Annotated in this window: 107 protein-coding genes and 2 tRNA genes (2 of these 109 cut by a window edge); 52 read left to right on the top strand and 57 right to left on the bottom strand. The window is 63.4% G+C overall.

Translation table 11 applies throughout. From position 1 onward, the window contains the following. From RBH77_RS03470 to RBH77_RS03400, 15 genes are all read right to left on the bottom strand, one after another. On the bottom strand, positions 1–1,139 hold the 5' portion of the coding sequence (locus RBH77_RS03470) for an ABC transporter substrate-binding protein (protein WP_311030761.1). 118 nt of this gene lie to the left of the window's left edge; the window shows 1,139 of its 1,257 coding nt (coding positions 1–1,139); the start codon lies at positions 1,137–1,139; its stop codon lies beyond the left edge, outside the window. A 112-nt stretch (positions 1,140–1,251) separates the two neighbouring features. Beyond that, on the bottom strand, positions 1,252–2,295 hold the full coding sequence (locus RBH77_RS03465) for an ABC transporter permease (protein WP_311030760.1): 1,044 nt from the start codon (positions 2,293–2,295) through the stop codon (positions 1,252–1,254). Beyond that, positions 2,292–3,284: an ABC transporter permease gene (locus RBH77_RS03460; protein WP_311030759.1), complete on the bottom strand. Its 993-nt coding sequence runs from the start codon at positions 3,282–3,284 to the stop codon at positions 2,292–2,294. Before RBH77_RS03460 ends, RBH77_RS03465 begins: the two co-directional genes overlap by 4 nt. Further along, positions 3,281–4,783, bottom strand: a complete 1,503-nt coding sequence (locus RBH77_RS03455) for a sugar ABC transporter ATP-binding protein (protein WP_311030758.1) — start codon at positions 4,781–4,783, stop codon at positions 3,281–3,283. The genes RBH77_RS03460 and RBH77_RS03455 overlap by 4 nt, the downstream gene beginning before the upstream one ends. A gap of 214 nt (positions 4,784–4,997) precedes the next feature. Then, positions 4,998–6,014: a rhamnose ABC transporter substrate-binding protein gene (gene rhaS / locus RBH77_RS03450; protein ID WP_311030757.1), complete on the bottom strand. Its 1,017-nt coding sequence runs from the start codon at positions 6,012–6,014 to the stop codon at positions 4,998–5,000. Between the two features lie 248 nt (positions 6,015–6,262). Beyond that, a complete protein-coding gene (locus RBH77_RS03445; protein ID WP_311030756.1) occupies positions 6,263–7,195 on the bottom strand; it encodes a methylenetetrahydrofolate reductase in 933 nt (310 codons plus the stop codon). 253 nt (positions 7,196–7,448) lie between these two features. Next, positions 7,449–8,327 (bottom strand): NAD(P)-dependent oxidoreductase, encoded by an 879-nt coding sequence (locus tag RBH77_RS03440; protein ID WP_311030755.1) that lies wholly within the window; start codon positions 8,325–8,327, stop codon positions 7,449–7,451. A 210-nt stretch (positions 8,328–8,537) separates the two neighbouring features. After that, entirely contained in the window at positions 8,538–9,596 is a 1,059-nt protein-coding gene (locus RBH77_RS03435) for a 4-oxalomesaconate tautomerase (RefSeq protein WP_311030754.1), read from the bottom strand. A 41-nt stretch (positions 9,597–9,637) separates the two neighbouring features. After that, positions 9,638–10,312, bottom strand: coding sequence for a 4-carboxy-4-hydroxy-2-oxoadipate aldolase/oxaloacetate decarboxylase (locus RBH77_RS03430; RefSeq protein ID WP_311030753.1), 675 nt, complete (start codon positions 10,310–10,312; stop codon positions 9,638–9,640). A 16-nt stretch (positions 10,313–10,328) separates the two neighbouring features. Further along, complete coding sequence (locus tag RBH77_RS03425; RefSeq protein ID WP_311030752.1) at positions 10,329–11,057, bottom strand: PIG-L deacetylase family protein; 729 nt, start codon at positions 11,055–11,057, stop codon at positions 10,329–10,331. A 9-nt stretch (positions 11,058–11,066) separates the two neighbouring features. Continuing rightward, positions 11,067–12,020, bottom strand: a complete 954-nt coding sequence (locus RBH77_RS03420; protein ID WP_311030751.1) for a catechol 2,3-dioxygenase — start codon at positions 12,018–12,020, stop codon at positions 11,067–11,069. Positions 12,021–12,226: 206 nt separating this feature from the next. After that, positions 12,227–13,648, bottom strand: coding sequence for a vanillate/3-O-methylgallate O-demethylase (ligM, locus tag RBH77_RS03415; protein ID WP_311030750.1), 1,422 nt, complete (start codon positions 13,646–13,648; stop codon positions 12,227–12,229). Between the two features lie 132 nt (positions 13,649–13,780). After that, positions 13,781–14,515 carry a GntR family transcriptional regulator gene (locus tag RBH77_RS03410; protein ID WP_311030749.1) on the bottom strand — a complete coding sequence of 245 codons (735 nt, stop codon included), beginning with the start codon at positions 14,513–14,515 and terminating at the stop codon, positions 13,781–13,783. A gap of 135 nt (positions 14,516–14,650) precedes the next feature. Then, positions 14,651–16,063, bottom strand: coding sequence for a vanillate/3-O-methylgallate O-demethylase (gene ligM, locus RBH77_RS03405; protein ID WP_311030748.1), 1,413 nt, complete (start codon positions 16,061–16,063; stop codon positions 14,651–14,653). Between the two features lie 98 nt (positions 16,064–16,161). Continuing rightward, entirely contained in the window at positions 16,162–17,112 is a 951-nt protein-coding gene (locus RBH77_RS03400) for an AEC family transporter (protein WP_311030747.1), read from the bottom strand. A 323-nt stretch (positions 17,113–17,435) separates the two neighbouring features. Between RBH77_RS03400 and RBH77_RS03395 the strand changes: the two genes are divergently transcribed. The 5 genes from RBH77_RS03395 to RBH77_RS03375 are packed head-to-tail and all read left to right on the top strand — an operon-like array spanning position 17,436 to position 21,972. Then, positions 17,436–18,620 (top strand): ABC transporter substrate-binding protein, encoded by a 1,185-nt coding sequence (locus tag RBH77_RS03395; RefSeq protein ID WP_311030746.1) that lies wholly within the window; start codon positions 17,436–17,438, stop codon positions 18,618–18,620. A gap of 44 nt (positions 18,621–18,664) precedes the next feature. Further along, complete coding sequence (locus RBH77_RS03390; protein ID WP_311032411.1) at positions 18,665–19,516, top strand: branched-chain amino acid ABC transporter permease; 852 nt, start codon at positions 18,665–18,667, stop codon at positions 19,514–19,516. Between the two features lie 2 nt (positions 19,517–19,518). Further along, the gene (locus RBH77_RS03385; protein ID WP_311030745.1) at positions 19,519–20,505 is read left to right on the top strand and encodes a branched-chain amino acid ABC transporter permease; all 987 of its coding nucleotides are present in this window, start codon (positions 19,519–19,521) and stop codon (positions 20,503–20,505) included. Beyond that, positions 20,502–21,263 (top strand): ABC transporter ATP-binding protein, encoded by a 762-nt coding sequence (locus RBH77_RS03380; protein ID WP_311030744.1) that lies wholly within the window; start codon positions 20,502–20,504, stop codon positions 21,261–21,263. Before RBH77_RS03385 ends, RBH77_RS03380 begins: the two co-directional genes overlap by 4 nt. Continuing rightward, on the top strand, positions 21,256–21,972 hold the full coding sequence (locus RBH77_RS03375) for an ABC transporter ATP-binding protein (protein ID WP_311030743.1): 717 nt from the start codon (positions 21,256–21,258) through the stop codon (positions 21,970–21,972). The genes RBH77_RS03380 and RBH77_RS03375 overlap by 8 nt, the downstream gene beginning before the upstream one ends. A gap of 6 nt (positions 21,973–21,978) precedes the next feature. Here the strand turns inward: RBH77_RS03375 and RBH77_RS03370 are convergent, their stop codons facing one another. The 6 genes from RBH77_RS03370 to RBH77_RS03345 all read right to left on the bottom strand — a co-directional run bounded on the left by RBH77_RS03370 (position 21,979) and on the right by RBH77_RS03345 (position 28,657). Next, entirely contained in the window at positions 21,979–23,589 is a 1,611-nt protein-coding gene (locus RBH77_RS03370; RefSeq protein WP_311030742.1) for an FGGY-family carbohydrate kinase, read from the bottom strand. Positions 23,590–23,607: 18 nt separating this feature from the next. Further along, positions 23,608–24,336 (bottom strand): SDR family oxidoreductase, encoded by a 729-nt coding sequence (locus tag RBH77_RS03365; protein WP_311030741.1) that lies wholly within the window; start codon positions 24,334–24,336, stop codon positions 23,608–23,610. Positions 24,337–24,361: 25 nt separating this feature from the next. Further along, positions 24,362–25,618: a sugar ABC transporter permease gene (locus tag RBH77_RS03360; RefSeq protein ID WP_311030740.1), complete on the bottom strand. Its 1,257-nt coding sequence runs from the start codon at positions 25,616–25,618 to the stop codon at positions 24,362–24,364. Then, complete coding sequence (locus RBH77_RS03355; RefSeq protein WP_311030739.1) at positions 25,615–26,448, bottom strand: ATP-binding cassette domain-containing protein; 834 nt, start codon at positions 26,446–26,448, stop codon at positions 25,615–25,617. Before RBH77_RS03355 ends, RBH77_RS03360 begins: the two co-directional genes overlap by 4 nt. 89 nt (positions 26,449–26,537) lie before the next feature. Then, on the bottom strand, positions 26,538–27,611 hold the full coding sequence (locus RBH77_RS03350; protein WP_311030738.1) for an ABC transporter substrate-binding protein: 1,074 nt from the start codon (positions 27,609–27,611) through the stop codon (positions 26,538–26,540). Between the two features lie 161 nt (positions 27,612–27,772). Further along, a complete protein-coding gene (locus RBH77_RS03345; RefSeq protein WP_311030737.1) occupies positions 27,773–28,657 on the bottom strand; it encodes a helix-turn-helix domain-containing protein in 885 nt (294 codons plus the stop codon). Positions 28,658–29,048: 391 nt separating this feature from the next. Between RBH77_RS03345 and RBH77_RS03340 the strand changes: the two genes are divergently transcribed. From RBH77_RS03340 to RBH77_RS03325, 4 genes are all read left to right on the top strand, one after another. Further along, on the top strand, positions 29,049–29,795 hold the full coding sequence (locus RBH77_RS03340; protein ID WP_311030736.1) for a Bax inhibitor-1/YccA family protein: 747 nt from the start codon (positions 29,049–29,051) through the stop codon (positions 29,793–29,795). Between the two features lie 98 nt (positions 29,796–29,893). Next, positions 29,894–30,457, top strand: a complete 564-nt coding sequence (locus tag RBH77_RS03335; RefSeq protein ID WP_311030735.1) for a GNAT family N-acetyltransferase — start codon at positions 29,894–29,896, stop codon at positions 30,455–30,457. A 143-nt stretch (positions 30,458–30,600) separates the two neighbouring features. Beyond that, positions 30,601–30,676 (top strand) — tRNA-Ala (locus tag RBH77_RS03330). A 523-nt stretch (positions 30,677–31,199) separates the two neighbouring features. After that, positions 31,200–33,188, top strand: a complete 1,989-nt coding sequence (locus RBH77_RS03325) for an acyltransferase family protein (RefSeq protein WP_311030734.1) — start codon at positions 31,200–31,202, stop codon at positions 33,186–33,188. A 69-nt stretch (positions 33,189–33,257) separates the two neighbouring features. On the opposite strand, the gene RBH77_RS03320 is transcribed toward RBH77_RS03325, so the two are convergent. Next, the gene (locus RBH77_RS03320) at positions 33,258–34,208 is read right to left on the bottom strand and encodes a diacylglycerol/lipid kinase family protein (protein WP_311030733.1); all 951 of its coding nucleotides are present in this window, start codon (positions 34,206–34,208) and stop codon (positions 33,258–33,260) included. 232 nt (positions 34,209–34,440) lie between these two features. Between RBH77_RS03320 and RBH77_RS03315 the strand changes: the two genes are divergently transcribed. The 3 genes from RBH77_RS03315 to holA all read left to right on the top strand — a co-directional run bounded on the left by RBH77_RS03315 (position 34,441) and on the right by holA (position 36,660). After that, the gene (locus RBH77_RS03315; RefSeq protein ID WP_311030732.1) at positions 34,441–35,046 is read left to right on the top strand and encodes a PRC-barrel domain-containing protein; all 606 of its coding nucleotides are present in this window, start codon (positions 34,441–34,443) and stop codon (positions 35,044–35,046) included. 275 nt (positions 35,047–35,321) lie between these two features. Further along, positions 35,322–35,612 carry a YggT family protein gene (locus RBH77_RS03310; protein ID WP_311030731.1) on the top strand — a complete coding sequence of 97 codons (291 nt, stop codon included), beginning with the start codon at positions 35,322–35,324 and terminating at the stop codon, positions 35,610–35,612. Positions 35,613–35,619: 7 nt separating this feature from the next. Further along, on the top strand, positions 35,620–36,660 hold the full coding sequence (holA, locus tag RBH77_RS03305; protein WP_311030730.1) for a DNA polymerase III subunit delta: 1,041 nt from the start codon (positions 35,620–35,622) through the stop codon (positions 36,658–36,660). 23 nt (positions 36,661–36,683) lie between these two features. Here holA and RBH77_RS03300 read toward each other — a convergent pair whose 3' ends face one another. The 5 genes from RBH77_RS03300 to mnmE form a co-directional block, all read right to left on the bottom strand. Beyond that, positions 36,684–37,556, bottom strand: coding sequence for a ParB/RepB/Spo0J family partition protein (locus RBH77_RS03300; protein ID WP_311030729.1), 873 nt, complete (start codon positions 37,554–37,556; stop codon positions 36,684–36,686). A gap of 25 nt (positions 37,557–37,581) precedes the next feature. Then, a complete protein-coding gene (locus RBH77_RS03295; RefSeq protein ID WP_311030728.1) occupies positions 37,582–38,379 on the bottom strand; it encodes a ParA family protein in 798 nt (265 codons plus the stop codon). A gap of 37 nt (positions 38,380–38,416) precedes the next feature. Beyond that, positions 38,417–39,046: a 16S rRNA (guanine(527)-N(7))-methyltransferase RsmG gene (gene rsmG, locus RBH77_RS03290; RefSeq protein ID WP_311030727.1), complete on the bottom strand. Its 630-nt coding sequence runs from the start codon at positions 39,044–39,046 to the stop codon at positions 38,417–38,419. Continuing rightward, on the bottom strand, positions 39,043–40,932 hold the full coding sequence (mnmG, locus tag RBH77_RS03285; protein WP_311030726.1) for a tRNA uridine-5-carboxymethylaminomethyl(34) synthesis enzyme MnmG: 1,890 nt from the start codon (positions 40,930–40,932) through the stop codon (positions 39,043–39,045). Before mnmG ends, rsmG begins: the two co-directional genes overlap by 4 nt. A gap of 133 nt (positions 40,933–41,065) precedes the next feature. Then, positions 41,066–42,388 carry a tRNA uridine-5-carboxymethylaminomethyl(34) synthesis GTPase MnmE gene (gene mnmE / locus RBH77_RS03280; protein WP_311030725.1) on the bottom strand — a complete coding sequence of 441 codons (1,323 nt, stop codon included), beginning with the start codon at positions 42,386–42,388 and terminating at the stop codon, positions 41,066–41,068. Positions 42,389–42,431: 43 nt separating this feature from the next. On the opposite strand from mnmE, the gene RBH77_RS03275 reads away from it, so the two are divergent. Continuing rightward, positions 42,432–44,453: a thioredoxin domain-containing protein gene (locus RBH77_RS03275; protein ID WP_311030724.1), complete on the top strand. Its 2,022-nt coding sequence runs from the start codon at positions 42,432–42,434 to the stop codon at positions 44,451–44,453. On the opposite strand, the gene rho is transcribed toward RBH77_RS03275, so the two are convergent. The 3 genes from rho to hemE all read right to left on the bottom strand — a co-directional run bounded on the left by rho (position 44,450) and on the right by hemE (position 47,370). After that, entirely contained in the window at positions 44,450–45,715 is a 1,266-nt protein-coding gene (gene rho, locus RBH77_RS03270) for a transcription termination factor Rho (RefSeq protein WP_311030723.1), read from the bottom strand. The genes RBH77_RS03275 and rho overlap by 4 nt on opposite strands. A 147-nt stretch (positions 45,716–45,862) precedes the next feature. Then, positions 45,863–46,339 (bottom strand): protoporphyrinogen oxidase HemJ, encoded by a 477-nt coding sequence (hemJ, locus tag RBH77_RS03265; protein ID WP_311032409.1) that lies wholly within the window; start codon positions 46,337–46,339, stop codon positions 45,863–45,865. Positions 46,340–46,407: 68 nt separating this feature from the next. Next, the gene (gene hemE, locus RBH77_RS03260) at positions 46,408–47,370 is read right to left on the bottom strand and encodes a uroporphyrinogen decarboxylase (protein ID WP_311032407.1); all 963 of its coding nucleotides are present in this window, start codon (positions 47,368–47,370) and stop codon (positions 46,408–46,410) included. 462 nt (positions 47,371–47,832) lie between these two features. Here hemE and RBH77_RS03255 point away from each other — a divergent pair, with 462 nt between their 5' ends. From RBH77_RS03255 to dnaQ, 5 genes are all read left to right on the top strand, one after another. Further along, the gene (locus RBH77_RS03255; protein ID WP_311030722.1) at positions 47,833–48,654 is read left to right on the top strand and encodes a pyruvate, water dikinase regulatory protein; all 822 of its coding nucleotides are present in this window, start codon (positions 47,833–47,835) and stop codon (positions 48,652–48,654) included. Between the two features lie 129 nt (positions 48,655–48,783). After that, a complete protein-coding gene (locus RBH77_RS03250) occupies positions 48,784–49,383 on the top strand; it encodes a Maf-like protein (RefSeq protein ID WP_311030721.1) in 600 nt (199 codons plus the stop codon). Next, positions 49,376–50,221, top strand: a complete 846-nt coding sequence (locus tag RBH77_RS03245) for a shikimate dehydrogenase (protein ID WP_311030720.1) — start codon at positions 49,376–49,378, stop codon at positions 50,219–50,221. The genes RBH77_RS03250 and RBH77_RS03245 overlap by 8 nt, the downstream gene beginning before the upstream one ends. Continuing rightward, a complete protein-coding gene (gene coaE, locus RBH77_RS03240) occupies positions 50,218–50,835 on the top strand; it encodes a dephospho-CoA kinase (RefSeq protein ID WP_311030719.1) in 618 nt (205 codons plus the stop codon). Before RBH77_RS03245 ends, coaE begins: the two co-directional genes overlap by 4 nt. Before the next feature lie 35 nt (positions 50,836–50,870). After that, entirely contained in the window at positions 50,871–51,572 is a 702-nt protein-coding gene (gene dnaQ / locus RBH77_RS03235; protein ID WP_311030718.1) for a DNA polymerase III subunit epsilon, read from the top strand. A gap of 19 nt (positions 51,573–51,591) precedes the next feature. Here dnaQ and secB read toward each other — a convergent pair whose 3' ends face one another. Then, positions 51,592–52,119 (bottom strand): protein-export chaperone SecB, encoded by a 528-nt coding sequence (gene secB, locus RBH77_RS03230; protein WP_311030717.1) that lies wholly within the window; start codon positions 52,117–52,119, stop codon positions 51,592–51,594. Positions 52,120–52,219: 100 nt separating this feature from the next. After that, the gene (locus RBH77_RS03225) at positions 52,220–52,705 is read right to left on the bottom strand and encodes an FxsA family protein (RefSeq protein WP_311030716.1); all 486 of its coding nucleotides are present in this window, start codon (positions 52,703–52,705) and stop codon (positions 52,220–52,222) included. 170 nt (positions 52,706–52,875) lie between these two features. Here RBH77_RS03225 and RBH77_RS03220 point away from each other — a divergent pair, with 170 nt between their 5' ends. The 4 genes from RBH77_RS03220 to RBH77_RS03205 are packed head-to-tail and all read left to right on the top strand — an operon-like array spanning position 52,876 to position 55,654. Next, positions 52,876–53,574 carry a Tim44/TimA family putative adaptor protein gene (locus RBH77_RS03220; RefSeq protein WP_311030715.1) on the top strand — a complete coding sequence of 233 codons (699 nt, stop codon included), beginning with the start codon at positions 52,876–52,878 and terminating at the stop codon, positions 53,572–53,574. Between the two features lie 60 nt (positions 53,575–53,634). Further along, entirely contained in the window at positions 53,635–54,741 is a 1,107-nt protein-coding gene (mltA, locus tag RBH77_RS03215; RefSeq protein WP_311030714.1) for a murein transglycosylase A, read from the top strand. Next, positions 54,738–55,295 carry a Smr/MutS family protein gene (locus RBH77_RS03210; RefSeq protein ID WP_311030713.1) on the top strand — a complete coding sequence of 186 codons (558 nt, stop codon included), beginning with the start codon at positions 54,738–54,740 and terminating at the stop codon, positions 55,293–55,295. Before mltA ends, RBH77_RS03210 begins: the two co-directional genes overlap by 4 nt. Then, the gene (locus tag RBH77_RS03205; protein WP_311030712.1) at positions 55,292–55,654 is read left to right on the top strand and encodes a helix-turn-helix domain-containing protein; all 363 of its coding nucleotides are present in this window, start codon (positions 55,292–55,294) and stop codon (positions 55,652–55,654) included. The genes RBH77_RS03210 and RBH77_RS03205 overlap by 4 nt, the downstream gene beginning before the upstream one ends. 3 nt (positions 55,655–55,657) lie before the next feature. Here the strand turns inward: RBH77_RS03205 and RBH77_RS03200 are convergent, their stop codons facing one another. The 10 genes from RBH77_RS03200 to RBH77_RS03155 form a co-directional block, all read right to left on the bottom strand. Next, the gene (locus RBH77_RS03200) at positions 55,658–56,218 is read right to left on the bottom strand and encodes an ActR/PrrA/RegA family redox response regulator transcription factor (RefSeq protein ID WP_311030711.1); all 561 of its coding nucleotides are present in this window, start codon (positions 56,216–56,218) and stop codon (positions 55,658–55,660) included. Positions 56,219–56,299: 81 nt separating this feature from the next. Further along, the gene (locus RBH77_RS03195) at positions 56,300–57,616 is read right to left on the bottom strand and encodes an ActS/PrrB/RegB family redox-sensitive histidine kinase (RefSeq protein WP_311030710.1); all 1,317 of its coding nucleotides are present in this window, start codon (positions 57,614–57,616) and stop codon (positions 56,300–56,302) included. A 52-nt stretch (positions 57,617–57,668) separates the two neighbouring features. Next, positions 57,669–60,131: an ATP-dependent helicase HrpB gene (gene hrpB / locus RBH77_RS03190; RefSeq protein ID WP_371832832.1), complete on the bottom strand. Its 2,463-nt coding sequence runs from the start codon at positions 60,129–60,131 to the stop codon at positions 57,669–57,671. Positions 60,132–60,159: 28 nt separating this feature from the next. Next, positions 60,160–62,112: a beta-galactosidase gene (locus RBH77_RS03185; RefSeq protein WP_311030708.1), complete on the bottom strand. Its 1,953-nt coding sequence runs from the start codon at positions 62,110–62,112 to the stop codon at positions 60,160–60,162. After that, on the bottom strand, positions 62,109–62,753 hold the full coding sequence (locus RBH77_RS03180; RefSeq protein ID WP_311030707.1) for a 2-dehydro-3-deoxy-6-phosphogalactonate aldolase: 645 nt from the start codon (positions 62,751–62,753) through the stop codon (positions 62,109–62,111). The genes RBH77_RS03185 and RBH77_RS03180 overlap by 4 nt, the downstream gene beginning before the upstream one ends. 3 nt (positions 62,754–62,756) lie before the next feature. Beyond that, positions 62,757–63,671 (bottom strand): 2-dehydro-3-deoxygalactonokinase, encoded by a 915-nt coding sequence (locus tag RBH77_RS03175; RefSeq protein WP_311030706.1) that lies wholly within the window; start codon positions 63,669–63,671, stop codon positions 62,757–62,759. A gap of 80 nt (positions 63,672–63,751) precedes the next feature. Further along, entirely contained in the window at positions 63,752–65,917 is a 2,166-nt protein-coding gene (locus RBH77_RS03170) for an alpha-galactosidase (protein ID WP_311030705.1), read from the bottom strand. A 2-nt stretch (positions 65,918–65,919) separates the two neighbouring features. Continuing rightward, entirely contained in the window at positions 65,920–66,768 is an 849-nt protein-coding gene (locus RBH77_RS03165; protein WP_311030704.1) for a carbohydrate ABC transporter permease, read from the bottom strand. A gap of 3 nt (positions 66,769–66,771) precedes the next feature. Continuing rightward, positions 66,772–67,701 carry a carbohydrate ABC transporter permease gene (locus RBH77_RS03160; RefSeq protein WP_311030703.1) on the bottom strand — a complete coding sequence of 310 codons (930 nt, stop codon included), beginning with the start codon at positions 67,699–67,701 and terminating at the stop codon, positions 66,772–66,774. A 105-nt stretch (positions 67,702–67,806) separates the two neighbouring features. Then, positions 67,807–69,042, bottom strand: coding sequence for an ABC transporter substrate-binding protein (locus RBH77_RS03155; protein WP_311030702.1), 1,236 nt, complete (start codon positions 69,040–69,042; stop codon positions 67,807–67,809). Between the two features lie 178 nt (positions 69,043–69,220). Between RBH77_RS03155 and RBH77_RS03150 the strand changes: the two genes are divergently transcribed. The 8 genes from RBH77_RS03150 (at position 69,221) to uxaC (ending at position 75,853) form a co-directional block, all read left to right on the top strand. Further along, positions 69,221–70,021: an IclR family transcriptional regulator gene (locus RBH77_RS03150; RefSeq protein ID WP_311030701.1), complete on the top strand. Its 801-nt coding sequence runs from the start codon at positions 69,221–69,223 to the stop codon at positions 70,019–70,021. A gap of 62 nt (positions 70,022–70,083) precedes the next feature. Then, positions 70,084–71,169 (top strand): ABC transporter ATP-binding protein, encoded by a 1,086-nt coding sequence (locus tag RBH77_RS03145; RefSeq protein ID WP_311030700.1) that lies wholly within the window; start codon positions 70,084–70,086, stop codon positions 71,167–71,169. 170 nt (positions 71,170–71,339) lie between these two features. Then, positions 71,340–71,483: a hypothetical protein gene (locus RBH77_RS03140; RefSeq protein WP_311030699.1), complete on the top strand. Its 144-nt coding sequence runs from the start codon at positions 71,340–71,342 to the stop codon at positions 71,481–71,483. Then, complete coding sequence (locus RBH77_RS03135; protein WP_311030698.1) at positions 71,458–71,973, top strand: hypothetical protein; 516 nt, start codon at positions 71,458–71,460, stop codon at positions 71,971–71,973. The genes RBH77_RS03140 and RBH77_RS03135 overlap by 26 nt, the downstream gene beginning before the upstream one ends. A gap of 223 nt (positions 71,974–72,196) precedes the next feature. Further along, on the top strand, positions 72,197–73,315 hold the full coding sequence (locus RBH77_RS03130; RefSeq protein ID WP_311030697.1) for a hypothetical protein: 1,119 nt from the start codon (positions 72,197–72,199) through the stop codon (positions 73,313–73,315). A gap of 27 nt (positions 73,316–73,342) precedes the next feature. Continuing rightward, entirely contained in the window at positions 73,343–73,654 is a 312-nt protein-coding gene (locus RBH77_RS03125) for a (2Fe-2S)-binding protein (RefSeq protein ID WP_311030696.1), read from the top strand. Continuing rightward, complete coding sequence (bfr, locus tag RBH77_RS03120; protein ID WP_311030695.1) at positions 73,620–74,105, top strand: bacterioferritin; 486 nt, start codon at positions 73,620–73,622, stop codon at positions 74,103–74,105. The genes RBH77_RS03125 and bfr overlap by 35 nt, the downstream gene beginning before the upstream one ends. 347 nt (positions 74,106–74,452) lie before the next feature. Continuing rightward, the gene (uxaC, locus tag RBH77_RS03115; protein WP_311030694.1) at positions 74,453–75,853 is read left to right on the top strand and encodes a glucuronate isomerase; all 1,401 of its coding nucleotides are present in this window, start codon (positions 74,453–74,455) and stop codon (positions 75,851–75,853) included. A gap of 35 nt (positions 75,854–75,888) precedes the next feature. On the opposite strand, the gene RBH77_RS03110 is transcribed toward uxaC, so the two are convergent. Further along, a tRNA-Thr gene (locus RBH77_RS03110) sits at positions 75,889–75,964 on the bottom strand. A gap of 264 nt (positions 75,965–76,228) precedes the next feature. Here RBH77_RS03110 and RBH77_RS03105 point away from each other — a divergent pair. Together RBH77_RS03105 and RBH77_RS03100 are read left to right on the top strand one after the other, a co-directional pair. Further along, positions 76,229–77,632 carry an L-lactate MFS transporter gene (locus tag RBH77_RS03105; RefSeq protein WP_311030693.1) on the top strand — a complete coding sequence of 468 codons (1,404 nt, stop codon included), beginning with the start codon at positions 76,229–76,231 and terminating at the stop codon, positions 77,630–77,632. 12 nt (positions 77,633–77,644) lie between these two features. Further along, a complete protein-coding gene (locus tag RBH77_RS03100; protein WP_311030692.1) occupies positions 77,645–77,770 on the top strand; it encodes an MFS transporter small subunit in 126 nt (41 codons plus the stop codon). 286 nt (positions 77,771–78,056) lie between these two features. Here the strand turns inward: RBH77_RS03100 and RBH77_RS03095 are convergent, their stop codons facing one another. Beyond that, positions 78,057–79,046, bottom strand: coding sequence for an NAD(P)H-dependent flavin oxidoreductase (locus RBH77_RS03095; protein ID WP_311030691.1), 990 nt, complete (start codon positions 79,044–79,046; stop codon positions 78,057–78,059). 171 nt (positions 79,047–79,217) lie between these two features. Between RBH77_RS03095 and RBH77_RS03090 the strand changes: the two genes are divergently transcribed. From RBH77_RS03090 to RBH77_RS03080, 3 genes are all read left to right on the top strand, one after another. Continuing rightward, positions 79,218–80,324: a hypothetical protein gene (locus RBH77_RS03090; protein WP_311030690.1), complete on the top strand. Its 1,107-nt coding sequence runs from the start codon at positions 79,218–79,220 to the stop codon at positions 80,322–80,324. Positions 80,325–80,437: 113 nt separating this feature from the next. Next, entirely contained in the window at positions 80,438–82,696 is a 2,259-nt protein-coding gene (locus RBH77_RS03085) for a transglycosylase domain-containing protein (RefSeq protein WP_311030689.1), read from the top strand. 79 nt (positions 82,697–82,775) lie between these two features. Then, positions 82,776–83,522, top strand: coding sequence for an SDR family NAD(P)-dependent oxidoreductase (locus RBH77_RS03080; protein WP_311030688.1), 747 nt, complete (start codon positions 82,776–82,778; stop codon positions 83,520–83,522). A 109-nt stretch (positions 83,523–83,631) separates the two neighbouring features. Here RBH77_RS03080 and RBH77_RS03075 read toward each other — a convergent pair whose 3' ends face one another. From RBH77_RS03075 to RBH77_RS03065, 3 genes are read right to left on the bottom strand one after another with little or no spacing between them, the layout of a single operon-like run. Further along, complete coding sequence (locus RBH77_RS03075; protein ID WP_311030687.1) at positions 83,632–84,642, bottom strand: ABC transporter substrate-binding protein; 1,011 nt, start codon at positions 84,640–84,642, stop codon at positions 83,632–83,634. A 13-nt stretch (positions 84,643–84,655) separates the two neighbouring features. Further along, positions 84,656–85,477 (bottom strand): ABC transporter permease, encoded by an 822-nt coding sequence (locus RBH77_RS03070; RefSeq protein WP_311030686.1) that lies wholly within the window; start codon positions 85,475–85,477, stop codon positions 84,656–84,658. Next, positions 85,474–86,304: an ABC transporter ATP-binding protein gene (locus RBH77_RS03065; protein ID WP_311030685.1), complete on the bottom strand. Its 831-nt coding sequence runs from the start codon at positions 86,302–86,304 to the stop codon at positions 85,474–85,476. The genes RBH77_RS03070 and RBH77_RS03065 overlap by 4 nt, the downstream gene beginning before the upstream one ends. Before the next feature lie 116 nt (positions 86,305–86,420). Between RBH77_RS03065 and RBH77_RS03060 the strand changes: the two genes are divergently transcribed. Both RBH77_RS03060 and RBH77_RS03055 read left to right on the top strand, forming a co-directional pair. Beyond that, the gene (locus tag RBH77_RS03060; RefSeq protein ID WP_311030684.1) at positions 86,421–87,146 is read left to right on the top strand and encodes a GntR family transcriptional regulator; all 726 of its coding nucleotides are present in this window, start codon (positions 86,421–86,423) and stop codon (positions 87,144–87,146) included. A 25-nt stretch (positions 87,147–87,171) separates the two neighbouring features. Beyond that, positions 87,172–88,416 carry a pyridoxal-dependent decarboxylase gene (locus RBH77_RS03055; RefSeq protein WP_311030683.1) on the top strand — a complete coding sequence of 415 codons (1,245 nt, stop codon included), beginning with the start codon at positions 87,172–87,174 and terminating at the stop codon, positions 88,414–88,416. A 23-nt stretch (positions 88,417–88,439) separates the two neighbouring features. Here the strand turns inward: RBH77_RS03055 and RBH77_RS03050 are convergent, their stop codons facing one another. After that, on the bottom strand, positions 88,440–88,994 hold the full coding sequence (locus tag RBH77_RS03050; protein WP_311030682.1) for a LuxR C-terminal-related transcriptional regulator: 555 nt from the start codon (positions 88,992–88,994) through the stop codon (positions 88,440–88,442). 152 nt (positions 88,995–89,146) lie between these two features. On the opposite strand from RBH77_RS03050, the gene RBH77_RS03045 reads away from it, so the two are divergent. The 7 genes from RBH77_RS03045 (at position 89,147) to RBH77_RS03015 (ending at position 96,498) form a co-directional block, all read left to right on the top strand. Next, on the top strand, positions 89,147–90,694 hold the full coding sequence (locus RBH77_RS03045; protein WP_311030681.1) for a class I adenylate-forming enzyme family protein: 1,548 nt from the start codon (positions 89,147–89,149) through the stop codon (positions 90,692–90,694). A gap of 52 nt (positions 90,695–90,746) precedes the next feature. Next, on the top strand, positions 90,747–91,943 hold the full coding sequence (locus tag RBH77_RS03040; RefSeq protein WP_311030680.1) for a substrate-binding domain-containing protein: 1,197 nt from the start codon (positions 90,747–90,749) through the stop codon (positions 91,941–91,943). A 105-nt stretch (positions 91,944–92,048) separates the two neighbouring features. After that, positions 92,049–92,813 (top strand): ABC transporter ATP-binding protein, encoded by a 765-nt coding sequence (locus tag RBH77_RS03035; RefSeq protein ID WP_311030679.1) that lies wholly within the window; start codon positions 92,049–92,051, stop codon positions 92,811–92,813. After that, positions 92,810–93,526, top strand: a complete 717-nt coding sequence (locus RBH77_RS03030) for an ABC transporter ATP-binding protein (RefSeq protein ID WP_311030678.1) — start codon at positions 92,810–92,812, stop codon at positions 93,524–93,526. Before RBH77_RS03035 ends, RBH77_RS03030 begins: the two co-directional genes overlap by 4 nt. 28 nt (positions 93,527–93,554) lie before the next feature. Then, complete coding sequence (locus RBH77_RS03025) at positions 93,555–94,550, top strand: branched-chain amino acid ABC transporter permease (protein ID WP_311030677.1); 996 nt, start codon at positions 93,555–93,557, stop codon at positions 94,548–94,550. Beyond that, the gene (locus RBH77_RS03020; protein WP_311030676.1) at positions 94,547–95,650 is read left to right on the top strand and encodes a branched-chain amino acid ABC transporter permease; all 1,104 of its coding nucleotides are present in this window, start codon (positions 94,547–94,549) and stop codon (positions 95,648–95,650) included. The genes RBH77_RS03025 and RBH77_RS03020 overlap by 4 nt, the downstream gene beginning before the upstream one ends. Continuing rightward, positions 95,647–96,498 carry an alpha/beta fold hydrolase gene (locus RBH77_RS03015; RefSeq protein ID WP_311030675.1) on the top strand — a complete coding sequence of 284 codons (852 nt, stop codon included), beginning with the start codon at positions 95,647–95,649 and terminating at the stop codon, positions 96,496–96,498. The genes RBH77_RS03020 and RBH77_RS03015 overlap by 4 nt, the downstream gene beginning before the upstream one ends. A gap of 51 nt (positions 96,499–96,549) precedes the next feature. On the opposite strand, the gene RBH77_RS03010 is transcribed toward RBH77_RS03015, so the two are convergent. Continuing rightward, positions 96,550–97,005: a host attachment family protein gene (locus RBH77_RS03010; RefSeq protein ID WP_311030674.1), complete on the bottom strand. Its 456-nt coding sequence runs from the start codon at positions 97,003–97,005 to the stop codon at positions 96,550–96,552. Between the two features lie 225 nt (positions 97,006–97,230). Between RBH77_RS03010 and cysG the strand changes: the two genes are divergently transcribed. Genes cysG through RBH77_RS02990 form a run of 3 tightly spaced genes read left to right on the top strand, consistent with a single transcriptional unit; the run spans position 97,231 to position 100,099 of the window. Further along, the gene (gene cysG, locus RBH77_RS03005; protein WP_311030673.1) at positions 97,231–98,658 is read left to right on the top strand and encodes a siroheme synthase CysG; all 1,428 of its coding nucleotides are present in this window, start codon (positions 97,231–97,233) and stop codon (positions 98,656–98,658) included. Between the two features lie 39 nt (positions 98,659–98,697). Then, entirely contained in the window at positions 98,698–99,381 is a 684-nt protein-coding gene (locus tag RBH77_RS23960) for a ferredoxin-like domain-containing protein (RefSeq protein ID WP_371832831.1), read from the top strand. Further along, positions 99,356–100,099, top strand: a complete 744-nt coding sequence (locus RBH77_RS02990; RefSeq protein WP_311030672.1) for a phosphoadenylyl-sulfate reductase — start codon at positions 99,356–99,358, stop codon at positions 100,097–100,099. Before RBH77_RS23960 ends, RBH77_RS02990 begins: the two co-directional genes overlap by 26 nt. Before the next feature lie 194 nt (positions 100,100–100,293). Here the strand turns inward: RBH77_RS02990 and RBH77_RS02985 are convergent, their stop codons facing one another. The 6 genes from RBH77_RS02985 to RBH77_RS02960 all read right to left on the bottom strand — a co-directional run bounded on the left by RBH77_RS02985 (position 100,294) and on the right by RBH77_RS02960 (position 104,888). After that, on the bottom strand, positions 100,294–100,650 hold the full coding sequence (locus RBH77_RS02985) for a PRC-barrel domain-containing protein (protein WP_311030671.1): 357 nt from the start codon (positions 100,648–100,650) through the stop codon (positions 100,294–100,296). Positions 100,651–100,744: 94 nt separating this feature from the next. Continuing rightward, on the bottom strand, positions 100,745–100,936 hold the full coding sequence (locus RBH77_RS02980) for a hypothetical protein (protein WP_311030670.1): 192 nt from the start codon (positions 100,934–100,936) through the stop codon (positions 100,745–100,747). Positions 100,937–101,076: 140 nt separating this feature from the next. Beyond that, positions 101,077–102,003: a hypothetical protein gene (locus RBH77_RS02975; RefSeq protein WP_311030669.1), complete on the bottom strand. Its 927-nt coding sequence runs from the start codon at positions 102,001–102,003 to the stop codon at positions 101,077–101,079. Beyond that, complete coding sequence (locus RBH77_RS02970; protein WP_311030668.1) at positions 102,000–103,310, bottom strand: TRAP transporter large permease; 1,311 nt, start codon at positions 103,308–103,310, stop codon at positions 102,000–102,002. The genes RBH77_RS02975 and RBH77_RS02970 overlap by 4 nt, the downstream gene beginning before the upstream one ends. Positions 103,311–103,319: 9 nt before the next feature. Beyond that, positions 103,320–103,853, bottom strand: a complete 534-nt coding sequence (locus RBH77_RS02965; RefSeq protein ID WP_311030667.1) for a TRAP transporter small permease — start codon at positions 103,851–103,853, stop codon at positions 103,320–103,322. A gap of 60 nt (positions 103,854–103,913) precedes the next feature. Further along, complete coding sequence (locus RBH77_RS02960) at positions 103,914–104,888, bottom strand: TRAP transporter substrate-binding protein (protein ID WP_311030666.1); 975 nt, start codon at positions 104,886–104,888, stop codon at positions 103,914–103,916. Between the two features lie 310 nt (positions 104,889–105,198). Here RBH77_RS02960 and hslV point away from each other — a divergent pair, with 310 nt between their 5' ends. The 4 genes from hslV (at position 105,199) to RBH77_RS02940 (ending at position 108,712) form a co-directional block, all read left to right on the top strand. Beyond that, on the top strand, positions 105,199–105,750 hold the full coding sequence (hslV, locus tag RBH77_RS02955) for an ATP-dependent protease subunit HslV (RefSeq protein ID WP_311030665.1): 552 nt from the start codon (positions 105,199–105,201) through the stop codon (positions 105,748–105,750). Beyond that, a complete protein-coding gene (locus tag RBH77_RS02950; protein WP_311030664.1) occupies positions 105,747–106,346 on the top strand; it encodes a DUF2585 domain-containing protein in 600 nt (199 codons plus the stop codon). Before hslV ends, RBH77_RS02950 begins: the two co-directional genes overlap by 4 nt. Before the next feature lie 4 nt (positions 106,347–106,350). After that, the gene (hslU, locus tag RBH77_RS02945; RefSeq protein ID WP_311030663.1) at positions 106,351–107,658 is read left to right on the top strand and encodes an ATP-dependent protease ATPase subunit HslU; all 1,308 of its coding nucleotides are present in this window, start codon (positions 106,351–106,353) and stop codon (positions 107,656–107,658) included. Between the two features lie 61 nt (positions 107,659–107,719). Further along, a complete protein-coding gene (locus RBH77_RS02940) occupies positions 107,720–108,712 on the top strand; it encodes a DUF1402 family protein (protein ID WP_371832830.1) in 993 nt (330 codons plus the stop codon). A 538-nt stretch (positions 108,713–109,250) separates the two neighbouring features. On the opposite strand, the gene RBH77_RS02935 is transcribed toward RBH77_RS02940, so the two are convergent. Beyond that, positions 109,251–109,487 (bottom strand): Lrp/AsnC ligand binding domain-containing protein, encoded by a 237-nt coding sequence (locus tag RBH77_RS02935; RefSeq protein ID WP_311030661.1) that lies wholly within the window; start codon positions 109,485–109,487, stop codon positions 109,251–109,253. Positions 109,488–109,598: 111 nt separating this feature from the next. Continuing rightward, positions 109,599–111,155, bottom strand: a complete 1,557-nt coding sequence (locus RBH77_RS02930) for a class I adenylate-forming enzyme family protein (protein ID WP_311030660.1) — start codon at positions 111,153–111,155, stop codon at positions 109,599–109,601. A 177-nt stretch (positions 111,156–111,332) separates the two neighbouring features. On the opposite strand from RBH77_RS02930, the gene RBH77_RS02925 reads away from it, so the two are divergent. Continuing rightward, positions 111,333–112,074, top strand: the 5' portion of a protein-coding gene (locus tag RBH77_RS02925) for a COG4280 domain-containing protein (protein ID WP_311030659.1). Its footprint extends 11 nt past the window's final position; only the first 742 of its 753 coding nucleotides appear in the window; the start codon lies at positions 111,333–111,335; the stop codon falls past the right edge of the window.

Here is a 112,074-nt window from a genome sequence, read left to right as displayed (position 1 = left end):
AAGCCCTTGCCGGTCTTCAGGCCATGGACGTGCGGATCGCCCTTCGGCAGGAACTGGATGCGGCCGATGGTGCCGACATAGTCGGTCTTCTCCATGGCTGCGACGAGCTTGTCGCCATCGGTGGAGCCGGCGCGCTTGATGGCTTCGGTGATGTAATACACCTCGTCATAGGAGGTGTAGCCGGCATAGGACGGCTGGTTGCCGAACTTCTTCACGAATGCGGCGACGAAAGGAAGCGTCTTTTCCGTCGTCGCCACGCCCGGGCCGGAGACCGCCTGGAAGAGCACGCCGTCGGTGGCGCCGTTGGTATCCTTCCAGAAGGTCGAATTGGTCGCCTGCGAGGAAATGCCGAACATCGGGATCGGCACCTGCTGGCTCTTCCACTGCACCGTCGGCTGGGTGCCGACATGGGAGATGCCGGTGATGATCACGTCCGGCTTCTTCGCCTCGATCTGGTTGAAGATCGGCGTGAAGTCGGTGGTGTCGGGGGAGAAGCGGATGTGATCGAGAACCTTGAGCCCGATCTCGGGCAGGCATTTCTGGTAGCCGGCGTCCAGCGGCGTCGTCCAGGCGGCGTCCTCGCTCATGATGACGGCGGTCTTCATCTTCAGCCCGTCGACCAGGATATCCTTGGCGGCGCTGCAGACGAGACCGGAAAGCGCACCGGATGTCAGATAGCCATGAAAGGTGTACTTCATGGCGTCGTAATTCTTGGCGATGTTCTCCGTGATGACGTCGGAGGCGGCGCCGGGTGTCACCATCACCGTCTTCAGCCGCGCCGCCCACGGTTCGAGCGCCAGGACGACCTCGCTGACATAGCTGGCGATGACGGCGTTCACATGATCCTGGCTGACCGCGCGCTGGAAAGCGCGAACCGATTCAGCAGCCGAGGAATGATTGTCGTAGGAGACGATCTCCACCTTGCGGCCGTCGACGCCGCCCTTGGCATTGATCTCGTCCGCTGCGAGCTGTGCGGCCTGCGGGATCGACGAACCCGCGACGGATTGCGCTTCGGCGATGACGCCGATCTTGATCGGACCCTTGTCCTGCGCCTCGGCACTCGTACCGACCGACAACGCCAGGACGGCCGCACCGGCGCAGAGAACGCCGCCGCGGACGAGCTTATTCCATGGTTTCATTATCTATCCTCCCTGGTTCGCCTCGGCCCTCCCGGCCGGGGTCTTCGGCTAGAGCTTAAGGATTAGTCGGCTGACGACAAGGCTTAATTGACACCTCGTCCCGAAAGCGGAGCTACCCGCCTCCCGGACGGATGCGCTCGAAGATGCGCGGTATGGCTATGACGGCGATCAGGAGCGCGCCGGTATAGACGCTGACCACCTGGCCCGGGATGTTGTTCAGCGACATGCCGAACGTGACGAGGCCGAGCACCAGCACGGCAAGGAAGACGCCGATTATGGAGCCGATGCCGCCGGCGATGGAGACGCCGCCGAGGATGACCATGGTGACGATGTCGAGCTCCCAGCCGAAGGCGATGTTGGAGCGCATCGAACCCAGACGCGCCGCGAGCAGCGCCGCCGCAAGCCCTGAGAGCATGCCTGAAACGGCGAACAGGATGAAGCGCAGCCGGTCGACCGGGACGCCCGAGAAGCGGGCGGCGACCGGGTTCGAGCCTATGGCGAAAAGCTGCCGGCCGACCGCCGTCCTGTGAAGGACGATGCCGAAGATCGCCGCCAGGATCAGGAAGATCAGGAAGGACAGCGGCACCGGCGGGATGAAAAGCCAGGGCACGCCGGACTGAACATAGGGGATGAAATAGTTCTGACCGAGACTCAGAAACCCCTGTGGATAGTGCGTCAGCGCTTGGTCGCCGAGCACCACCTGGGTGAGCCCCCGGAACAGCGACATCGTGCCGATGGTGACGACGATGGAAGGCAGCCGGATATAGGTGACCAGAAAGCCGTTGAAGAGGCCGCAGAGCAGCCCGACGCCTATGCCCACCGCGAAAAGCACCGGCGCCCCGAAACCCGCGTCGGCCGCATAGCCGATCGCCATCGCGGCGAGCGCGATGATGGCGGCAACCGAAAGATCGATGTCGCGCACCAGGATCAAAAGCGCCATGGCGAGCGCGATGATCGCCTTCTCGGAGAAATTCGAGGTGGCGTCGGCGAGATTGTAGACATCGAGGAAATAGGGCGAGACGATCGCGTTAATGACGATTGTCAGCGCGAGCAGGATGACAAGGATCACCTCCCAGCGCAAAAGCGTGGCGGAAAGCCTTCTCGGCGGCGCATCGAGCACGGCATAGCGTTCTTCCGTCGGCATCGAGGCGCTCATGATCGCTGGCGCCCGAGACGCCTTGCTTCGGGCAGGATGAGCTTGTCGGGTCGTCGCTCGGCGCGCGCGTTGATGACGACGGCGGCGAGGATGACGGCGCCGGAAATCGCCATTTGCCAGAAGGGCGTGATCTGCAGCACCGGCAGTGCCGTGTTGACGATGCCGAGGAATAGCGCGCCGAGCAGCGCGCCCGGTACGGTGCCGACACCACCGCCGATCGACACCCCGCCGATCACGCAAGCCGCGATGACGGTCAGTTCATAGCCATTGGCGATCTCGGAATAGGCGACGCCGTAGCGCGCCACCCACAGGTAACCGCACAGGCCCGAAACCGCCCCGGAGATCGAATAGGCGAGAAATTCCTGTTTACCCTGGTCGATGCCGCAATAGCGCGCCGCGACCGGATTGCCGCCGACGGCGTAGAAGCCGCGGCCGGTGCGGGTGAAGCTCAGGAACACCCAGAAAATCACAGACACGACGATGGTGATCCAGATCGGCGTCGTAAGGCCGAGGAAACTGTCTTTGGGGAAGGCCTGAAAGGAAACGCCCATCTCCGAGGCGTTCACCTGGTCGCCACCGGCGATAATGATGATCATACCGCGATAGACGGCGAGCGTGCCGAGCGTCACGACGATGGAGGGGATGCCGAGCGCGGCGACGAGCACGCCGTTCAACATGCCGAGCACGAGGCCGGACAAGACTCCGACGAGGATCATCAGAATCAGCGGCACGCCCGGATAATACTGGCTGACGAGCGCGGCGAGAAACCCCGAGAGCGCGAGGTTCGCGGCCACCGACAGGTCGATGCCGCGCGTCAGGATGACCACCATCTGCGCCAGCGCCAGCATGAACAGCACCGATGTCTCGGTCAGCATGTCGGAGAGGTTTTCCCACTCGACGAATACCGGCTGATAAAGCCCGATAACAGCGACCGCCACCGCAAGCGCGACGGCAAGGAGAAACTCGCGCGATTTCAGCGCGGCGCTCACGCCGCCTCCTTCCGCGCGCCGGTCGCCGCGCCGACGATTTCCTCGGCGCTCCATTCGCCGCGCCGGAATTCCTCGACCATACGCCCTTCCTTCATGACGATGACGCGATCCGCCAGCCCCATCACCTCCGGCAGTTCCGACGAGATCAGCACGACGGCCAGCCCATCCTCGGCGAGTTCACCGATGAAATCGTGGACGGCGGCCTTGGAGCCGATATCGATACCCTTGGTCGGCTCGTCGAGGATGATCACCTTCGGCCGCGTCGCCAGCCATTTGGCGATCACCACCTTCTGCTGGTTGCCGCCGGAGAGTTCAGCCAGTTTCTGCTCCCAGTTCGCTGCCTTGACGGCGAGCCGCCGGCCGAAACGGCGCGTCTCCTCCTGCTCGGCCGGACGGGAGAGGAAGAGCCCACGCACATATTTCCGGAGATTGGCGAGCGTGATGTTCTCGCGGATGCCGAGCGACAGCACCACACCCTGGTCCTGTCGATCCTCCGGGACATAGGCGATGCCGGCGCGGATGGCGTCGGACGGCGAGCGGATGTCAAGTGGCTTGCCGTCGAGGAGCACGCCGCCGCGCGTGGTCGGCGTGATGCCGAACAGCCCCTGCATGGCTTCGGTGCGACCGGCTCCGACGAGCCCGTAGAGACCGAGGATCTCACCCTTGCGCAGACCGAACGACACGTCGGCATATTCGGTGGCGTTGGAGAGGCCATCGACCGAAAGCACCACCTCGCCGATCGGCACGTCGCGCTTCGGAAAGACCTGATCGACCGGCCTCCCCACCATCATGCGGATCAATTCCGCTTCGGTGACCGAGGAAATCGGTCCCTCGCCGACTTTCTCGCCATCGCGCAGGCAGACGAAATCGTCGGCGATGCGGAAGATCTCATCGAATTTGTGGCTGATGAAGACGATAGCGCGGCCCTCTTGTTTGAGCTGCGCGACGATGCGGAAGAGGTCGTCGATCTCGTTGGCCGACAGCGCCGCCGTCGGCTCGTCCATGATGACAACCCGCGCCTCGTGCGAAAGCGCGCGGGCGATCTCGACCAGATGTTTCTGCGCGACGGAGAGCCGCTTGAGCGGCAGGTCGGGCGGAATGTGCGCGTCGATACGGCGGAGCAGTTCGGCTGCCTTTTCGCGCATCGCGCTCCAGTCGACCAGTTGCGCCGAGGCGATCGGCATGTGGCCCATGAAGATATTCTCTGCAACGGTAAGTTCGTCGAACATCACCGTCTCCTGATGGATGGCGGCGATGCCGGCGGCCCAGGCGTCGCGCGGCGAGAAGAATTCCCTCGGCTCCCCGCCGACGCGGATTTCGCCCTCATCAGGCCGGTAGATGCCGGTCAGCACCTTGACGATCGTCGATTTGCCGGCACCATTCTCGCCGACGAGTGCCGTCACCCGACCGGCCTGGAGCGCCAGGCTGACGTCGCGGAGCGCACGGACGCCGGGAAAGCTCTTGGAAATGCCGGAGAGGGTGAGAATGGGATCAGGCACGGTTTTCCGGCGTGTTTCTTAGATGGATGATGCGAAATCAAGGATACTGAGACGAAGCGCCCGACCCCCACTCCGGTTTGCTTCGCAAACCACCTCTCCCTCTCAAAAGGGGAGAGGAAAGCTCGTAGCTGGTCTGGCGCTTCCTCTCCCCCGTCGAGCGGGGGAGAGGTGGCCCGCGAAGCGGGACGGAGTGGGGGTCGATAACCACCGGCGCTCAGAAGATCTTCGCGTACTCCTCGACATTCGTTTTGTCGAAGACGAAGGGCTCGCCCATGATGCATTCGCCGTCCTTGCCGACGGTGGTTTCGCCCTTCTTGCCCATCGACAGCTTCGAGCCTTCCGTGGTCGGCTTGCCGGAAAGAATGTCGTTCATGATGTAGGTCGAGGAATAGCCGTAATCGACCGGGTTCCAGATGGCGAACGTATCGCAGGCGCCCTTCAGCACATAGTCCTTCATCTCGGACGGCAGACCAAGGCCTGTGATGAAGACCTTGCCGACGAGCCCGCCGTCGACGATCGCCTTCGCGCCGGCACGGATGCCGATGGTGGTCGGCGAGATGACGCCCTTCAGGTTCGGATGCGCCTTCACCAGGCCCTGCATCTCGCGGTAGCTCTTGTCGTCCTGGTCGTCGCCATAGACGGTCGCCACCAGTGGCATGTCCTTGTATTTCGGATCTTTCCATTCCTCCTTCATGGCGGCGATCCAGGAATTCTGGTTGGTCATGGTGGAGGCGGCGGACAGGATTGCGACCTCGCCCTTGTAGTTGAGCGTCTTGCCGATCATCTGCACCTGTTTGGCGCCGATCAGCGGCGTCGAGGAAGCCGAGAGATGGACGATGCGCCCGGCCGGCGCGATCGCCGAATCGAAGCTCATCACCTTGATGCCGCGCTGCATCGCCTTCTTGCCGACCGGAACCAGCGCGTTGGCGTCGTTGGCGGAAACGATGATGCCGTCGACCTTCTGCGCGATCTGCGCGTCGATGACAGCGATCTGGTCCTCCGCCGTCGGCTTGGCCGATGCAGTATAGATGATCTCGATGCCGCCGATTTCCTTGGCGGCATTCTTGGCGCCGTTGGCGCAGGCGTCGAAATAGCTGTTGCCGAGATTCTTGACGATCATGGCGATGCGCTTGTCAGCGGCGCTGGCTTTCTGCGTCAAGATAGCCGGCGCGGCGACGGCGAAAGCCGCCCCGGCGCCGAGTTTAAAGACAGTACGGCGTGTGGTCTTCATGGCAATCTCCTCCCTGCCAATGTGTCTCCGGACCGGAGCGCTCCGGTCGTGGCGGCGCGATAACGCTCTCGGCGCCTCCACTGGGCCGCAAGCGATCGCCTCAAACTACCATCAATCGCGGCCGCGGCAACATCCCATCGAAACGTTTTGGCGGAGGGCAACTACAAGGAAAGCAGAACCACGCCGCCCGATGGCTTCACGCATGGGTGGAAAGGGGTCGCTTTATATGACGGCTTACTATGGGTAAATCACGCCGAACAGGCAGAATCGCGCGTCGCTTCGGCCCTGTGATCCCGCACCCAGTCCGCTGCGGCGACGATGCCGCCGAGCGGAAAGACATGCATCTGCTTGATCAGGCTGCCAGGATGGGAGGAGAGGTGGTTGGCCGCACCGGAAAGAACCTCCGCGGGCGTGTATGGCAGCATCAGCTTGGTGAGATCCATGGCGCGCTTGCGCAGGACCTGGATCGACGGCCCGACGCCGCAGGCCATGGCGAACTTGATCAGCGTCTGCAGCCTGGCCGGTCCGGCGACGCCGAGATGGATCGGCAGCGTGATGCCGTTGGCGCGGATGCGCTCGGACCACCCGAGTGCCGGCCTTGCGTCGAACACGAACTGCGTGACGATCGCCATCTCTGTGCCGGTGCGGCAGGCATATTCCTGCTTCCATTGAAGTGCCGCATCCACGTTCCGCGTCGAGCCGTCGGGGTCGATGTCGCGGCTGCCTTCGGGGTGTCCAGCGACGTGCAGGCGGCGGAAACCGTACTGCTCGAACAGGCCGGTTTCGAGAAGCTGCATGGAGCTGTCAAATTCCCCGCGCGGTGCCGGCAGGCCGCCCGCGAGTACCAGAGCCTGATCGACGCCGGCCTCGTCACGGTAACGGCGAAGCCATTCCTCCAGCATGGCGCGGCTTTCGATCATACGTGCCGGGATATGCGGCATCACCGCGAAGCCGTCCTCAGTAAGGCGCTTCGCCGTCGCCACCATGTCGTCGAGCGGCGTACCGTCGATATTGGCGATGTAGACCCGTGTGCCGGCGGGCAGGATATCCGAAAAACTCGGGACCTTGGCCGCCGTGCGCGGCATGACCTCGATGGAGAAGCCGTCGAGCGCCTTCGCGAGGCCCGTATCCGGCTGCTTTGCCGCCGCCCTGCCGTGGATCGGAAAATCCAGAATGCCCATACCTACCTCCCGTCGCTCACCCAACATATGTATACATTATCGAAAAGGCTGCCAGCCACAAGAATTCAAAATATGGTTACATAAGCCGATTGCCCGGACGTATCGGCAATTTCTGCATACATGGAAAGCAGTCGATGCTCCAACTGCGACATGAAATGCATACATCACGCCTTGATCCGACAACTGACGAACGGCCGAAAGCGCCCGTCCGCGAAGGGGCGGTGTGGGCGTTCGATCTGTCGGTGGAGAAGCTTTAGTCCGTTTCGGCCAGACGGGCGGCAAGGACGGTGCGGACGAGTTCCCGCAGGCCCGGCTCGTCCGGATTCACGGCCTTGCCGGCAACACCCATGCGCTGCTGGATTTCGGCGGTCTCCGCGGCAAGCCCGCCTCTCAGGCCCAGCGCGTCGAGCGTCGCGGCGCTCTCGCGCATCTCGGCGGCGCGGCGCGCGCCGTGCCTCAGCGTGCGCTCGAACTGGTAGGGCGCCATCTTCGGCAGGTCGAGGCCAGGATAGCTCGTCGAGAGCGAAGCAAGGATTTCATCGAAGCAGCCGGAGGCCTGCGCCGCGAGCAGCGCCTCGACAGTGATCGCCTCCAGCCCCTTCACGAAGACCGAACGCACCATCTTGATGGCGGTCGCCGCACCCGTCTTCTCGCCAATGACCCTGCTGTTAAAGCCGAGCGCGGCCATCTCCTTCGCCAGACGATCCGCCTCTTCGCCGGCGAGCAGCACCGGCGTGCGATGACCCCGCGGATGGACCGGCGCCATCACCGCCATATCGAGATAGACGGCGCCCGCCGCCGCCACCTCCGCCGCCGTCTCACGCTTGCGCGCCGGCGATACCGAATTGAGGTCGATGACCACCTGTCCCTGGACAAGATGCGGCAGGAGCGATCGGGCGGCGATCAGGCTCTGGTCGGCGGTGACGGCGCTGATGATCCAGTCGGTGTCGCGCAGTCCGGCAGGCGTCTCCGCAATCGTCACTTGCCGCTCGCGCATGGCGGTGCGCATCGTTTCCGCACTCGTCTCCTCGTCAAGCAGGATATCGTAAGCCGTAAAGCCGATGCCTTGCGGCGCGAGGCTGTCGCAGAAGGCGCGTGCCGCCTCGCCGAAACCCATGAAACCTATGCGCACGGCAAATCCTCCAATCTTGGCATCAGACGCAGACCTGATCTTTCATCTGTCTCGGTGCTTATGGCTCCGAATACGCCTGCCCGAGGCAATCTTTGGGGCAAGAAACGGTATCCACGGTCCTCATCCTGAGGTGCGAGCCCCCGTGTCTTGCCTTTGGCAAGCCCGAGGACAGGCTCCGCGAGCCTCGAAGGACGCACGGCGACATTAGTCTTACCGCCCGAAAATCATCCCGTCGAACAGCTTGCGCGCGGTCCTGAGGATTCCCGCCTTGAGCAGATTGCCATCGGCGTCGAGCGTGGCGACGACCGTCATCTCGCCGGTCGGATGCTCGATGGAGAGCGATTTTTCCTGCCCATCCGGCAGCATGGCAAGCGCCGCCGCCGGCCCCTCCGGGAGCAGGCAGGCGGTGGCAACGCTGACCGCGCCGAGCACGCCGATCGCGTCGTGACAGCGATGCGGAATGAAGGTGCGCGTCGAGACGGCGCCGCCTTTCAGCGCCTTGGAGACCATCGTCATCTTGGGCACCGTCTTGTCGGAAACGTCGCCGAGATTCATCAGCGGCCCGGCCTTCAGGCGGATCGCTTCCAGCTTCCCGCGCAATGCCTCGTCGGCTTCGAGTTCGGCCGGGCTCTCCGTGCCCGCGACGCCCATATCGGCGGCGGCGAGCGCCACGCAGGGCATGCCGTTGTCGATCAGCGTCGAGCGGACGCCCTCGATCTCGTCGACAGCGTTGCCGGTCGGCAAAAGCGCGCCGCAGGTCGAGCCCGCCGTGTCCTTGAAGACGATCGGCACCGGCGCCGCCGTCCCCGGCACCCCGTCGATGCGCGCCTCGCCTTCGTAGGCGGCGCGGCCACCGGGCGTTCGGATGGTCGCGATAGCCGTCTGCCCGGTGTTCTCCATGAAGATGCGGACCTCGGTCGTGCCCTCTGCGGCCTCCACCAGTCCCCGTTCGATAGCGAAGGGGCCGACGCCAGCGAGGATATTGCCGCAATTCTGCCGGTCGGTGACGATCGGCCGATCCACGAAGACCTGCAGGAAGAGATAATCCACGTCGATACCGGGGCGTGCCGACCGGCGCACCACCGCGACCTTCGAAGTCAGCGGGTTGGCGCCGCCCATGCCGTCGATCTGCCGCGCATCCGGCGAGCCCATCGCGGAAAGCAGGAAAGCGTCGCGAGCTTCCGCGTCGGTGGGCAAATCTTCGGCAAGGAAATAGCCCCCTTTCGAAGTTCCACCACGTATCCACATGCAGCGGATGCCTTCAGCCATCGCATTCATTTCCATCTCGCGTTCGCCGTCCGGAACGGAACTCAGATATATTTCAGGCCCTTTGCCGCCAGCTTTTCCCGCATGCCGTAAATGTCCAGGCCGAGTTCGCCGGCGGCAAGGCGCTTGCGCTTGTCGGCTTCGTTGGCGATGCGCGCCTCGGCCTTCTTGAGCACGTCCGCCGCGTCCTCGCGTTTGACCACGCATACGCCGTCATCGTCGGCGACGATCACGTCTCCCGGCCGCACATGCACGCCGGCGCAGACGATCGGCACATTGACCGAGCCCAGCGTCTCCTTGACCGTACCCTGCGCGTGGATCGCCTTCGACCATACCGGAAACCGCATCTTCGTCAGGTCGGCAACGTCGCGCACGCCGGCCTCGATGACAAGGCCCCGGCAGCCGCGCGCCATAGCCGAGGTGGCGAGCAGGTCGCCGAAATAGCCGTCCGTCGAGGGGCTGGTCGGCGCCAGCACGAGGATGTCGCCGTCCTTCAACTGCTCGATCGCCACATGCAGCATCCAATTGTCGCCGGGCGGCGCGGAGATGGTCACCGCCGAGCCGGCGGTCGAGGCGCCCCTGTAGATCGGCGTCATGGTGTGGGCCATCAGGCCGATGCGCCCCTGCGCCTCGTGCACGGTCGCCACACCGCATTCGCCAAGCCGGCGGACGGTTTCAGCGTCGGTTCGCTCGATATTCCGTACGACGACGCCCGACATTACAATTTATCTCCCATCACAGTTCATCCACCGTTCGCGGGAAAACGGATTGAAAGCCCTCCGCATGGGTCGCCGGCCGCCCGCCGGACTGCCCGCCTGAATTGCGCTGGAAATGATTGCCCCGGTTTTCGGCGACGTTCGTGTAGTAGTGCCAGAGGTGCTGCTGGCCTTCCATGCACTCGATCGCCGCGCGCTTCTTGTCCCAGACTTCCGATATGTCGAGGAAGACGTCCGGTTTCCAGCCCATCTGCTCGGTCTGGTGCGGCTCGAACAGGTAAAGCTGCGGCGCGCCGAGCACTTTCTGGCCCGGATTGTGGCCCCATGCCTGCGCCACCATCCGGCATTCGAGCGCCATTTGCGTGGCGTACATATGGTCGGTGTTGTAGGGGTCGTAATGCGAGTGGCTGAGCATGAAGGCGGGCTGCACGGCACGGATCACATCGACCAGCCGGAACTTCGCCTCCTGGTCCATCACCAGCGGATAGTCGCCGAGATCGAAGAACTGGATATCGTGGACGTCGAGCGCCTTCGCCGCGGCTTCCGCCTCCTTGCGCCGCGCCGTCTTCACCTTCTGAAGCGTCATGCCCTCCTCTTTCCAGAGCTTGGCGCTTTCGCCGCGCTCGCCGAAGGAGAGGCAGACCACCGTAACCTCGTAGCCCTTCTTCCGGTGCAGCGCGATGGCGCCTCCGCAGCGCCAGACGAAGTCTGCGGCATGAGCGCTGATGACGAGGGCCGTCCTGGCCATGAACTCCTCCTACTTCTTCACCGGCGGCGTGCCGTGCGTGTGGAAAGTCTCGATCGTCTTCAGGCCCCAGGCCTGGCCCTTCTTCCGCTCCGCCTCGGTCCAGGTGACGGTCGGCCAGTCGGGCCGCAGCACCAGCCTGGCGCCGGCATTGGCGATTTCGACGCGGTTGCCCGCCGGCTCGTAGACATAGAGGAAAAAGGTCTGCTGGATCGCATGCTTGTGCGGCCCGGTCTCGATGAAGACGCCGTTCTCGAGAAAAATGTCGGCGGCACGCAGGACGTCCTCGCGCTGGTCGACGACATAGGTGACGTGGTGGAAGCGGCCGGCCGTGCCGGTATGGTCTTCCGAATAGGCGATGTCGTAGCCCTTGTTGTTGACCGTGAACCAGCAACCGCCGAGCCTGCCATTGTCGAGCAGGATTTCCTCGGTGACGCGGCTCCCCAACGCCTTGACCATGAATTCCTTGATCGCGTGCACGTCGAGGGCAAGCAGGTTGACGTGGTCGATGCGGCGCGGGCAGACGCCGCGGCCGTGATATTTCTGTGCGATGTTCTTGAGCGCCGGCTTCTCCTCGGGCGGCGCCTCGTAGATTCTCGTGTCGAAATAGAGTTCGAAGACGTGGCCGTCCGGATCCCGGAACTGATAGGCACGGCCATGGCCGAGATCGCCTTCGCTCCAGCCGATGCCGCAGCCCATCGCCTCGATCACCTTCACGCGGCGTTCCAGCGCCTCGGGCGAGGAAGTACGGTAGCCGATATGGCCAACGCCGGTCGTATGATGCCGGGTAAGCTTCAGCGTATGGAATTCGTAATCGTCGAAAGCACGCAGATAGACGCTGTTCCCGTCGCGGCCGCTCTCTGTCAGGCCATAGACGCGCGTGAAGAAGTCGAGGCTTTCCCCGAACCTGTCCGTATACATCTCGACATGGCCGAGATGCGCGACGTCAAAACAAGGCTCCGCCATCACTCCTCCTTTCGGACGCTGTCCGATATCGCACATCAGGCGCCCCCGCCGCTAGCAGGATCGGGGCAGAATGGATTGCTCCAGTTACATGCTGGCGTATCGCGGGCATCGCCATGGTGTCCGGCCGCAACCCCGCCGAGGATCGCGGCCGTCTCGTGATCGCGGCGCCCCTCTTGCCGGAGGCTCGTTGCCGCGAGCGTTTCGCGTCAGCCGTGCTGCTTGGTGCGCCAGCTTTCCGCGTAGTTTTCCCGCGCCTCGCTTGCATAAGGCGTCGGCGAGACGCGCACGCGGATTTCGGCCTGAATGTGTTTCTCCGTGGAGGTCTTGCCGGTACCGCCGTCCGGCTCGCCCCAGATGAGCGTGAGCACGTCGCCTTCCTTGATGTCGGCATCGACAACGCCGAGCGACAGCATGCACCGCTCATTGTAGCTGTAGCCGTTGAACATGGAGAGGCCGACGAGCTTGTCTCCGTGCATCACCTTGTCGAAGCTCGACGAAGCGTAGTTCGATAGCGGGAAATCGATCCACTTGGCATGCGGCTGGCCTGGCACGAAGGCCGAAGCCACCACTTTCATCACGTCCTCGGCATTCCATTCGAAGGTGACCTTCTTGCGCTGCGGCTTCTTCTCTTTTTCAGCCTTCATCTTCTCCAGCGCGGCGCGGCCGACGAAATCATGGTCGAACTTGATGTAGATGCCGTAGCCGAGTTCGTAGGGCGAAAGATAATAGTCGCGAATATCGTCGGAGACATATGAGCCGCCGATTGAGCCGGTCGCCTCGTAGGAATCGGCGCCCAGCCATTCACGGTAGGGCTTCAGTTCATCGCCGGTGTAGATCGCCGGCAGCGGCGAGGGGATCCAGCCGGATTCCAGGGTGTTGGTCGCGTAAGCGCGACTGCCGACCGGCCATAGCGCGACGCCGGCTTCCTCGGCCGCCTTGAAGATCGCGGCGCGGATCTCGTCCTTTTCCGCATAAGGGCCCCAGATCTCCAGGCCGGGCGCGCCCGCCATGCCGTGGCGCAGCGCCTGCACCTTGCGGCCGGCGACGTTGATCCATTCGACATGGAAGAATTTTATCTCGGGGATCGGCCCGCCATTCATCTTCTCGAAGATTTTCGGCGCGTCCGGCCCCTGGATCTGGAAGCGGTAATGGACACGCTTCACCTCCTTGCCGTCCGGTCGCGAGGGCGAGCGCGGATCGTGCGTCACCTTGATATCGTACTTGCCGAGCGAGGCATTGTATTTCAGCCAGTTCGCCGTCGGCGCACGGCCGACGAGAATGAATTTGTCCTCGCGCTCGCGGAAGATGATCATGTCGCCGATGACGTAACCTTCCGGCGAGACCGGCACGAAATGCTTCGCTCGATTCAGGCCGAAATTGGCGAAGCTGTTGATCGCGAGGCTTTCGAGGAATCTGGCTGCGTCCGGCCCCTCGACGATGAGCTCGTCCATGTGGTGCGACTGGTCGAACAGCACGGCGCTATCCCGCCATGCGCGCTGCTCGTCGCGCCAGTTGGAGAATTCCGCTGCCACCACCGGGTATACATAGATGCCGAGCTTGGAATCACGCAACACGCGGACGATGTTGCCCTTTTCCTTGATTACGGCCTCCAGGCTGGATTTGCTCACGCTCACTGCTCCTCACAATATGCGGTTCATGTATACATTTTGTCGCGCAGACGCCTGAAAAATGCAAGCGCGTTCTTCGCTGCGGCGGCGCCGTGAAGGGCATCCGGCAGTGTCACATCCAGGGAAAGAGTATCAGTCGACGACCAGCGCCAGGCTCGGGACCCGCGCCATCAGGCCACGGTCCGCATCGAGGAGATATTGCATGTTGGCCCGAGCGATGCGGGCATGCTCGCGCGCCAGCGCTTCGGCGCGGGCGCCCTCGCGGCTGGCGATGGCGGAAACGATGGCGTGGTGCTGTTCCTGCGCCATGTTGAGCGACAGGCGAAAGGCGGCGATCTTCGCCCTGTCGGGCAGGAAGGCCGATGGTGAGGCAAAAGGCAGGCGCGACGCGCGCAGCACTTCCATCTCGACGACCTTGCTACGGCAGAGCCGGGCAAGCTGCTCATGGAATTTGGCGTTGAGATCCGAATAGAGGTCGAACTCGACATCGCCCGGTTCCTCACCGAAACATTCGTCGAGACGCGCCACGATGTCTCTTATAAGGGCCAGGTCGTCGGCTGCCACGCCGCGCTCGGCGGCAAGCCGCGCGGCCGTGCCTTCCATGACGCCGCGCAACTCGATCGCGTCGATGACGTCGGCCATCCCGAAGCTGCGCACGACGAAACCGCCGGAGCGCGCACGCTCCAGCAGCCCTTCCTCGACCAGCCGCGACATCGCCTCGCGCACCGGCGTACGGGAAATCTGGAGATCCTCCGCCAGCGGCACCTCGTAGAGGCGCGTCCCGCCGGCGATTTCGCCGCTCAGAATCCGCCGGCGCAATGCGATCAGCGCGCGCATCGCATGTGTCCTGGCTTCGATCTCTACCATTTCCCCTCGGGCTAGCTGAATTCCGCCGATGCCGACATGTATACCTTTCCGCGGGCGGGCGGCAAACTGGTTACCGATAATGGCCGCCGGCCGGAGCAGCGGGCCGCTCCAGCCGGCGGTCCTCCCCAAAAGGGTTCAGGCCGTGTGCTTGGTGCGCCAGCTATCGCCGGCATAGTGCTCACGGGCCTCGCTCGAATAAGGCACCGGCGACACGCGCACGCGGATTTCCGCCTGCTTGTGCCGTTCCGTCGAGGTCTTGCCCGAGCCGCCGTCCGGCTCGCCCCAGATGAGGGTCAGCACGTCGCCTTCCTTCACGTCAGGGTCGACGATACCGAGTGAAAGCATCGCGCGCTCGTTGAAGGAGTAGCCGTTGAACATGGAGAGGCCGACGAGCTTGTCGCCCTTCATGACCCGATCGAAGGAAGCCGAGGCATAATTCGGCTGCGGGAAGTCGATCCATTTATAGTTATCGGCGCCCGGCCGCAGCGAGGATTCGATCACCTTCATCATGTCGTCGGTGTTCCATTCGAACGTCACCTTGCGGCGATGGGGCGTGCCCTTCATCTTCTCCAGCGCCGCGCGGCCGACGAAATCATGGTCGAACTTGATGTAGATGCCGTAGCCCAGTTCATAAGGCGTGGTGTAGTAATCCTCGATGTTGGCGGAGACATAGGATCCCCCGATCGAGCCCGTCGCCTCATAGCCGTTGGCGGGCAGCCACTCGCGATACGCCTTCAGCGCATTGCCTGAATAGATCGCCGGCAGAGGCGAGGGGATCCAGCCCGATTCCAGCGTGTTGGTCGAATAGGCGCGGCTGCCGACCAGATAAAGATCGACTCCCGCTTCCGCCGCCGCATTTACGATAATGGCGTGGATATGGTCCTTTTCGCCGTACGGCCCCCAGATCTCCAGCCCCGGCGCGCCGGCCATGCCGTGGCGCAGCGCCTGGACGCGCGTGTCGCCGGCATTGATCCATTCGACATGGAAGAATTTTATCTCCGGGATCGGTCCGCCGTTCATCTTCTCGAAGATCTTCGGCGCGTCCGGTCCCTGGATCTGGAAGCGGTAATGGGTTCGCATCACCGGCTTGCCGTCCGGCCGCGAAGGCGAACGCGGGTCACGGGTGATGCGCACATTGTGCGACCCGACCGCCTGGTTGAACTCGATCCAGTTCGCGGTCGGCGCGCGGCCGACGAGGATGAACTTGTCCTCGCGCTCGCGGAAGATGATCATGTCGCCGATGACGTAGCCGTCCGGCGAGACCGGCACGAAGTGCTTCGCACGATTCAGGCCGAAATTGGCGAAACTGTTGATCGCCAGTCCCTGCAGGAACTTTTCCGCGTCCGGCCCCTCGACGATGACCTCGTCCATATGGTGCGTCTGGTCGAAGAGGACGGCAGTATCGCGCCAGGCTCGCTGCTCGTCGCGCCAGTTGGAGAATTCCGCCGCGACGACCGGGTATACATACATCCCGATCTTCGAATTACGCAGCATGCCGACAACGTCGCGCTTTTCCTTCAAAACGGCTTCCAGACTGGTCGCAGCCATGATCGTTCCTCTAATTGCCGGGTAAGAATGTATACATAGTCGCGCAGCGGTTTGCGAATTGCAAGCGGTCTAGTTCGCTGACGGCGTCTCATGGCCACTCAGCCAAGCGCGATGCCGAGCGCCGCCGTGATAGTGAAAAAGCCGATAGCGGTGGCGGCGACGAGGGCGGTCGAACTCACTCCACCGACGCCGTAGCGCGCGCCGAAGATCGGATAGACGGTGATCATCGACACGCTGGCCAGCACGATGCCGATCTTTTCCATGTCGGGGTCCGCGCCGCCGATGAGAAAGAAGGCGCAGGCGACGGCAAGCGGATGCAGGAAGAGCTTGCAGGCAACGATACTCCCCGTCTCGACCACCATGCCGGACGCGCGCCCAGAAACGCGCAACGCCGCGATCATTCCGCCGACGACGAAGAGGGCGCACGGCGCCGATGCCTTTGCCAGCATGTCGATGGCGGTCGCGATCACGCCGGGGATCGGAATGCGCAGGAGCGAAAGGAGGATGCCGAGCAGGATCGCGAGGATCAGGGGCGTGCGCAGGAGGCGCCGCGCGGTCGTTGCGAGTGTCCGTCCGAACGAAGCGCCGTTCTGGCTACCGGATTCGGCCAGCGCCAGCCCCAACGAGATGATCAGGATGTTCTCCACGATCATGTTGAGCGGCATCGCCTTCAGCGCCAGCGGTCCGAAAGCCAGCAAGGTCACGGGATAGCCGATGAAGCCGGTATTCGACGCCGCCGCGCCCATGCTGCCGATGGCGGCGGCGGAGAGGGGCCGCCTCAGCCCGAACCGGAGGATGGAGAAGGCGGTGGAGAAAGCGAACAGCGAGCCGGCCCCATAGGCGATGACATAGCGCCAGTCGAAGGTGCGGCCGAGGTCTTGCCCGGCAAGCGCGCCGAGCACGAGCGCCGGCAGCGCGAAATTCAAGACGAAAGCCGCCAGCCCCTCGATCTGTTTTTCCGGGACAAAGCCGGTGCGGACCGAAACGCCGCCGAGGCCGATCAGGAGGAAGATCGGGACCGTCAGCGAAAGAAGTTGAAGGATCGGCATGCGGCTCGCTTTATCAAAATAGGGCGATGCGGCGGCGGCCGTGGTCCACGGATATCATCGGCCCGTCCGTCGCAAGAACGATGTATACATCCCAGGCGACATTCTTCCAGCCGTTCCGCCCCTTCTCCGCGGCTTTTCAACGGACAAGTGCACTCCGTGCTGTCTCTCTTCGGGCTGCCCGCCGCAAGAGGTCGAGCGGCGGCGCTGGCTTCGACCATGGTCGTGGGCATCTTGCTTGTCGCCCTATCATGTATACACTATGCTGCCGATGCAGCCGCGAACATGGCGGCCCGCCATTCGGGATCATTCGGGAGGATTCATTAATGTTGAAGAAGACAGCAACCGCGTTCGCCCTGGGCTTCAGCCTGGCTCTGGCGATGTCGTCGACGGCACTTGCGGAAGGAACGGTGAAGATCGGTCTGATCATGCCTTATTCCGGTCCCTTCGCGGATGCCGGCGCGCAGATGCAGGCAGGTATCGACCTCTACATCAAGACGCATGGCGACGAGGTCGCCGGCAAGAAGATCGTGCTCATCAAGAAGGATACCGGCGGGCCGAACCCCGATGTCGCCAAGCGGCTGGCCCAGGAACTGGTCGTGCGTGACCATGTCGACGTCCTCGCAGGCTTCGCGCTGACGCCGGAGGCGCTCGGTGCCGCGCCGGTGGCAACCGAAGCCAAGAAGCTGATGGTGGACATGAACGCAGCCACCTCGATCATCACCGAGAAGTCGCCCTATATCGTACGTACATCCGTCACCATCCCGCAGATCAACTACGCCTTCGGCAAATGGGCGGCCGGGCAGGGCATCAAGCATGCCTACACGCTGGTCGCCGACTACGGACCGGGCCATGATGCGGAAAAGTCGTTCGCCCGTGGCTTCAAGGAGAAGGGCGGCGAGATCGTCGGCGCCGACCATAGCCCCGTCGCCAATCCTGACTTCTCCGCCTATGTCCAGCGCATCAAGGACGCCAAGCCGGAAGCGGTCTACATCTTCATTCCCGGCGGATCGCAGCCCGCCGCGATCGGCAAGGCGCTCGCCGACAAGGGTCTGACACCACCGAATACCAAGCTTCTCGGCCAGGGCGAACTGACGATGCCCGATGCCATGAAAAGCCTGGGCAAGAACGCCGATGGCATCGTCACTGCCTTCCACTACACGCTGGAGCGCAAGGACCCGCTCAACGAGAAGTTCGTGGCCGGCTACGAGAAGCTGACCAAGGGGCGTGAGCCCGACCTGTTCTCGATCGGCGGCTATGACGGCATGCACCTGATCTACGCGGCACTGGAAAAGACCAAGGGCGACGCCAGCGGCGACGCCCTCATCAAGGTGGCCAAGGGCATGTCGTGGGAGAGCCCTCGCGGCCCCATCACCATCGACCCCGAAACTCGGGACATCATCCAGAATGTGTACATCCGCAAGGTCGAAAAGGTTGACGGCAAGCTGCAGAACGTCATCATCGACACGATCAAGGATGTGAAGGACCCGCTGCACGGCGCCGGCAAGTAATTGCCGCGCCTAGGGGTTCGGGGATAGGCGGCGTGGTAGGGAATCTGGCCGTCGTGCTGTTCGACGGGTTCGCCTTCGGGATGCTTCTATTCGTCCTGTCGGTGGGCCTGTCGGTCACGTTCGGGCTGATGAATTTCATCAACCTGGCGCACTGTGCCTTCGGCATGCTGGGCGGCTATGTCGCGGTCGTCGCGATGCGCGCCTTCGGCGTTCCATTCCTGCTTGCCCTCCCCTTTGCCTTTCTCGCCGCCGGGCTGGTGAGCGTCGTACTGGAACGGTCGTTTTTCCGACGTCTCTACCGGGCCGGTGGACTGAACCAGGTCCTGTTCACCATCGGCATGGTCTTCGTCGCCGCCGCGTCTTTCGCCTATTTCTTCGGTACCGGGCAACAGCCGATCGTGTTGCCGGATTACCTTCAGGGATATTGGGAGGTGAATGGCCTCCGATTCGGAACCTATCGCATCTTCCTCGTTGCGGTTTCGCTCGTCATCGCCGGGCTGCTGGTCTACGGGCTGGAACATACGCGTTTCGGCGCGCGCATCCGCGCCGCGGTCGACAATCAGCGCGTCGCCCAGGGGCTGGGGCTCGATGTCGATACCATCTTCGCGATCACCTTCGCGCTCGGGGCCGGCCTTGCCGGCCTCGGCGGAGCGCTCGCCATCGGTATCGTCGGCCTCGACCCCTCCTTCGGCTTCCATTATCTCGTCTATGTCCTGATCGTCGTCGCGGTAGGCGGCCTCGGTTCGATCGGGGGCTCCTTCGTCGCGGCGGCGCTGCTTGGCATATTCGATGTCGCCGGCAAATACTTCGTGCCGGATATGGGGGCTTTCCTCATCTACCTTTTCATGGTCGTCCTTCTGTTGGTGCGGCCGCTCGGCCTTTTCGGTAAGCGTTAGCCATGGCAGCGGAAACGATAACATCCGGGCCTGCAGCGACCTGGCTGAGGAAGCGCAGCCGCATCTCGGCCATCGAGATCGTCTTCTGGCTGGCCGCGCTTTTGCCCTTCGTGCTTTTGCCCAGCTATCTTTCGCTGGCGAGCCAGATCGCGATCGCGGCTCTTTTCGCGCTTTCGGTCGATCTCGTGCTCGGCTACGCAGGCATCATCACGCTCGGCCATGCCATGTTCTTCGGCCTCGGTGCCTATGCCGCCGCCATCCTGGCGAAGCATGGCTGGGGCGAGCCTCTGACCGGACTTCTCGTCGCCGCTCTGGTTGCCGGCGCCGCGGGCTTTGTCACGAGTTTCGTCATCGTGCGGGTCCAGCATCTGGCGCTCATCATGATAACCCTCGGCCTCGGCCTGCTGACCTATGAGCTTGCCAATAGCTTTTCCTCGATTACCGGCGGCACGGATGGGCTCGGCGTCGAGATATGGCCGGTCCTCGGCATCTTCGATTTCGACCTGTGGGGCTACACCGCTTATGGCTATGCCCTGGCGATGCTCTTCATCGGCGTTCTGATCGCGCGCCGCATCGTCAACTCCTCCTTCGGCCTGGCGCTGACCGGAATCCGCGAGAACAACGCGCGCATGCCGGCGATCGGCTCGGCCTACCGCGTGCATCTGCAGAAGATTTACATCATATCGGCCGCCATGGCCGGCGTGGCCGGCGCGCTGCTCACTGAGACGACCGGCACGGTCTCGCTCGACACGCTCTCCTTCCAGCGCTCGGCGGACGTCGTCGTTATGCTCATCCTCGGCGGCACCGGCCGTCTTTATGGCGGCATCATCGGCGCCGTCATCTTCCTTATCGCGCGCGACCGCCTCTCCGACATGAACCCGCAATACTGGTATTTCTGGATCGGCCTGCTCCTGATGGCCGTTGTGCTCGTCATGCCGGGCGGCATTCTTGGCGGGCTGTCGCGGGTCTTCCGGTGGGGCGCGAAATGAGCGGCGAGACCGCCATGCTGCGTACCGAGGGGGTCGCCAAGAAGTTTGGCTCGCTCGAAGTCTCGCGCAATATCTCCCTGGCGCTGCCGGTGGGCGCACGCCACGCGCTGATCGGACCGAACGGGGCCGGCAAGACGACCCTCATCAATCTGATCACCGGCCGGCTGAAGCCGGATGCCGGCAGGATAACGCTCGACGGCGCCGACGTGACCGCGCTGCCGGCGGCGGACCGTGTGCGTCGGGGGCTGGCACGCACTTTCCAGATCAACACGCTGTTCCCAGGCCTGACCCCGATTGAATCCGTGCTGCTCGCTGTTTGCGAACGCAAGCGCGAGGCCGGCCAGTTCTGGCGGCGGCTGACCGGCCATGCCGAAGCAGTGGACGAAGCCTTCGCCATCCTCAAGCAATTGCACCTCGATGCCGTGGCGACGCGGGAGACGCGCCACCTCGCCTACGGCCAGCAGCGGCTTCTGGAAATAGCGATGGCGCTGGCGACACGGCCGAAGGTGCTCCTGCTCGACGAGCCGGCGGCCGGCGTTCCCAAGGATGAGAGCGCCACCCTTTTCGCCGTCATAGCGGCGCTGCCTTCCGATATGGCTGTGCTCTTTATCGAGCACGACATGAACCTCGTCTTCAAATTCGCCTCCCGCATCACCGTGCTCGTCTCGGGCGCGGTGCTGGTCGAGGCCGAGCCGGAAATGATCCGGGCCGATCCGCGGGTGCGCGAAGTCTATCTGGGACAGGCGCACAATGGCTGAGCCGCTTCTGGAGCTTCGCGACGTGCGCGCCGGCTACGGCGAGGCGGTGGTGCTCGACGGCGTTTCGGTTTCCGTGCCGGAGAACGGCAGTCTTGCGCTTCTCGGCCGCAACGGCGTCGGCAAGACGACGCTGCTCCTGACCGTCATGGGGCTCGTCCGCCTCAGCCGCGGCTCACTCTGGTTCAAGGGTCGCGATATCTCGCGCCTGCCGCCGCACAAGCGGGCGCGGCTCGGCATCGGCTGGGTGCCGCAGGAGCGCGACATCTTCCCTTCGCTGACGGTGGAGGAGAACCTGACCGTCGCCGCGCGGCCCGGCCGTTGGTCGACCGAAGACATGTACCGGCTTTTCCCGCGTCTGAAGGAACGGCGCGCCAATATGGGCAACCAGCTTTCCGGCGGCGAGCAGCAGATGCTGACCATCGCACGCACGGTGCTCACCAATCCGGCGATCCTGCTTCTCGACGAGCCGCTCGAAGGGCTCGCTCCCATCATCGTCGAGGAACTGACCGAAGCGATCCGCACCATGGCCAAGGACGAGGGCATCGCACTCGCGCTGGTCGAGCAGCATGCGGAGGTGGCGCTCGGCATGACGAAGGACGCGATCGTCATAGAGCGCGGCGTCGTCGCGCACCGCGCGTCCTCGGCGGAGCTCCTTCAGGACCAGGCGGTGCTCGACCGCTATGTCGGCCTGAACCTCGAAGGGAGCTGAAGCGGCCTATCTGCCATCGCGGATGCTGCGGCCGACGCCCTGCAGGGCCTCGAAAGCCGCGAAGCGCCGTTCGTGCCAATCCGCGAGATCGGGCTGCGGCGCGTAGACTTCGCCCAGCGTCGACATGGTTTGCATTGCATGGCGCAGATCGGCATGGTCGCCGGAAGCGACCGCGCCGAGCATGGCCGAGCCGAGCAGAACCGGCTCGGGCGAGGACGAAGCCGCTACCGTCAATCCAGTCGTGTCGGCAAGGATCTGGCGGACGAGCGTACTTTGCGCGGCGCCGCCGCTGACCACGATCGTGTCGACCGCAATCCCGTTGTGCTGTTCCGCGCGTACGATCTGGCGTGCACCGTAGCCGAGCCCGCAAAGACCGGCGAGATAAAGCCCGACAAGGCTGTCGATACCTCTCTCCATGCCGAGCCCGGCGATGAGCGCACGCGCGTCGGGATCGGCGAAGGGCGCGCGATTGCCGAGGAATTCCGGCACGACATGGAGTTCGCCGACAAGCTTCGGCACTGCCGCCGCCCTGCCCCGGCTTTCGGCCTGCCGGCCCAGCCAGCCGGCGAGTGACTGTCCCGCTTCGCGCGCCGCATGCGTCGCTTCCGGCGAATACGGATGCATCTGGATCAACTGCTCTATCGCCGCGCCGGCGGCCGACTGCCCACCCTCGTTCAGCCACAGGCCCGGCACCATGGCGGAATAATAGGGTCCCCAGACGCCCGGCACGAAGGCCGGCTCCGGAGTCGTCGACATGGTGCAGGCCGACGTGCCGAACACATAGGCCATACGGCTCAGCACTGTTCCCGACGCACCACGCGCCCCGACCGTCCCGACACCGCCGGCATGGGCATCAATGAGCCCCGCCGCGACAGGCGTGCCAGGCAGAAGATCAAGGTCGGAAGCCGCCTTTTCCGTCAAACCATCGGCCAGCTTGGTTCCACCCGGCACAATTTCGGTGCCGATGCGGCGGAACTGCTCGTCGGCCAGCGCGCCGAGGCCCACCTTGCGGAAATAGCCGGCGTCCCAACGATCCTCGTGGGCAAGATAGGTCCATTTGCAGGTGACCGTGCAGACCGAGCGGGCAAGGCTGCCCGTTGCCCGCCAGGTCAGGAAATCGGCAAGGTCCATGAATTGCCAGGCTTCGGCGAAGGTGGCCGGCATGTTTTCGGACAGCCATAGGAGCTTAGGGGTCTCCATCTCCGGCGAGATCTGCCCACCGACATAATCCAGTACCTTTTCGCCGGTGCGGTTGATCCTCTTCGCCTGCTCCGCCGCGCGATGATCCATCCACACGATGATGTTGCGCGCCGGATCGCTGGACGGACCGACCGGGAGCGGCTTTCCACCCTCGCCCAGCACGACCAGAGAACAGGTCGCGTCGAAGCCGATGCCCGCGACCATCTCGGCCGCCACGTCGGCTTTCTCCAACGCGCCTCGCACGCTTCGGCAGACGGCGTTCCAGATATCGTCGCTCGACTGTTCGACGATATCGCCGACCTCGCGCCACAGTTGGATATCGGCCTTGTCGGTAGCGAGCAGCTTGCCCGCCCAGTCGAACAAGCCGGCGCGCGCGCTGCCGGTACCGACATCGATGCCGAGATAATGACGGGCCATGGCTATCTGCTCCTGCCGTTACAGATCGTTGCTCTGTGGCAGGATGACGATGTCGCGAATGGTCACATTGCGCGGACGCGTCAGCATGAACAGCACGGCCTCGGCGACCTCGACCGGCTGGATGAGGCCGCCGGCCGCCATCTCCTCCTCCAGCTTCTCCTTCGGCCAGTCGCTGATAAGCGCGGTGACCACCGGGCCGGGCGCCACGGCGCCGACACGGATCCCGTGTTTTGCGACTTGCCGCCGCACCGTGTGGACGAAAGCCTGCACGGCGTGCTTGGAGGCCGTGTAGATCGGCTCCCACACGACCGGCACGAGGCCGGCGATCGAACTGGTGACGATGATGTCGCCTGTTTTGCGCTCCACCATATGCGGCAGCACCGCGTGGACGGAACGGAACAGCGCATTGATGTTGAGGTTCAGCACACGGTCCCACTGGTCCGGATCGCCGTCGACCACCTCGCCGCCGACATAGGAACCGGCGTTGCCGTGGAAAATGTCGAGCTGGCCGGCCTTCTCCAGTATCTGCGGCATCATCGTCGCCATGCTTTCCGGATCGGTGAGATCGATGCGAACCGGAAACGCCCGCTCGCCAAGTTCGCCGCAGACCTTCGCCAGTGCATCTTCCGCGCGGTCGACCAGCGCCACGCGTGCACCGGCGTTTATCATGATCCTCGCGCATTCGAGGCCGATGCCCGAGGCCGCGCCGGTGACAGCTGCGACCTTCCCTTTAAGTTCCTGGCCCACGGATTTTCCTTTTCTTTTTTGCTGTTCAGGCCCGGCCATGGGAAAGGCGCGAACGGCGCGCCAACGAATCGACGATGACGGCGATGGCGAGCACGGCGCCGGTGATCATGTACCGAAGCGAAGAAGACAGATCGAGCAGCGTCAGGCCGCTGGCGATCGACTGGATGACGATGATGCCGAGAAGCGCGGAATAGGCGCTACCGCGGCCGCCGAACAGGCTGGTGCCGCCGATGACCGCCGCCGCGATAGCGTTCAGATTGACGTCGCCGGTTCCCGCCTGCTGGCTGGAAGAGGCGAGCCGTGCCGCCGCCATGATACCGCCGGCCGCCGCGAGCGTCGAACAGAGCATGAAGGCGCTGAGATAGATGCGGCGGACATTGATGCCGGCCCGGCGCGCGGCTTCGCGGTTGCCGCCGACCGCCATCATCGAGCGGCCCCATTTGGTGCGCGTCAGCGCATAGTTCATCACCACGCAAAGGCCGACGAAGAGACCGAACATCCATGGGATGCCGCGGCCCTGGTTGAGGTAATAGACGATGAACTCCAGCACGACGATGACCACCGCCGCCTTGAATACCGATCGGCCCGGCGAACTGGCCGAAAGCCCCGCTTCACGCCGGCGCATGGCCGTCCTGTAGTCGGTTACGAAGACGACGATACCGGCGATGGCCGCAAGGGCGTACGAAACGACATCCGGCATGACCAGCGTCTGGCCGAAATTAACCAGTGGCGAGCCGTAGGGAAGGTTGATGGAACCGGTCGAGCCGAGCAGGTAGAGCTGCAGGCCGAGCCATGCCAGGAGGCCGGCCAGCGTCGAGACGAAGCTCGGCATGCCGAAGCGGTTGAAGACGAAGGAATAAAGCGCGCCGATCGCAGCGCCCAGCACCAGCGCCGAGATGATGGCGACCGCGACCGGCCATCCGTGGTTTACCCACATCACGCCGAGCAGCGCGGAGGAGAAGCCGCTTACCGACCCGACGGAAAGATCGATCTCGCCGAGCATCAGGATACAGACGATGCCGAGCGCGATGACGCCGACCGTCGAGCAGTCGAACAGCAGGTTCACCAGATTGTTCGGCGCCAGGAAGACCGGATTGAGGCTCTGGAACACCGTGCAGATGATGATAAGACCGACGATAACCGGCAGCGAGCCGAGATCGCCCGAGCGTACCTTGTCTATGAAGGCGCCTATGGTCCCGCCGATCGTGTCGGCATGTTTGACGCGCACGTCGCTGCGGTCGAGCAGCGGGCCGGTCGAACCCTGTTGCGTGTTCTCGGTCATGGCCGCGCCTCCTGTGCCTGTTGGGCACGGCGCCGGTCGGCGCGGCGGGATACCGAGTTCTCGTCGGCGCCGGTGATGGCGGTGACGAGTTCCTGGTTTGAGGCGTCGGGACCGAACTCGCCATTGTTTCGGCCGAGCCTCAGCACCACGATACGGTCGGCGACGGCGCGCACGTCCTCCATATTGTGGCTGATCATGATGACGCCGAGCCCGCGGGCGCGTACGCGCTCGATCAAGTCGAGCACTTCCGCCGTCTGCGCGACGCCGAGCGCGGCGGTCGGCTCGTCCAGCAGGATCAGCTTCGGCTCGGTCAGGAGCGAGCGGGCGATGGCGACGGTCTGGCGCTGGCCGCCGGAGAGCGAGGCGACGGGCTCGCGCACGCTCGGTATGCGCGCGGAGAGTTCGTTGAGCAGCGTCCACGCCCGGATCTCCATAGAGACCTCGTCGAGCCGGGGCGGGTTGAGTTCGCGCCCGAGGAAGATGTTGGCGACCACGTCGAGATTCTCGCAGAGCGCCAGATCCTGGAAGACGGTAGCGATGCCGAGGCCGAGCGCCGTTGCCGGGTCGGCGAGGACGACTTCCTTGCCGCCGAAGGTGATCGTTCCGGCCGACGGCTGATGCACGCCGGCGAGGATCTTGACCAGCGTGGACTTGCCGGCGCCGTTGTCGCCGACCAGCGCCACGACCTCGCCGGAATGGACGTCGAGATCGACATCGGTGAGCGCGGAAACGGCGCCGAAATTCTTGGAGACGCCGCGCAGGCTGAGCACCGCATCGCGCGGCCCGTCACCCTGACGATCCCCATCTCCTTGGCGATCAATATCCGGCATGGCGATTTCCTCCCGACATGGTTCCGGATGCCCGGCGCTTCCGGATGAATGGTCGCGGCCGCCACGGGGTTGGCCGCGACCTTTTGCGGTTACTGCGTTATGCCGAGCTTCTTGCAACCCTCGGCATAACGGCCGGTGCAGAGTTCCGCGGCGGTCTGGATCTTCTTGTCGATGATCTCCGCCTTCAGATTCTCCTGGGTCACGACCGCCGGCACGAAGAGTTTCGAAGGCGTATCGTAGAGCGTCGTTTCCGCCTTGGGAGCGCCGCCCGACAGGAAATCCATCGCCGCTTGCGCTGCGGCAGCGGCTACGATCTCGCTCGGCTTGGAAATGGTGTTGTATTGGTCGCCGGCGATGATGAGCTGCAGCGCCGCGATCGTCGCGTCGTTGCCTGTCACCGGCGGCACCGGGTTGACACCAGCCGCCTTGAAGGCCGCGATGGCACCGCCGCCGGTGCCGTCATTAGCCGCGACAACGCCGAGGATCTTGTCGCCGAAGCGTGTGATCTGGCCGCTCGCCCACTGCTGCGCCTTGGGCGGCGCCCATTCCGGAGTGTCGTATTCGGCAAGGATCGGATAGCCGCTATTGTCGAGCCCTTCGTGGATGCCTTTCTTGATGAGCCCGGCGGCGGCGTCGGTCGGTGAGCCGTTGATCTCCAGCACGCCCTGGCCTTCCTTGGCGGCAACGCCCTTGTCCTTCAGATGTTTTACCAGCGATTCGGCGATCGCCTTGCCGATGCCCTGATTGTCGAAGGAGACATAGAAATCTGCCTTGGCCTCCGGGATCGGCCGGTCATAAGCGATGACCTTGATGCCTTGGCCTTGCGCCATTTTCACCAGCGAGGTGGCAGCGGTGGAATCGACCGGGTCGAGCACGATGACCTTGGCGCCCTGCGAAATGACCGAATTGAACTGCTGTTGCTGGCGCGCCGCATCGGCATCGGCGTTCTGGTAAATCACCTTGCAGCTTTCGCACAGTTTCTTCATCTCGGCCGCAAAGCCGGGATAATCGTGCTGCTCATAACGGGTCGAGGCCTGGTCGGGCATGAGGAAGGCGACGGTCGCGTCCTTCACTTCGGCGGCCTGCGCGAAGATTGCGGTCGCGCCGAGAAACGACAGCGCCAGCGCGGCAACGCCGACATGTTTGAGCGAGAGCTTTTTCATTCGGACTTCTCCCTTTCCGGAATGGACTACAGGAATAGTGTTGTTCGTCGTCGTCAAGACAAGCCTTCCCCTTCATTGACGGGAAGACCTGCCGCATCGGCAGGCCGCTGGCGGCGAGCCTGCTTCTTTCTTTCGATTATGGTTCCTCCCTTGCTCCTTCCTCAGGCGGCACGCGCCGCGTTGATGTTGTCCGCCAGAAGACGCCTGAAACGCGAAGGCGACATGCCCTTCTCGGCCAGGAACTGACGGTTGAAATTGGAAAGATTGTTGAAGCCGACCTCGAAGCAGATGTCGGTGATGGTTGCCTGCTCGTCGCTCATAAGGATCTGGCAGGCGAGGTTGATGCGCAGACGTTTGACATACTGGACCAGCGACATGCCCGTATGGCGGCGGAAGGAACGCGAGAAAGCACTCTGCGACTGGCCCGCGATCGCCGCCAATTCGGCTTCTCCGAAAGGGCGGGTCAGATTCTCGCGGATGAAGGCCAGCGCCTTGTTCATGCCGGCCGACATGTAGCCCGACGGATCGGGCAGGTAGCTCGGGCTGGAAAGCGGTCGCGCGTCGCGGTCGCGGCTCAATATCCCGATGATCGCCATGAAGAGTTCGATGCGGCGCACGCTCTGCGCCTCCATCATTTCCTCCATGAGCGGGGCGAGTTCCCTACTCGTGCGAGAGGCAAACAGCACGCCTCGCCTGGAGGATTCGAGGAGCGCACCGATGCCGGACAGTTCCGGCAGCACCTTCATGGCGCCGCCGATGAACTCCTCGCTGAATTGGATGATACGGCCGCGTAGTGGAATGGTGGCGCCCTCCGGCAGGTCGCTCACCCAATTGTGCGGCAGATTGGGACCGGTGAGCACGAGATTTCCGGGCTCGAATTCGCCGATGAAGTCGCCGACGAAATACCGGCCGTCGGTGGCGACGACCTGATGGATCTCGTATTCGGGATGGAAATGCCAGCGGACCGTGTGGAAGGGATAGCCATGCGACCATGCCTTGAAGGATTCGCCGTGCCGTATCTGGACGACCTCCAGGTCCGGTTTCATCTCGTTTCCTCCGGGGCGTCACGATCCATCGCGTGCGCCCTGTTCCCGGCCGGCCGAATTTTTATCTTCTCGGCTCTGACTGTAGTGCTGACGCTACCGGCTTGCCGCGCCACGCGCCACCACGATTCCGGAGTTGGACTGATACTTTTTTGACCATTGCTACCTAAAATGGGCGTAATTTTCAAAAAAGACAGACTCCCACCCCGCCGATCTCCATCCTATGAGGTAAGGTTAACGACGATAACGGCGAGCGCGGCGGATTGCCGTAGTTCCGGCCCTTGTCCTTCACGAAAAGAATCATCATATTTCTCCGAGGCATGCTGGAGTCCCGCCAGCGGCGCCTGGGACATAACGCCCGACACCGGACGGGACAGAAGCAACAGAGGAAAACATGGCTGATCTTCGCAACTATCAGTCCCGCATGGCGACCGCCCAGGGCCGCAGCGAGGCCTACATCGATCAGGGCCTTCGTGCGTATATGCTCCGGGTCTACAATCTCATGGCGCTCGGCCTTGTCATCACCGGCCTCGCGGCATGGGGCGCGTTCAGCTTCGCCGTCACGCCCGACGGCCAGCTTACGCAGTTCGGCCAGCTGATCTTCCAGAGCGGTCTGCGCTGGGTGGTGATCTTCGCGCCGCTTGCGCTGGTCTTCTTCCTGAGCTTCAGGATCAATTCGATGAGCGTTTCGGCCGCCCAGACGACCTTCTGGGTCTACGCGGCACTTGTCGGCCTGTCGCTCTCCGTGCTCTTCCTGGTCTATACGCAGACCAGCATCGTCAGGACATTCTTCATCACCGCCACCGCCTTCGGCGCGTTGTCGCTCTATGGCTATACGACGAAGCGCGACCTCTCGGCGATGGGCTCGTTCCTGATCATGGGCGTGTTCGGCATCATCATCGCCTCGCTCGTCAATCTTTTCCTTGCTTCCTCGGCGCTGCAATTCGCCATATCGGTGATCGGCGTCCTGGTGTTCGCCGGCCTCACCGCCTACGACACGCAGCAGATCAAGGAGATGTATTACGAAGGCGACGCCGAGGTCGTGGCCGGCCGCAAGGCCATCATGGGCGCGCTCAGGCTCTATCTCGACTTCATCAACCTGTTCATGTTCCTCGTGCAGTTCCTCGGCGACCGTCGCTGAGAAAAGCGCATGGGAAAGACGATCGGGGCGGTCTTCGGACCGCCCCTTTTCTTTTGCCGGGGACGCCGCTTATAAAAGCCGGTTTCCTCGAGGCAGATATGACAGAGATACGCAGAGCAGAGGCGGCCGACCTCGACCGCATAACGGACATCTACGCAGACGCCGTACGTCATGGTACGGCAAGCTACGAACTGGAACCGCCTGGCCGGGCCGACATGGAGGCGAGGTTCGCCGCGCTCGCCGGCGACGGCTTTCCCTATATCGTAGTCGAGGAAAACGGCGGCATCCTCGGCTATGCCTACGCCGGCCCCTTTCGGCCTCGGCCCGCCTATCGCTTCATCGTCGAGGATTCGATCTATGTCGCGCCGGAAGCCAAGGGTCGCGGCATTGGACGGCTGCTGCTCGAGGCCCTCATCGAAGAGGTGAGGCGGCTCGGCTTCCGTCAGATCATCGCCGTCATCGGCGACGGCACGCCCGCCAGCGCCTCCGTGCGCCTGCACGAAAAGCTCGGCTTTCGCCATTCGGGAAAGCTCGAAGGCACCGGCTACAAACACGGGCGCTGGCTGGACACGACCTTCATGCAGCTTTCACTCAATGACGGCGCCACCATGCCGCCCGACCCACGATCGTTTCCCGAACAGCGCTACCGGGAAAGCCGATAGCAATCGCAGCATCACCTCCAAGCTGGACCATAGGGCGGCCGAAGCCATGAACAGGCCCCCCTTCCCAGGCACGACGGAAGCACCGCTTCGTCTCGCTTGACAGGCGCCGGCGCCCGCCGGTAAATGCGCCCGACCGGTGGAACGGGGCTGTAGCTCAGTTGGGAGAGCGCATCGTTCGCAATGATGAGGTCAGGGGTTCGATTCCCCTCAGCTCCACCATTTCATAGATCATAATCTTTTCAGCCACTTAATGGGTCCATAGCAGACCCTCCGCGCCCTATTGCCGACCCCATCATGGCGGAGGAATGGGCAGGGCAGCCCGCGTCCGGCCGTGCCGTCCACCAGTCCCGTAAGTCGATCCTGACCCTGGCTCTCCGCATGACGCGGAAAGGAATGGGGCTGTATTCGCCAAGTAAAGTCGCAACGAAAGGCGACTGTCCACGACGTAGAACTTTCGGGCGACCTTGTGTTATCCGTCAAAGGGTCGAGGTGCGAACTCACCGCTGCTGCTGTACCCTCGCATCAGCGAGGACAGATGACGGGTCAGGGAGATTCCTCAAAAAAAGCTAGGTGCGCTTTTCAGGTTAATTGTATGAATAATACCGGCATATCTTATAATTCAGCAGGATTTTAGAAAGAAATTCTAAGAACATTCAGATGTAACACAAGCGCTGATCACGCCTCCTACATATGTTTGTTTCAATAAAGAGGAATGCTATGCAATGAACTGTGGCGAGAGGGAATGCAATATCGTCGCGAGATAGATGGGCTGCGCGCCGTCGCTGTCCTGCCCGTGATCTTGTATCATGCAGGTTTGGGTATCTTTTCCGGTGGCTTTGTTGGCGTAGATGTCTTCTTCGTTATAAGCGGGTACCTGATCACCACCCTTATAATCGCCGATCTGGAAAAGGGCAGCTACTCGATCGTCGCCTTTTATGAACGGCGTGCGCGACGCATCCTTCCCGCACTCTTTTTCGTTATGCTTTGCTGTTTCCCCTTCGCCTACGCGTGGATGCTCCCTTCGCAATTTGCAGATTTCGGCCAGTCGGTAGCCGCTGTGACCACCTTCGTTTCGAACATACTGTTTTGGAGAAGAACCAACTACTTCGCACCCGACTCCGATCTCAATCCGCTGCTGCACACTTGGAGCCTCGCGGTCGAAGAGCAGTTCTATATATTGTTCCCGATCCTGCTGTTGCTCCTGTGGCGGTTAGGCCGTCGTGTCCTTGTCTTCGTCGTTTTTGCGCTATCCCTCCTCAGCCTTGGGCTTGCCCAATGGGCCTCCTCGCACGCGACAACCGCAAACTTCTACATTGTGACCGGCAATTTCTATCTCCTCCCGAGCCGAGGCTGGGAGCTCGGTGCAGGCGCTCTATGCGCTTTCGTTCTGCACGGCCGGGCGCAGCCATCCAACACCATCCTGTCCGGCCTCGGTCTGGCATCAATCATCGTTTCCGTTTTCTTCTACGACGACTCGATACCGTTTCCGTCGCTCTACGCCCTCTTGCCAGTTGCCGGTGCGTCGCTCGTCATCCTGTATGCCGGGTCATCCACATGGATCGCGCACCTTCTTTCGACGCGCGTGCTGGTAGGGATCGGCTTGACCTCTTACAGCGCATATCTCTGGCATCAACCGCTCTTCGCCTTCGCCCGGATCCGCATAGAACACCCTACGCAGACGATGCTGGCCGGCTTGACGGTTGGAACCTTTGCCCTTGCGTGGTTCAGTTGGCGGTTCATCGAGCGGCCCTTCCGTGGACGAGGCAGGCTGGTCCCCTCTCGCACGGCGATCTTCGGGCTGTCAGCCGCAGCCGGCTGTGTATTCCTGGCAGCGGGGTTGGCGGGTTATTTCATGCATGGCCTTCCGGGCCGCATTGCCCCGTCCGGCCGCAGTTTCGCAGAACTCGGCCTTGACCAGCGCTTGAGAGTCAATGACGGCCTCGATTCCGTGTGCGTGGAACTCACCAATTCGCCCCGCTGCCGCAACGGTAGCCATCCTAAAGTCGTGCTCTGGGGCGACAGTTACGCCATGGCTCTGGCGCCCGCCCTTGCTGCCGACGGTCTCGACCAGCCTTTCGTCCAGTTCACCAAACCGGCCTGCTCACCAGTTACCGATATCGCATACATAGATAAGCAGCACCCATCGAAGTTTTCGCAAGGCTGCATCGACTTCAATGACAAGGTCCTGAGCTGGATCAGGAACGAGAGCGACATCGACTACGTCATCATGTCCTCCGCGCTCGGCATCTACGACCACGTTACCTATCGCCGGGATGGCGTGATCATCGGGAAGGACAATATTCCGCTTCTCAAGGAGGAGATGCTCAAGACAGCACGGATGATCGAGGCAGCAGGCGCAATGCCTATCTTCATCTCGCCACCGCCGCGCACTGGGTATGACTTGTCACGATGTGGTGTCGGATTGCTCGTGTTCGGCGAGCATGAGGACTGCAGTTTCAGGGTCCGTGACGAATCGCAAGCCTCGCTTGGCATTCTCAGTTTTCTGAGAAGCATCGACAAGGACATCGGCTACATCGATCTCCCCAGCCTGCTGTGCCGCGATGGCATCTGTCAAACCATGATCGACGGCCGATTCATTTTCCGCGATTCCGGTCATCTGTCCCACGAAGGTGCAGAACTGATCGGGGCGAGACTTGGCCTGGCCACCCTCATCACGACAGCGGAAGCTCGCCGACCGCAGGCTGGCCGGACCAAGGTCAGCCTGAGATAGTGTCACGCGGTTGTCGAAAATGCCGTGGGCGCAGTTCCACCGGTTATCCGTAAGACCCACTTCCCCGGCTCAACCCGAGGGCATGCCGATCGCGTCTCCACCTTCGGGCAGCGTGTCTTTATTGTGCCCGGCCGGCACCAGCACCTTCAACGCGCGCGGATGGACGCGAATTTCCGTTTCCGGGTCGAGAGGCTGGAGCTCTCCGTCTATGACGCAGCGCTGGCGGCGACGGCTTTCTGTCCTCAGCATCACGGTACCCGTTTCGTGGATTTCAACCTGGTCGCTGGCACGCCAGCGCCCGAGCGCGGCCGTCAGGCACAGAAGCAGGAGATGGCGCCGGTGCCGGGCGCTGGTGATATAGACTCCAAGCACGCCGCCATCCGGCCGGTCCGCGTATGGAAGATGGCCTTCGCCATAAAGATTGTTCGATATGGAGATGCCCGCCGTCCTCGCGATGACTTCCGCATGAGGCATATGAAGCGTCACCTTGAGCTGGACGGGATTGCGGATCGTGTCGAGCGCGGCCCGCAGCGACGCGCCGATCTTCCCCAGCCGGGATGAGAAAGCCAGGCGCGAGCGCATTTCCACGATACGCGGATGCATGCCGACCGAAAACTGATGCACGAACGGCTTGCCGTTGGCGGTGGCGATGTCGACCTCACGGACGCGCCCGTCGGCAAACGCTGTCACCGCTTCGTCCAGGGAAAGCGGAACGCCGAGCGATCGCGCGAACAGATTCATCGTGCCGGCCGGAAGCACTGCCAGCACTTTCTCGCCACCCATGACACTTGCAGCCGCGGCGGAGACAGTGCCATCACCACCACCCGCCATGACAACGTCCGCGCCATCGTCCCGCGCAGCCTCTTCAAGTGCCGAGACAAGCCCCTTGCCGGTGACGATCCGCGACTTGACCGTATGTCCGGCATCCTCGAGCGCCCGGCGGGCGCGTATGGCGAATTCCTCCACGTCCAGCGATCTAAGGGTGCCGCCGTCCTTGTTGAGGACCATCAGGAAATTCATGCGTCCACCCCCGGCTCGTCCGATCCGGCAAGTCCGCCGCCGGCCAGCCCACCGCCGACATGGATAACGCGTGGACGCGTAGCCGGTTGCCGGTCGGCGTTAGAGGACCGGATACGGAACAAGTGCCAGCCGATGGCGTTTCGAAAGTGTAAGGGCCGCGCCCGACCCTTCTGGACAGTCCGGTGCGGTGCGCGGCCCCGTACATGAAAACATGCACAAGGAGAGAGATATCATGATCCGCACCCTTTTGGCGACCACGACCGTCGCCGCCCTGCTGACTACGGGCGCGGCGCTCGCGCAGACGACCACCCCCGACACGACCGCTCCCAGCGCGCCGGCGACACAGCCGGCGGAGCCGGCCAACCCTCCCGGCATGAAATCCGCCGACGAAGTCAAGGCCAAAGACGAGGCACAGACCGACGGGCATCTCGCTTCGAGCCTGATGGGCGCCTCGGTCTACAACAGCACCGATGACAATGCTCAGACCATCGGCAGCGTAAATGATCTGGTGATGGACAAGGACGGCAAGATCGTTTCCGTCGTCGTCGGCGTCGGCGGCTTCCTCGGCATCGGCTCGAAGAACGTCGCTATCGACTATTCGCAGGTGAAATGGGAGCAGGGCAAGGGCAATTGGTGGATCATCGTGCCGACGACCACCGACCAGTTGAAGGCTTTGCCGGATTTCGATCCCAAGCCCTACCAGGCGGAACCCGAGGAGAGTGACGCTACGGGCAGTACCGGAGCAACCGGTGGAACGGGCACGGGCACTTCCGGCATGAACGCTCCGTCAACTACCGCGCCATCGACCGGCGGCGGCACGAGCGATTCGGGCGGCTGACGCCCATGCGACATGCGGTCCAAAGGCAATTGATGGACGCGGTATACGAGTGCAGGAGAAGCGGTTAGCAGCGCAGAAGCACTGTATCGTGGAAAGAAAGGGCCCGTCACATGGACGGGCCTTTCCTTGGCGGGTTCCGGCTGAGTGCCGGAAGGGAGCAGGAAGCTCTCGGAAAAAATGCAGGGGACGTCCGCGGTTCGGTCCCGCCCGCGATGCCGGACTTGCCCCGCTTCCGCGCAATGGCTACATGTCGCGCTGGCTACGCGGAGACCTGCATGCTCGCACTCATCCAAACGATCGTCCTGGCGCTCGACATCTACTGGTGGATCATCATCGGCGCTGCCATTTTTTCCTGGCTGTACGCCTTCAACGTCGTCAATCCGCGCAACGAGTTCGTCGGAATGATCGGCAATATGCTGTTCAAGATGACCGATCCCGCTCTGCGGCCGATCCGTCGCTACCTGCCAGACCTGGGCGGCATCGACATATCGCCGATCATCCTGCTTCTGCTCATCTTCTTCATCCGCCAGTTCCTGCTGACGACCGTCGCGCCCGCGATCCTCTGAGCCCGCGATGGCGCAGAAGAAAGCCTTCGAAGTCGACAGATGGCTTTCCCGCCCGGAGTCGGTGTTCCGGCTGGTGCTGATCTACGGGCCTGATCGCGGCCTCGTTTCCGAGCGCGCGCGCGCCTTTGCTGTAAAAACCGGATTGCCGCTCGATGATCCTTTCGCGGTGGTGCGCCTGGAGGCCAATGAGGTCGATCAGCAGCCCGGCCGGCTCGAGGATGAGGCGCGTACGGTCCCGATGTTCGCCGAAAACCGGCTGATCTGGGTATCAAACGCAGGCATCCAGAAGAACCTCGCGGCTGACGTCAAACGGCTTGCCGACAATCCGCCGGCCGACGCGATTGTCCTCATCGAGGCCGGCGAACTGAAGAAGAACGCCGCCTTGCGCACCGCCGTCGAAGGCGCGGCAACGGCGATGGCGTTGCCCTGCTACGCGGACGACGCCAGAGCCATCGACGCGTTGATCGACGAGGAACTGGCGAAAGCCGGTATGGCGATCGGCCTCGAGGCGCGGCAGGCGCTGAAATCGAGCCTGGGCGGCGATCGCCTGGCGAGCCGCGGCGAGATCGCCAAGCTTCTTCTCTATTGCCTCGGCAAGGAACGGGTCGAGGTGGAAGACGTTTTCGCCATGATCGGGGACGTTTCGGCCTCTTCCAACGACGACGCGATCGACGCCGTACTGCTCGGCAAGGCGGCCGATCTGGATCTGGCGCTCGCACGGCACGTCGCCGCCGGCGGACAGCCTTTCCAGATGCTCGCCTCAGCTATACGTCAGTTCCAGAGCCTGCAGACGATGCGCGACGTCATGGAACGTAAAGGACAGAGCGCCGCAGCCGCTGTCGCTTCGGCGCGGCCGCCTGTCTTCTTTGCCCGCAAGAAAGCCGTCGAAACCTCGCTCGAACGTTTTGACAGCGAAACCATCGCCAGAGCACTCGACCGGCTGCGAGACGCCGTCCTCCAGACGCGCCGTCGTGCCGATCTGGCCAAGCCTGCGGTCGAAAGAACGCTGCTTGCTCTTGCGCTTGAAGGCGGACGTCCGCGTCGCTGAGCCAAACTATTGCCGGCTAAAAGTCAGCCTTTCAGCCGCCGGCACAGATCGTCCAGTTGCTCCAGCGTGCGATAGGCGATGCGCACCTCGCCGCCCTTTTGCTTGTGGCCGATCGCAACATCGAGACCCGTTACGTCGGAAAGCAGTTTTTCGAGCGCAACCGTGTCGGGATCTTTCTCCGGCCGCGCCGCACCCGCCTTTCGGGTTTGATCGTGCACGGGCTCATGCGCCAGGGCTTCCGCTTGCCGCACCGACAGGCCATCTTCTGCGATCCGCCGCGCGAGCGCAGCCGGATCGTCCGCCGTGATCAGCGCCCTCGCATGACCGGCTGAAAGAACGCCGTCGACAAGCATCGCACGGACATCTTCGGGCAGTTTCAAAAGCCTGAGCGTATTGGCGACATGGCTTCGGCTCTTGCCGATGACGTTGCCAAGATCCGCCTGCGTATAGCCGTGATCGTCGATAAGCTGCTGGAATCCCAGCGCTTCCTCCACCGGATTGAGATCGGCACGTTGGATGTTCTCGACGATCGCCAGTTCCAGCGCCTCGCGATCGCTGACATCGCGGACGATCGCCGGTATCTCAGCCATTCCAGCAAGCTGGGCCGCCCGCCAGCGTCGCTCGCCGGCGATGATCTCGTAACGGCCGCCGGTCCCGGCGCGCCGCACGATCACCGGCTGCACGATCCCATGCTCACGGATCGACTGGCTGAGATCTGCCAATTCCTCGTCCGCGAAGCGTCGACGCGGATTGCGCGGATTGGGCGATATCAGCTCGATCGGCAGTCCGCGATCGGCGGACACCGTAGCCGCCGCCGGGGCGGCCGGCTGGTCCATGTCGCCGATCAACGCCGCGAGACCTCGCCCTAGCCGTCTTCTGGAAGCGTCTTCGTTCATTGTCGATGCCCTTGGCCGGAGCTTCTCATGCCGCCCGCAACCTGCGCTCGCGGCGGATCACTTCCGAAGCAAGCTGGAGATAAGCCTGGCTGCCCGAGCATTTCAGGTCATAAAGGATAGCCGGCTTACCAAATGAAGGTGCTTCCGAAACGCGCACATTGCGCGGGATGATCGTTTCGTAGACCGTATCGCCCATATGGGCGCGAACATCCTCGACCACCTGATGCGCCAGATTGTTACGCCCGTCATACATGGTCATGACGATCCCCTGGATGGTCAGCCGGGGATTGACCGTGCGCCGCACCTGATCGACCGTCTCCAGAAGCTGGCTCAACCCTTCCAGCGCAAAGAACTCGCATTGAAGCGGCACGAGGACGGAATGGGCTGCTGCCATCGAATTCAGCGTAAGAAGATTGAGCGAGGGCGGGCAATCGATGAGGACATAGGAAAAGCCATCCGGCTCGCCGGCATTGCGGGCAAGCGCGGTCTTCAGCTTCAGCACCCGGTCGGCGGAAGCGGCGATCTCCATCTCGACGCCGAGTAGATCGAGCGTTGACGGGATGATCGACAGGCCGGGCACGGCGGTCGCGACCGCAGCGTCCGCCACTTCGGCGCTCCCCACGATGACATCATAGGAGGAAACAGCGCGATTGCGCCGATCTATGCCGAGTCCGGTGCTGGCATTCCCCTGCGGATCAAGGTCAATGATGAGGACGCGCTCGCCGATGGCCGCCAAAGCGGTCGCAAGGTTGATTGCTGTGGTCGTCTTGCCGACGCCGCCCTTCTGGTTGGCGACGGTGATGATCCGGGGTGCATTTACCATGACGTCAAGCGATCGTTCCACAAAAGGTCACATGGTTTCAGCGGATGCCTAGATTACGGATTTCCAGAATCCTGCCTTCGCCATCGACCATGCTTCGGTGTTCTATCAGATCGAAACGCCATGCGTCACCGGCTTCTTCGATTTCGGATGCATAATCCCGTCCTTTATGGAAAAGGCCGCAAGCTCCTGCGATCAGCCACGGGGAGGCGAGCCCAAGCAGATCCGGCAGTGGCGCTAGGGCTCGCGCGGTAACGATTTCCGGTGCTTCTACAAGCGCATAGGCCTGCTCGATACGGATCGGATGAACCGTCGCACAATCATGTCTGGACAGGGCGGTCTTCAGAAATGCCGCCTTCTTGCGGTTGCTCTCCACCAGATCGATGTGGAAGGCAGGGCGATCGCTCAGCAGGATAGCAAGGACGACGCCAGGAAAGCCGCCACCCGAGCCAAGATCGAGCCACCGCACCGTTTCAGGTGCGAATCGAACGAGCTGCGCGCTGTCGAGTATGTGCCGCTCCCAAAGCTGGCCGAGTTGCGACGGTGCCGCCAGATTGATGCGCGCCGACCAGCGCCGGAACTGCTGTTCGAACTGCTTGAGCTGCCCGATCGTTTCACGTGAAACATCGCCGGCGATGTCTTCCAGTGCGGCGAGGTGGTCGTCACTCAAGCGGCCGTTCCATGATGTGTGCGTTCATGAACCTGGGCATGCGTGAGGACAATCGCTAGCGCCGCCGGTGTCATTCCATCGATCCGCTGCGCCTCGGCCAATGACCCTGGCTTGCGCGAGCCGAGCTTCTGCTTGAGTTCGTTCGACAGTCCTGCCATCGCCGCATAGTCGAGGTCGACCGGGATCGACCTCGCCTCCTCACGCTTGAGTAACGCCACATCGGCCTCTTGCCGATCGAGATAGACGGAATAGCGCGCCTCCGTCTCCAGCCGTTCCACGGCTTGCGCGGGAATGGCTTTCAGTTCCGGCCATATTTCGGCCAGCCGTGCGACGGTCAAATCCGAATGGCTGAGCAATTCAAGCGCCGAGCGGCGGATCCCGTCCTGATTGATCTGAAGCCCGCGCTTGCGCGCCTCGTTCGGGGTCAATGTAAGCCCTTCGAGCAATGCTTGCGCATCGCTAAGTACCTGTTTCTGCTGATGGAACCGCTTGCGGCGATCACTTGAGGCAATGCCCAGTTCGATGGCGAGCGGCGTCAACCTCTCGTCGGCATTGTCGGCCCTAAGCGACAAGCGGTATTCGGCGCGGGACGTGAACATACGGTACGGCTCGCTGACACCGCGAGCGGTTAAATCATCAATCATCACACCGATATAGCTGCCGCCCCGGCTGAAACGGACACTTTCTTTTCTGCACGCCGCGCGCGCGGCGTTTATGCCCGCGACGACGCCCTGTCCGGCCGCCTCCTCATAGCCGGTCGTGCCGTTGATCTGACCAGCCAAGAAAAGACCGCGCACCTTCCGCGTCTCCAGTGTCGGCTCCAACTCGCGCGGGTCGATATGGTCATATTCGATCGCGTAACCCGGCTGGAGCATGTGTGCCCGCTCCAGTCCCGGGATCGTGGCCAGCAATTGAAGCTGCGCATCTTCCGGCAACGACGTCGAAACGCCATTCGGATAGACCGTATTATCGTCGAGGCCTTCCGGCTCCAGGAAGATTTGATGGCCGTCCCGATCGCCAAATTTGACGATCTTGTCCTCGATGGAGGGGCAATAGCGCGGACCAATCCCTTCGATCGCGCCGGAATAGAGTGCGGAGCGATGCAGGTTGTCGCGAATGACGGCATGCGTCCGCGCCGTCGTTCGCGTGATCCCGCATTCGATCTGCGGATTGACGATCCGGTCGGTCATCAGCGAAAATGGCACCGGGTCTGGATCGGCCTCCTGCCGCCCCACAGCCGCCCAGTTGATCGTGCCCCCATCAAGCCGCGGTGGCGTTCCCGTCTTCAATCGACCGAGTCGAAAGCCGGCTTTTGCCATGGTGGCGGAAAGACCGATAGCCGCCTTCTCGTTGATTCGTCCGGCAGGGATTTTCCGTTCGCCGATATGGATCAGGCCGCGCAGAAACGTGCCGGTCGTGAGCACGAGCGCGCCGCAACGTATTTCCCGGCCATCCGCCAGCCGTACCGCTTCCAGTCGCCCACCTGCGATCGAGAAATCAACGACCTCGCCGATGACGACGTCAAGCGCTGCATGGCTGCCGATCGCCGCCTGCATCGCCTCCTTATACAGCTTCCGATCGGCCTGCGTGCGCGGCCCACGCACCGCGGGGCCCTTCCGTCGGTTGAGCAGCCGGAACTGGATGCCGGCTGCGTCCGCCATCCGACCCATAAGCCCGTCCAGCGCATCGACCTCTCGGACGAGCTGACCTTTACCGAGGCCACCGATGGCCGGATTGCACGACATGGCGCCGATGGTCTCGAACGACATCGTCATCAGCGCGGTCGACGCACCGGATCGTGCCGACGCGGACGCGGCTTCACAGCCGGCATGGCCGCCGCCGACGACAATCACGTCATAGGTCGTTTTCGGTTCGGATATCAACATGACAGCGCGACCAATGTGCAAATCGGGACCGCCTGTCAAGACGATCTCGGTGCGGCCCTGTTTCACGTGAAACGCCAACCGCCCGGATGCAGGCATGTTTCACGTGAATCACTCAGGCGAAATCGCCTGCGAACTACTTGCCGATGCAGAAATTGGAGAAGATCGCGTCGAGTAGCTCTTCTACATCCACCGTCCCGACAATCCGCCCAAGCGCATCGCCCGCGAGCCGGAGGTCCTCAGCCCGAAGCTCAAGCCCACGGCCTCCGGCAAGCGCCGTCTCGAGCAGCGCCTTGCACCGTGAAAGCAGTTCCACATGCCGCAGCCGTGACGGCAGTACTCCTGTCACAGACGCCGCTTCCATAGCCGTGGCGGCAAGCGCACCGATCAGCCGATCAAGCCCATCGCCGTCGCGAACGGAAACCACATGATCATGAGCTGCGACTGGAATCCCGCGCACCAGATCAGCCTTCGTCCCCAACGTCCAGATCGGAACGTTACCGAATCCATCCGTAATCGGTAGTGGGTCGGAAAGATCGGTGAGCAGCAGGATCAGATCAGCCGCCGCCGCACGCTCGCGGGCGCGCTCGATCCCGACCGTTTCGACCCTACCGGCATTCTTGCGCAATCCAGCCGTGTCGGTCACCAGAACCTTGACGCCACCCAGATCGAGCGGAACCTCGATCAGGTCGCGCGTCGTTCCGGGCTCTTCCGTCACGATCGCCACGTCGCGCGCGGCCAGCGCGTTCAAGAGGCTCGATTTGCCGGCGTTGGGCGCTCCGACAATCACCACCCGAAACCCCTCTCGGATGATCTCTGCTCGATGATAGGATGCCAGATGCGCCTCGATTTCTTCAGCAAGCTGGTGCATGTCCGGCCAAGCGGTCGCCGACGCCGTATCCCCCACATCCGCCTCGTCGGCAAAATCGAGCTCCGCCTCGACCATGGCGCGTGCCTGAAGAATTCTCGCGCGCCATCCTCGATAGAGCACGCCCTGCTGCCCGGCCGAATTCGCCATCGCGAAACGCCGCTGTGTCTCCGTCTCTGAAGCGATCAAATCTGCCAGCGCCTCCGCGCCGGTCAGGTCCATCTTGCCATTGAGAAAGGCCCGGCGCGTGAATTCGCCCGCCTCCGCCTGCCTCAGCCCGGCAAGGCCGCCGAGTTCACCGAAGATCGCCGCAACGACGCCCTTGCCGCCATGCACATGCAGTTCGGCGGCATCCTCGCCGGTGAAGCTTTTCGGTCCGGCGAAAAACAGGACGAGACCGCTGTCGATGATTCCCCCATCCGCCGCGCGGATCTTCCTCAGCTCGGCGCGCCATGTCTCAGGCACGATCCCGCACAGTTTCACCAGCGCATGCTTCACGCCCGGACCGGAAATGCGGATCACCGCAACGCCGGACGGAAGCGTACCGCTCGACAACGCAAAGATCGTATCAGCGAATATCGTTTGCTCCATCGTCCCCTACGACCTACGTACCGATAAACCGTGGAGCCGCCCCATGCCCCTGCCCGCCGAAAACCTGCTTTCCGCCGAGGCAAGCCCCTACCTGCGCCAGCACAAGGATAATCCGGTCCACTGGCGCCCCTGGTCGAAAGAGGCACTGGCCGAGGCCCAGGAAACCGGCCGTCCCATTCTTCTTTCAATCGGCTATGCGGCCTGCCACTGGTGCCATGTCATGGCACATGAAAGCTTCGAGGACGAGTCCGTCGCGGAGTTGATGAACCGTCTCTTCGTCAACATCAAGGTCGACCGGGAGGAGCGTCCGGACATCGATCAGATCTACATGGCGGCGCTGGCCGCGACCGGCGAACAGGGCGGATGGCCGCTTACCATGTTCCTGACTCCTGACGCGAAGCCCTTCTGGGGCGGCACCTATTTCCCGAAGGAACCGCGCTACGGCCGCGCCGGCTTTACACAGATCCTCGACGCCATTCACCGTGCCTGGCAGGAAAAGAAAAGTGAAATCACTGCCGATGCCGCCAGGCTGACCGCCCATGTCGAGTCCCAGCTCGCGCAGAGCCGCGATCCGTCGCCTCTTTCCAGCCAGCAGATCACGGCCCTTGCCGAGCCTTATCTCTCTGCAATCGACCTGGAGCGTGGCGGTCTCAAAGGCGCACCCAAATTTCCCAACGCTCCGATCATGACGACGCTTTGGATGCAATGGCTCGAAAGCGGCGACACGCGCTACCGCGACGCCGTGCTCCACTCACTGCGATCCATGCTGAACGGCGGCATCTACGATCATATCGGCGGCGGTCTCTGCCGCTATTCCACCGATGCCGACTGGATGGTCCCGCATTTCGAGAAGATGCTCTACGACAACGCCCAGCTCCTCATGCTTTGCGGCTGGGCCTACGGCGCCACGGGCGAGAAATTGTTTCAGGGGCGAATCGAACATACCGTATCCTGGCTCTTGCGCGAGATGCGTTCGGAGGATGGCGCCTTTACCTCCAGCCTCGATGCCGACAGCGACGGCGAAGAAGGCAAGTTCTATACCTGGACACGCGAAGAGATCGACGCAGTGCTCGGCGGCGATGCCGACCCTTTTTTCGAGGCCTATTCGCTCGCGAGCCCACTCGGTTGGGAGGGACATCCGATCCTCCACCGTTCCGCCGACAAGATGGCGGGCAAGGAAGAAGAGGACCTATCGCCCTTGCTTGAAAGGCTCCGGCTAGTTCGGGAAAACAGGGTTCGACCGGGCCGCGACGACAAGGTTCTGGTTGACTGGAACGGCCTTGCCATCCGCGCTATCGCGCAATGCGCCCGGCAGTTCGAGCGCTCCGACTGGCTGGATGCAGCAGAGGCCGCTTATCGTACCGTAACCGAATCGATGCTTGAGGACAGGCTCCCACACTCCATCCTCGGCGAACAAAAGCTCTATCCCGGCCTCTCCAGCGATTACGCGGGGCTGATTAATGCCGCCGTTTCGCTCTACGAAGCCACCGGAAAGCCGGCCTATCTCGACGATGCCCACCACATGCTGGCGGCACTCGATCGCTGGCATGCCGATCCGGCCGGCACCGGATATTATCTGTCCGCCGCCGACAGTTCCGATGTCATCATGCGCGTCCGCGGCGACGTCGACGACGCCATGCCGTCAGCCACCGCGCAGATTATCGAAGCGGTCGCGCGCTTGGCTTCCGCTACCGGCGACGCCGGTCTCATGACCAGGGCTTTCGACATCGCCGCCTCGGCTGTCGGACGCGCCATCCATCAACGCTACGGCCAATCAGGAATCGTCAATACGATCCCGTTGGCGATGAACCCGCAAAAACTGGTGATGGTGGAGCCGGATGGCGGTGCCCGATTCGTTCCGGAGGCGAATCGGATGCCGGATCCCCGTCGTATCGACCTCCCCCTTCGGCAATCAGCCGAAACAAGCAAGATAACACTGCCCGGCGGCGCTGAAATCGACCGCTCGAAGCCGGCAGCGTATCTTTGCATCGGCATGACCTGCCTGCCGCCCATTGAAAATCCGGCGGCACTGCGCAAGGCGCTGACGCCTGCTTTCCCGGCCTAGGTATTCATCGAATCGAAGAAATCGCCGTTGGTCTTCGTCTGCTTCAGCTTATCGATAAGGAACTCGATCGCGTCCGTCGTGCCCATCGGCGCCAGGATGCGGCGCAGCACAAAGATCTTCTGAAGATCCTGCTTCGCGATAAGGAGATCTTCCTTACGCGTGCCGGACTTGAGGATGTCCATCGCCGGGAAGATGCGCTTGTCGGCAACCTTGCGGTCGAGCACGATCTCGGAATTGCCCGTGCCCTTGAATTCCTCGAAGATCACCTCGTCCATACGGCTGCCCGTATCGATGAGCGCGGTCGCGATAATCGTCAGTGAACCGCCCTCCTCGATATTGCGAGCGGCGCCGAAGAAGCGCTTCGGCCGCTGCAGCGCATTGGCGTCGACGCCGCCGGTCAGCACCTTGCCGGAGGACGGCACGACCGTGTTGTAGGCACGCCCGAGCCGCGTGATGGAATCGAGCAGGATCACCACATCGCGGCCATGCTCCACCAGGCGCTTGGCCTTCTCGATCACCATTTCCGCGACCTGAACATGTCGCGACGCCGGCTCGTCGAACGTCGAGGAGACGACCTCGCCTTTCACCGAGCGCTGCATGTCGGTAACCTCTTCCGGTCGCTCGTCGATCAGAAGCACGATCAGATAGCATTCCGGATGGTTCGCCGTGATGGAATGAGCAATATTCTGCAAGAGAACCGTCTTGCCGGTACGCGGCGGTGCCACGATCAGCCCGCGCTGGCCCTTGCCGAGCGGCGCGACGAGATCGATCACTCGCGGCGACAGATCCTTCGTCGTCGGGTTTTCGATTTCCATCTTGATCCGCTCGTTCGGATAGAGCGGCGTCAAATTATCGAAATGGATCTTATGCCGGATCTTCTCCGGATCCTCGAAATTGATCGTATTGACCTTGAGAAGCGCGAAATAGCGCTCGCCTTCCTTGGGACCGCGGATCGGCCCCTCGACCGTATCGCCGGTCTTCAGCGAAAAGCGGCGTATCTGCGAGGGCGAAATATAGATGTCGTCCGGTCCTGCCAGGTAATTCGCGTTCGCCGAGCGAAGGAAGCCAAAACCGTCCTGCAGCACCTCGACGACGCCCTCCCCGACGATCTCGGTCTCCTGCATCGCCAGCTTCTTGAGGATCGCGAACATCAGCTCCTGCTTGCGCAGCACGCTGGCGTTCTCGACCTCGAGCGATTCGGCGAATGCGATCAAATCAGTCGGAGTCTTGCTTTTGAGTTCCTGTAGTTTCATTTCCTGCATGATGCGGGCTCGTAAGAGAGTTCGGGGAGGAATCGACTGTGCGATAATGGCCTGCGGCAGCGCGTTTCTGGCATTCCGTCAGGCTGAGGAGAGACCGTCTATCTACCGTTCCCGCCCCTAAAGAGCAAGTCGGGATTTAGGTGTCCGTCAAAACGGCTTGACGACCACCAGGATGACGATGCCGATCAGCAATAATGTGGGAACCTCGTTCATCATCCGCCAGTGGCGCGATGATTTTTTGTTGCGGTCTTCAGCGAAAGCACGAACAGCCGAAGAAAAATAACCGTGTACCCCGGACATCACCAGCACCAGCGCGATCTTGGCGTGCAACCAGCCGCCGGCAAAATGGAAGCCGCTCCAGGCGAGCCAGAGACCGAGCGCCCATGTGACGATCATCGCCGGGTTGATGATCGCCCGCAAAAGCCGCTTCTCCATCACCTTGAAGGTTTCCGACTGCACAGAACCCACCGGGCTCTCGGCATGATAGACGAACAGCCGCGGCAGATAGAGCATACCGGCCATCCACGAGATCACGGCGATGACGTGAACCGCTTTCGCCCAGGCATAGAGATTGGCCGGATCGAGATAGAAGATCAGGGCGACGATCGCCGCAAATACAACCATCGCGATCGCAGCCCGTCGTACCGCCTTGACGCCGCTCGTCCGGCTGACCTTCCGCACGTCAGGCTCCGTCACGCTTTCGCCTCCCTCAGCAGCTCGATGAGCGCCTCGACATACGCAATCGGCGTTTCGGGCGTGATCCCATGCCCGAGATTGAAGATCAACGGTCCCGCGCCAAGCCCACCCAGGATGATATCGACACCCTCGATGAGCGCGTCGCCGCCGGCAACGAGCCGCATCGGGTCGAGATTACCCTGCACCGGCCCTTCGCCCTGCAGTTCTGCCGCCATCGACATCGGAACCGTCCAGTCGAGCCCCAGCGCCGTCACGCCGGTTTTCTCCCTGTAGGAGCGATAGGCTCCCGCCGCTCCACGCGGAAAGCCGATAATCGGAACATCCGGGAACCGCCGCCGCACCCGCGCGACGATCTCGGCAACCGGACGCACACAGTACCGCTCGAAACATTCCTCATCGAGCACACCCGCCCAGGAATCGAAAATCTGCACCGCATCGGCGCCGGCCTCGATCTGGCGAACCAGATATTCCGCCGAAACCTCCGCCAGCTTCCCGAGCAGCCGATCCATCGCGTCTGCATGACGATAGCCGAAAAGTCGCGCCGGCCCCTGGTCCGGCGTGCCATGGCCCGCGATCATGTAGGTCGCGACCGTCCATGGCGCCCCACAAAAGCCGAGTAGCGTCGTTTCGTGAGACAAGCTCTCCCGAACCCGGCCCACCGCCTCGTAAACGGGCTGCAGGTGATCGTGGAAGCTGGCTATCGAAAGCCTCTCTATGTCGCCGACGGCAATCGGCTCCAGAAGCGGACCCCTTCCCTCCTCGAAACGTACTTCCCGCCCGAGCGCATGCGGCACCACCAATATATCCGAAAACAGAATGGCAGCATCGAAGCCGAACCGCCGGATCGGCTGCAGCGTCACTTCGGCCGCCAGTTCTGGCGTGTAGCAGAGATCAAGGAAGCTTCCTGCCTTTCGCCTTGTTTCCTTGTATTCGGGCAAATACCGTCCGGCCTGGCGCATGAGCCAGATCGGAGGCGGAAACACTGTTTTTCCGCTCAGGACTTCAAGGACGGAACGGCGGTGATTCAAGGATTCGTCCCGATCTCTTTCTAAAAATAGATCTTAAAGAATCTGATTCTGATTCTATGACTCTGTTGGAAGCAGGGATTACGACTTATCCCATTATCGTCGGGTGCCAACGAGTCAGCATATTGTCGCGCATAGATTCGTCCCATGTGGATGAACATTTGGATAAATTGGAAATCATATGTTTCTTCAATGACTTGAATGGTTAGCAAAAAGCTAACTCAACCGCACCCCGATGTGGAAATCCTGCCTTCTCTACACTATCCACAGCCCAGCGCGGTTTCTCCTCACATCGGTGCCGATTGTGGACAAGTCGGCTTCTGATACAGTCGCGTCGAACGCCCGGCCGTGGCCCGGCGATTTATCCACAGTTGACCACAGGCCGGATCCTATCTGTTGAACAAGCCCCAGAGCTTCTTCCACCTTCACCTGATCTCCGATGCGACGGGTGAGACGCTCCTGGCGGCCGGCCGCGCGGCTTCCGCCCAATACAAGGATGCACGCGCGATCGAGCATATCTATCCGCTGATCCGCACGGAGCGGCAATTGGCCAAGGTGCTGGACGATATCGACCAGGAGCCCGGTATCGTCCTTTATACGGTCGTGGATCAGGACCTCGCCCGCCGGATCGACGAGGGCTGTGCGGCCATGGGCCTTCCCTGTGTCTCGGTACTGGAGCCGGTACTGCTTGTTTTCCAGTCCTATCTTGGAACGCCGGCCGGTCGAAGGGTGGGCGCACAACATGTCCTCGATGCGGAGTATTTCCAGCGCATCGACGCACTGAATTTCACGATGGAGCATGACGACGGGCAACTGCCGGACGATATCGAGCAGGCCGATGTGGTGCTGATCGGCATATCACGCACGTCGAAGACGCCGACCAGTATCTATCTGGCGAACAGGGGCATCAAGACGGCAAACATCCCGATCGTGCTCGGCGTACCGATGCCGGAAAGCCTGAGCATGGCAAAGAAGCCGCTGATCGTCGGACTGATCGCCTCGGCCGAGCGTATTTCCCATGTGCGCGAAAACCGTATCCTGGGCTCGACGCCGGCATATGATGCCCGCGCCTATACGGACCGGGCGAATATCGCCGAGGAACTTGCCTATGCAAGGCAGATCTGCACGCGCGGCGGCTGGCCGATGATCGACGTCACACGCCGTTCGATCGAGGAAACCGCGGCGGCGATCGTTGCGCTCCGAAGCAAGGCGCGCTAAAGCGCCTCGCGATCTTTCAGGCTCGCACCGTGCGCTTTAGCTTCTTGATTGCGCATGTCTTTGTCCCGAAACCGGTGCCCGCTCCGGGAGACGTGTGTTAGCGGTCTACCCACACGGAACAGGTGAGACTTGGCACAGGAAATCATTCTTGCTTCCGGCAGCCCGCATCGCCGTGCGCTGCTTCGGAACGTCGGGCTGGAATTCTCCGTGGAGAAGCCGGATATCGACGAGCGCGCGGTGGAAGCCGCGCTTGCCGGCAGCGGTGCGACGCCCGAGGATGTAGCGGTCGTGCTCGCCGAAGCGAAGGCGGTCGCCGTCAGCGAACGTCACCCGGACGCGCTCGTGATCGGCTCGGACCAGACGCTCTCGCTGGGCGATGAATTCCTTCACAAGGTAGCCGATATGGAGGCAGCGCGGCGTCAATTGCTGCGCCTTTCCGGCAGGATGCACCAATTGAGCAGCGCCGTGGTGCTGGCCGGGCAGGGCGAGGCTATCTGGCGACATACTTCTGTCGCGCATATGACGATGCGAAAACTCGATCCAGCTGATATCGGCCGCTATCTTTCAGATGTCGGCGATGCCGCGCTCGGCAGTGTCGGCTGTTACCAGATCGAGGGGAGGGGCATCCGCCTCTTCGAAAAGATCGAAGGCGATTTCTTCACGATCGTCGGCCTGCCGCTTCTCCCGTTGCTGGCGGCGCTGCGCGACAAAGGGGCTATCGATGGCTGAGGGTTCTCGCCGGGCATTCGTCTGCGGTCATCCGATCGCGCATTCGCGCTCGCCAATGATCCATGGCTATTGGCTGGAGAAACTCGGTCTTCACGGCTCCTATGAACGTATCGATGTCGCGCCGGACGCCTTTCCCGCATTCCTCGAAAGCATCGGACGGAACGGGTTCGCCGGCGGCAATATCACCATTCCGCACAAGGAGGTGGCCTTTCGTATCGTCGAGAAACGAGACCCCGATGCCGAAGCGATCGGCGCGGTGAACACGATCTGGTTCGACACGGAGGGCCGGCTGTGCGGCGGCAACACCGATGCCTACGGCTTCGCCGCCAATCTCGATGACGAGGTTCCGCAATGGGCGGAGGGCCGCAAGGCTGTCGTACTCGGTGCCGGCGGGGCCGCGCGCGCCGTCATCCACGCGCTTAAGCAACGCGGCTACGATGATATCCGTCTCGTCAACCGCTCGCGGCCGCGCGCCGAGGAACTCGCCGGCCGCTTCCGGCCGGGCGTATCGGCGCATGGCTGGGAGGCGGTCGCGGGATTGCTTGGCGATGCCGACCTTGTCGTCAACACCTCCTCGCTCGGCATGAAAGGCGCACCCGCGCTGGAAGTCGATCTCGAGCCTTTGCCCGCGCATGCCGTGGTAGCCGATATCGTCTATGTGCCGCTTGAGACGAAGCTTCTGAAAGCCGCGCGGGCGCGGGGCCTGGCGACGGCCGAAGGGCTCGGCATGCTTCTCCATCAGGCCGTTCCCGGATTCGAGCGCTGGTTTGGTCGTCGCCCTACCGTAAGCGAAAGCTTACGGAAACGTATCGTCGCCGATGTGGAGGCGCCGATATGATCGTCCTCGGGCTCACCGGCTCGATCGGCATGGGCAAGTCCACCGCCGCCCGGATGTTCATGGAAGCGGGCGTGCCCGTCCATGATTCGGATGAGGTGGTGCATCGGCTCTATTCCGGTAAGGCCGCGCCTCTGATCGAACACCGCTTTCCCGGAACCGCCTCGAACGGCGTTGTCGATCGTGAAAAGCTTGCGAAGAGGGTTCTCGGCGATCCGGAGGCGCTGAAGGAGCTCGAAGCCATCGTACATCCCTTGGTGCGGGAGGATGAGAAGAGTTTCCTCCGGGAACAGCGCGGCAAGGGCGCGACGCTGGTCGTGCTCGACATTCCGCTTCTCTTCGAGGTCGGCGCCGAAGGACGCGTCGACAAAGTCGTGGTGGTGAGCGCACCAGCCGGGATGCAGCGGGAAAGGGTGCTGGCGCGGCCGGGCATGACCGAGGCCAAGTTCGAGGCGATCCTGAAGAAACAGGTGCCCGACGCTGAAAAGCGCCGGCGCGCGGATTATGTCATCGATAGCGGCAGAGGGATGGAGCCGGCACGCCTTGCCGTGGAGCGGATCGTTGAAGAACTTACGAGCAATGCCGCGTTGGACAAACCGCAGCACTTGTCCCTTTAGGCGTTGCCGGGCATCCTGCCGCCGGAGCTGATTCGATGCGCGAAATCGTCTTTGACACGGAAACGACCGGGCTGGATTCGAGGGCCGACCGGATCATCGAGATCGGCGGCGTGGAACTGGTCAACCGTTTCCCGACCGGGCGGAGTTTTCACGTCTTCATCAATCCGCAGGGCCGCGAGGTCCATCCGGAGGCGCTCGCCGTCCATGGCATCAGCAATGCCGATCTCGCCGACAAGCCGTTCTTTGACGCCATCGCCGCGGAATTTCTGGAATTCATCGACGGCGCTCGGCTGATCGCCCACAACGCGCATTTCGACCTCGGCTTCATCAATGCCGAGTTCGAGCGCTGCGGCCATCCGCTGATAGAGACGCATCGCATCGTCGATACGCTGGCAATCGCCAAGCGCAAGCATCCGATGGGGCCGAATTCGCTCGATGCGCTATGCCGCCGCTACGGCATCGACAACAGCCACCGCTCGAAACATGGCGCTTTGCTCGACAGCGAGCTGCTGGCGGAAGTCTATATCGAGCTGATCGGAGGCAAGCAGGCGGCGCTCGGCCTCGAAGTCGCGGTGGCGGCGACCCGCCAGGAATCGGCCGACGGCGAGACCGCGTTTGTCATTGCCGGCCGGCCAGCGCCGCTCCCGCCACGTCTGACGGAGGCGGACCTCGCCGCGCATGCAGCCCTCGTCGTCGCTCTTGGCGACGACTCCGTTTGGGCAAAGATAGCGGGATAGAACTGGCGGCGAGGCCGGATCAGGTCGCCTGAACCTTCTGGCGCGCCTGCTCCTCTGCCATGCGCTGCTGGAACATCTGCGCGAAATCGATCGGATCGATCATCAGCGGTGGGAAGCCGCCGTTCCTGGAGCATTCCGCAATGATCTGGCGGGCGAACGGGAAGAGCAGCCGCGGGCACTCGATGAAAAGGATCGGCAGCATGTGCTCCTGCGGAAAACCTTCTATGTGGAAGACGCCGCCATAGACGAGCTCGATATTGAAGAGCACATCCTTGTCCTTCTCGAAGCTTGCCTGCGCGTTGAGCGAAAGCAGGACATCGAACTCCTTTTCCGAGATCGGATTGGCATTGACGTTCACGTTTATGCTGATCGCCGGTGCCTTGTCGCGCCCGCGCAGCGATTGTGGCGCGCCGGGGCTTTCGAAGGAGAGGTCCTTCACATATTGCGTCAGGACCCTGAGCGCGGCCGCTTGGGCGGCTTGGTCGTTGCCGTTTCCAGCTTTCTGCGCGCCGCCATTTCCTTCATTTTTCGCATCGGTATCGGCCATTGTCGAGGCTTCCTTGTCTATGGCCGCCGCCCGGCCGCCTGATTGTGGCGGTTGGCTAGCATGGCGGCTTTTCCATGACAAGTTTTAGCGATGGCGGGCGCTAGTCTTCACCCCGTTTCAGCCAGGGCGAGGACGGGTTGGGACCCGACGAATAGTCCTCGGCGTCGAGGTCGATCGTCTTTCCGTCACGTGAAGCATGGCCGGTCGAGGCTTGATAGCTTGAGCTGCCTACCACGATGCGCCGCCCGATGAGTGACCAGGCGAATTCGCGCACGGCAGGAATGAACAGCAGGAAGCCGATCGCGTCGGTAATGAAACCGGGAATGATAAGCAAGAGCCCGGCCATGGCGATCATGGCGCCATGCACCATCGGCGCCTCCGGGCCTTCGCCGGCGCGGAGCCCCTGGCGCAGGCGCTCCAGCAAGCCGAGACCCTGGGCGCGCAGCAGCATGATGCCCGCCAGGGAAGTCAGGAAAATCAGCCCGAGCGTCGCCAGCACGCCGATGGCGCGCCCGACCGTGATGAAGGTCGCGATCTCGAGCGCGGGAAGCACGATGAATGTCAAAGGCAGGATCCAAATGCGCAAATTGTCTTCCGATTGCGAGCGGCGCCCGTTTGCGCCCGTTTATCGTACATAATGCGCCCTCTGTCGCATTTGAATGATCGTATCAGGCGTTCTATATGAAAATGGGCCGATAAATATGGATGCGTGCACCAGAGAGTGTGGCCAGGGTAGGGGCGTCATTGGCGGAAGACATGGAATTTTTCGATATCGGCACGATACTTTTCCTCGTCGCGGCGGTAGTGATCTTCTACCAGTTGCGAAGCGTGCTTGGCCGCCGCACCGGTAGCGAGCGTCCGCCCTTCGATCCCTATTCGAGCAAGCCGGCCGAGAAGGAAGCGGTTGCGGCGCCCGAAAACGTCGTTTCGCTGCCGCGTCGGCGCTCAGGCGCCGAGGCGGAAACGAATTATGCGGCGATCGATGCGTTTGCGAAGCCCGGGACCGATCTCAACAAGGGCCTGCGCGCCATCCGGGACGCCGACCCGTCCTTCGAGCCGAAAAGCTTCATCGAAGGCGCCAAGATGGCCTATGAGATGATCGTGCTCGCCTATGCCGACGGCGACCGCAAGACACTGAAAAACCTGCTTTCACGCGAGGTCTATGACGGATTCGTCACTGCCATAGCCGACCGGGAGACGCGTTCGGAGAAGGTCCAGTCCTCCTTCGTCGGGATCGACAAGGCCGATATCGTCTCCGCCGAAATGAAAGGCACGGAAGCCTATGTCACGCTGCGCATCGTCAGCGAACTGATTTCCGCAACCCGGGACAAGGCCGGCGAGGTGATCGACGGTGATCCCGAGACGGTCGCCGAGGTCAGGGATGTATGGACCTTTTCGCGGGACACGCGTTCGAGCGATCCGAACTGGAAGCTGGTCGCCACGGCGGAAGACTGATCCTGCCGGCATGACGGCCGGCCCTGCCAAATAGCGTTCCTGGAGCCGATCCGCTGGCCGATGATCCTCTCGCCGCTCTTTTCGCCGGTCGATTATTCAACGCTGCCTGGCTGGGCCGATGAGACGGCGAGCGGCGCATATATCGCATTCCAGCGCTGCGCGCTTCATGCGGAGACGGCTCCAAAACCTTATCGGACAGGATCTCTCGGCATAGAGGCGGAGGCCTTCGGCCGTGCGTTTCGCGAAGCCCGCGCCGCAACTCCGCTCTCGAATCCTCGCGCGTTCTTCGAGCGGCATTTCCAGCCTTGCCTTGTCTCTCCCTCGCCAGCGAGCGCCGGTTTTGTCACCGGCTTTTATGAGCCCGAACTGCCCGCCTCGCGCTTCGAGACGGAGCGCTTCCGCTTTCCGCTCTATGGGCGGCCGGACGATCTCGTCGATCTCGATGAATCGGACCGGCCGGCGAATATGGATCCGTATTTCGCCTTCGGCCGTGAAACGGCCGAGGGGATCGTCGAGTATTTCGACCGCGAGGCGATCGAAAACGGCGCTTTGGCCGGCCATGCGCCGGTGATTGCCTGGCTGGAGGACAAGGTCGACGTGTTCTTCGTCCATGTACAGGGTGCGGCGCGTCTCGACATGGAAGACGGAAATGCCGTCCGCGTGACCTACGCGGCGAAATCCGGCCATTCCTTCACGGGGCCGGGAGGCGTCCTGGCCGGTCTTGGGGAAATCCCCCGCGAAAAGGTCACCATGCAGTCGATCCGCGCCTGGTTCCGCGCCAATCCGCATCGGATAGACGAAATATTGTGGCGGAACCGTTCCTTCATCTTCTTCCGCGAGGCGGCCGTCGAAGATATGGACAGCGGCCCGGTTGCGGCGGCGAAGGTCCAACTCACCGCCGGCCGCTCGATAGCCGTCGACCGGATGCTGCACACGTTCGGGACACCCTTCTATATCGACTCGCCGTCGTTGACGGCATTCGGCGGCACACCCTTCCGCCGCCTGATGATTGCGCAGGACACCGGCTCGGCAATCGTCGGTGCGGCGCGTGGCGACCTTTTCGCGGGGTCCGGTGCAGCCGCGGGCGAGATTGCCGGTGTCGTCCGTCATCCGGCCGATTTCTACGCGCTCGTCCCGCGCGCCCTGCTGGAAGGAGGCGTGTCATGAGCGGACGTGGCGGGAAAGCGCTTTCAGCCGAAGACCGCATCCTGTGGGCGCGTATCACGCACACGACCGTTCCGCTCAAGGGGCGTGGCCGCGCTTCACTTTCCGAGATGGAAGGGTCGGCGATCGACGAAACGTTCGTGTCGGAACAGGATCCGACACCGACGCTTGCGCCTAGGCGTACGGCAGTCGCGGAGGCAGCCCACCCGGTGCCCCGCAGCCTCGATCTTCCGACCAGGAAAAAGCTCGCCAAGGGACGCCTGCCGATCGAGGGGACCGTCGATCTGCATGGCCTCACCCAAAGCGAGGCTCATGCGCTCCTTTTGTCCTTCCTGCATCGCGCCTATGCCGACGGCCGGCGTCATGTTCTCGTCATCACTGGCAAAGGTGAATCCTTCCAAAGCGACGGCGTGTTGAGGCGTGCCGTTCCGGCCTGGTTCGCGACGCCGCCTTTCCGTGCGCTGGTCAGCGGGCAGGAAGCGGCGGGTCGCCGGCATGGCGGCGCCGGCGCGATCTATGTCAGGCTTCGCCGGCGCGGTGGGGGCGGCTCGGGATGACGCCCTTCGGCGAAAAACTCAGGCTCTTGCGCCGCGAACGCGGCATCTCGCAGCGCGACATGGCCGCTTCCATCGGCGTCAGCCCAGCCTATCTTTCCGCGCTGGAGCACGGAAGGCGCGGCGTGCCCAATTGGGGAATGGTGCAGAAGATCATCGGCTTCTTCAACATCATCTGGGACGATGCCGAAGAGCTTCAGCGCCTTGCCGGGCAATCCGATCCGCGCGTCGTCATCGACACTGCCGGGCTTTCGCCGCGCGCGACTGAACTCTCCAACCTGCTCGCCGAGAAAATTTCATCGCTCGGTGAGCCGGAGATCGAAGCGCTGATCCAACGGTTGCGCACCGCGCGAACGAAATGACGGTCAGCGCGGCGCCCGCTTGGCGAGAATGCGCTGCAGCGTCCGCCGATGCATGTTGAGGCGCCGCGCGGTCTCCGAGACGTTGCGGTCGCACATTTCGTAAACACGCTGGATATGCTCCCAGCGCACGCGATCGGCCGACATCGGGTTTTCCGGCGGCGCCGCTTTTTCGCCGCCGCTGCGTGTCAGCGCGGCATAGACGTCGTCCGCGTCGGCCGGCTTCGACAGATAATCGACAGCGCCGAGCTTCACCGCGGTCACGGCCGTGGCGATGTTGCCGTAGCCGGTGAGAATGACCGTCCGCGCATCTGCCCGCCGGTCGCGGATCGCCTGGACCACGTCGAGGCCGTTGCCGTCGCCGAGCCGCATGTCGATGACGGCGAATGCAGGTGCCTTGGCCTTGGCCTTGGCGACTGCCTCCTCGACGCTTTCTGCCGTATCGACCTCGAAGCCGCGACTTTCCATGGCGCGCGCCAGCCGGGTCAGGAAGGGCCTGTCGTCGTCGACGATCAGGAGGGATCGGTCCTCTCCTGCGAAGTCCTTGGCCGCTTCTTGTGCTTCCATCGTAATGTCCATCGTCTCTTTGTCCTTCTTCTTATTATTGCAAAATCGGCTTTTGCGGAAGTTTGCGGGCGTCTTTTGCGCTCAATATGGGGATGGCTCTCCGATTCCGCCCGCCACGAACAGATTTCGAGGCCAGACGATGCCGACTGTGGCGCCCATGCCGGGCTTGGCGCTGTTGGTGAAGCGGATCGTGGCGCCGGACCGTTCGACGAGCGTCTTGGCGATGAACAGCCCGAGCCCGAGCCCCCCGCCTTCCTCCGACGCATGCCTCGTGGTCATGTAAGGCTCGCCTATGCGGTCGAGTATCTCAGGCGGGAAGCCCGGCCCGTCGTCGATGACGTCGATCGAGACGGTCTCCTCGTTCCAGCGCCAGCGCACGGTGACCCGCTCGCGTGCGAAATCGACCGCGTTCTCGACGATGTTGCCGAGCCCGTAGAGCACGCCGGGATTGCGCCGGGCAACCGGCTCCGCGCCGATCCTCTCTCCCGGTTCGAGTTTGATCGCGATGCCGAAATCTCGGTGCGGCGCGGTCACCTCCTCGATCAGCGAGGTGATCGGCAGTCGCGCCATATGCGCTTCGCCCTCCGAGGAGAGGCTGGTCAGCCGTTTCAGGATCTCGCGGCAGCGTTCGCTTTGCGAGCGCAAGAGCGTCACGTCTTCGCTATAGCGCGCGTCCTGCCCAAGCGCACGCTCCATCTCCTTGGCGACCAGCGCGATGGTCGCTAGCGGCGTTCCGAGTTCATGCGCCGCCGCCGCCGCCAGTCCGTCGAGCGCGGAAAGGTGCTGCTCGCGCTGCAGCACCAGTTCGGTCGCCGAGAGGGCCGTCGCCAGGAGACGCGCCTCTTCCGCCACCCGCCAGGCATAGAGGCCGGTGAAGGCGATCGACGAGACGACCGCCATCCACATCCCCGCCACATAGATGAAGGGCATCCGCAGTTCGCTGTCGGGGAACCAGGGGAGCGGATAATGCAGGAAGGCCAGAAGCGTGGCCGCGCCGATGGTAACCACGCCGAGCAGGATCGTCAGCCTGAGCGATAGCGAGGTCGCCGAGATGACCACCGGCACCGCCATCAGCACCGAGAACGGGTTGGTGAGCCCGCCGGTCACGTAGAGCAGGCCGGCGAGTTGCAGCGCGTCGAAGATCAGGATGGCAAAGGCCGAGCCGGGACCAAGGCGCTGGGTCGCCGGATAGCGAAAGGCAAGGAACAGGTTCAGCCAGGCCGCGCACGCGATCAGGGCGAAGCACAGGCTGACGGGCACCGGAAAGCGCAGCACATAGGCGACGACGATCACCGCCGCGCTCTGGCCGACGATCGCCATCCAGCGCAGGCGGATGAGCGTGGTCAGCCTGAGCTGGCTGCTTTGGGCGGCGTCGGGAGCCAAAAGGTCCTGTATCATGGTCCAGCGCTTATGCGACGACTGGAGGCCGGTGCCAAGCGATATCGGAACGTCAGCTGCCGCGCGGCTTGGCGCGCGAGGTCGCCTGCGCCTGAAGCGGGTTTTCGGGCCAGACATGCTTGGGATATCGCCCGCGCATTTCCGCCCTGACGTCGGCCCAGGAACCGCGCCAGAATCCCGGCAGGTCGCGCGTGGTCTGGATCGGCCGATGTGCCGGTGACAGGAGTTCCAACGTCAGCGGGATCGTTCCTTCGGCGATCGCCGGATGCCGGTCGAGGCCGTAGAGTTCCTGCACGCGGATCGAAAGGAGAGGTTGTTCGCCCTCGTAGCGGATCGGGACACGGCTTTCGGAAGGTGCAGGGAAATGCGTCGGCGCGAGCCTGTCCACCTCCCGCTGCAACGGATGCGGCACGAGCGACAAAAGCGCTTCTCCGAGCACTCTCGCGTCCAGGCGGTCGAGCGATGCGTCACCCGGCAGGAAGGGCAACAGCCAATCCTCGAGATTGGCGAGCAGCGCTGCATCCGACATATCCGGCCACGGCGTTCCGAGGCCGCGATGGAGCCAGCCGAGCCGCTCGCGGAGCGTCACGGCCGATCTATCCCAGGGCAGGGTTGCTAGTCCGTGTGAACGAATGGCGTCGATGAGAGCGGCATTGGCCGCGTCACCTGAAGGCGGCGACGCCTGCCGTTCGGCGAGTGTTATCGCGCCAAGCCGCTCGACTTCGCGGGTCCGCAGCGACCGCTTCTGTACGTCGAAAACCGTTTCAGTCCGTCGTTCGATGCGATGGCCGAGCGCCGCGCGAATTTCTTCCTCGGAGACCGCCGCCGCACTGGCGATGCGGCTGTTCCCAGCCGCGCCCTGAAGCTCGGCGACGACGAGATAGGGCTCGCGCGCCAGCGGCTCCGTCTCGTCCATGACGCCGCCGCGTCCATTGGCCAGTACGTAGCGCCCCGGCCCTCCGCGCGCCCGCGCGACACGGTCGGGCCATGCGTGGAGGAGGAGCGCGCCGGCCGAGGCCCGAGCCCCGTCATCGCCGCCGCCCGCCATCTGCGCGATCCGCCGCCCCATCGCCTTTGCGCTTGCGGCACGCGACGAGCGATCGGCCCGGAAACGCGCTAGCCTGGCGTCGAGATCGACGCCGTTGCCGCCAAGCCCACGCTCGGTAAGAAGCACCGCCAATTCCGCCGCTTGCCCGGCATGGCCAAGCTTTGCCGCCTCGGCCACCATATGCGCGAGCCTCGGCGGCAGGGCCAGCCGCCGCATCGCCGCTCCGGCCTCGGTCAGCCGTCCGGCCTCATCGATGGCGTCGAGCTGAAGCAGCAGCGCCCTTGCTTCCGCCAGCGCCGCAGCGGGCGGCGGATCGGGGAAGCGCAGCCCTGTCGGGTCGCTCACGCCGAACGCCGCGCAATCCAGGAGAAGACCGGAAAGGTCGGCCTCCAGCATTTCCGGCGCGGCGAAGGCCGGCAGCGATGCCGTCTGCTCCGCGCGCCAGAGGCGGATGGCGATACCGGGCGCGGTACGCCCGGCGCGTCCGGCGCGCTGGTCGGCGGAGGCGCGCGATACGCGGACGGTCTCCAGCCGCGTCAGCCCGGTCGCCGGTTCGTATTTCGGCAGCCGTGCCAGCCCGCTGTCGATGACGATGCGCACGCCGTCGATGGTTATCGAGGTTTCGGCGATTGCCGTGGCCAGCACCACCTTGCGGCGGCCCGGCTCCGATGGTCGGATCGCCGCATCCTGCGCGCGCCCGTCTAGATTGCCGTAGAGCGGCGCGATATCCGTATCCGCCGGCACATTGCCGGCGAGCCGTTCCGCCGTCCGCTCGATCTCGCGCTGGCCGGGCAGGAAGGCGAGGATGCTGCCCGGCTCCGAGGCGAGCGTCTTTCGCACGGCGGTGGCCACCGCCGCCTCGATCGGCATGTCGCGCGCCTGCTCCTCGTACCGGATGTCGACCGGCCAGGCGCGCCCTTCGCTTTCGATGACGGGCGCGTCGCCGAGGAGCCTTGCCATGCGCTTGCCTTCGAGCGTGGCGGACATGACGACGAGCCGCAGATCCGGCCGCAGCGCCTCTTGTATGTCGAGAGCCAGCGCCAGACCGAAATCGCCGTCGAGCGAACGCTCGTGGAATTCGTCGAACAGGATCGCCGCATAGTCCGGAAGCTCCGGATCGTCGACGATCATCCGTGCCAGGACACCTTCGGTGACGACGACGACGCGCGTCCGCGCCGATACCCGCCGGTCCATGCGCATCAGGTAACCGACCGTTTCGCCGGCTTCCTCGCCAAGCAGGCTCGCCATGCGCCGGGCCGCAGCGCGGGCGGCCAGCCGTCTCGGCTCGAGCAGCAGGATCTTGCGCTCGCCGCGCCACGGCGCGTCGAGCAAAGCGAGCGGCACCAGTGTCGTTTTGCCGGCGCCGGGCGGCGCTATCAACACGGCGTTCGAACCTTGTTCGAGGTCCGCTAGGAGGCGCGGGAGCGCGGCCGAAACAGGCAGGTCGGGGAAGGATGGCATTGTCATTTCGCGAATGATGCCAGAGAGAACCTGCCTAGGCGACCTCCAGGATCGCCACCCCAGATGGTTCGAGGACCAGCCCGCCGAGCAGGGCCTTTCCATTTATACCGAACGCGGCGAGATCGCAGGGCTGGTCGCCGTAATTCACCGCGAAGAGATGCCTGCCATCGCGCCGAATGCGCAGGCCGTCGGGTAGCCATGTCGTGGTAATACCGGCTTCGTTTGCGAGCCTTTCCAGGATACGCCGCATCAGTGTCCCGTCCGGCCAGCCGGCAAGATAGTGGAGCGCTCCGCGCTGCGAGAGCACCGGCCAGCCGTCATGTGCCGCGAGCAGCGTTTCGGTTTCACTGGGCTCGACGAACTCGCGCCAGAATTTCAGCGTTCCGCCGCCTTCGACCGAGACCGGTACGTCCGCGCGTAGCGTTTCCACGCGCGAGACGACCAGACCCGGAAGACTTTCAGGCAGATCCGGCGGCATAGCGCCGGGGATGGAGAAGTCTTGCGTCTTGGAGCCGGCGCGCGGCCCGATGAGCGCGATGCCCTCGTAGTCGGCAAGCGCCTTCCGGAGAACATCGCTCCAGGCGAAAAGGCCCGGCGCCAGCACCAGCCGATAGTCGGAAAGATCGCCGGTCGTTGCCGGCAGGATATCGATGGAAAGGCCAAGCCGGCGCAGCGATCGGTAGAAATCGAAGACCAGCCGGAAATAGTCTAATTCGCGCCCCTGCGGCTGGATTTCCCAGGCCCATGCGGATGGGTAGTCGAAGACGATCGCTGCCTCACTTTTGCCGCCACGCGGCAGGTCGAGTCCCGCGATTTCCTCCGCGACCTTCTTCGCCTCGCGAAAACCTTCGGCCTCGACACTATCCGGCCTCAAAAGCCCCGCATGCATCTGTTCCTGCGCGAAAGGCGCCTGCCGCCAGCGGAAATAGCTGACCGTCTCGGCGCCGTGGGCAAAGGCCTCCCATGTCCAGAGCCGCACCATGCCCTCGCGTGGAGCCGGATTGTGCGGCGCCCAGTTCACCGGCCCCGGCTGCTGCTCCATCACCCACCAGCGCCCGCCGGAGGTGGCGCGGTAAAGGTCGTGGTGGAAGGCCTGGAAGTCGGGATCGCCTGCCCGGACGAAGCGGCGCTTCCACTCGCCGCCTTCATCCGAACGGTCTTCGAGGAAGCCGAGCGGATAGGAATCCCAGCTCGAAACATCAAGCTGCGAACCGACGTCGAAATGGTCGAAGGCGAGCGTCCGCCCCATGAAATTATGGATGATATCGCGTCCCGGTGATCGGGCGCGGATGATGTCGGCCTGCAGCTTGTTGAAGCGCGCCACCTCTTCGGAGGCAAAGCGTCGGAAATCCATGCGATGCGCTGGGTTGAGTTCGGTGACCGCGCCGGCCGGCAGTTCGATCTCATCGAAGGAGCCATATTCCATCGACCAGAAGACGTTGCCCCATGCCCGGTTGAGCGCGTCCGGTGACTGGTATTTCCGCTGCAGCCACTCGCGAAAGGCCCGCCGCACCGTGTCCGAATAGGAAAGCGTGGTGCGGTGGCAATCATATTCGTTGTCGATCTGCCACGCGGCGACGCCGGGATGCCGTCCAAACCTGTCGGCCAGAAGCGTGACGATGCGGGCGCATTCACGCCGGTAGCCTTCATGCGAGAAATCGTAATGCCGGCGGGAACCGAAACCGCGCACGCGCCCGTTCTCGCCGACCGGCAGCATGTCCGGCATCTCGTCCACCAGCCATTTCGGTGGCGTGGCGGTCGGCGTGCCGAGCACGATCTTGAGGCCGGCCTCGTGCAGTGTGTCGATCGCATGCTCCAGCCAGTCGAATTGCAAATCGCCTCGTGCCGGTTCCAGCCGCGACCAGGCGAACTCGCCGATGCGCACAAAGGTGAGCCCGAGCTCCACCATCCGCCGCGCATCCTCGGTCCACAGCTCTTCCGGCCAGTGTTCGGGATAGTAGCAGACGCCGAGGTGACGCCGCGTCATTGACCTGCGCCTCCGAACGCCGCGTCGTAGGCGGCGATAACGGTGTGTGCCTTGGCGCCGATTTCAGCCGCAGTTGCGCCCGGCTTGTAGAGGCTCGATCCTAGCCCAAAAATCCGTATGCCGGCCTTCGCATAGGCATCGAAATCGCGCTCCGAGACACCGCCGACCGCGCCGACCTCCATCCCCTTCGGCAGCACGGCTCGGATGGCATTGATCCCCGAAGGCCCGAGTACGCTTGCGGGAAAGAATTTCAACGCCGAGGCGCCCGCCGAGGCGGCGAGAAGCGCTTCGGTCGCCGTGAAGACGCCGGGCATGGTGACCATACCCTTTTTGGAGGCCGCCCGGACCACATCGGCATCGACATTTGGGCTGACCATCAGCCGCCCGCCGGCATCGGCAAGTCTTTCAACCTCGGCAACAGTGAGGACGGTTCCCGCGCCGATCAGGCATCCGGCCGGAGCGCGTTTCGTGGCGATCTCGATCGAGCGGAACGGCTCCGGCGAATTGAGTGGGATTTCGATCGCCTCGAAGCCGGCCTGGACAAGCGTGTCGACGATGCCCGCTGTTTCCTCCGGGCGGATGCCGCGCAGGATCGCCACCAGGGGACGCTTGAAGGCCGGCCATTTTACACCCGATGTCATCGTTCAGCTCCAGAAGCGGCAGGCGGCGGCGTACAGCCCGCGGCGCACGACCTCTTCGGCATCGAGTGTATCGACGGTCGACCCCGTGGCCTCCAGCGCCTTGGCATAGAGGCTCGACAGCGACCCCGATGCAATCAGGTGGACATGATCCAATCTGCCGAACCGCGCTTTTGCGCCGGTGATCTCGGTGCCGATCAGCGCACCGGAAAGCCGCACCGCGCCCGAACCGACGGCAGAAAAACCAAGAAGCTGCGACGGTCTTATCTCGAAGATTCGATTGGCAATGTCGGCGGGACGGGCCATGCCGGCTTCGACCGCCGAGATGAAATCGGGATCGTCCGGCTTCACCTTCGTGTCGTTGATGGCGTGGGCGAGGATCGATTGCCGGGCAAGCAGGCCGAACAGTTCGCCGGTCATGTAAGTGGCAAATGCTTCCAGCGTGCCGGCCTTGAGCGCGACCCATTTCGAATGCGTGCCCGGCATGCAGAAAAGGCCGTCTTCGATACCCGACGCCCCCGCTCCCAGAAGCTGCGTTTCCTCGCCGCGGATGACGTCGGGATGATCGGGATCGCGCTGCGCGACGCCGGGGAGGATGCGCACGTCGCGCGAAATCCCTTCCACCCGCACCGCGCTCTCGACGACACGGTCGAGCGGGGCAGGCGTGTCGAGATAGCGCGCTTCGACCCAGCCCTGCCGCGAGCCGGCCATGCCGCAGACGATGACGGGAAGGCCGTCCGGCGTGCCGGTTTCGGCCAGATGGCTTTCCATGATTCCGGGGAATCCCTCTCGCTCGCCGATGCCCTGCAGGCCGTCATCCGAGCGGCGCTCGGCGAGCACATTGCCGTCCGCATCGAGCAGCCAGAGTCGGAAGGTGGACGTTCCCCAGTCGATCGCCGCGCAGAAAGGGGAATTCTTCATTCAACAATCACCATGGAAGCGCGTCCGGGTAACGCGATCACACGAGCGACAAGCAAGCCCGGATGCAATTTGCGCTGTCATTAGCTTTCCCTGATCCCTTCGACCAGCCACATCGTATCGGGGAATGGCACAGGTAGTACGATGCCGGACTGCATCAGCGTGCCGCCGATCAGCGACAACCCCTTCTCCACCGCAAGCGGGCTGTCGAACCATCGCGTAGCGCGGCGGGAAATGTCGTCCACGTTGAGCAGGCGCAGCCGGTATTTTGCGTTCCCGTCCAGTCCTGCTAGCCGGAGTGGTCCGGTTGTCTCGGATTGCGGCACGGCCATGGTCGCAGAGAAGACCATGAACCGGTCCTTCGCCTCCGAAACGAACATCTGCGCCAGGATCTCAGGGCGCGGTGGTTGCAGCCGGTACTGGCTGCCGCGATGCATCCAGTCGCGGTTCTCCTTGTAGAGCGCCGTGTAACGCGCAAGCGTCGCTTCCTCATCCTCGGTGAGTTCGCGCAGATCCATCTCGAAGCCCATATGGCCGCTCATCGCGACGGCAGCGCGGAACGCCATCGCAAGCTCCCGCCCCGACGTATGGCAATGACGTGGCCCGACATGGCTGCCGACGATCTCCGGCGGCAGGAACTGCATGGCGGCGTTCTGCATTTTCCAGCGCTCATGCGCATCGTTGGAATCCGATAGCCAGACGCGGTGCGTACGCTTCAATATGCCATAGTCGATGCGTGCGCCGCCCGACGCGCAGCTCTCGATCTCGACTGACGGGTGCGCTTCGCGCAGGCGGTCGATCAGCGCATAGACGGCATGGACCTGGCGGCGAAGCAACGGCTTCCCGTCGTGGTCGACGGCGAGCGTCAGATCGCGGTTCATGTCCCATTTCAGATAGTCGATGCTGTATTCGGAAAGCAGTACATCGAGCCGTTCGAATAAATGATCCGTGACGGCGGGATTGGTAAGGTCGAGCACATGCTGACCGCGTCCGGTGATAGACTCGCGCCCTTCCGGCAGGATGATCCAGTCTGGATGAGCGCGGGCAAGCTCGCTGTCGAGATTGACCATCTCCGGCTCGACCCAGAGGCCGAAACGCATGCCGAGCCTTTCCACATGCTCGATCAGCGGTGCCAGCCCGTCGGGATATTTGCGCCGATCGACATGCCAGTCGCCGAGGCTCGTCGTGTCGTCGTCGCGCCCGTGGTGCTTCGAACCGAACCAGCCGTCGTCGAGCACGAAGCGCTCCGCGCCGATCCGGGCCGCGCGCTCGGCTAGCTCCTTCAGCACGTCCAGCCGGTGATCGAAATAGACTGCCTCCCAGCAATTATAGTGGACGAGGCGCGGCCGCGCCGGTTCCGGGAAGGGGACGATGTGGTTGCGGACATGCCGCTGGAAGGACCGTGCCAGCCCGTTCAGGCCGTCGTGCGAATAGGCGAGGTAGGCCTTTTCCGAGGAAACCGCCTCGCCCTTCGTCAGCATCGCCGGTTCCGCAACGCCCATCTGGCACAAGCGCCGCCCATCGGGCGTCTCCTCGACGGTCAGTCGGTGTGCACCGGAGAAGGCGAAAGTCACGCCGTACGCTTCGCCCCCGTCGAATGTGCAGCCTGGCTGTGGAACGATGATCGCTGGGAAATGATCGTGGCCGGTGCGTCCGCGCCGTGCCTCGCGCATATGCACGCCGCGCTGGAAGGCGACGCGGCGTTCGCCGAATTCCTGCGTCCATCGCCCGGCATATTCGATGAAGCTGGGTGTGGTCTCGGGCAGGGCGAGTACCGGCGCGGCCAGCCATTCGATCCGCACGGGCAAATCGCCTTCCGACGAAAGCGCCGCCTCGGACTCGATCACGTCACTGTCGGGAAAAGGCCTGAACGTGGACGCATAGGTCAGTCCGCAGTCGGCATCGCGAGCGGTGAAGCGAAGCATGTCCGCATTGCTCTCGACGTCCTCCAGCCGGAACTGCGTCAGCATCGCCCGGCTTTCGCCGTCGAATGCCTTTATGCCGGGCTGGCCCTGAAAGCCGCGGCCCTCTTCCGGGCAGATCGACAGTTCCGGCACAATGTCGAGCACCGCGTTTCCGATCGGCCGCAACTGGCTTTGCGCCAGCGCGGTAAGGTCCTCAACGGATGCCAGCGGTGCGCCCCAATAGACGATCGTGGGCAGATGTCTGCGCCAGGATGCGAAGACGAGTGTCTGCGCCGGCGTATCGAGGCGCCAGCATTCCGGCGTTCCGGGATCGGGAAACCGCATTCTCAGCCCTTGGTCGCGCCGAGCGTCAGGCCGGCGATGAAGTGGCGCTGCATCAGGAAGAACATGATGACCGGCGGCATCGCCGCGACGATCGCGCCGGCGGAAACGAGCTGCCAGGAAGAGACCCACTGCCCGTTCAGCGTATATAGGCCGGCGGTGACCGGCTGGGTCGAGGCACCTTGGGTCAGCACCAGCGCCCAGAAATAGTCGTTCCAGACGAAAGTGAAGATCAGTACCGAAAGCGCCGCGATCGCCGGCCGCATCAGGGGCAATACGATGTACCAGAAGATGCGGAATTCGGAGACGCCCTCGACACGAGCCGATTCGAGCAACTCGTAAGGTAGCGCCTTGATGAAATTGCGCATGAAGAGCGTGCAGAACCCGGTCTGGAAGGCGACGTGGAACAGGACCAGCCCGGTCGCCGTGTCGTAGAGGCCGAGCTTCAGCGTGAGGTCCCGCACCGGCACCATCAGGATCTGGAACGGCACGAAATTGCCGGCGACGAAGATGAAGAAGATGAAAAGATTGGCGCGGAAGCGGTAGGTGGAAAGCGCGAAACCGGTAAGGCAGGAAAGCGCCACCGCGCCGATGACCGCGGGGATCGTGATGCGGAAGGAATTGAAGATATAGCGGCCCATCGGCGATTGCTGGAACACGTTGACATAATTCCAGGCCGCAAGCTGGCTCGGCACGCCGAAATAATTGCCGGACGCGAGATCGCTCGCCGGGCGGAAGGAGGTGACGGCGATCCCGATCAGCGGCAACAGCCAGACGATAAGCGCGATCGGCAGCGCGATCTGGTAGGCGGCGCGGGCGGTGGGGGTGGCCTTCTCGATCGGTCGTGGGAACATCGCTCAGCCTTCCCGCTCGGTCTTGACCATGTGCCAGACGAAACCGGTGATGAAGAACATCATGATGATGAACAGCACCACCGCGATCGCGGCGCCGTAGCCCATGCGGTAGCCATATTCGGAAAGCGCCTCCTCGAACATGTAGTAGGAGAGCACCCGGCTCGACCCGTAGGGGCCGCCGTCGGTCATGATCGAGATGAGGTCGAAGGAACGCAGCGCGCCGATGATCGTGACGACCACGGCGATGAAGGTCGCGGGGCGCAGTTGCGGCAGGATGACGTGCCACAACATGCGCCAGCCGCGCGCGCCGTCGAGCCGGCCGGCTTCGATCTGGTCGGGCGAGACATTGTTCAGCCCGGTGAGATAAAGGATCATGCAATAGGCGATCTGCGGCCAGAGCCCCGCCGCGATGATGCCGTAAGTGACGTAGCGTGCGTCGGCAAGAACGGCGATCCTTCCGAGCCCGAGCGCCTCGGTGATCTGCGGGAAAATCCCGATGTTCGGCGCATAGAACCAGGAGAAGATCAGCCCGACCACGACCTGGCTGATGACGAAGGGGAAGAAGAACAGCGACTTGTAGAGCCGGATACCGACGACGTTCTGGTTGAGGAAGATGGCGATGGCGAGCCCAGCCGGTACCGCCAGCATATAGAGCACCAGCCAGATGATGTTGTTCTTCAGGGACACATAGAAGGCCGGGTCGTGGAAGAGTTCCGTATAGTTGGCGAACCCGATCCAGACCTTCTGGCTCAGCCCATCCCAGTCATAGAAGCTGATCCAGATCGATTGGAAGATCGGGATGACAACATAGACCGCGAACATGATGGCGCCGGGAGCCAGGAAAAGGATCGGCGCCAGCTTGCGCTGGTTGCGGTGCCAGTAGCCGCGTTGCGGCGACGCGGCGGCCAGGCTTGCCGTGGCCGAGGAACTCATCTCGCATTCCTCCGCTGTTTGGGACTTCCGGGTAAATGCGCGTGAAGCACTGGTCTGGCCGTAGAAATTCGTAGCGGCCGGCAGGTGCCGGCCGCTACGGTCCGCCTATTTGTAGGCCTGCTTTTCGGCCCGATCGAGCTGCTTCAGGATCTGGTCGATATCGTCGGGCTGGGCCATGAAGTGCTGAAAGCCTTCCATGCCCGCCTTGGCCATGGCCGCCGGTGCGTCGCGGTCATAGAACTGCGCGAGGCCGGCCGCGTTCGACAGAAGATCGAAGCCCTGCTTCAGGAACTTGTCGTCGCTCACTTTCGCCTGGTTGTTGACCGGAAGCTGACCGAGGATCTTGTTCATTTCCGTCTGCGTTTCGGGCTTGGCGAGGAACGCCAGGAATTTCTTCGCTTCGGGAATATTCTTGGCCTTCGCCGGGATATGGACCGTATCGGTCGGCGCATCCTCGGCGTCGGGGATGCTGGGATCGATGGTTGGGAACTTGACGAAGCCGATCTGGTCTTCTTTCAGCCCGGCATTCTTCATCACGTCGACGGCGAAATTGCCCATCAGGTACATTGCCGCCTTGCCCTGTGCGAAGAGCGGCACGGCGTCCTGCCAGTCGAGCGCGGCGGCGTTGTCGATGAAGTAACCGGGCTTCACCAGTTCGGCCCAATGCTCGAACACCTTTTTGACCCTGGGATCGGTGTAGGGCACCTTGCCGGCGGTCAGGTCCATGTGGAACTGGTAGCCGTTCGTCCTGAGATCGAGATAGTCGAACCAGCCGGCCGCCGGCCATAGCGGCTTGGTGCCGATGGCGAAAGGCGTGATGCCGGCTTCCTTCAGCTTCTTGCAGGCCGCGAGCAGCTCGTCCCACGTCTTCGGCGGCTCGATCCCCTTGTCCTTGAAGATGTCGGCGCGGTAATAGATGCCCCACTGGTAGTAGGTGTAGGGCACGCCCCATTGCTTGCCGTCGATCGTCATCGAGGGCAGGGCGGATTTAAGCTGGGCGTCGAGATTGTTTTCCTTCCAGACATCGGAGACGTCGGCGAAGAGCCCGGCATTGACGAAGGGCGCCATGCGGTTGCCGGCGTACCAGTTGGCGAGGTCCGGCGCGTCGGCGGTCAGGAAGTTGCGGATGGCGCTCTTGTAGCCCTCATGGTCGAACTTGTTCCATTTGACCTTGATGTCCGGATTGGCCTTCTGGAACGCGTCGATCAGGTATTCGAATGCCTTTTGCGGCGCCGGGTCCGACGTGTCCGTATTGATGACGAGTTGGCCCGCCAGGGCCTGGGATACCAGAAGCGCCGAGATGGCCGCGCCCGCCAGCATGGATTTCAGCCGAAATTTCATGAAACTTCCTCCCGGGATTGTTTTCCGGCCAACCGGACTTCTCGCCCTGCCGGAAACTCCGTCAGCCTAAGGCCTGTCAGCCAATTAATTCCACTATATGGAATACAATTTGACTATTCAGAATTATTCCGCCATGCTATCGGGCTTGTCAAGGCAATTGATACGGTCGGAGCGAGATATGCCGCGGCGTGCGGACGCCAATGGAGCCGGGCCCAATGCAACCGGGACGCTGGGAAAGGCGATGGACGTGCTCGATGCCGTCGCCGCCGCCGCCACGCCGCCGCGCTTCACCGACCTGTTGAAGAAGATCGACCAGCCGCGCGGCACGCTGCATCGGCAGATATCCAATCTGGTCGAGGAGGGCCTGCTGTCGGTACGCGGCGATCATTCTTACGAACTCGGCATCCGTCTTTTGCGGCTGGCATCGAAAGCATGGTCGGATAACCAGTTCCGTCTGGTGGCCGAGCCGCATCTGCGCCGGTTGCACGACGCCACCGGCGAGACGGTGCATCTCGGCGTGCTGAGCGGCTCGGAGGTGGTCTATCTCGACAAGGTCGAGGGGAGGCAGATGGTGCGCATGCACTCCCAGATCGGCAACGCGTCTCCGGTCTATTGCACCGGCGTCGGCAAGGCGGCGCTGTCGGCGCTGCCCGACGCCGAGGTGGAACGGCGCATCGCATTGCTTCATTTCCATGCCCACACGCCGGTGACGCTGCACGACGCCGACGCGCTGCGGCGCGAGGTCGCCGCAATCCGGCGGGCCGGTGTCGCCTATGACCGTGAGGAGCATGAACCGGGCATCCATTGCGTGGCCGCGCCCATCCATTCACCGAATCGCGATTTCGTGGCCGGCGTGTCGGTGACCGCGCCGGCCTATCGAATTCCGATGACCAGGCTCGAGGAATGGGAGCCTTTGGTGCGCAGCTGCGCCCAGGCGATCATGGAGGACATGGCAAGCCGGCTCGGGCCGCGTTCGTGATGTCGTCCGGCAACGGACGGCCCGGCCGTGGCGCCGGGGCTGAGTGACAGGGAGGAAGATCGATGTCGGGCGTCGAACTGAAGGAAGTGAAGAAATCCTTCGGCAATGCCGAAATCATCCACAGCGTCAGCCTGTCGGTCGCGGCAGGCGAGTTCGTCGTCTTCGTGGGCCCGTCGGGATGCGGCAAGTCGACGTTGTTGAGGCTGATCGCCGGCCTCGAGGACGCGACCGCCGGGGCGATTTCCATCGGCGGCCGCGATGTGACGCGGGTCGACCCGGCCGATCGCGGCATTGCCATGGTGTTCCAGTCCTATGCGCTTTATCCGCATATGACGGTCGAGGAGAATATGGGCTTCGGCCTGCGCATGACGGGCACGGACCGTGCCGTCGTTGCCGAGCGTGTCAGGAAGGCGGCCGCCATCCTGCATCTCGACCAGCTTTTGAAGCGCAAGCCGAAGCAATTGTCCGGCGGCCAGCGCCAGCGCGTGGCCATCGGCCGGGCGATCGTGCGCGAGCCGCAGGTCTTTCTCTTCGACGAGCCGCTGTCAAACCTAGACGCGGAACTGCGCGTGCAGATGCGGCTGGAGATCGCCAAGCTGCACAAGGATCTCGGCGCCACCATGGTCTATGTGACCCACGACCAGGTCGAGGCGATGACGCTGGCCGACAAGATCGTGGTGCTGAGGCTTGGCCGGGTCGAGCAGGTCGGCTCCCCTCTCGAACTCTATCGCGATCCCGACAACGTCTTCGTCGCGGGCTTCATCGGTTCGCCGAAGATGAATTTCCTGCGCGCGAAGGCGACAGGACGCGCAAACGGCAAGGTCCGCATTTCGCTGCCGGATTTCGACGGCGTGGAAGTTCCGGTCACGCTCAAGAGCGAGGGTCCGGCCGAAGGCGCAGAACTCGTCCTCGGCGTGCGCCCTGAACATTTTAGCCCGGCCGGTTCGGTGCGACTGAAGACCAGGATCGATGTCATCGAGAACCTTGGCGGCGCCTCTTATGCCTATGCACGGGCCGGAGAGGAGCAGCCCTTGACCATCGAACTGCGCGACGCCGGCGGGATCGCGGAGGGCGGTACGATCGAAACCGGCTTCGACCCATCCGACGCCTTCCTCTTCGATCCGGAAAATGGTGCGCGAATCCGCTAAACTTGTGCGGTGCGCTCCAGTTTAGAATAATTCTAAATCATTGATTTGTTGGAGAAATTCTAAAAGATAGCATTTGACAATCGCCCGCGCGGCAGTGTTTATGACGCAACCGCGCTTGAGGCGCATCCCTTTGATGTCAGGGCCTTGGACCCTTTCGATTGGAGGTAACTATGTCCTATACCATGAGCCTGCCTCCGGGCGCGGAGAGCGGGCTGCGCAAATGGTCCGCCGTTCCCGTTCTCGATTCCTGCGATTTTCCTACGGCCGCGAAGGCGGCGGGAGTTGGCGATGCGATCCGGCGTGGGGGATCGTGACTGCTTCGGGGGCTGCTATTTCGAGCGGCCGGCCGAAAAGCTTGTCCTGGAAGGCTATCGTCACTGGACGGCGGGTTACGATACCGGCTCCGTCGTCCCGTGGGAAATGGCTTGGGGGCTCTATTCGGATATTCTCGGCAGTTCGGACGCGCGTGTCGCGCTGGCCGAGCTTTCCCATTTCATCCGCACGCTCGGGCGTTGCGCGCATTGCCCGCTACGCGCCTTTCCCTTCGGTGCGCATCATATCTGCCGCGACGAATGCCTGACGCTCGGTATCATAGCCGCCAATCAGCACGAGGACGCCCGTGCGGCGGAGCTTTGCCTTGGAGCGCTCGCCTGTGCGCCGAGAGCGCGCGAGGTAGGCGAGGCGGCAAGGGACTTCGCCGCGGCCCTTTCCGGCTTCGAGCAGAAACTTTTACCGATCCCTGCCGGCGTCATCGAGGACATCCTCATGCGTGCCCGCGCGCCCTCCGGGCAGACGGTACATTGAGGGCGACCATGATCAGCGTTGGTCTGGAAAGGCGTCTTGCCGTCGTGGCGACAGCGGCCCTCACCCTGGCCATTTGGGTATTGCCGGCAAGCGCGACGGCGGCACGGTTGGCGCCCGGGGTGGGTTCGACGAGCCTTGCATTGCGCTCCGGCAGCGGGGTTTGTATAGCGAGATGTTATACCGTAACAGATTTTCTTACCGTTGGTTTCCGAGGGGACATGAAATGAACAGGAATGCCTTGCTGATCGCGGCGGGACTGGCCTTTGCGCTGCCGACGGCGGCCCTTGCCGCAGACGATGCCAAGCCGGCCCAGGCCGCCGAGACGCCGAACTATCCTTATATCGCCGGCAAGCTCAATCTTGAATTCGACAATGACTGGCTGTTCCATTCGCAGGATCCGTCGGCCGAGTTCAACAACCTCTACCTCAGCTCGAACACGCTCGAGGTGAAGCTGGGATTGACGCAGGTGTTCTCGGTCAATCTCGGCCTGACGCTCGAACAGGTGAAGGATCCGATCCCGCCCAAGGATTGCACCATGTGCAATATCGGGCTCTACATGGATACGATCGACTTCCAGGCGGATGTCGGCAACTGGTCGTTCACCGCCGGCAAGCACGAGCCGGCCTTCGGCTTCGCCTGGGATATCGCCCCCGGCGTTTTCGGCACCAACTATGCCGAGGACTATGAGCTTTCCGAAGTCTGGGGCCTCGGCGCCGCCTATACGTTCAACACCGATTTCGGCAAGCATACGCTGGCGGTGAACACTTTCTTCGCCGATACCACCGTGCTTTCGGAATCGCTTTTCACCAATCGCGGCCGTGCTCATCTCGCCGACGGCGGTGCCGGCAATACCGGGCGGCTCGACAATTTCGCCGTGACGCTGTTCGGCGAGGAGATCCCGAACCTTCCGGGCTTCAAGTACAACCTCGGCTATCGGCACCTTTCCGCCGGTTCCGGCGACTATGGCGACGAAAACGGCGTCATCGCCGGCGTCGCCAAGGATACCGAGATCGGCGACGGTGTGACATTTGGCGTTCTTGGCGAGGTCGCCTATTTCAGCAACTACGGCGGCGCTGATGACAATGCGGTCTATACGACGCTCGGTACGTCGCTGAAGCGCGGTCCCTGGCATGGCGAACTGACCGGCGAGATCCGGCATTTTCAGGTCGAGGGCACCGACCATCTGGTCCAGGTTTCCGCCGGCTACGGGTTTGAAAGCGGCTACGATCTGAGCGTCGGCTACGCTTTCGAGCATGTGGGCGGCATTGACAACCAGACGCTCGGCGTCCGCCTGACCAAATGCTTCAATTTCACGACGAGCGGCCCGAAGCCTGAATGCTGATGTTACCAGAATGCTGATCTGTCCCAAATGTTGATCTGTCACTGCAACATCATCCAGGAAAAGGAAATCGAGGCCGCGATCGTCGCGCTTCTCGATGCCGATCCCTGGCAACTCATCGTCCCCGCGAAGATCTATCATTCGCTGGGTAAGCGAGGGCGGTGTTGCGGCTGCTTCCCGAATGTGGTGGAAATCATCATCCGGGTCACGGAAGAATATCATCGCCGTTCCAGAATCGACGGCGATGATATAGTTCCGTTCCTGGATAGAGTGCGCGGATTGCGCGGCCACTACGGGAGCAGGGATCATGAAAGGCGAAAAGCAGGTCATCGAGCGGCTTAACGAGGCGCTTTTCCTCGAACTTGGCGCGGTCAATCAGTACTGGGTGCATTATCGCCTTCTGGAAGACTGGGGCTACATGAAGCTGGCGAAGAAGGAGCGCGAGGAGTCCATCGAGGAGATGCATCACGCCGATCGGCTGATCGAGCGCATCATCTTCCTGGAAGGGCACCCGAACGCGCAGTCCGTCGCCCCGCTTCGCATCGGCCAGAACGTGAAGGAAGTGCTTGAGGCCGACCTTGCCGGCGAATACGACGCTCGCACCTCCTACAAGAAGTCGCGTGAAATCTGCCACGATCGCGGCGACTACGTCACCATGCAGCTCTTCGAGGAGTTGCTGAAGGACGAGGAGGGCCATATCGACTTTCTCGAGACCCAGATCGACCTTCTGAAGTCGATTGGCGAGGAGCGTTACGGACTGCTCAACGCCGCTCCGGCTGACGACGCCGAATAGGCTACGACCAGGGAGAAGAATTTCCTGGCCGTCGATCACGAAAGGGGCAGGCAATGCGTTGACCGCGCCGCCGCTCAAGCCTTTCCGGCTGCCAGGCACATGGAATGGGGAGGCGCATGGCGCGCCGCCATTTTTGGCACAACCGGTTCCATCAGGCGACTTGATTGTCCTTTGAATTCTGGCGGTCGATAGCGGATTTCTGGTTTTCTGCCATAGTATCTCATTTGGGGCCACGTCGCGCCGGTGACCCTTTGGCTACCCTGTCGAGGCCTCGGGGTTGCCAACAGGCTTTGTTTGGCGCATCCAAGCGACCCGAAAAAATAAGAATTTTATAGAGGGGGAGGAGAATGGCACTGCATCCGGACAGGCTTTTTCCGATCGAGCCGTCGGCTCGTGAAATCGCCCGGCGGCTTTATGAGGCAGTCGCCGGCCTGCCCATCGTCTCTCCGCACGGTCATACCGATCCCGCCTGGTATGCGAAGGACGAGCCCTTCCCGGACCCCGCCACGCTCTTCGTCAAGCCCGACCACTATGTGACGCGCATGCTCTATTCGCAGGGCGTGAAGCTGGAACAACTCGGTGTCGCACGTCGCGACGGTGGTGAGGTGGAGGCGGACGGCCGCAAGATCTGGCGCCTGTTCGCCGAGAATTTCTATCTGTTCGCCGGCACGCCTTCACGGCTCTGGTTCGAGCATTCGCTCGAAACCGTGTTCGGCATCGCCGACCGGCTCGGCCCCGGCAACGCCGATGCACTCTACGACCGCATTTCCGACGCGCTGCAGACCGAGGAACTGCGCCCGCGCGCGCTTTATCGCAAATTCAATATCGAGGTGATCGCGACGACGGACAGCGCGCTCGACGATCTCGCCTCGCATGATGCCATCCGCGCCTCGGGCTGGGACGGCCGCGTCGTTCCCACCTACCGGCCGGACGCCGTCGTCAATCCCGATAGCACCGGTTTCGCCGACAATGTGCGGAAACTGGTCGAGATGACCGGCAACGCGCTCGACTGGAACGGCTACCTCGCCGCACACCGCGCGCGGCGCGCCTATTTCAAGGAGCGCGGCGCGACCGCGACGGATCACGGCCATCCGACCGCCCGCACCGCCGACCTGTCGCAACCGGCCGCCGCCCTTCTCTTCGAGCGTGTCCTGTCCGGCACCGTCTCGCCGGAGGATGCCGAGATCTTCCGGGCGCAGATGCTCACCGAGATGGCCCGCATGAGCGTCGACGACGGTCTGGTCATGCAGATTCATCCGGGCTCGTACCGGAACCACAATCCGGGTGTATTCGCTGCGTTCGGGCTGGACATGGGCGCCGACATCCCGCAGCCGACCGACTATGTCCGCGCGCTGAAGCCGCTACTTGACGCGTTCGGCAACGATCCGCGCCTCACCCTCATTCTCTTCACTCTCGACGAAACGGCCTATTCGCGTGAGCTCGCTCCACTTGCAGGCCACTATCCGGCGCTGAAGCTCGGGCCCGCCTGGTGGTTCTTCGACAGCCCGGAGGGGATGCGCCGTTTCCGCGAGACGACGACCGAGACGGCCGGCTTCTACAACACCGTCGGCTTCAACGACGATACGCGCGCCTATCTGTCCATTCCCGCGCGCCATGACATGGCCCGCCGCGTTGATTGCGCTTATCTCGCGCGTCTGGTCGCCGACCACCGGCTGGACGAGGAAGAAGCGCGAACCATCGCGCGCGACCTGGCATACGGGCTGGCGAAGGCGGCTTACCGGCTTTGATGCCCGGCGGCTCGCCCAATGAAACAGGGCGGGAATGGTGCCGCTTGCGTGACTCGAACACGCGACCCCATCATTACGAATGATGTGCTCTACCAACTGAGCTAAAGCGGCAAACCCTGCGCCGATGCACCTGTGGCGCGGGTGATAGCCGCATTGACGCGCGATTTCAAGACACTTCGGCCGCGTGGCAGCGCACCGCCCGATTGTATACAGCAGCCGCTTTGCCCAGGCACACTCCGGGCGCCAACTTATCCCAAGGTTAAACTATGGTCGAGATATTAGAGGGTAGCCATATGTCGCATCCCGATATAAATTTTACGTCGCATGGCGATATAAATTCCGATGTGTCGTCGATGCTTTAGGGAGGACGAGGGTATGCAACAGGATAGTGGGGGATGGTTTGCCCGGTCGCGCACCGTGGCCGGACCAGGTTTTAGCCGATGGATGGTTCCGCCGGCGGCATTGTGCGTACATCTTTGCATCGGTCAGGCCTATGCGTTCAGTGTCTTCAACCTGCCGATGACGAAACTGATCGGCATAAGCGAATCGGCGCCGGACGACTGGAAGCTGACCCAGCTCGGCTGGATCTTCTCGCTCGCCATTTTCTTCCTCGGCGTTTCGTCGGCCGTGTTCGGCCGCTGGGTCGAGGAGGGTGGACCGCGCAAGGCCATGTTCACCGCCGCCTGCTGTTGGGCCGGCGGCTTTCTCATTTCCGCCTTCGGCGTCAGTATCCATAATCTGTGGCTGATCTATCTCGGCTACGGTGTGATCGGCGGCATCGCGCTCGGCATCGGCTATATCTCGCCGGTCTCGACGCTGATCAAATGGTTCCCCGACCGGCCCGGCATGGCCACCGGCATGGCGATCATGGGCTTCGGCGGCGGCGCCTTCATCGCCGCGCCGCTGTCGGTATGGCTGATGAGGAAATTCACTACCGACGCCCATATCGGCGTGATGGAAACCTTCGTCGTGCTCGGCGTCGTCTATTTCGTCTTCATGATCGTCGGCTCGATCATCGTGCGCGTGCCGCCGCATGACTGGGCACCGGAAGGCTATGTGGCGCCGAAGGAGAACAAGCTGATCAGCAAGAACGACGTCTTCGTCTACGACGCGTTGAAGACGCCGCAATTCTGGCTGATCTGGTGGGTGCTGTGCCTGAACGTGACCGCCGGCATCGGCGTTCTCGGCCAGGCTTCGGCGATGAGCCAGGAGATGTTCCCCGGCATCATCACGCCGGTCGCCGCCGCCGGTTTCGTCGGCCTGATGAGCCTGTTCAACATGGGCGGGCGTTTCTGCTGGGCGACCGTGTCGGACTATATCGGACGCAAGAACACCTATTTCGTGTTCATGGTGCTCGGCTTCATCCTCTACTGCACGGTCCCGCACGCCGGCGCGATCGGCAGCGTGTCGTTGTTCGTGTTCTGCTTCCTCATCATCATCTCGATGTATGGAGGCGGCTTCTCGACCGTACCGGCCTATTTGAAGGACATGTACGGCACACGCTATGTCGGCGCCATCCACGGCCTTCTGCTGACGGCCTGGTCGATGGCCGGCATCTTCGGGCCGGTGCTGGTCAACTACATCCGCGCCTACAATGTCAGCCACGGTGTTCCGAAGGCGCAGGCCTACAACACCACCATGTACATCATGGCAGCACTTCTGGTGATCGGCTTCATCTGCAATTTCCTGGTGAAGGCCGTGGACAAGAAGTACCACATGAAGCCGGAAGAGGACGACGCTGCGCTCGACGTCGCCGGCGAAGCGGCTGCGCGGGCCTGAGGAGGATCGATCATGAGCAATGGCAATCAGAACGGCACGACCACGCTTCATCTGGTATTGGCCTGGGGTTTTGTCGGCATCCCGCTCGTGCTGGGCGTCCTGCAGACCCTGTCCAATGCGATGAAGCTGTTCCAGTAAGGCACCTCCAGTAAGGCACCGGCCTGCCGCCATCCACCGGGATGGCGGCAGGCCGACGAGTTTTGGATCAGCCTTTCGTAAACAGGTATTTCAGCAGGGCGGCGATGCCCAGCAGGAGCAGGACCGCCACGAGGATCCAGAGGATCATCATCCCGCCCATCATCGCGCCCGAACCGGTCATCATGGTTTTCACACCTCGGCTTTGAAGCGCCGCCGGCAAAAGCACATGTTCCGCGCCGCGCTGGAGGGAGCCTGATCCTTCCAGTGGGTGTAAGGTCAAGCGCCGCTACGCCGCATGCGCCTTATCGGTCGAGAAACGCGAGACCAACCTCTCCTTCGCCTCTTCATATTCACGCGCCAGCCTATCGATCAGCGCGCGGGCCGGGACGATTTCCTTCACCACGCCGATACCCTGGCCACAGCCCCATATTTCCTTCCAGGCCTTCGATTTCGACGAGCCGCCGGCGAAGCTCATCGCCGAGGGATCGGAAGACGGCAAATTGTCGGGGTCCATGCCCGCGTTGCGCACGGAGCCTTTCAGATAGTTGCCGTGAATCCCGGTGAAGAGGTTCGAATAGACGATGTCCGCAGCCTTCGATTCCACGATCATCTTCTTGTAGGCGTCCGGCGCGCGGGCTTCGACGGTGGCGATGAAGGGCGAGCCGACATAGGCGAGGTCGGCGCCCATCGCCTCGGCGCCGAGGATGGCACCGCCATTGGCAATGGCGCCGGAAAGAAGCAGCGGCCCGTCGAACCATTGCCTGATTTCCTGGACGAGTGCGAAGGGCGACAGCGTGCCCGCATGGCCTCCGGCTCCGGCCGCCACCGCGATCAGCCCGTCGGCGCCCTTCTCGATCGCCTTGCGGGCATGGCGGTCGTGGATGACGTCGTGCAGTACGATGCCGCCATAGGAATGGACCGCGTCGTTTACCTCCGGCACGGCGCCGAGCGAGGAAATGACGATCGGCACCTTGTGCTCCACGCAGAGCGCCAGGTCCTGTTCCAGCCGCGCGTTAGATTTGTGCACGATCTGGTTGACCGCGAAGGGTGCCGCCGGGTGGTCGGGATGCGCGCGGTCGTACGCCGCCAGTTCTTCCCCGATCTCGTGCAGCCATTCATCGAGCTGCGGTTGCGGACGGGCGTTGAGCGCCGGAAAAGCGCCGATGATCCCGGCCTTACACTGGGCAAGCACCAGCGGCGGATGGGAGATGATGAAAAGCGGCGAGCCGAGGACGGGAAGGCGCAGGTTCTTCTTCAGGATGTCGGGCAGGGCCATGCGGTTGCTCCCGGCGGAAATTCGGTGCGTGGGTCGAGGCCGTTTTAGCAGAGGCGGCGTTGCGGGCAATCTCATTTCGCCGGGGATCGCGGGCCGCCTCGCCGGCTCGTCCATTGATTGCGGGCCTCCCTGCGGTTAACCATGATCAACGGGCGCAGAAGGAGCCGCGAATTGGACGCTATCGAGAAAGCGATACGCACTGCCTTCGAGCGAGGAAACCCAGAGGATCGCGCTTACCGCGTAAAGGTCTACCGTTCGGCTTTCGCGGCGCTGGAGCGCGCCATCGCTTCCAGCGGCGATACCCAATCCGAGGCGGCCGAAGCAAGGCGCAAGGCCTTGAAGATCCGGATCGTGGAGATCGAGGCGGAATTCCTGCCGGCCGAGGAAGGGGAGCCTGCGCGAAAGCCGTCCGCGCCCGCCGCGGCACCCGCGGTCGATCCCGACCTCAGGCGCGAGACCGGCGAGGAGGTCCGCTCCCCTATCCTCGACGAAGCGGAGCCTCGCGGCACGGACCGAGCCTTCGAACCCCGCATCGAACCCGGTGACCGCGAGGATCCCGTCCCAACCTCGGATCCGGCCCTTCCGCTTGGGGAGGAGGCGCCGCGTCGCAGACGCCGATCGGGCAGCAAAGGCCGATCGCTGGCGTCGTCCGCTGCTCTTACTGTCGTCGTTTTGGCGGCGATTGTCGGCGGTCTGTGGTGGGCCGGCACCGCCGGCCTGGAACTGCTGTCGGGAAATCCCATGTCCGGCGGCGACACCCCGCCGAAGACGGTGGAGCAGGAGAATTTCAATTCCTCGCAAAGCGCCGGCTTGCGGGGCCCCGGCTCGTCCGCGAACGGAGAGGTCTGGATCACGATTTTCTCGCCGACCGACCCGACCACCGTATCGGCCCCCGCGACCGGCAAGGCCGAGGTGAAGGAGGAGGAAGGCGGCAAGTTCCTGCGTATCCAGTCGGGTTCTCCCCGCTCGGAATTCGCCTTCGACGTCGGGCAGGGCATACTGGAGCGGATTGCCGGCAAGCACGCCGTGTTCGACATCGTTGCCCATTCCGAGGAGGGCAAGGAGACAGAAATGTCGGTCAATTGCGATCTCGGCGCGTTGGGCGATTGCGGCCGCAAGCGCTACCACGTTGGCCACGAGCGCAACGATTTCCTCTTCGAGATCGACGTTCCGGACAAGAAGCCTTCGGGCGCCGGCAGGATCATCGTCGATCCCGATCTCGACGGAAAAGGCAACCCGCTCGATATCGTCGAGATCAGGGTATCGACGACGCATTGATGCTGCTCCGGCCCACATCTGGTGGACGCCGGCCGGCTTAACCCTGCCTTAAAGCCCAAGCCCTACTGTCTGGGGCACGCTTCGCAAGCGCTCGGGATGGCAAAAGGGTGGGAATGGCCAGGCGGAAAAGCAGCCGACGCATCGACCCGGATTTCGGCGAACCTTCGCGCTCCGGCCTTTCGGCCCGCGAGGACGACCGCATGGTATCGTCACGACAGCGGAAGAATTCGGCGAAGGGACGTTCCAGGCGTCGTGGCCGCAGCCGAAAGCGGCGCGGCGGCGGCCTTTTCTCGCTCTTCGGCCGGTTGACCTACTGGTGCCTCGTGCTCGCGCTCTGGGGTGGCATCGCCGTGGTCGGCGTCGTCGCCTATTACGGCGCGCAGATGCCGAGCGCGACAAGCTGGGCGATCCCCGACCGGCCGCCCAACGTCAAGATCGTCGACGTCAACGGCAAGCTGATCGCCAATCGCGGCATGACGGGGGGTGAATCGGTCAGCCTCCAGCAGATGTCGCCCTATATTCCAGAGGCCGTCATCGCCATCGAGGACCGCCGCTTCTATTCGCATTTCGGCATCGACCCGCTCGGCCTCGCAAGGGCGCTCGTTTCCAATATCCTCGAAGGACACATCAGCGAGGGCGGCTCGACGCTGACCCAGCAGCTTGCCAAGAACCTTTTCCTGACGCCCGACCGCACGATCAAGCGCAAGGTGCAGGAAGTGCTCCTGGCGCTCTGGCTCGAACACAAGTTCACCAAGAACCAGATCCTCGAAATGTACCTGAACCGGGTCTATTTCGGTTCCGGCGCCTATGGCGTGCAGGCGGCGGCGCGCCGCTATTTCGGCAAGTCGGCGCATGACGTGACGCTGTCGGAAGCAGCCCTTCTGGCCGGGCTGGTCAAGGCGCCCTCCCGTCTTTCGCCGGCACGCGACCCGAAGGCGGCGGAAAAGCGCGCCCAGCTCGTTTTGGCTGCGATGCGCGACCAGGGCATGATCGGCGAGACGCAGATGGCGAAGGCCATGAGCGCGCCGCCGACCAGGGTAGCGTCCTACTGGACCGGCTCGGAGAACTATGTCGCCGACGAGGTCATGGGCGAACTGCCGGACCTGATCGGCGAAGTCGGCTCCGACATCGTCGTGCAGACGACGGTGGACCTCGATTTGCAATCGGTGGCCGAGGGCGCGATCCATCGCCTGATCCAGGAAGACGGCAAGACGCGGCATGTCAGCCAGGGCGCGCTCGTCTCCATCGACAATACCGGCGCGGTACGCGCCATGGTCGGCGGCTACGACTACGCCAACAGCCAGTTCGACCGTGCCTCGGAAGCGCGCCGGCAGCCCGGCTCCGCCTTCAAGCCCTTCGTATATCTGGCCGCGATGGAAGCCGGTCGCACGCCGGACTCCATCCGCAACGACGCACCGGTGAAAATCGGCAAGTGGACGCCGGAGAACTACGGCGGCAAGTATTACGGCCGCGTGACACTGACGGAAGCGCTGTCGCGCTCGCTGAACTCGGTTGCCGCGCAGCTTGCAATGGAGGTCGGACCGAAGACCGTTGTCGCGGTCGCCCATAGGCTCGGCATCCAGTCCGATCTCGACGCCAACGCGTCGATCGCGCTCGGCACGTCGGAAGTGACGCCGCTCGAGCTTACGGCGGCCTATGTCCCCTTCGCCAATGGTGGCTACAAGCCGACGGTCCATTTCATCCGCCGCATCCTCTCCTCCTCGGGCAAGGTGCTCTACGCCTTTCCGCAAAAGGCCGAGCCGCGCGTTATCCGGCCGGAGATCGTCGGCATGATGAACAGCATGATGAAAGAGACCATCCTGCACGGCACGGCAAGGCGGGCGGCGTTCGGCTGGCCCGCCGCGGGCAAGACCGGCACCAGCCAGGATTCCCGCGACGCCTGGTTTGTCGGCTACACCTCGAACCTGACCACGGGCGTCTGGTTCGGCAATGACGACAATTCGCCGACGAAGGGCGTCACCGGCGGCAGCCTGCCGGCGATGGCATGGAAGGAATTCATGACGGCCGCGCATGAAGGCGTTACGGTCCGCGACTTGCCCGGCTCATGGCATCCCACACCGGGTGTTGCCGTCGCTCCGGTTGCGGTCAGCGAGGACGAGGATCGGACGGCGCTGCCAACGATGCGGCCGACAACTCCGGCCCCGGCATCGGAGGGAAAACCGGCCGCCACGGATTCGGCGGGTTTCAAGCCGCCCGCCGCCATCCCGCATCCGTCTCAGCGCTCCAGACAGCCGCTCGACAACAGCCGCACGGCATCGGTCTCGCGGCCGGTGCCGCCGGCCGATGTCGGCGGCGCGCCGCGCCGCGGCGGCCTTTCCATCCTCGACGTCATATTGGGCGGCCGCGACTGACGAACACCGTGCGAAAAGGCCCCCTCGTCAGAGCGGCTTTCCTCGTCTACATAGAGCGCCTGCGAAGAGAGCGCTGCTCATGCCCGAACCCGATACCCGCAAGACTCTTGTGCTGACCGGCGCCAGCCGCGGCATCGGGCATGCGGCGGTCAAGCGCTTTTCACGCGAGGGCTGGCGCGTGATCACCTGCTCGCGCCAGGCCTTTGCCGACAATTGCCCCTGGCCGGCTGGGCCGGAGGATCACATCCAGGTCGATCTCGCCGACCAGGAGGATGTCGGCCGTGCCATCGCCGAAATCCGCCATCGGCTCGGCCCGAAGGGAAAACTCGAGGCACTCGTCAACAACGCTGCAATCTCGCCCAAGCGCGAAGACGGCAGCCGGCTCGATTCCATCGAGACGCCGATGCATCTTTGGCGCGATGTCTTCCAGGTGAACTTCTTCGCACCGATCATGCTGGCGCGCGGCCTGTTCAGGGAACTGGCCGAGGCCGGCGGCTCGATAGTCAACGTCACCTCGATCGCCGGCGGCCGGGTCCATCCCTTCGCCGGCACGGCCTACGCGACCTCCAAGGCGGCGCTCGCCTCGCTGACGCGCGAGATGGCGGCGGATTTCGGTCCGCACGGTATCCGCGTCAACGCCATCGCGCCGGGCGAGATCGACACGGCCATCCTGTCGCCAGGAACGGACAAGCTCGTCCAGACGATTCCGCTGCGCCGGCTCGGCCAGACCTCGGAGGTCGCCGACATCATCTTCTTCCTGTGTTCCGGACAGGCATCCTACGTGACCGGCGCCGAAATCCACATCAATGGCGGCCAGCACGTCTGACGACAGGGTTGCCTGGCGTCGGCGATAAGGCATCGCCGAGCGAGAAAACGGGGAGGTACGCCACGACTGCGCGCCTCCCCGTCCCGTTATCGCACTTGTGCGACGGAGACTATTTGCAGCCGCCGGAGAGCGCCTTTTCGGCGAATTGCGTGTCGATATGCTCGACGATCGTCTCCATGCTGGGCGGGTTGTCGAGGCGGCCGCTCGCCTTCAGCCATTGACCGGTCTTGAAGTAGGCCTGCGCGACCTGTCCCTCGGCTATCTTGCCCGGTTCGCCGAGGCCACGCTGGGTCAGTTCGTTCTCCGGCTTCCAGATCGGCCAGCTCGACCCGACCTTTATCGCCTTTTCAGGATCGGCGCCGACAAAGGCGCCCGCCTTGCCAAGCACCGCCTCCTTGTCCGCGCCGGTCATGAGCTTGTAGGCGGCCAGTTGCGCGCAGACATAGCCCTGGACGACGTCCGGATGGGCCTTGGCGAAGGCGGCGTCGGCGACCACGACGTCGAGCGCCGGATAGCCGAGCTCGGCCATCTGGCTGATCGTCGCCACGAGCTTGCCGCCCGCCGCAACCATTTCGCTCATCCCCGGTTCCGAATTCATGCCGCCGGCGATCGCCTTCGTCTTGAAGGCCGCGACCATCGCCTGCCGCTCGAGGCCGACCAGCTTGACCTTTCCGGTCAGGCCCTTGGCATCGAGCCAGCCGTTGAATGCGAAGTCTTCCGAGGCACCCTGCAACGTGCCGAAGGTCTTGCCTGCCATCTGTTCGGGCGTGAGCGAACTGTCGATGACGAGGCCGGCATTGTCGTAGAATTGCGCCCAGACGACTTTCAGGTCGACGCCCTTGGCGATGGCGGTGGTCACCGGCGGGTTGCCGACGCCGTTGACGATGTTGTAGGCGCCGCCCTTCATGCCGGCGAGCGCCGCCGGCCCGCTCGAGATAGGCAGCCATTTGATCTCGCCCGGTATCATCTTGAGGAGGTCGGGCTGGGTGGCGATCACCGCTTCCTGCAGCGGTGCGCCATGTGCCCAGGTCGAAACGTTGATCGTCTCGGCCTGGGCCGCCGCGCAGGTCAGCCCCAGCGCCGCGGCGGCGCCCAGCAATGTCTTGGCAAGGTAGGTCATTTCAGCTCTCCCATTATGGTTTCATTGTCGGATCGAGATGGCGCTGCAGCCGCCTGAGGCAGGCGTCGAGCCCAAGGCCGAGCAGCGCGATGATGAGGATGCCGGCGAAGATCAGGCTGGTGTCGAGGAACTGGCCGGCCTGCAGGATGACGAAGCCGAGACCTGCCGTGGCGGCGATCATCTCGACCGCGACGATGCTCGTCCATGAAAGCCCCATGGAAAGACGCATGCCCGTTATGATCTGCGGCATCGCGGCGCGGATGCGTACATGGATCATCGTGTACCATTCCGACGCGCCGAGGCAGCGCGCGCAGTTCAGCATCTCGCGCGGGATGGCGTCCAGCCCGGCAGCCGTCGAGATGGCCATGACAGGCACGACGCCGGCGGCGATCAGGATGATCTTCGGCGCTTCGCCGATGCCGAACCAGACGATCAGCACCGGCACGAAGGCGAGCGGCGGCAGTGGCCGTGTGATCTCGATGAAGGGATCGACCACGGCGCGGAAGGAACGAAAGCCGGCCATCATGGCGCCGATCGCGATGCCGATGAACGAGCCGATAGCGAAGCCGGCCACCACGCGGCCGAGGCTGATCAACGCGTGGCCGATGAGGGTTTCTCCCGCCGAGGGATAGGGCATGCCCAGATAGCGGATGAGCACGCGGACGGTTTCAATCGGGGTTGGCAGCAGCACCGGGTCGCGGATGATGAACGCCGCCGCAACTTGCCAGATAACCAGACCGCCGATCACGCTGGCGATCGAGATCATCCAATGTCTCGTGGCGCCCGAGGGGGAACGCAGGACGCCGGGTGCCTCTGTCGTCGAACCGGTGCTCATGCGTCTGCCAGCCTTTCGCGAAGTTCATGTCGAAGGGCTATGAATTCGGGCGTGTCCCGCAGCGCCTTGTCACGAGGCCTGGCCAGTTCGATATCGACGATGTCGACGATCCGCCCGGGCCTCGGAGACATGATGCAGACGCGGTCCGAAAGCAGCGCCGCTTCCTCGACGTCATGGGTGACGAACAGCACGGTCATCCGTTCGCGCTGCCACAAATCGAGCAGGAAATTCTGCATTTGCTCGCGCGTGATGGCGTCGAGCGCGGCGAAGGGCTCGTCCATCAAGAGGATGCGCGGGCGGTTGATGAGCGCGCGCGCCAGCGCCGCCCGATGGCGCATGCCGCCGGAAAGCTGGTGCGGATAGTGATCCTTGAAATCTTCCAGGCCGACGGTGGCGAGAAGCGCGTCGGCCCGGCTCCGGGCTTCCTCGTTGTCCAGGCCCTGGGAGCGGGGACCGAACAGGACATTGTCGCGCGAGGTGAGCCAGGGAAACAGCGTCGGCGACTGGAAGAGAACGCACCGGTCCACTCCGGGCCCCGTGACACGCCCGCCATGCGCGGCGATCTCGCCGTCGTCCGGCGCGATGAAACCGGCGACGATATGGAGCAGCGTGGACTTTCCGCATCCCGACGGGCCGAGCAGGCAGACGAACTCTCCCGGTGCAATTCCAAGATGGATGTCGTGCAGCGCCTTTGTCGGCTGTCCGTCACGCCAGAAGGTCTTGGATATACCCGAGACGGAGACGGCCGTCTCCGCCGCCAGGCTGGAAGCGCCTGATTGGGCGCTCGGGGCTGGCTGCAGCCCGTTTTCGTGTTGGCTTACTCCCATCGGCCTTCCACATCTGGCTTGCATCGTGATATGTGTTATGTGTTATAACAAACACCAAGATCGATGAAACCGCAAGCCCCATGCGGATATCGACCTGGATGATCCGGGAGCAAGCAATGCCGGCAAAAGCGGAAATCGAATCGGATTTCGAGAGAGCCTCGCCGGAGAAGGGGACCGCGCTCAAACTTGCGAAGGTGAATCGCGTCGATTCGCTCGGCGACCAGGCGGTAACCAGCTTGCGCGGCGCCTTGCGGCGCGGCGCGCTTTTACCCGGCCAGCGCCTCACCGTCCGCGAGATCGCCGATACGCTCGACATCAGCCTGACACCCGCACGCGAGGCGCTCAACCGGTTGCTGGCGGAAGGCGTCCTCGATCAGACACCGGACCGTGTCGCCGTGGTGCCGCTTCTTACGAAGGAGCGCTATGGCGAGATCTGTGCGATCCGGCTCGACCTGGAAGGGATGGCGGCCAGGGAAGGTTGCGCGCGGCTTTCAGCATCCGATCTAGAGCGCCTGAAGGAACTCTACGAGCGGCATGCCTCGGCCTATCGCTCGCGCGATGCCAGGACCTCGCTCCGCCTAAACGAGGAATTCCATTTCACCATCTATGGCGCCTGTGCGATGCCGACCCTGCTCCAGATCCTGGAGACGATGTGGCTGAGGGTCGGGCCATCGATGAACTTCCTCTTTACGGCCTCCTATGATCCGGACTGGACCGGCGGTTCGCATCACCGGGCCATGCTGGATGCCATCGCCGCCGGCGATGCGACGGCGCTGGAGCGGGCCGTCCGAGGTGATCTTATCGACGGGCGCGCCCGCCTTACGCGGCATCTTCCGGACTGATTGCACCGACAAGGGAACGAATTTGATGACGTATTTCGAAGAGGCCGGCCGCTCCCGCGAAGAGGTCATGGGCGAACTCGTCCATATGCGCGACAACGATATCGACTGGCGCGGCGGCCGAACCTCGGCCTACGTGTTCAGTGCCGGCGAGGAGATACGGAACTTCGGCAAGGAAGCCTATAACGAGTATTTCACCGAAAACGCGCTCGGTGCCCGGCGCGCTTTCCCGAGCGTCCAGCGCATGGAGCGCGAAGTCGTCGGCATGGGGCTCGAACTTTTCCATGCGCCGGAGGGCGGCGCCGGCAACATGACCACCGGCGGCACCGAAAGCATCATCATGGCGGTGAAGACGTGTCGCGACTGGACGCGACGGCGGAAGGGCGCCGATTTTCGGGGGGCCATCGTTCTCCCGGATTCCGCGCATCCGGCCTTTGAGAAGGCCGCCGCCCTGATGGATCTGCCGATCAGGCGTGTTCCGCTCGCGGAGGGTTTCCTCGCCGATCCCGTAGCGACGGCAGAGGCGATCGATGACGACACGATGCTGATCGTGGGTTCGGCTCCCTGCTTTCCCTTCGGCGTGATCGACCCGATCGCCCGCCTTTCCGATATTGCCGTGAAACGCGGTGTCTGGCTTCATGTGGATGCCTGCGTGGGCGGCTGGATCGCGCCCTTCGTCGCCGATATCGGGCGCCCGGTCCCTCGATTCGACTTCGCTCTCGAAGGCGTGAAGTCAATATCCGCCGATCTGCACAAGTTCGGCTTCTGCCCCAAGCCGGCTTCCACGGTCTTTTACCGGTCGGGCGAGTTGCAGGCATCCCAGGAATTCGTCTTCGACGCCTGGCCGAGCGGGCGTTTCGCGACCCAGACGCTTGTCGGCACCCGGCCTGCCGGTGCCGTCGCGGCCGCCTGGGCGGTACTGCGCCATCTCGGCCGGGACGGCTACCGCAAGATCGCCACACAGGTGATGGGCGTCCGCGACGCCTATCTGGAGGGCCTGCGCGCCATTCCCGGCATGCAGATCCGGGGAGAACCGACGCTCGCCAATATCGCGTTCGGCTGCGACGACATCGACATGGGCAAGGTCGCGACGTTGATGAGCGAGCGCGGCTGGCTACCGGGCCAGTTGAAGGCGCCGCGCAGCCTCCATCTCATGCTGTCGCTGCATCACGGTCCGGCGTGCGAAGCCTATCTTCGCGATGTCGCCGAATGCGTCGCGCTGGTCCGCAATGGCCAGACGAAGGCGAAAGCGAGTGGCGCGAATTATTCATAGCCGTCTCGGCGGCCAATAGGCGCTTATTGCGGCACGCCACCCAGATGCGAGAGCAGCTCCGCCACGTTGCCGGCCGAATATTTCTTCAGGAGCCGTGCCCGGTAGGCTTCCACCGTCCTCGGCGAGATGGCCAGCGTGCGTGCGATCTCCTTCGACGTGCGGCCTTCGCCGAGATGCATGACGATCTGTCGCTCGCGCGTCGAGAGCGCATGCACCGGCCGTGAATCCGAAAGGTCCGCGAAGCTCCAGACGGCATGGCGCAGCGGATCGTCTTCGCGCGTCAGCGAGTGGCCGCGCACCCTGCACCAGAACAGCGACCCGTCCTTGCGCGCCATGATGCGCTCGTCCGAATAGCGGTTGGTTTTCTTCAGCGGCTCGACGCCGACATTGCGGATGCGCAGGAATTCCTCGAAGGAAGGGTAGAGGATGGCGAAGGATTGCTCGACCAGCTCATCCACGCGGTAGAAGAACATCGATGCGAAGGCCGGATTGCACGCCTTGATGATGCGGTTCTCCGTCATGACGATGCCGACGGGCGCGCATTCGAATGCCAGTTCGTTGAGGGTCGGCGGTGCCATGGGTCGTGTTGCGTATTTCTACGATATTGCCGGTTTTTCGGACCCAAGGATAATAGAAGCCGGTTTGCATCGTACCAAGGAAAAACGGGCGGCGGTTGGTTGCGGCCTATCGCTGCCCTGAGCCGATCAGGCCGGTGGGAGGAATTCGATCGATGAATCTGGCCGAGTGGCTGGTCAGGGCGGCAATTTCCAACCCGTCGAGCGCCGCACTTTGCGTGGGCGAGCGGGTGGAAGCCGATTACCGCGCCTTCGCGACACACGCCGCCGCCATCGGCGCGTCGCTGTCGGGAGGATATGGGATCCGGCCGGGCGACCGTGTCGCCATCCTCGCCAAGAACAGCCCGCGCTATCTGGAGGCCTTCTACGGCATCTGGTTCGCCGGTGCCGCCGCCGTCCCCATCAACGCCAAGTTGCACCCAAGGGAAGCCGCCTGGATCATCGAGAATGCCGAAGCGTCCGTGGTCTTCGCCGACCGGTCGCTCGGCGAGGCCGTCGCCGCGCACCTGCCGTCTTCCGTGCGCGCCGTGGTCGAGCTTGGCGGCAAGAACTGGAACGACATGCTCCAGGCTGACCCGCTCTCCGGGCCGGTGCCGCGCGGTCGCGACGATCTCGCCTGGCTCTTCTATACCTCCGGCACCACCGGCAAGCCGAAAGGCGTCATGATCACCAACGGCAACATCCACGCCATGACGTTCTCCTATTTCACCGATGTGGACGTGGTCGATCCCGCCGACGCGGCGCTCTACGCCGCCCCGATGTCGCATGGCGCAGGCCTCTATAATGTCCAGCACGTTCTGAAGGGTGCGCGCCACGTCGTGCCGGAATCCGGCGGCTTCGAGCCTGAGGAGATCTTTTCCTGCGCGGAGGCGCTCGGGCGCGTCCACATGTTCGCGGCCCCGACCATGGTGCGCCGGCTGGTCGATTACGCGAAAGCGTCAGGTGCGACGGGCGAGGGCATCCGCACCATCGTCTATGGCGGCGGCCCGATGTATCTCGCCGACATTGTCGAGGCGGTCGATGTGATGGGGCCGCGCTTCTGCCAGATCTACGGCCAGGGCGAATCGCCCATGGCGATCACGGCATTGCCGCGCCATCTCGTCTCCGACCGTTCCGATCCGCGCTGGCGCGAGCGGCTGGCGAGCGTCGGCACCGCGCAGTCCTGCGTCGAGGTGAAGGTTGCCGACGAAGAGGGTCGCGCGCTGCCGGCGGGCGAGGCCGGCGAGGTGCTGGTACGCGGCGCGCCGGTCATGGCCGGCTATTGGCAGAACGCCGAGGCGAGCGCCGCGGCGCTCCGCGACGGCTGGCTGTGGACCGGCGATGTCGGCGTGCTGGACGAGGAAGGCTTCCTGACGCTGAAGGACCGCTCCAAGGATGTCATCATTTCGGGCGGCACCAACATCTATCCGCGCGAGGTCGAGGAGGCGCTTCTGACGCATCCTTCCGTGCGCGAGACGAGCGTGGTCGGCCGCCCGGATGCCGAATGGGGCGAAACCGTCGTCGCTTTCGTCGTGAAGGACCCTGCCGGCGCGCTGGCGGAAGCCGATCTCGACCGGCATTGCCTCGATCGCATCGCCCGCTTCAAGCGGCCGAAAGCCTACGTCTTCGTCGATACCCTGCCGAAGAACAACTACGGCAAGGTGCTCAAGACCGAGTTGCGAGCGATGCTCGAACGGACCGGCCCTGAAGAAATTTCGAAATGAACGGTCCGCATTCAGTCAACCCCTTCAAGCAACCCTCAGGGAGGAGAGAAGAATGAGAAGATTGCTGGGTGCGCTGGCGATTGCCGGCGCGATGGCCTTCATGCCGCCGGCCCATGCCGACGACACGGTCAAGATCGCTCTGGTGCACGGCCTTTCGGGTTCGCCGCTCGAGGCCTATTCCAAGCAGACCACGAACGGCTTCAACCTCGGTCTCGAATACGCGACCAAGGGCACGATGACGGTCAAGGGCCACAAGATCGAGGTCATCGAGAAGGACACGCAGTTCAAGCCCGATGTGGCGCGTGCGCTTCTGGCCGAGGCCTATGGCGACGACGATGCCCTGATCGCCGTCGGCGGCACCTCGTCGGGCGTGACCACCGCCATGCTGCCGATCGCCGAGGAGAACCAGAAGATCCTGCTGGTCGAGCCGGCCGTGGCCGATTCGCTGACCGGACCGAATTCCAACCGCTACGTCTTCAAGACATCGCGCAATTCCTCGATGGACATGGAGGCTCAGGCGGCGGCCTTGAAGCCCGACAAGGATCTCTACGTCGCGACGCTGGCGCAGGATTACGCCTTCGGCAAGGACGGCGTCGCCGCCTTCAAGAAGGCGCTCGAAGGCACCGGCGCGCATGTGGTGGATGAGGAATATGTTCCGCAGAACACGACCGACTTCACCGCCACGATCCAGCGGCTTTTCGATGCGCTGAAGGACAAGCCCGGCCGCCGTGTCATCGTCATCTACGTCGCCGGCATAGACGCGCTCACCCCGCTCGCCGCCGCCGATCCCGGTCGCTACGACATCAAGATTTCCACCGGCGGCAATATCCTGCCGGCGATGAAGGCCTACAAGCAGGTGCCGGGGATGGAAGGCGCCATCTACTACTACTACGGCATCCCGAAGAACCCGATCAACGACTGGCTGGTCAAGGAGCACGAGAAGCGCTTCGGCTCTCCGCCGGACTTCTTCACCGCCGGCGGCATGGCGGCGGCGCTCGCCATCGTCAAGGCGATCGAGACCTCGCCCGACCTCAAGACCGATTCGCTCATCAAGACCATGGAGGGCATGAGCTGGGATACGCCGAAGGGGCCGATGACCTTCCGCAAGGAAGACCACCAGGCGCTGCAGGAGATGTACCACTTCAAGATCAAGGTGGACCCGAAGGTGGCATGGGCCATTCCTGAACTGGTCGATGTCATCAAGCCCGACCAGATGAAGATTCCGGTCGGAAGGAACAATCAGGAGTGAGAGGCAGGGCAGTAGGGCGTTAAGGCAATAGGGGCAGTAGGAAGTTGACGCCTCACCTTTCCCGAGCTCCTGCCTTACTGCCCCTATTGCCTACTATCTTAAGCCATGTCGCCTTCCCTCCGCACCGAGAACCTGACGATCCGTTTCGGCGGCCATACGGCCGTCGATCGTGTCACCTGCGCGTTCCAGCCGGGCGAGTTGACGGTCATCGTCGGCCCGAACGGCGCCGGCAAGACCACGTGGTTCAACCTCGTCTCGGGCCAGCTTGCGCCGACTTCCGGTCGCATCTTCAAGGGAGAACGGGACATCACGCGGCTTTCGCCCTCGGCGCGGGCGAAGGCCGGTATCGGGCGGGCCTTCCAACTCACCAATCTGTTTCCCGCGCTTACCGTGAGGGAGAATGTCCGGCTTGCGGTGCAGGCGCGAGTCGGCATGGGGTCGAGCCTGTTTCGCCGCGCCGCCGCGCTTCCCGCGTTGCGGGAAGAGGCCACCGCGATCCTCGAGCGCACGCGATTGTCGGAGGTTGCGGGCTTGGCCGCGTCCGCCCTGCCGCATGGCGACCAGCGCAAGCTCGAGGTGGCGCTCCTGGTCGCCATGAAGCCGGATATCTTCATGTTCGACGAGCCGACCGCCGGCATGTCGGCCGACGAAGCGCCCGCCATTCTCGAACTGATCGCCGATATCAGGAAGGATGCGTCGAAGACCGTGCTTCTGGTCGAGCACAAGATGGACGTGGTGCGCGCGCTGGCCGATCGCATCGTCGTCCTCAACAACGGCGCGCTCGTCGCCGATGGGCTGCCGGGCGAGGTGATGGCGTTGCCGATCGTGCGCCAGATCTACCTCGGCGTCGGCGAGGAGGAGGTGGCGTGAGCGCGATCCTGCGCCTCGACGGCGTCCACACCGACATTGCGCAATATCACATTCTCCATGGCGTCAGCTTCGACGTGCCGGAGGGCGGCGTCCACGTCCTGCTCGGCCGCAACGGCGCCGGCAAGACCACGACGCTGCGCACGATCATGGGGCTGTGGCGCGCGACGCGCGGCGCGGTCCTGTTCCGCGGTCGCGACATTACCGGGCTGCACACCTCCGACATCGCGCGTCTCGGCGTCGCCTATGTGCCGGAGAATATGGGTATCTTCGGTGGCCTCACCGTCGAGGAGAACATGCGGCTTGCCACGGCGGGCGGCCGTTTCGACGAGGCTCGCCTCGGCCGCGTCTTCGCCCTGTTCCCGGCGCTCGAGACCTTCTGGAAGAAGCAGGCCTTCGCGCTGTCGGGCGGACAGAAGCAGATGCTGGCGATCGCCCGCGCCATCATCGAGCCGCGCGACCTCATCCTGATCGACGAGCCGACCAAGGGCCTCGCTCCGGCGATCATCCGCAACATGATCGCCGCCTTCCGCGAGATCGCCGCCGAGACGACGATCCTTCTGGTTGAGCAGAATTTCCATTTCGCCAGGGCACTCGGGAAAGGCGTGACGGTGATCGACGACGGCCGGATCACCCATCAGGGCTCGATGGCCGAACTCGCCGCCGACGAGGCGCTGCAGACGAGGCTTCTCAGCCTGTCGATGGAAGCGGGTTGATGGGATCGGAGATGTTGGTGTTGTCCTCATGACCGCTCTCTCCTCTCTCTTCTCCCGCCTCGGCGGAGTGGCGCTCCTCCCCGTGGCACTCGCGCTTGTCGCGCTGCCGTTGACAGGCTCCTTCTCTGCCTGGGTGACGCTCACCGTCGCCGGCCTTGCAATGGGAATGATGATCTTCCTGATGGCGTCGGGCCTGTCGCTGGTCTTCGGCCTGATGGACGTTCTCAACTTCGGCCATTCGGCCTTCATCTCCTTCGGCGCCTTCATCGCTGCTTCGGTGCTGGCCGCGTTCGCGGGCTGGGCGCATGGGCCGAGCGGCGCGCTCAATCTGCTGGCCATCGTGCTTGCCATCGGCGCGGCGACCGCCTTTTGCGCCGTGGCCGGCTGGTTCTTCGAGCGCGTCATCGTCAAGCCGGTCTATGGCGACCATCTGCGCCAGATCCTCATCACAGTCGGCGCGCTGATCGTTGCCGAACAGCTCATCTTGGCGATCTGGGGCGGCGCGCCGATCTCCGTGCCGCGTCCCGCCATCCTTCGCGGTTCGCTCGTCTTCGGCGATGTCGCCATAGAGACCTACCGCATCTTCGCCTTCCTGCTCGGCCTCGCGGTTTTCGTGATCCTGTCTCTGGTGCTGAACCGTACCCGCATCGGCCTCCTCGTCCGCGCCGGGGTCGAGAACCGCGAGATGGTGGAGGCGTTGGGCTTCCGTATCGACCGCCTCTTCGTCGCTGTCTTCGTCGTCGGCTCGGCGCTCGCCGGCATGGGCGGCGCCATGTGGGCGGGCTACCAGGGATTGATCTCCGGCACGATCGGCTCGGAGATGCTGATCCTCGTCTTCATCGTGGTCATCATCGGCGGGCTGGGCTCGATCGAGGGTTCGCTGCTCGGCGCCATCCTCGTCGGGCTGATGGGCAATTATGTCGCCTTCCTGATGCCCAAGCTGTCGCTCGCCTCGAACATGCTCCTGATGATGGCGGTGCTCCTGTGGCGGCCCTACGGCCTCCTGCCGGCGGTGAAGCGATGAGCCCGATAAACGCGGCGGCGGGAACGGCATCCGCGCCGGCACGTACCGGCCGGATGGTCGTCTACGGCGCGGCAGGCGTCGTGTGGCTCTGCCTCCTCTTCGCGCCGTTCCTGTTTCCCGACGTGCGCGCGCAAGAGGTGGCGGCGCGCATCTGCGTCTTCATCGTGCTGGTGGCGAGCTATGATCTCCTGATCGGCTACACCGGCATCGTCTCCTTCGCCCACACCATGTTCTTCGGCCTCGGCGGCTACGGCACGGCGATCGCGCTGAAGGCGATGGGCGCGGGTTGGGATGCCGTGCTTGTCGGCGGCGGCGCCGGTGTTCTCGCCGCGCTCGTCCTGGCGGCGCTGATCGGGCTTTTGTCGCTGCGCGTCAAGGCGATCTTCTTCGCCATGGTGACGCTCGCGGCCGCCTCAGTCATGCTGGTGCTGGCAAGCCAGCTATCGCAGTTCACCGGCGGCGAGGACGGGCTGATCTATTCCGCCCCGCGCCTTTTCTCGGCGGCCACGAAACTTCTCGCCGATACCGACGGCAAGGTCGTACGCCTCGCCGGCGTGGCGCTGAACGGCAAGCTCGCAGCCTATTATTTCGTCTTCTTCTGTTCGCTGGCGCTCTACCTCTTGATGCTGCGCATCGTCGCCTCGCCGATGGGCACCGTCCTGGAGGCCATCCGCGAGAACGAGATGCGGGCAGAGGCAATCGGCTACAAGGTCGTCGCCTACCGCACGGCGATCTTCTGCATCGCCGCGATCATCGCCGCGCTGGCCGGCGTGGTGCGCGCGGTCTGGCTTAAATATACCGGCCCGGATGTCTTCCTCTCCTTCTCCATCATGATCGACATTTTGCTGATGGTCGTCATCGGCGGCATGAGCACCATGGTCGGCGCCGTCATCGGCGTCGTCGTCATGACGCTCGCGCAATTCTACCTGAAGGACATCATGCAGCTCGGCGCCGATGCGCTTTCCGGCGTGCCCTTCGCGCCCAATCTGCTCGATCCGGACCGCTGGCTGCTCTGGCTCGGCTTGTTCTTCATCCTGCTTGTCTATTTCTTCCCGGCGGGCATCGCCGGGACGCTTCTGAAAAAGGGAGGCCGCAAATGAGCGCGCCCATATCCGTCCCCCGCTCGACCTATGTTCCGGCCGCCGGCTTCGAGCTGCACGTCACCGAATGGGGTAGCCAGGACAAGCCGGCGCTCGTCATGTGGCACGGGCTGGCGCGCACGGGCCGCGATTTCGACGAGGCGGCGGAAGCGCTTTCGGATCGTTATTTCGTGCTTTGCCCGGATACGCTCGGCCGCGGCCTGTCGAGCTGGGCGAGGGATCCGAAAGTCGACTATTCCTACCGCGTCTTCGGCGACACCGCACTCGCCATGCTCGATCACTATCGCCTGGACAAGGTGCGCTGGGTCGGCACCTCGATGGGCGGGTTGATCGGCGTCACCCTTGCCGGCGATAGGCTGAAGAGGCGCATCACCCATCTCGTCATCAACGATGTCGGCCCCGACATTCCCGCCACCGGCATCGGCCGCATCGCGAGCTATGTCGGCAATCCGCCGGTCTATGACACGCTCGGCGAACTGGGTGCGTGGCTGCGCAGCAATTACGCGCCGTTCGGCGACAACACGCCTCGCTTCTGGGAGCGGATGATCGATACCTCCTACCGGCGTACCGACGACGGCCGCGTCACGGTCCATTACGACCCGCGGATCGTCTCGCAGCTTACCTATCACAAGGCGGACCTCGACGTTTGGGACGCCTACGACGCCGTTACGGCCAGAACGCTTCTCGTGCGCGGCGAGCGTTCCGACGTGCTGCCCATGCAGATCGCCGAGGCGATGACGCGGCGGGGGCCGAAGCCCGAACTGCACGTGCTTTCAGGCTACGGCCACGCGCCGACGCTTGCGACGGAGCATGAGATCGGCCTGTTGCGGGATTTCCTTGCAAGCTGAACTCCCACCCCTGTCCCTCCCCGCAAGGGGAGGGGTGGGGGTCTACCCACGTCACGCCGCCCAGTCCCCCGTCAGCACCTTTTCGATCTCCGGCACCGCATGGCCGGTGAGCGTCTTCGGCTCTTCGCCGATGACGCGCTCTTCCACTTCCTTGTGAAGCTTCTTGCGCATGGCGCCGAGAATTTGCGGCGGCGCCACGAGCAATATGTGTTCGAAATCGCCGCGATGCGCCATCCGGTAGAGGCGCTGCGCGATCTCGTCGGCGAAGCGTTCCTTGGCGATCCGGTGCCAGTCCGCGTCTTCCACCGCGCTGCGCTGGCCCGACGGGTCGCTCAGCCGTCCGGGCCGGTCCGTTCCCTGTTCCCGCGTCGGCGGGTTCTCTTCCTGCATTTCGCGCATGACCTGCAAATTGGGATATTGCGCGTCGCCTTCGTTACGCAGGAACAGCGCCTTCTCACCGTCCGCGACCAGCACCCAGACGCCGTGCTTCAACCTTCTGCCGTTCATGTGTGTGCTCCTTGAGTTGGTTTCGGGAACGGGGCGGATAGTTGAGGTCCAACGCGCGGATCGCAATTTGCGTTCCTGATTGCTTTGCGCGGAAAGCGGATTGCTTTTTCCGCGCGGCGCGGAGCGGCGAAAAAAGGTTTGCATCGCAGCATCGGCGGCGCGAGGTGGTTTCTTCTTTCGGCGGGCAGAAGCGGCGAAAATCTCGGACGTTCAAGGATAAGCCGCATGTCGCGTCCCGCCGTCAAACTAAACGCCTTCCCGATCTTCATGCGCGTCGAGAACCGCCCCGTCATCGTCGTCGGCGGTGGCGAGGAAGCGCTGGCCAAGGCGCGGCTTCTCACCCAGTCGAGCGCCGAACTGGCGATAGTGGCCGACAACCCCACGGAAAGCCTTGCCGAATGGGCCGCCGAAAACGGCGTCCACGTCGTCCGCGAGGCATATGACGCGGCGCATCTTGCCGGAGCCGCCCTGGTCTTCGCGGCGAGCGGCGAGGAAGCGCTGGACCGGCTTGCGGCGGCGGACGCCCGCGCCGCGGGCATCCCGGTCAACGCCGTCGACCGGCCAGAATTGTGCGATTTCTTCACCCCGGCGCTGGTCAACCGCGCTCCGGTCGCTGTCGCCATCGGCACGGAGGGCGCCGGGCCGGTGCTCGCGCAGATGATCCGCGCCAGGATCGAGCAATTGCTGCCGCTTTCGCTTGGTCGCCTCGCGCGTCTGGCTGTCTCCTATCGCGGTATCGTCGAGCGGGTGCTGTCGAAAGGAGCGGTCCGCCGCCGCTTCTGGAAGGAATTTTTTGCCGGCGCGCCCGCCCGCGCCATCGAGGCGGGCGACGAGGAGCGCGCTGCCCGTGCCGCCGCCGACCTGATCCGGCGGCAGGGTCTCGCCTCCGGTCATGTCGCGTTGGTCGGTGCCGGTCCCGGCGCGGAGGATCTCCTGACGCTGCGCGCGCAGCGCCTCCTGATGGAGGCCGACACGATCGTCTATGATGCACTGGTTCCCGAAGCGGTCGTCGCAATGGGCCGCCGCGATGCCGAGCGCATCGCCGCCGGCAAGCGCAAGGGCTGCCATTCGAAGAGCCAGGCCGAGATCAACACGCTCATCGTCTCGCTGGCGCGTCAGGGCAAACGCGTCGTGCGGCTGAAATCCGGCGACCCGCTGATCTTCGGTCGGGCCGGAGAGGAGATGCAGGCGCTGCGCGATGCCGGCATTTCCCATGAGGTGGTGCCCGGCGTCACCGCCGCCTTCGCGGCTGCCGCCAATTTCGCGCTGCCGCTCACCCTGCGCGGCGTCGCCTCTTCCATCGTTTTCACGACCGGCCATGACCTCAAGGGCAATGCGCTGCCGGATTGGGCGAAACTCGCCATCGGCGGCGCGACGGTCGCCGTCTATATGGGCCGCTCCATCGCCGCCGAGGTGGCAAGGCATCTCATCCGCGCCGGGCTTTCGCCCGATACCGCCGTCGCTGTCGTGGAGAACGCCAGTCTCGGTCACCGCGCGATGTTCCATGGCACGCTCGCCGACCTGCCCTCGCTCCAGGAGCGGGCCGAACTGACTGGCCCCGTCATGACTATCATCGGCGACGCGGTCGCCGGCGCCGATTTCAGCCGATCCGAACCGCTCGCCGCCCATCAACCCGTCTTGTCCGTCGCCTGAAGACCCGTTCCGCAACCAAGAAGCCCTGTTAGAAACACCATGTACAGCCAAGATGAGCTAGACCGAGAGTCTGTCACCTCCCGCATATCCGTGTTCCGCGACCAGATAGAGCGTCGGCTGGCCGGCGAGATCACCGAGGCGGAGTTCAAGCCGATGCGGCTGATGAACGGCATCCATCTGTGGGACCATGCCTATATGCTGAGCATTCCCGTCCCTTCTGGCGTGCTGTCCTCCCGTCAACTCAGGATGCTGGCGCATGTCGCCCGCGCCTATGACCGGGGCTATGCTCATTTCACGGCGCGCCGGGGCATCGAATTCCACTGGCCCGCCCTCTCCGATATCCCCTCGGCACTTGCCGATCTCGCCTCTGTCGGTCTCTATCCGGCCGAAGCCGGCGGCGGCTTCATCCCGGATGACGGAGTTGATCATCCTGCCGATGCCGCGCCTGGCCATTCCAACCATGCGTCGGTGGCGATCCCGCTGGATGGCGCCCGCGCGTTCTCGGACAACCAGATGGAGGCCTTGGCCGACCTCGCCGAAACATACGGCGTCGGCGAACTGCACATCGGGTACGAGCAGGAACTCGTCCTTCCGCATATTGCGCACGCCGATCTCGAACCTGTCCACGACAAACTCGTGGAGAACGGCCTCGCGGCCAGCCGCCCCGCCGATCTTGTGTTGCTCACGGAGGGGCATCATGCTCGCGAAGCTCAAGCCGCTTGACGCCGAGATAGAGGCGCTCGAGGAGGCGGTCGATCTGGAGGCGCGTTTCGGCCGCTTGGCGCCGGAAGCGCTCGTGGAACTTGCGATCCACCGCTTTGCCGGCGGCATCGCGGCGGTGTCGTCCTTCGGTGCGGATTCGGCGGTGCTGCTCGACATGATCGCCCGCGTCGATCGCTCGTTGCCGATCGTCTTTCTCGAGACGGGCAAGCATTTCGGCGAGACGCTCGACTACCGCGACCGGCTGGTCGAGGATCTGGGCCTCACCAATCTTCGCATCGTGCGGCCGCTCGAAAGCGCGCTCACCGAAGCCGACCCCGACGGGCTCCTGCATCGGAGCGACCCGGATGCCTGCTGCGCCATCCGCAAGGTGGAGCCGATGGCGCGCGGGGTCGAGCCCTTCCGCGCCTGGTTCACCGGCCGCAAGCGCTTCCAGTCGGATACGCGCCGCGCCCTGCCGGTTTTCGAGGCGGTCGGACCTCGCATCAGGATCAATCCCCTGGCGGCATGGGGCACGGCCGACCTTGCCGCCTATATGCGGGCGCACGATCTGCGCGAGAATCCGCTGGTGGCCTATGGCTACCTTTCGATCGGCTGTTTTCCCTGCACCGAACCGGCCAGGCCCGGCGAGGACCCGCGCTCGGGCCGTTGGGCCGGCCGCGCCAAGACGGAATGCGGCATCCACCTTTCCGGGCTGGAGCAGGTCCTGGCTTCGGCCTAACAGAGGGTCGGCGGCAGTTGACCCCATTTCGTCGCGCTTTATGCGCTACCTCCCTCCCGCTCACGTAAGGGAGAGGAACCAGGCCTTGCGGCCCTCACTTCCTCTCCTCTGCCGAACGGGAGAGGTGGCGCGTGAAGCGCGACGGAGCGGGGGTCGAACTTCATACGCGAGCCCTGCCCTTCAGGGTGCGGTCCTCAGACGAAGGGCGGGATGCCGTAATAGTCGTTGATCCGCTTCCCATAGGCCGGGTCGGCCCAGTCGGGTTCGGCCTTGCGTCCGTAATGCGGCGCGTCGCGCAACTGCTCCTTCGTCATGTTGACGACATAGCCGCCCTTTTCCGGGTCGTAGTCGAGCGTATTCCATGGCATCGGGTGGTATTCCTCACCGATCCCGAGGAACCCGCCGAACGACATGATCGCGTATTTCACCTCGCCGTCGCGCTTGCCGATCACCAGATCGTCGATCTGGCCGAGATGGTCGCCTTCCGGGTTGTATACCTCGGTCCCTTCCACGCGGCTGGCGCGGATATTCTCGAATGACGAGCTTTCCATGCCGGTTCTCCTTCCGTTGTTGCGTACTGGCCATTGTGCGTACTGGAGAGAGAACGCGGAAGGGTATGGCGGGTTCCTGATTTTGAAGGGAAGATCAATCCGGGCGGGTGCGTTCGGCTTCTTCCAGCCGGGCGAGCATTTCCCGCATCTCTTCGGGAACGTCGGCCTCCGCCTTGAACATCGGCAGGCGCTGGAGGAACCGCGCGTTCCTCGCCGTCTTGATCTGGCGCCGGATCATGCGCGAAGTCTCGCCGACATCGGCTTTCTTTACGGGTCTGAACGACATGGTTTCCGTTTTCCCTTCAAGCCGGAAAACTCCTGTCCACGGGGATCGTTCCGCGAATTGGCCATTGGTTCAAGGAGAAGCGGAAAACAGGGTAAAAATTGAATTAAATGAAATATGTCGCCGAGCGGATGCTGTGGCCTCTATCGCCGCCGGTAAAGCCTGTTCAGCATGATCGGGGTGAGGAACATCGGCACCTGGTAGCAGCCGATGAAGAGAAGCAGCGGGTCGGTGATCGCCGTCGGCAGCGCGGTGAGGAAGAGCGCGATGTTGCGGTTGCCGGCGACGATCGCCAGCGGCACAGCATCGGCCGAACCCCGCCGCCGCAGGATGAGGAAGGCGGCGATCTGCAGCCCGAAATTGGCGGCGAAGGCGGCGGCCAGGTTGATGGCGAGCGCCATCGGATCGCCGCTGAGCGCCGGCCCGACTGCCGACATCAGCCCGATCACCAGCACCGCCAGCAGGATGGCCGACAGCCCGTCAAGCGCTTCGATGCTCGCCGGCGCCGGATCGCGGAAGATCGTCGCGCGAAGCAGGAAGGCGAGCGCCGCCGAGGCGAAGATGATGAGGAGGAGCCGCGCCGCCGAGCCGAAAATCTCCGCCGGGCTGCCGAGCGCCGGCGCCAGCCAGAAGACCGGGATCACGGTGAGCGGCAGAAGCGCGGTGCCCAGCACCAATTGTCTCAGCGCTGGCGCCGGGTCGTTGCCGGTCATGATGGCGAGGTTCGGTCCGCCCGAGATCGGCGACGCCGCTGCCATCAGGGTCAGCCCGGTCGTCAGCAGCCCGTACCAGCCGAACAGGCGGAAGGCCAGGATGGCCATGACGGGCATCGCCACCTGCAGGATCGCGCAGAGCGCCACCGACTTGCCGAGATCGCCGAGCGCGCCGACCGCCTGGCGCGGCCCGACCCTGAGCGCCGCCACGAAGAGCGTCCCGGCAACCAGTTCGGGCAGCCACGCCTTCATCGTTACCGCGAGACCGGGCAGCAGGATGCCGGCGAGTAGGCCGAGGACGAGGATGATGCGGCCCTGCCGGGCCACGTATCCCAATGCGACCATCAATGCGGTCACACAGGCCCCGGGCGCATCTGCTCCGGCAGCCAGGTGGCGAGGTCCGGGAAGGCGATGAGGATGAAGACCATCAGCACCATGATGAGGAACATCGGGAAGGCGACGCGCGCGATATAGCCCATGTCGTGTTCCGTCATGCCCTGCAGAACGAAGATGTTGAAGCCGACCGGCGGCGTGATCTGCGCCATCTCGATGACGACGACGATGAAGATGCCGAACCATATGATGTCGATGCCGGCCTGCCGCACCATCGGCTCGACGACGGAGATGGTCAGCACCACCGCCGAAATGCCGTCGAGGAAGCAGCCGAGGATGATGTAGAAGACGAGGAGCGCCATCAGGAGTTCGAACTTGGTCAGCCCCAGCGAGTTGATCCATTCCGCCAGATTCTGCGGCAGTCCCGTGAAGCCCATCGAAAGCGAAAGGAACGAAGCGCCGGCGAGGATGAGGGCGATCATCGCCGATGTCCGCGTCGCGCCCATCAGGCTTTCGAGGAAGCTCGACCAGGTGAGCGAGCGCTGCGCGCCGGCGAGCAGCAGCGAGCCGATGACGCCGAAGGCGGCCGCTTCCGTCGCCGTGGCGAAGCCGAGATACATCGACCCGATAACGACGATGATGAGCAGGATGATGGGAATGAGAAAGCGCGAATTGACGAGCTTCTGCCGGAAGGTCATGTCCGGCTCCGGGTCGGGGTTGAAATCCTTCGCCGTCTTCGAGACGATCACGACATAGGCCATGAACATCGCGGCCAGCACCAGGCCGGGAATGATACCGCCGATGAACAGCTTGGTGATCGATTCGTTGATCGTCACGCCATAGACGATCAGCGTCAGCGACGGCGGGATCATGAGGCCGAGCGTGGCCGCGCCGGCGAGCGTGCCGATGACGTAGCGCTCCGGATAATGGCGCTTCCTGAGTTCGGGCACCGACATCTTGCCGACCGTCAGAAGCGTCGCGGCCGACGAACCCGACACGGCCGCGAAGATCGTGCAACCGGCCACGTTGGTGTGCAGCAGCCCGCCTGGCAGCTTCGCCATCCACGGCGCCAGCCCCTTGAACATGTCTTCCGACAGCCGCGTTCGGAACAGGATCTCGCCCATCCAGATGAACATCGGCAGCGCCGTCAGCGACCATGACGAGGAGGAACGCCAGATGACCGTCATCATGGCGTCGCCGACCGGCCGCATGGTGAAAAGCTCCATGCCGACATAGGCCACGCCGAGCAGCGCCAGCCCGATCCACACGCCTGTGCCGAGCAGCAGGAACAGGACGAAGAGGAAAATGACGACGAAATAGAGTTCCTGCATTGTCGTTCCCTATTCCGCGTGGCTCTGTTCGACGTTTTCACGCCGGATATTGTCGCGGCCGCGCGCGAACAGCGTTACCAGATTGTCGGCGAAGCAGATGGCGAGGATGACCGCGCCGACCGCCATAGGTATCTGCGCGATCCATATGGGTGTCGCGTCCTGGCCCTGGCTCACATCATGGAGCTTGAGCGACCAGTAGACGCTCTTAACGGAATAGAATGCTAGATAGGTAGACGCCGCCGTCGCGATCACCAGGCTCCACAATTCCAGCACCCTGAACGCCGCGCGGTTGTCCTTGAAGATGTTGAAGACAAGCGTCACGCGGATATGGGCGCCCCGGTTCAGCGTATGGGCGAAGGCCAGGAACGACGATGCCGCCATCAGGTAGCCGGCATATTCGGACGAGCCGGGGAAAGCGATGCCGGTCCAGCGGGCGGCCATCTGCAATACGATGACCACCAGCATGGCGCACAGACAGAACGCGGCCAGCACGGCCGCGCCGTCATAAACGCTGTTGAGAAAGCGGCGCATGGTGCTGTTCACTTGCCAGTTGCGCGCGCCGTGCCCGGCGCACGGCCGGGCACCGAGAAGAGCAGCATCCGCTTACATCGCCTTGTAGGCGTCGATGATTTGCTTGCCGTCCGGTCCGGCTTTCTTAAGCCATTCCTCGGTCATGGTCTGGCCGAAGCCTTCCAGTTCCTTCTTCAACTCGTCGCTGGGCGGCGCGACCTTCATGCCGTGTTCGGCAAGCGTCTTCAGATAGCCGTCCGTGAGTTCCTTGGATTTCGCCAGGCCGTCGGCCGCCGCCTTGTCCCCGCAGTCGGTCACGACCTTCTTGGTCGCGTCGTCGAGCGCGTTCCAGGCATCCTTGTTGGCGAAGACGATGTTGCGCGGCAGCCATGCGCGTACGTCGTAGAAATGGTCGAGGCTTTCCCACACCTTGGAGTCCACGCCCGTCGCGCCCGACGAGATGAAGCTGTCGACGACGCCGGTCGCCAGCGCCTGGCTGAGATCGGCCGCCTCGATCTGCACCGGCGCCATGCCGGCGAGTTCGGCGATGCGCGCGGTCGCCGCGTTATAGGCGCGGAACTTGACGCCCTTCAGGTCGGCGACGGAGTTCACGTCCTTCTTGGTGTAGAGGCCCTGCGGCGGCCATGCGACCGCGTAGATGTAGGTCAGGTTCTGGCTGTCGAGCAGCGCGACCATCTTGTCCTTCGCGGCACTCCACAATTTCTCCGAAGCATCGAAGGAAGTGGCGAGGAAGGGGATGGAATCGATACCGAAAAGCGGATTCTCGTTGGCATGCGCCGAGATCAGCCGCTCCCCGATCGGTGCCTGCCCGGTCTGCACGGCGCGCTTGATGTCGTTGCCGCTGAACAGCGAGCCGCCGGCATGGACGACGATCTCGAGTTTGCCGCCGGTGCCATCGGCCACGCATTTGGCGAATTTGGCGCCGTTTTCGGAATGGAAATTGCTGGCCGGATAGGCCATCGGCATGTCCCATTTGGCGGCCAGCGCGCCCGTCGCCGTCATGGCGGTCATCGCGGTCGCCGCGAGCAGCGTCGATAGATATCTCATATGGTTCCCTCTCACTGTCTGGATTCTGTTGCCTGTTGTCGCCGTCCCTCTAGCGTGCCCGCATTGAAAGCGTGAACCGGCGAAAGGCGCAAGCTTAAATTGTCGATGGGGCCGCGAACCGAGGCAGCGGGGTGCGTTGGCCCAGCCACGAAAGCAGCGGTACGGGCATGGGCGAAAGAAATCGCCAAAGAAACCCGGGCGAGCGGAAATCCCTCACGATTGCAATCAAGGGTGCTTTCCTTACATAACGACTTTCAATCCTCGTACCGTGCCGCCTGCCTTTGGGGGCGGCGCGAAATCGGAGCAAAAAATGTCGAATGAATTGACCATGCACGCCACGACCATCGTGACCGTGCGCAAGGGCGGCAAGGTCGTGATCGCCGGCGACGGCCAGGTCAGCCTCGGCCAGACCATCATGAAGGGCAATGCCAAGAAGGTCCGCCGCATAGGCAAGGACGGCAACGTCATCGCCGGTTTCGCCGGCGCCACCGCCGACGCCTTCACCCTTCTGGAGCGGCTGGAAGCCAAGCTCGAGCAATATCCCGACCAGTTGACACGCGCCTGCGTCGAGCTCGCCAAGGACTGGCGCACCGACCGTTATCTGCGCCGGCTGGAAGCGATGATGCTGGTCGCCGACAAGAATGTATCGCTGGCGCTCACCGGCACCGGCGATGTGCTGGAGCCCGAACATGGCGTCATGGCCATCGGCTCGGGCGGCAACTACGCGCTCGCCGCGGCGCGCGCCCTCATGGAGACCGACAAGGACGCCGAGGAGATCGCCCGCATCGCCATGAAGATCGCCGCCGACATCTGCGTCTACACCAACCAGAACGTCGTCGTGGAAACGCTGGACGCCGCATGACGGCGTCCACGACCCGGCCCGGCGGGCCAGTTACGAAATCCGCGTGGCTGACCGGCCTGCTGATCGCGGCGGGCCTGCTCGTCGTCCAGGCGCTGGTGCTCCATTTCGAGGGCCATCCCGCGATCTGCACCTGCGGCTATGTCAAACTCTGGCAGGGCGTGGTGCAAAGCTCGGAGAACTCCCAGCACATCAGCGACTGGTACAGCTTCTCCCATATCATCCACGGCTTCCTCTTCTACGGCCTCTTGAAGCTGATCGCGCCGCGCGTCCCGGTCGGCATCCGCCTCGCGCTGGCGGTCGGCATCGAGGGCGCGTGGGAGATCGTCGAAAACAGCGAATTCATCATCAACCGATATCGGGAAGGGACGATCTCGCTGCAATATTACGGCGACAGCATCCTGAACTCTGTCTGCGACACGCTCTTCATGGTGCTGGGCTTTGTGATGGCGGCCAGGCTTCCTATATGGGTGGTCGTGACGCTCGCCATTCTCTTCGAGATAGGCGTCGGCTACGTCATCCGCGACAACCTTACCCTCAACATCATCATGCTGCTGCACCCGTTCGATTCCATTCGGCAGTGGCAATCGGGAATATAGTCAGATGAGTACATTCTCCCCCCGCGAGATCGTTTCCGAACTCGACCGTTTCATCATCGGCCAGAAGGACGCCAAGCGCGCCGTGGCCATCGCGCTCCGCAACCGCTGGCGCCGCCAGCAGCTCGAAGGGCAGATGCGCGAGGAGGTGATGCCGAAGAACATCCTCATGATCGGCCCGACCGGCGTCGGCAAGACCGAGATTTCCAGGCGGCTGGCCAAACTCGCCGGCGCGCCCTTCGTCAAGGTCGAGGCGACCAAGTTCACCGAGGTCGGCTATGTCGGCCGCGATGTCGAGCAGATGATCCGCGATCTCGTCGAGGTGGCGATCGGGCTGGTGCGCGACAAGATGCGAGAGAGCGTCAAGGCCCGCGCCCACATGAACGCCGAGGAGCGCGTTCTGGAGGCGCTGGTCGGCAAGACGGCGAGCCCCGCGACCCGCGATTCGTTCCGCAAGAAGCTGCGCGACGGCGAACTAGACGACAAGGAGATCGAGATCGAGGTCGCCGACACCGGTAACCCGATGGGCGGCTTCGAGATCCCCGGTATGCCGGGCGCCAATATCGGGGTCATGAATCTGAACGACATGCTGTCGAAGGCGATGGGCGGGCGCACCAAGACGCGCAAGACCACGGTGAAGGATTCCTACCAGTTCCTCGTCAACGACGAATCCGACAAGCTGCTCGACCAGGACGAGGTCACAAGGCAGGCATTGGAATCGGCCGAGAACGACGGCATCGTCTTCATCGACGAGATCGACAAGGTCGCGACCCGCGAAGGCGGCGTCGGCGCCGGCGTCAGCCGCGAGGGCGTGCAGCGCGACCTCTTACCGCTTGTCGAGGGCACGACGGTGGCGACCAAGTACGGCCAGGTGAAGACGGACCACATCCTCTTCATCGCCTCCGGCGCCTTCCACATCGCCAAGCCGTCCGATCTCTTGCCGGAGCTTCAGGGCCGGTTGCCGATCCGCGTCGAGCTGAGGGCGCTCGAGAAGGAGGATTTCGTCCGCATCCTGACCGAGACCGAGGCGAGCCTGATCAAACAGTATGTCGCGCTGATGCAGACGGAGGGCGTGACGCTCGACTTCACCGATGACGCCATCGACCGGCTCGCGGCGATCGCCGTCGATCTGAATGCCTCGGTCGAGAATATCGGCGCGCGGCGGCTGCAGACGGTGATGGAGCGTGTGCTCGACGAGATTTCCTACGAGGCGCCGGACAAGGGTGGCACGTCGGTCACGGTCGATGCCGCCTATGTGGACAAGCACGTCGGCGATCTGGCCAAGAACACAGATTTGTCGCGATTCATCCTGTAGGAGAATGATGCCGGGCGGGCCGAACCGCTCGGCGCCATATCACTAGGCGATCAAGGGCGGCATGGTGCGGGACGGTTCACGGATAACGGCAGCGATACTGTCTCCGGCCCGGCTTGTGATAGCAGCCGTCCTTCTGCTCTTCGCCGCGCCGGCTTTCGCTGTCGTCCTCGTGCCCCCCGGCAACCGCAATGCCGAGCAGCCGGCCGTTCCCGGCGGGTCGTTGCACCGAACAGAGGCGCTGAAGACCACCTACGAGGCGAAATACCAGAAAATCTATCACCTGCTTCGCACGGACGGCGATCTCAGGGCCAAGATACGCAAGGTCGCCGCGCAATACGGTATCGACCCGCTTCACATCGTCGGCGCGCTGGTCGGCGAGCACACCTATAATGTGGATGCCTACGACCGGCTGCAGACCTACTACGTGAAAGCATTTTCCTATCTCGATTCGAGCTTTACCTTCAGCTACCACGGCGAGAACGTGGATGATTTCGTGCGCCGGCCGCAATTTTCCGCCTGCGCGGGCATGGGCAACAGCTACGATCTGTGGACTTGCCGCAACGACATATGGGAAGCGAAATTCCGCGGCAGGGCAGTGGACGGCAAGCGCTTTCCTAACAATCGCTTCAGCGCCGTCTTCTTCCAGCCCTTTTATGCCGGCCAGACCTTCGGCCTCGGCCAGTTGAACCCCCTGACGGCGCTGGAGATGAGCGACCTCGTCCATCGCGTGTCGGGCCTGCCGGAACTGTCGTCCAGCAATCCGAAGCAGGTCTACAAGACCATCATGGATCCCGACCTGACCTTGCCCTATGTCGCGGCAACGCTGAAGAAATCGATCGACGCCTACCGCAACATCGCCGGCTTCGACATCTCGCAAAATCCGGGCATCACCGCGACGCTCTACAATGTCGGCGATCCGGAAGCTCGCGCCGTGGCGCTGAAACGGGAGAACGAGGAGCGGCAGGCCAAGGGCGAGGAGCCGCGGATGCCCGAGGAGAACTATTACGGCTGGCTCGTCAACGACAAGCTGCCGCAGCTCAAGGCGCTGTTCTGAACGCGCTCACGGAGCGCCGAAACATGGATAGATTGGCGGACGCCACTTTTCCATCCCGTTGCTTTCCGGCATTCCGAGATTTTTCTCGCTCATCTTTCTCCACGTCCTTCGAGAGACTCCCCCATAATCGCCGTCACCGCCCTCACGGGAACACGGGTCATGAACCGGATGAGCGTTGGGGGGCGGCGGCGCCGGGCCGGTGGCGTTACGGTAACGCCGCTGGGTGATGAGCCCCCAGGCCCGGGCCTCGATCCGGTCGGCGGCGGGAATGCCGCCCATGGATGAGGCAAGAACGCCGGCGGGCGCGGCGAGGCTGCGCCAGCAAATTTAATTGAGAGGCAAGGCCCCCGCGCCCGCTTCCCGATCGAACAATGGCCAGACGGCATCAAAACCGGGCGTGGCGAGGATGGAGTATATCTGGAAGGCAGATGCAGATCGTCTCCGCCCGACCGGGCGTCGCGCCTGATGGCCCTGCGGAGCCCAGCCGCAAAGCGGCATACGGGCGTTGAGCGAAAGGAGAATACGCGGCAGGGACGGCTCAGAACGCTTTGAAGGTCAGCGTGGTAAGCGAGCGCATGATGCCGGGTACGTTGGCGACATTGTCGTTGATGAACTTGCCGATATCGACGCCGTCCTCGACATAGATTTTCATCAACAAATCATAGTCGCCGCTGGTGGAATAGAGCTCCGAGGCGATCTCGCGCTCGAAGAGCGTGTCCGCGACCTCGTAGGTTTTCCCGGGCGAGCATTGAAGTTGAACGAATACGGCTCTCATGAAAACGAAATCTCCGAAACCCGGCGGGGCATGCTTCTCCGAAATCCGACCGTAGCCCTACGCCGTCCATCCTTCCGGGGCAAGGACGCGGTGACATACATCCCCGCCGGCCTACCCTTCCCCGCGCAGCCGCGCCTCCATTTCGTGGCGCTGGATCTTGCCGGTGGTCGAGCGCGGAAAGGCCTCGAATTCGACGAAGCGTACTTCCTTCGGCCGCTTGTAGCCGGCAAGCGAGCGGCGGCAGAGCGCCTCGATCTCGGCCTCGTCGAGCGAAGGATCGGAACGGGCCACGAAGGCGACCGGCACCTCGCCCCAGCGCTCGTCGGCGCGGCGCACGACGACCGCTTCCGCCACCCTGGCGTCGGCGAGCAGCACGCCCTCGATCTCGGCCGGATAGATGTTCTCGCCGCCCGACTTGATCATGTATTTGGCCCGGTCGACGAAATCGTAGGAACCGTCCGGATTGCGTCGGAAGAGGTCGCCGAGTCGGAACCATCCGCCGGCGAAGTCGCGCGCGTTGGTCTCGGACGCGTTCCAGTAGCCGCTGAAGACGGACGGTCCCCGGACCGCGCAATCGCCGGGCATGCCGTCAGGCACGTCGTTGCCTTCCGGATCGACGAGGCGGACGTCGCAGAGCGCGCTTTTGCGCTTGGAAAGCGAGGCCGGCACGACGCCCGGTTCCAGGAGCACGGCGGAGGCAGGCGCCAGCCCCGTCTCGGTGGAGCCGAAGGAGTTGAGATAGGGCGCACCGCAATAGCGCGTTGCTTCGGCGAGAAGCGCGCGTGGCACGAGATCGGCCATGGCGCCGACCACCGTCACGCCGAGCGGGCGGAGCGCGCCGGCCCGCCACAATTCGACGAAGGGCTCGATGGAGCCGGGCATCATCAGGAGCCAGCCGATGCGGTTCTTCGCGGCGATGTCGACGATTTGCGGCGCGTCGAGCCCGTCGACCACGAAGACGGTCCCGCCCGACATCAGCGTGCCCATCATCTGGTCGTTGGAGGCCATGTGGAACATCGGCGCCCAGGCGACGAAGCCCTCCTTCTCGGTCACGCGAAGGTCGAGCCGGAGGAGCGCCATGCGCGCGATCTCGGCGCGATGGCTGATCAGCGCGCCCTTGGGCAGACCGGTCGTGCCGCTGGTGTAGAGGATGACGAGGCCGTCTTCCGGATCGACATCGACGGAAGGCGGCGTGTCGGAGCCGGCCGCGACGAATTCCTCGTAGCCGGTTTCGATCACTATGACCGGCGCTTCTGTTTCGCCGACGGAGGCGAGAAGCGGCGCAAAACGTTCCGAAACGAAGATCAGGCGCGGCTCTACGAGATCGAGGCAGCCTTTCAATTCCGGCGCGGTGAGCCGCCAGTTCTGGCAGGCGACGATGGCGCCGATCAGCGCGGCGGCGAGTTCGATCTCGATATATTCCGTGCTGTTCTGCGACAGGACGGCGATGCGGTCGCCGTGGTTTATGCCCTTTGCGTAAAGCGCCGAGGCAAGTCGTCGCGCGCGGGCGTCGAGCGCCGCATAGGTCGTGCTCCGCCCGCCCTCCCGAACTGCAACCGCCTCGGGATCGCGAGAAACCTGCGCGCGGAACAGCCCGTAGACCGTCAGCCGGCCCGCAGCCGCGATCTCGGGGGTCACCTTGTGCCCGCCACCGCTTTGCTCCGTCATCTCGCGTCGTTCTCCTCCCTTCCTTTTTGTAGGTCAAAGCCATGTCCGTGGGCAATGCTTCGGCCAGCGCCACACGGCTTCGTAAAGGATCGCCCGCTATATATTTAACCGCCATCGAGTACCGGCGGAAAATTCGGATATAAGCAACGGGTGTTCTTCCGTGCTGGGTCTGCGCAGATGATGGTGAACTGGGCACACGCATGGCCTTCCGCCACGGCGGCGTTTCTCGCCTCGCTGGTGGAATTCGTCGAGGCGCTGACCGTCGTGCTGGCGGTCGGAACGGTGCGCGGCTGGCGCGGAGCGCTTGTCGGCGCAGGCGCGGCGGTCGCTATACTGTTGCTTGCCGTACTCCTGCTCGGGCCGCTCCTGACCGACATTCCGCTCCACACGGTGCAACTGCTCATTGGAACGTTGCTGCTCCTCTTCGGCATGCGCTGGCTGCGCAAGGCGATCCTGCGTGCCGCCGGCGTCATTCCGCTGCATGACGAGGAGGCCGCCTTCGCCAGGGAGAGCGCGAAACTGCATTCGCTCGGGCTCGGCGGCCGCTGGGACAAGGTCGGCATGGCAACCGCCTTCAAGATCACCTTGCTCGAGGGGCTGGAGGTCGTCTTCATCGTCATCGCGGTCGGCGCCGGGGGGCCGGGCCTGCTCGTTCCGGCGAGCCTCGGTGCGCTGGCGGCGATGCTGGTCGTCATACTCCTTGGCGTGCTTGTCCACCGGCCGCTTTCAGCCATCCCCGAGAACGCGTTCAAATTCATCGTCGGCGTCCTGCTTTCCGCCTTCGGCGCCTTCTGGGCGGGCGAAGGCATGGGCCTCGCCTGGCCCGGCGAAGACTGGTCGATTCCCGGCCTTATCGCCGGCTTTCTTGCCGTTTCGCTCCTCGCCGTCCGGCTCTGCCGTAACCGGCGCGAAGAGACGG

This window comes from Mesorhizobium koreense (assembly GCF_031656215.1).
Taxonomy (GTDB): domain Bacteria; phylum Pseudomonadota; class Alphaproteobacteria; order Rhizobiales; family Rhizobiaceae; genus Mesorhizobium_L; species Mesorhizobium_L koreense.
The sequence above is the reverse complement of the archived record's forward strand: the minus strand, read 5'-3'. Positions and strand labels throughout refer to the sequence as shown.

What these genes read in the sequence shown, in the direction of transcription:
- ligM (WP_311030748.1), bottom strand. Translation starts at nt 16,063, where the DNA reads ATGGCTGCGACCAGTCTGGAAGCCGTTTTGAAGGAAAAGCGCGACGTT.
- RBH77_RS03020 (WP_311030676.1), top strand. Translation starts at nt 94,547, where the DNA reads ATGAGCCCGATAAACGCGGCGGCGGGAACGGCATCCGCGCCGGCACGT.
- uxaC (WP_311030694.1), top strand. Translation starts at nt 74,453, where the DNA reads ATGGCACTGCATCCGGACAGGCTTTTTCCGATCGAGCCGTCGGCTCGT.
- mnmE (WP_311030725.1), bottom strand. Translation starts at nt 42,388, where the DNA reads ATGGAGCAAACGATATTCGCTGATACGATCTTTGCGTTGTCGAGCGGT.
- RBH77_RS03025 (WP_311030677.1), top strand. Translation starts at nt 93,555, where the DNA reads ATGACCGCTCTCTCCTCTCTCTTCTCCCGCCTCGGCGGAGTGGCGCTC.
- secB (WP_311030717.1), bottom strand. Translation starts at nt 52,119, where the DNA reads ATGGCCGATACCGATGCGAAAAATGAAGGAAATGGCGGCGCGCAGAAA.
- RBH77_RS03345 (WP_311030737.1), bottom strand. Translation starts at nt 28,657, where the DNA reads ATGAAACCGGACCTGGAGGTCGTCCAGATACGGCACGGCGAATCCTTC.
- RBH77_RS03410 (WP_311030749.1), bottom strand. Translation starts at nt 14,515, where the DNA reads ATGGTAGAGATCGAAGCCAGGACACATGCGATGCGCGCGCTGATCGCA.
- RBH77_RS03295 (WP_311030728.1), bottom strand. Translation starts at nt 38,379, where the DNA reads ATGGTAAATGCACCCCGGATCATCACCGTCGCCAACCAGAAGGGCGGC.
- RBH77_RS03350 (WP_311030738.1), bottom strand. Translation starts at nt 27,611, where the DNA reads ATGAAAAAGCTCTCGCTCAAACATGTCGGCGTTGCCGCGCTGGCGCTG.
- RBH77_RS03210 (WP_311030713.1), top strand. Translation starts at nt 54,738, where the DNA reads ATGAGCGGACGTGGCGGGAAAGCGCTTTCAGCCGAAGACCGCATCCTG.
- RBH77_RS03135 (WP_311030698.1), top strand. Translation starts at nt 71,458, where the DNA reads ATGCGATCCGGCGTGGGGGATCGTGACTGCTTCGGGGGCTGCTATTTC.
- RBH77_RS03465 (WP_311030760.1), bottom strand. Translation starts at nt 2,295, where the DNA reads ATGAGCGCCTCGATGCCGACGGAAGAACGCTATGCCGTGCTCGATGCG.
- RBH77_RS03045 (WP_311030681.1), top strand. Translation starts at nt 89,147, where the DNA reads ATGAATCTGGCCGAGTGGCTGGTCAGGGCGGCAATTTCCAACCCGTCG.
- RBH77_RS03150 (WP_311030701.1), top strand. Translation starts at nt 69,221, where the DNA reads ATGCCGCGGCGTGCGGACGCCAATGGAGCCGGGCCCAATGCAACCGGG.
- RBH77_RS02940 (WP_371832830.1), top strand. Translation starts at nt 107,720, where the DNA reads ATGGTGCGGGACGGTTCACGGATAACGGCAGCGATACTGTCTCCGGCC.
- RBH77_RS03310 (WP_311030731.1), top strand. Translation starts at nt 35,322, where the DNA reads ATGCTCGCACTCATCCAAACGATCGTCCTGGCGCTCGACATCTACTGG.
- RBH77_RS03200 (WP_311030711.1), bottom strand. Translation starts at nt 56,218, where the DNA reads ATGGAAGCACAAGAAGCGGCCAAGGACTTCGCAGGAGAGGACCGATCC.
- RBH77_RS03395 (WP_311030746.1), top strand. Translation starts at nt 17,436, where the DNA reads ATGTTGAAGAAGACAGCAACCGCGTTCGCCCTGGGCTTCAGCCTGGCT.
- hemE (WP_311032407.1), bottom strand. Translation starts at nt 47,370, where the DNA reads ATGCGCCAGGCCGGACGGTATTTGCCCGAATACAAGGAAACAAGGCGA.
- RBH77_RS23960 (WP_371832831.1), top strand. Translation starts at nt 98,698, where the DNA reads ATGTACAGCCAAGATGAGCTAGACCGAGAGTCTGTCACCTCCCGCATA.
- RBH77_RS02950 (WP_311030664.1), top strand. Translation starts at nt 105,747, where the DNA reads ATGACGGCGTCCACGACCCGGCCCGGCGGGCCAGTTACGAAATCCGCG.
- RBH77_RS02990 (WP_311030672.1), top strand. Translation starts at nt 99,356, where the DNA reads ATGCTCGCGAAGCTCAAGCCGCTTGACGCCGAGATAGAGGCGCTCGAG.
- RBH77_RS03185 (WP_311030708.1), bottom strand. Translation starts at nt 62,112, where the DNA reads ATGACGCGGCGTCACCTCGGCGTCTGCTACTATCCCGAACACTGGCCG.
- RBH77_RS03065 (WP_311030685.1), bottom strand. Translation starts at nt 86,304, where the DNA reads ATGGGAGTAAGCCAACACGAAAACGGGCTGCAGCCAGCCCCGAGCGCC.
- RBH77_RS02935 (WP_311030661.1), bottom strand. Translation starts at nt 109,487, where the DNA reads ATGAGAGCCGTATTCGTTCAACTTCAATGCTCGCCCGGGAAAACCTAC.
- RBH77_RS03435 (WP_311030754.1), bottom strand. Translation starts at nt 9,596, where the DNA reads ATGGCTGAAGGCATCCGCTGCATGTGGATACGTGGTGGAACTTCGAAA.
- rhaS (WP_311030757.1), bottom strand. Translation starts at nt 6,014, where the DNA reads ATGAAGACCACACGCCGTACTGTCTTTAAACTCGGCGCCGGGGCGGCT.
- RBH77_RS03145 (WP_311030700.1), top strand. Translation starts at nt 70,084, where the DNA reads ATGTCGGGCGTCGAACTGAAGGAAGTGAAGAAATCCTTCGGCAATGCC.
- cysG (WP_311030673.1), top strand. Translation starts at nt 97,231, where the DNA reads ATGTCGCGTCCCGCCGTCAAACTAAACGCCTTCCCGATCTTCATGCGC.
- hemJ (WP_311032409.1), bottom strand. Translation starts at nt 46,339, where the DNA reads ATGGTTGTATTTGCGGCGATCGTCGCCCTGATCTTCTATCTCGATCCG.
- RBH77_RS03430 (WP_311030753.1), bottom strand. Translation starts at nt 10,312, where the DNA reads ATGTCGGGCGTCGTCGTACGGAATATCGAGCGAACCGACGCTGAAACC.
- RBH77_RS03195 (WP_311030710.1), bottom strand. Translation starts at nt 57,616, where the DNA reads ATGATACAGGACCTTTTGGCTCCCGACGCCGCCCAAAGCAGCCAGCTC.
- RBH77_RS03355 (WP_311030739.1), bottom strand. Translation starts at nt 26,448, where the DNA reads ATGCCGGATATTGATCGCCAAGGAGATGGGGATCGTCAGGGTGACGGG.
- RBH77_RS03095 (WP_311030691.1), bottom strand. Translation starts at nt 79,046, where the DNA reads ATGGCCCTGCCCGACATCCTGAAGAAGAACCTGCGCCTTCCCGTCCTC.
- RBH77_RS03220 (WP_311030715.1), top strand. Translation starts at nt 52,876, where the DNA reads ATGGAATTTTTCGATATCGGCACGATACTTTTCCTCGTCGCGGCGGTA.
- RBH77_RS03205 (WP_311030712.1), top strand. Translation starts at nt 55,292, where the DNA reads ATGACGCCCTTCGGCGAAAAACTCAGGCTCTTGCGCCGCGAACGCGGC.
- RBH77_RS03040 (WP_311030680.1), top strand. Translation starts at nt 90,747, where the DNA reads ATGAGAAGATTGCTGGGTGCGCTGGCGATTGCCGGCGCGATGGCCTTC.
- RBH77_RS03130 (WP_311030697.1), top strand. Translation starts at nt 72,197, where the DNA reads ATGAACAGGAATGCCTTGCTGATCGCGGCGGGACTGGCCTTTGCGCTG.
- RBH77_RS03105 (WP_311030693.1), top strand. Translation starts at nt 76,229, where the DNA reads ATGCAACAGGATAGTGGGGGATGGTTTGCCCGGTCGCGCACCGTGGCC.
- hrpB (WP_371832832.1), bottom strand. Translation starts at nt 60,131, where the DNA reads ATGACAATGCCATCCTTCCCCGACCTGCCTGTTTCGGCCGCGCTCCCG.
- RBH77_RS03315 (WP_311030732.1), top strand. Translation starts at nt 34,441, where the DNA reads ATGATCCGCACCCTTTTGGCGACCACGACCGTCGCCGCCCTGCTGACT.
- rho (WP_311030723.1), bottom strand. Translation starts at nt 45,715, where the DNA reads ATGCAGGAAATGAAACTACAGGAACTCAAAAGCAAGACTCCGACTGAT.
- RBH77_RS03100 (WP_311030692.1), top strand. Translation starts at nt 77,645, where the DNA reads ATGAGCAATGGCAATCAGAACGGCACGACCACGCTTCATCTGGTATTG.
- RBH77_RS03300 (WP_311030729.1), bottom strand. Translation starts at nt 37,556, where the DNA reads ATGAACGAAGACGCTTCCAGAAGACGGCTAGGGCGAGGTCTCGCGGCG.
- RBH77_RS03400 (WP_311030747.1), bottom strand. Translation starts at nt 17,112, where the DNA reads ATGCCGATCCTTCAACTTCTTTCGCTGACGGTCCCGATCTTCCTCCTG.
- RBH77_RS03445 (WP_311030756.1), bottom strand. Translation starts at nt 7,195, where the DNA reads ATGGGCATTCTGGATTTTCCGATCCACGGCAGGGCGGCGGCAAAGCAG.
- RBH77_RS03140 (WP_311030699.1), top strand. Translation starts at nt 71,340, where the DNA reads ATGTCCTATACCATGAGCCTGCCTCCGGGCGCGGAGAGCGGGCTGCGC.
- RBH77_RS02970 (WP_311030668.1), bottom strand. Translation starts at nt 103,310, where the DNA reads ATGCAGGAACTCTATTTCGTCGTCATTTTCCTCTTCGTCCTGTTCCTG.
- coaE (WP_311030719.1), top strand. Translation starts at nt 50,218, where the DNA reads ATGATCGTCCTCGGGCTCACCGGCTCGATCGGCATGGGCAAGTCCACC.
- RBH77_RS03175 (WP_311030706.1), bottom strand. Translation starts at nt 63,671, where the DNA reads ATGAAGAATTCCCCTTTCTGCGCGGCGATCGACTGGGGAACGTCCACC.
- RBH77_RS03320 (WP_311030733.1), bottom strand. Translation starts at nt 34,208, where the DNA reads ATGAATTTCCTGATGGTCCTCAACAAGGACGGCGGCACCCTTAGATCG.
- RBH77_RS03170 (WP_311030705.1), bottom strand. Translation starts at nt 65,917, where the DNA reads ATGCGGTTTCCCGATCCCGGAACGCCGGAATGCTGGCGCCTCGATACG.
- RBH77_RS03070 (WP_311030686.1), bottom strand. Translation starts at nt 85,477, where the DNA reads ATGAGCACCGGTTCGACGACAGAGGCACCCGGCGTCCTGCGTTCCCCC.
- RBH77_RS02930 (WP_311030660.1), bottom strand. Translation starts at nt 111,155, where the DNA reads ATGACGGAGCAAAGCGGTGGCGGGCACAAGGTGACCCCCGAGATCGCG.
- RBH77_RS03080 (WP_311030688.1), top strand. Translation starts at nt 82,776, where the DNA reads ATGCCCGAACCCGATACCCGCAAGACTCTTGTGCTGACCGGCGCCAGC.
- mnmG (WP_311030726.1), bottom strand. Translation starts at nt 40,932, where the DNA reads ATGTTGATATCCGAACCGAAAACGACCTATGACGTGATTGTCGTCGGC.
- RBH77_RS03050 (WP_311030682.1), bottom strand. Translation starts at nt 88,994, where the DNA reads ATGGCACCGCCGACCCTCAACGAACTGGCATTCGAATGCGCGCCCGTC.
- RBH77_RS03375 (WP_311030743.1), top strand. Translation starts at nt 21,256, where the DNA reads ATGGCTGAGCCGCTTCTGGAGCTTCGCGACGTGCGCGCCGGCTACGGC.
- RBH77_RS03035 (WP_311030679.1), top strand. Translation starts at nt 92,049, where the DNA reads ATGTCGCCTTCCCTCCGCACCGAGAACCTGACGATCCGTTTCGGCGGC.
- RBH77_RS03060 (WP_311030684.1), top strand. Translation starts at nt 86,421, where the DNA reads ATGCCGGCAAAAGCGGAAATCGAATCGGATTTCGAGAGAGCCTCGCCG.
- RBH77_RS03015 (WP_311030675.1), top strand. Translation starts at nt 95,647, where the DNA reads ATGAGCGCGCCCATATCCGTCCCCCGCTCGACCTATGTTCCGGCCGCC.
- RBH77_RS02985 (WP_311030671.1), bottom strand. Translation starts at nt 100,650, where the DNA reads ATGGAAAGCTCGTCATTCGAGAATATCCGCGCCAGCCGCGTGGAAGGG.
- RBH77_RS03245 (WP_311030720.1), top strand. Translation starts at nt 49,376, where the DNA reads ATGGCTGAGGGTTCTCGCCGGGCATTCGTCTGCGGTCATCCGATCGCG.
- hslV (WP_311030665.1), top strand. Translation starts at nt 105,199, where the DNA reads ATGTCGAATGAATTGACCATGCACGCCACGACCATCGTGACCGTGCGC.
- RBH77_RS03075 (WP_311030687.1), bottom strand. Translation starts at nt 84,642, where the DNA reads ATGACCTACCTTGCCAAGACATTGCTGGGCGCCGCCGCGGCGCTGGGG.
- RBH77_RS02980 (WP_311030670.1), bottom strand. Translation starts at nt 100,936, where the DNA reads ATGTCGTTCAGACCCGTAAAGAAAGCCGATGTCGGCGAGACTTCGCGC.
- RBH77_RS03335 (WP_311030735.1), top strand. Translation starts at nt 29,894, where the DNA reads ATGACAGAGATACGCAGAGCAGAGGCGGCCGACCTCGACCGCATAACG.
- RBH77_RS03340 (WP_311030736.1), top strand. Translation starts at nt 29,049, where the DNA reads ATGGCTGATCTTCGCAACTATCAGTCCCGCATGGCGACCGCCCAGGGC.
- hslU (WP_311030663.1), top strand. Translation starts at nt 106,351, where the DNA reads ATGAGTACATTCTCCCCCCGCGAGATCGTTTCCGAACTCGACCGTTTC.
- RBH77_RS03385 (WP_311030745.1), top strand. Translation starts at nt 19,519, where the DNA reads ATGGCAGCGGAAACGATAACATCCGGGCCTGCAGCGACCTGGCTGAGG.
- RBH77_RS03180 (WP_311030707.1), bottom strand. Translation starts at nt 62,753, where the DNA reads ATGACATCGGGTGTAAAATGGCCGGCCTTCAAGCGTCCCCTGGTGGCG.
- RBH77_RS03125 (WP_311030696.1), top strand. Translation starts at nt 73,343, where the DNA reads ATGTTGATCTGTCACTGCAACATCATCCAGGAAAAGGAAATCGAGGCC.
- RBH77_RS03420 (WP_311030751.1), bottom strand. Translation starts at nt 12,020, where the DNA reads ATGGCGGAGCCTTGTTTTGACGTCGCGCATCTCGGCCATGTCGAGATG.
- RBH77_RS03055 (WP_311030683.1), top strand. Translation starts at nt 87,172, where the DNA reads ATGACGTATTTCGAAGAGGCCGGCCGCTCCCGCGAAGAGGTCATGGGC.
- RBH77_RS03155 (WP_311030702.1), bottom strand. Translation starts at nt 69,042, where the DNA reads ATGAAATTTCGGCTGAAATCCATGCTGGCGGGCGCGGCCATCTCGGCG.
- RBH77_RS02960 (WP_311030666.1), bottom strand. Translation starts at nt 104,888, where the DNA reads ATGAGATATCTATCGACGCTGCTCGCGGCGACCGCGATGACCGCCATG.
- RBH77_RS03275 (WP_311030724.1), top strand. Translation starts at nt 42,432, where the DNA reads ATGCCCCTGCCCGCCGAAAACCTGCTTTCCGCCGAGGCAAGCCCCTAC.
- RBH77_RS03360 (WP_311030740.1), bottom strand. Translation starts at nt 25,618, where the DNA reads ATGACCGAGAACACGCAACAGGGTTCGACCGGCCCGCTGCTCGACCGC.
- RBH77_RS03010 (WP_311030674.1), bottom strand. Translation starts at nt 97,005, where the DNA reads ATGAACGGCAGAAGGTTGAAGCACGGCGTCTGGGTGCTGGTCGCGGAC.
- RBH77_RS03380 (WP_311030744.1), top strand. Translation starts at nt 20,502, where the DNA reads ATGAGCGGCGAGACCGCCATGCTGCGTACCGAGGGGGTCGCCAAGAAG.
- bfr (WP_311030695.1), top strand. Translation starts at nt 73,620, where the DNA reads ATGAAAGGCGAAAAGCAGGTCATCGAGCGGCTTAACGAGGCGCTTTTC.
- RBH77_RS03325 (WP_311030734.1), top strand. Translation starts at nt 31,200, where the DNA reads ATGCAATATCGTCGCGAGATAGATGGGCTGCGCGCCGTCGCTGTCCTG.
- RBH77_RS03425 (WP_311030752.1), bottom strand. Translation starts at nt 11,057, where the DNA reads ATGGCCAGGACGGCCCTCGTCATCAGCGCTCATGCCGCAGACTTCGTC.
- RBH77_RS03165 (WP_311030704.1), bottom strand. Translation starts at nt 66,768, where the DNA reads ATGTTCCCACGACCGATCGAGAAGGCCACCCCCACCGCCCGCGCCGCC.
- RBH77_RS03085 (WP_311030689.1), top strand. Translation starts at nt 80,438, where the DNA reads ATGGCCAGGCGGAAAAGCAGCCGACGCATCGACCCGGATTTCGGCGAA.
- holA (WP_311030730.1), top strand. Translation starts at nt 35,620, where the DNA reads ATGGCGCAGAAGAAAGCCTTCGAAGTCGACAGATGGCTTTCCCGCCCG.
- mltA (WP_311030714.1), top strand. Translation starts at nt 53,635, where the DNA reads ATGATCCTCTCGCCGCTCTTTTCGCCGGTCGATTATTCAACGCTGCCT.
- RBH77_RS03160 (WP_311030703.1), bottom strand. Translation starts at nt 67,701, where the DNA reads ATGAGTTCCTCGGCCACGGCAAGCCTGGCCGCCGCGTCGCCGCAACGC.
- dnaQ (WP_311030718.1), top strand. Translation starts at nt 50,871, where the DNA reads ATGCGCGAAATCGTCTTTGACACGGAAACGACCGGGCTGGATTCGAGG.
- RBH77_RS03370 (WP_311030742.1), bottom strand. Translation starts at nt 23,589, where the DNA reads ATGGCCCGTCATTATCTCGGCATCGATGTCGGTACCGGCAGCGCGCGC.